This window comes from Luteibacter sp. HA06, from assembly GCF_054061215.1.
The window spans coordinates 345,147-456,591 of record NZ_JBSSDZ010000001.1; the positions used below are offsets into that span (position 1 = coordinate 345,147).

At 63.8% G+C, this 111,445-nt stretch carries 107 protein-coding genes, 2 tRNA genes, 1 pseudogene and 1 riboswitch (2 of these 111 only partly in view); of the genes and pseudogenes, 57 read left to right on the forward strand and 53 right to left on the reverse strand.

What is annotated here, in order from left to right:
* The 9 genes from ACVWWJ_RS01445 to ACVWWJ_RS01485 form a co-directional block, all read right to left on the reverse strand.
* Nucleotides 1-707 carry the 5' portion of a FecCD family ABC transporter permease gene (locus tag ACVWWJ_RS01445; protein WP_456966505.1) on the reverse strand. It extends 295 nt beyond the left edge of the window, so 707 of the gene's 1,002 nt are visible here — the first part of the coding sequence; the start codon lies at nt 705-707; its stop codon lies off the left edge, out of view.
* Nucleotides 704-1,834, reverse strand: coding sequence for a Fic family protein (locus ACVWWJ_RS01450; RefSeq protein WP_456966506.1), 1,131 nt, complete (start codon nt 1,832-1,834; stop codon nt 704-706). The genes ACVWWJ_RS01445 and ACVWWJ_RS01450 overlap by 4 nt, the downstream gene beginning before the upstream one ends.
* 109 nt (nt 1,835-1,943) lie before the next feature.
* Nucleotides 1,944-2,834 carry a 3-hydroxyisobutyrate dehydrogenase gene (gene mmsB, locus ACVWWJ_RS01455; protein ID WP_159889749.1) on the reverse strand — a complete coding sequence of 297 codons (891 nt, stop codon included), beginning with the start codon at nt 2,832-2,834 and terminating at the stop codon, nt 1,944-1,946.
* Nucleotides 2,831-4,006 carry an enoyl-CoA hydratase/isomerase family protein gene (locus tag ACVWWJ_RS01460; RefSeq protein WP_456966507.1) on the reverse strand — a complete coding sequence of 392 codons (1,176 nt, stop codon included), beginning with the start codon at nt 4,004-4,006 and terminating at the stop codon, nt 2,831-2,833. The genes mmsB and ACVWWJ_RS01460 overlap by 4 nt, the downstream gene beginning before the upstream one ends.
* Nucleotides 4,003-4,797, reverse strand: a complete 795-nt coding sequence (locus ACVWWJ_RS01465; protein ID WP_456966508.1) for an enoyl-CoA hydratase — start codon at nt 4,795-4,797, stop codon at nt 4,003-4,005. The genes ACVWWJ_RS01460 and ACVWWJ_RS01465 overlap by 4 nt, the downstream gene beginning before the upstream one ends.
* Nucleotides 4,794-5,972 carry an acyl-CoA dehydrogenase family protein gene (locus ACVWWJ_RS01470; protein ID WP_456966509.1) on the reverse strand — a complete coding sequence of 393 codons (1,179 nt, stop codon included), beginning with the start codon at nt 5,970-5,972 and terminating at the stop codon, nt 4,794-4,796. The genes ACVWWJ_RS01465 and ACVWWJ_RS01470 overlap by 4 nt, the downstream gene beginning before the upstream one ends.
* Nucleotides 5,973-5,983: 11 nt before the next feature.
* Complete coding sequence (locus ACVWWJ_RS01475; RefSeq protein ID WP_456966510.1) at nt 5,984-7,507, reverse strand: CoA-acylating methylmalonate-semialdehyde dehydrogenase; 1,524 nt, start codon at nt 7,505-7,507, stop codon at nt 5,984-5,986.
* Nucleotides 7,508-7,630: 123 nt separating this feature from the next.
* A riboswitch (cobalamin riboswitch) is annotated at nt 7,631-7,851 on the reverse strand.
* Between the two features lie 441 nt (nt 7,852-8,292).
* Nucleotides 8,293-9,606, reverse strand: a complete 1,314-nt coding sequence (locus tag ACVWWJ_RS01480; RefSeq protein WP_159889797.1) for a PQQ-dependent sugar dehydrogenase — start codon at nt 9,604-9,606, stop codon at nt 8,293-8,295.
* Nucleotides 9,599-10,042 (reverse strand): DUF2231 domain-containing protein, encoded by a 444-nt coding sequence (locus ACVWWJ_RS01485; protein ID WP_456966511.1) that lies wholly within the window; start codon nt 10,040-10,042, stop codon nt 9,599-9,601. Before ACVWWJ_RS01485 ends, ACVWWJ_RS01480 begins: the two co-directional genes overlap by 8 nt.
* A 104-nt stretch (nt 10,043-10,146) precedes the next feature.
* On the opposite strand from ACVWWJ_RS01485, the gene ACVWWJ_RS01490 reads away from it, so the two are divergent.
* The 5 genes from ACVWWJ_RS01490 (at nt 10,147) to ACVWWJ_RS01510 (ending at nt 14,635) form a co-directional block, all read left to right on the forward strand.
* Nucleotides 10,147-10,686 carry a DUF2127 domain-containing protein gene (locus tag ACVWWJ_RS01490; RefSeq protein ID WP_159889735.1) on the forward strand — a complete coding sequence of 180 codons (540 nt, stop codon included), beginning with the start codon at nt 10,147-10,149 and terminating at the stop codon, nt 10,684-10,686.
* 126 nt (nt 10,687-10,812) lie between these two features.
* On the forward strand, nt 10,813-11,514 hold the full coding sequence (locus ACVWWJ_RS01495; protein WP_456966512.1) for a DUF3348 domain-containing protein: 702 nt from the start codon (nt 10,813-10,815) through the stop codon (nt 11,512-11,514).
* Nucleotides 11,515-11,524: 10 nt separating this feature from the next.
* Nucleotides 11,525-13,621 (forward strand): DUF802 domain-containing protein, encoded by a 2,097-nt coding sequence (locus tag ACVWWJ_RS01500; protein WP_456966513.1) that lies wholly within the window; start codon nt 11,525-11,527, stop codon nt 13,619-13,621.
* Nucleotides 13,618-14,268, forward strand: a complete 651-nt coding sequence (locus ACVWWJ_RS01505) for an OmpA family protein (protein WP_159889729.1) — start codon at nt 13,618-13,620, stop codon at nt 14,266-14,268. The genes ACVWWJ_RS01500 and ACVWWJ_RS01505 overlap by 4 nt, the downstream gene beginning before the upstream one ends.
* Entirely contained in the window at nt 14,258-14,635 is a 378-nt protein-coding gene (locus ACVWWJ_RS01510; protein WP_159889727.1) for a DUF2894 domain-containing protein, read from the forward strand. Before ACVWWJ_RS01505 ends, ACVWWJ_RS01510 begins: the two co-directional genes overlap by 11 nt.
* A gap of 5 nt (nt 14,636-14,640) precedes the next feature.
* Here ACVWWJ_RS01510 and ACVWWJ_RS01515 read toward each other — a convergent pair whose 3' ends face one another.
* A complete protein-coding gene (locus ACVWWJ_RS01515; protein ID WP_456966514.1) occupies nt 14,641-16,269 on the reverse strand; it encodes an alpha/beta hydrolase in 1,629 nt (542 codons plus the stop codon).
* Nucleotides 16,270-16,284: 15 nt separating this feature from the next.
* Nucleotides 16,285-16,752 carry a cupin domain-containing protein gene (locus ACVWWJ_RS01520; protein WP_456966515.1) on the reverse strand — a complete coding sequence of 156 codons (468 nt, stop codon included), beginning with the start codon at nt 16,750-16,752 and terminating at the stop codon, nt 16,285-16,287.
* Nucleotides 16,753-16,798: 46 nt separating this feature from the next.
* On the opposite strand from ACVWWJ_RS01520, the gene ACVWWJ_RS01525 reads away from it, so the two are divergent.
* Nucleotides 16,799-17,770 carry a LysR family transcriptional regulator gene (locus ACVWWJ_RS01525; RefSeq protein ID WP_456966516.1) on the forward strand — a complete coding sequence of 324 codons (972 nt, stop codon included), beginning with the start codon at nt 16,799-16,801 and terminating at the stop codon, nt 17,768-17,770.
* 63 nt (nt 17,771-17,833) lie between these two features.
* On the opposite strand, the gene ACVWWJ_RS01530 is transcribed toward ACVWWJ_RS01525, so the two are convergent.
* The 3 genes from ACVWWJ_RS01530 to ACVWWJ_RS01540 form a co-directional block, all read right to left on the reverse strand.
* A complete protein-coding gene (locus tag ACVWWJ_RS01530) occupies nt 17,834-19,162 on the reverse strand; it encodes a hypothetical protein (protein ID WP_456966517.1) in 1,329 nt (442 codons plus the stop codon).
* Nucleotides 19,159-21,495, reverse strand: a complete 2,337-nt coding sequence (locus tag ACVWWJ_RS01535; RefSeq protein WP_456966518.1) for a hypothetical protein — start codon at nt 21,493-21,495, stop codon at nt 19,159-19,161. The genes ACVWWJ_RS01530 and ACVWWJ_RS01535 overlap by 4 nt, the downstream gene beginning before the upstream one ends.
* Before the next feature lie 251 nt (nt 21,496-21,746).
* Nucleotides 21,747-22,922 carry a GAF domain-containing sensor histidine kinase gene (locus tag ACVWWJ_RS01540; RefSeq protein WP_456966519.1) on the reverse strand — a complete coding sequence of 392 codons (1,176 nt, stop codon included), beginning with the start codon at nt 22,920-22,922 and terminating at the stop codon, nt 21,747-21,749.
* Between the two features lie 218 nt (nt 22,923-23,140).
* Here ACVWWJ_RS01540 and ACVWWJ_RS01545 point away from each other — a divergent pair, with 218 nt between their 5' ends.
* Nucleotides 23,141-24,721 carry a glycoside hydrolase family 30 protein gene (locus tag ACVWWJ_RS01545; protein ID WP_456966520.1) on the forward strand — a complete coding sequence of 527 codons (1,581 nt, stop codon included), beginning with the start codon at nt 23,141-23,143 and terminating at the stop codon, nt 24,719-24,721.
* A gap of 67 nt (nt 24,722-24,788) precedes the next feature.
* Here the strand turns inward: ACVWWJ_RS01545 and ACVWWJ_RS01550 are convergent, their stop codons facing one another.
* A complete protein-coding gene (locus ACVWWJ_RS01550) occupies nt 24,789-26,120 on the reverse strand; it encodes a type II toxin-antitoxin system HipA family toxin (RefSeq protein WP_456966521.1) in 1,332 nt (443 codons plus the stop codon).
* Complete coding sequence (locus ACVWWJ_RS01555; RefSeq protein ID WP_456966522.1) at nt 26,117-26,371, reverse strand: helix-turn-helix domain-containing protein; 255 nt, start codon at nt 26,369-26,371, stop codon at nt 26,117-26,119. The genes ACVWWJ_RS01550 and ACVWWJ_RS01555 overlap by 4 nt, the downstream gene beginning before the upstream one ends.
* Nucleotides 26,372-26,545: 174 nt before the next feature.
* On the opposite strand from ACVWWJ_RS01555, the gene ACVWWJ_RS01560 reads away from it, so the two are divergent.
* Nucleotides 26,546-27,667 carry a J domain-containing protein gene (locus ACVWWJ_RS01560; protein WP_456966523.1) on the forward strand — a complete coding sequence of 374 codons (1,122 nt, stop codon included), beginning with the start codon at nt 26,546-26,548 and terminating at the stop codon, nt 27,665-27,667.
* A gap of 58 nt (nt 27,668-27,725) precedes the next feature.
* Complete coding sequence (locus tag ACVWWJ_RS01565; protein ID WP_456966524.1) at nt 27,726-30,425, forward strand: family 78 glycoside hydrolase catalytic domain; 2,700 nt, start codon at nt 27,726-27,728, stop codon at nt 30,423-30,425.
* A gap of 17 nt (nt 30,426-30,442) precedes the next feature.
* Here ACVWWJ_RS01565 and ACVWWJ_RS01570 read toward each other — a convergent pair whose 3' ends face one another.
* Nucleotides 30,443-30,991, reverse strand: a complete 549-nt coding sequence (locus ACVWWJ_RS01570; RefSeq protein WP_456966525.1) for a cysteine hydrolase family protein — start codon at nt 30,989-30,991, stop codon at nt 30,443-30,445.
* 375 nt (nt 30,992-31,366) lie between these two features.
* Here ACVWWJ_RS01570 and ACVWWJ_RS01575 point away from each other — a divergent pair, with 375 nt between their 5' ends.
* Together ACVWWJ_RS01575 and ACVWWJ_RS01580 are read left to right on the forward strand one after the other, a co-directional pair.
* The gene (locus ACVWWJ_RS01575; protein ID WP_456966526.1) at nt 31,367-32,371 is read left to right on the forward strand and encodes a glycosyltransferase family 39 protein; all 1,005 of its coding nucleotides are present in this window, start codon (nt 31,367-31,369) and stop codon (nt 32,369-32,371) included.
* Nucleotides 32,343-32,792, forward strand: a complete 450-nt coding sequence (locus ACVWWJ_RS01580; RefSeq protein ID WP_456966527.1) for a hypothetical protein — start codon at nt 32,343-32,345, stop codon at nt 32,790-32,792. Before ACVWWJ_RS01575 ends, ACVWWJ_RS01580 begins: the two co-directional genes overlap by 29 nt.
* A 26-nt stretch (nt 32,793-32,818) precedes the next feature.
* On the opposite strand, the gene ACVWWJ_RS01585 is transcribed toward ACVWWJ_RS01580, so the two are convergent.
* The 3 genes from ACVWWJ_RS01585 to ACVWWJ_RS01595 all read right to left on the reverse strand — a co-directional run bounded on the left by ACVWWJ_RS01585 (nt 32,819) and on the right by ACVWWJ_RS01595 (nt 37,210).
* Entirely contained in the window at nt 32,819-33,253 is a 435-nt protein-coding gene (locus ACVWWJ_RS01585) for a DUF3617 domain-containing protein (RefSeq protein ID WP_456966528.1), read from the reverse strand.
* Nucleotides 33,254-33,325: 72 nt separating this feature from the next.
* A complete protein-coding gene (locus ACVWWJ_RS01590) occupies nt 33,326-35,362 on the reverse strand; it encodes an alkaline phosphatase family protein (protein WP_456966529.1) in 2,037 nt (678 codons plus the stop codon).
* Between the two features lie 204 nt (nt 35,363-35,566).
* The gene (locus ACVWWJ_RS01595) at nt 35,567-37,210 is read right to left on the reverse strand and encodes a multicopper oxidase family protein (protein ID WP_456966530.1); all 1,644 of its coding nucleotides are present in this window, start codon (nt 37,208-37,210) and stop codon (nt 35,567-35,569) included.
* Nucleotides 37,211-37,320: 110 nt separating this feature from the next.
* On the opposite strand from ACVWWJ_RS01595, the gene ACVWWJ_RS01600 reads away from it, so the two are divergent.
* Both ACVWWJ_RS01600 and ACVWWJ_RS01605 read left to right on the forward strand, forming a co-directional pair.
* Nucleotides 37,321-38,484, forward strand: a complete 1,164-nt coding sequence (locus tag ACVWWJ_RS01600; protein WP_456966531.1) for an SPFH domain-containing protein — start codon at nt 37,321-37,323, stop codon at nt 38,482-38,484.
* Between the two features lie 4 nt (nt 38,485-38,488).
* Nucleotides 38,489-39,427, forward strand: coding sequence for a sugar kinase (locus ACVWWJ_RS01605; protein WP_456966532.1), 939 nt, complete (start codon nt 38,489-38,491; stop codon nt 39,425-39,427).
* A gap of 425 nt (nt 39,428-39,852) precedes the next feature.
* Here ACVWWJ_RS01605 and ACVWWJ_RS01610 read toward each other — a convergent pair.
* A tRNA-Ile gene (locus tag ACVWWJ_RS01610) sits at nt 39,853-39,928 on the reverse strand.
* 156 nt (nt 39,929-40,084) lie between these two features.
* On the opposite strand from ACVWWJ_RS01610, the gene ACVWWJ_RS01615 reads away from it, so the two are divergent.
* The gene (locus ACVWWJ_RS01615; protein WP_456966533.1) at nt 40,085-40,291 is read left to right on the forward strand and encodes a hypothetical protein; all 207 of its coding nucleotides are present in this window, start codon (nt 40,085-40,087) and stop codon (nt 40,289-40,291) included.
* A gap of 57 nt (nt 40,292-40,348) precedes the next feature.
* Here ACVWWJ_RS01615 and ACVWWJ_RS01620 read toward each other — a convergent pair whose 3' ends face one another.
* Entirely contained in the window at nt 40,349-40,876 is a 528-nt protein-coding gene (locus ACVWWJ_RS01620) for a hypothetical protein (protein ID WP_456966534.1), read from the reverse strand.
* A 244-nt stretch (nt 40,877-41,120) separates the two neighbouring features.
* Here ACVWWJ_RS01620 and ACVWWJ_RS01625 point away from each other — a divergent pair, with 244 nt between their 5' ends.
* A complete protein-coding gene (locus tag ACVWWJ_RS01625; protein ID WP_456966535.1) occupies nt 41,121-41,444 on the forward strand; it encodes a helix-turn-helix domain-containing protein in 324 nt (107 codons plus the stop codon).
* Nucleotides 41,445-41,514: 70 nt separating this feature from the next.
* On the opposite strand, the gene ACVWWJ_RS01630 is transcribed toward ACVWWJ_RS01625, so the two are convergent.
* The 3 genes from ACVWWJ_RS01630 to dtd form a co-directional block, all read right to left on the reverse strand.
* A complete protein-coding gene (locus tag ACVWWJ_RS01630) occupies nt 41,515-42,030 on the reverse strand; it encodes a hypothetical protein (protein ID WP_456966536.1) in 516 nt (171 codons plus the stop codon).
* Nucleotides 42,031-42,532: 502 nt separating this feature from the next.
* Nucleotides 42,533-44,404 (reverse strand): RNA polymerase sigma factor RpoD, encoded by a 1,872-nt coding sequence (gene rpoD, locus ACVWWJ_RS01635; RefSeq protein WP_159889673.1) that lies wholly within the window; start codon nt 44,402-44,404, stop codon nt 42,533-42,535.
* A gap of 178 nt (nt 44,405-44,582) precedes the next feature.
* Nucleotides 44,583-45,026 (reverse strand): D-aminoacyl-tRNA deacylase, encoded by a 444-nt coding sequence (dtd, locus tag ACVWWJ_RS01640; RefSeq protein WP_456966537.1) that lies wholly within the window; start codon nt 45,024-45,026, stop codon nt 44,583-44,585.
* Nucleotides 45,027-45,093: 67 nt separating this feature from the next.
* On the opposite strand from dtd, the gene ACVWWJ_RS01645 reads away from it, so the two are divergent.
* Complete coding sequence (locus tag ACVWWJ_RS01645) at nt 45,094-45,996, forward strand: LpxL/LpxP family acyltransferase (RefSeq protein WP_456966538.1); 903 nt, start codon at nt 45,094-45,096, stop codon at nt 45,994-45,996.
* Here ACVWWJ_RS01645 and ACVWWJ_RS01650 read toward each other — a convergent pair.
* The 4 genes from ACVWWJ_RS01650 to ACVWWJ_RS01665 form a co-directional block, all read right to left on the reverse strand.
* Nucleotides 45,971-46,294: a hypothetical protein gene (locus ACVWWJ_RS01650; protein WP_456966539.1), complete on the reverse strand. Its 324-nt coding sequence runs from the start codon at nt 46,292-46,294 to the stop codon at nt 45,971-45,973. The genes ACVWWJ_RS01645 and ACVWWJ_RS01650 overlap by 26 nt on opposite strands.
* Entirely contained in the window at nt 46,291-48,264 is a 1,974-nt protein-coding gene (locus ACVWWJ_RS01655; RefSeq protein WP_456969643.1) for an ArnT family glycosyltransferase, read from the reverse strand. Before ACVWWJ_RS01655 ends, ACVWWJ_RS01650 begins: the two co-directional genes overlap by 4 nt.
* A 109-nt stretch (nt 48,265-48,373) precedes the next feature.
* Entirely contained in the window at nt 48,374-49,405 is a 1,032-nt protein-coding gene (locus tag ACVWWJ_RS01660; RefSeq protein ID WP_456966540.1) for a CDP-glycerol glycerophosphotransferase family protein, read from the reverse strand.
* Nucleotides 49,402-50,235 (reverse strand): glycosyltransferase family 2 protein, encoded by an 834-nt coding sequence (locus ACVWWJ_RS01665; RefSeq protein ID WP_456966541.1) that lies wholly within the window; start codon nt 50,233-50,235, stop codon nt 49,402-49,404. The genes ACVWWJ_RS01660 and ACVWWJ_RS01665 overlap by 4 nt, the downstream gene beginning before the upstream one ends.
* A gap of 44 nt (nt 50,236-50,279) precedes the next feature.
* Here ACVWWJ_RS01665 and ACVWWJ_RS01670 point away from each other — a divergent pair, with 44 nt between their 5' ends.
* Entirely contained in the window at nt 50,280-51,110 is an 831-nt protein-coding gene (locus tag ACVWWJ_RS01670) for a glycosyltransferase family 2 protein (RefSeq protein ID WP_456966542.1), read from the forward strand.
* Here the strand turns inward: ACVWWJ_RS01670 and ACVWWJ_RS01675 are convergent.
* From ACVWWJ_RS01675 to def, 5 genes are read right to left on the reverse strand one after another with little or no spacing between them, the layout of a single operon-like run.
* Entirely contained in the window at nt 51,102-52,073 is a 972-nt protein-coding gene (locus ACVWWJ_RS01675; protein WP_456966543.1) for a glycosyltransferase, read from the reverse strand. The two genes, ACVWWJ_RS01670 and ACVWWJ_RS01675, sit on opposite strands and share 9 nt — an antisense overlap.
* A 10-nt stretch (nt 52,074-52,083) precedes the next feature.
* On the reverse strand, nt 52,084-53,349 hold the full coding sequence (locus ACVWWJ_RS01680; RefSeq protein ID WP_456966544.1) for an O-antigen ligase family protein: 1,266 nt from the start codon (nt 53,347-53,349) through the stop codon (nt 52,084-52,086).
* Nucleotides 53,350-53,406: 57 nt separating this feature from the next.
* Entirely contained in the window at nt 53,407-54,711 is a 1,305-nt protein-coding gene (gene rsmB / locus ACVWWJ_RS01685; RefSeq protein ID WP_456966545.1) for a 16S rRNA (cytosine(967)-C(5))-methyltransferase RsmB, read from the reverse strand.
* Nucleotides 54,708-55,649: a methionyl-tRNA formyltransferase gene (gene fmt, locus ACVWWJ_RS01690; RefSeq protein ID WP_456969644.1), complete on the reverse strand. Its 942-nt coding sequence runs from the start codon at nt 55,647-55,649 to the stop codon at nt 54,708-54,710. The genes rsmB and fmt overlap by 4 nt, the downstream gene beginning before the upstream one ends.
* A gap of 5 nt (nt 55,650-55,654) precedes the next feature.
* Complete coding sequence (def, locus tag ACVWWJ_RS01695) at nt 55,655-56,158, reverse strand: peptide deformylase (RefSeq protein WP_456966546.1); 504 nt, start codon at nt 56,156-56,158, stop codon at nt 55,655-55,657.
* A gap of 207 nt (nt 56,159-56,365) precedes the next feature.
* Between def and ACVWWJ_RS01700 the strand changes: the two genes are divergently transcribed.
* The 6 genes from ACVWWJ_RS01700 (at nt 56,366) to purD (ending at nt 64,748) form a co-directional block, all read left to right on the forward strand.
* On the forward strand, nt 56,366-57,520 hold the full coding sequence (locus tag ACVWWJ_RS01700) for a LysM peptidoglycan-binding domain-containing protein (RefSeq protein ID WP_159889653.1): 1,155 nt from the start codon (nt 56,366-56,368) through the stop codon (nt 57,518-57,520).
* A 123-nt stretch (nt 57,521-57,643) separates the two neighbouring features.
* Nucleotides 57,644-58,783, forward strand: coding sequence for a DNA-processing protein DprA (dprA, locus tag ACVWWJ_RS01705; protein ID WP_456966547.1), 1,140 nt, complete (start codon nt 57,644-57,646; stop codon nt 58,781-58,783).
* A 100-nt stretch (nt 58,784-58,883) separates the two neighbouring features.
* Nucleotides 58,884-61,445: a DNA topoisomerase I gene (locus tag ACVWWJ_RS01710; protein ID WP_456966548.1), complete on the forward strand. Its 2,562-nt coding sequence runs from the start codon at nt 58,884-58,886 to the stop codon at nt 61,443-61,445.
* 1 nt (nt 61,446) lies between these two features.
* Nucleotides 61,447-62,016, forward strand: a complete 570-nt coding sequence (locus tag ACVWWJ_RS01715) for an L-threonylcarbamoyladenylate synthase (protein WP_456966549.1) — start codon at nt 61,447-61,449, stop codon at nt 62,014-62,016.
* A 16-nt stretch (nt 62,017-62,032) separates the two neighbouring features.
* Complete coding sequence (locus tag ACVWWJ_RS01720; protein ID WP_456966550.1) at nt 62,033-63,394, forward strand: AMP-binding protein; 1,362 nt, start codon at nt 62,033-62,035, stop codon at nt 63,392-63,394.
* A gap of 70 nt (nt 63,395-63,464) precedes the next feature.
* Nucleotides 63,465-64,748, forward strand: coding sequence for a phosphoribosylamine--glycine ligase (gene purD / locus ACVWWJ_RS01725; protein WP_456966551.1), 1,284 nt, complete (start codon nt 63,465-63,467; stop codon nt 64,746-64,748).
* A 48-nt stretch (nt 64,749-64,796) separates the two neighbouring features.
* Here the strand turns inward: purD and ACVWWJ_RS01730 are convergent, their stop codons facing one another.
* A complete protein-coding gene (locus ACVWWJ_RS01730; protein ID WP_456966552.1) occupies nt 64,797-66,614 on the reverse strand; it encodes an RICIN domain-containing protein in 1,818 nt (605 codons plus the stop codon).
* 400 nt (nt 66,615-67,014) lie between these two features.
* On the opposite strand from ACVWWJ_RS01730, the gene ACVWWJ_RS01735 reads away from it, so the two are divergent.
* A complete protein-coding gene (locus ACVWWJ_RS01735; RefSeq protein ID WP_456966553.1) occupies nt 67,015-68,889 on the forward strand; it encodes an MFS transporter in 1,875 nt (624 codons plus the stop codon).
* A 21-nt stretch (nt 68,890-68,910) separates the two neighbouring features.
* Here ACVWWJ_RS01735 and ACVWWJ_RS01740 read toward each other — a convergent pair whose 3' ends face one another.
* From ACVWWJ_RS01740 to ACVWWJ_RS01775, 8 genes are all read right to left on the reverse strand, one after another.
* Nucleotides 68,911-69,777: a CobD/CbiB family protein gene (locus ACVWWJ_RS01740; RefSeq protein WP_159889639.1), complete on the reverse strand. Its 867-nt coding sequence runs from the start codon at nt 69,775-69,777 to the stop codon at nt 68,911-68,913.
* Nucleotides 69,778-69,818: 41 nt separating this feature from the next.
* The gene (gene nudC, locus ACVWWJ_RS01745; protein ID WP_456966554.1) at nt 69,819-70,808 is read right to left on the reverse strand and encodes an NAD(+) diphosphatase; all 990 of its coding nucleotides are present in this window, start codon (nt 70,806-70,808) and stop codon (nt 69,819-69,821) included.
* 13 nt (nt 70,809-70,821) lie between these two features.
* Complete coding sequence (gene erpA / locus ACVWWJ_RS01750; RefSeq protein WP_456966555.1) at nt 70,822-71,199, reverse strand: iron-sulfur cluster insertion protein ErpA; 378 nt, start codon at nt 71,197-71,199, stop codon at nt 70,822-70,824.
* A 31-nt stretch (nt 71,200-71,230) separates the two neighbouring features.
* The gene (locus tag ACVWWJ_RS01755) at nt 71,231-71,665 is read right to left on the reverse strand and encodes a bactofilin family protein (RefSeq protein ID WP_456966556.1); all 435 of its coding nucleotides are present in this window, start codon (nt 71,663-71,665) and stop codon (nt 71,231-71,233) included.
* Complete coding sequence (locus ACVWWJ_RS01760) at nt 71,652-72,395, reverse strand: DUF6776 family protein (RefSeq protein ID WP_159889631.1); 744 nt, start codon at nt 72,393-72,395, stop codon at nt 71,652-71,654. The genes ACVWWJ_RS01755 and ACVWWJ_RS01760 overlap by 14 nt, the downstream gene beginning before the upstream one ends.
* A gap of 611 nt (nt 72,396-73,006) precedes the next feature.
* Nucleotides 73,007-73,486 (reverse strand): bacterioferritin, encoded by a 480-nt coding sequence (gene bfr / locus ACVWWJ_RS01765; protein WP_159889629.1) that lies wholly within the window; start codon nt 73,484-73,486, stop codon nt 73,007-73,009.
* Nucleotides 73,487-73,592: 106 nt separating this feature from the next.
* Complete coding sequence (locus ACVWWJ_RS01770) at nt 73,593-73,796, reverse strand: (2Fe-2S)-binding protein (protein ID WP_159889627.1); 204 nt, start codon at nt 73,794-73,796, stop codon at nt 73,593-73,595.
* Nucleotides 73,797-73,869: 73 nt separating this feature from the next.
* Nucleotides 73,870-74,412: an RNA pyrophosphohydrolase gene (locus ACVWWJ_RS01775; protein WP_456966557.1), complete on the reverse strand. Its 543-nt coding sequence runs from the start codon at nt 74,410-74,412 to the stop codon at nt 73,870-73,872.
* Nucleotides 74,413-74,583: 171 nt separating this feature from the next.
* Here ACVWWJ_RS01775 and ACVWWJ_RS01780 point away from each other — a divergent pair.
* Nucleotides 74,584-74,660, forward strand: a tRNA-Met gene (locus ACVWWJ_RS01780).
* Between the two features lie 56 nt (nt 74,661-74,716).
* On the opposite strand, the gene ACVWWJ_RS01785 is transcribed toward ACVWWJ_RS01780, so the two are convergent.
* Complete coding sequence (locus ACVWWJ_RS01785) at nt 74,717-75,337, reverse strand: response regulator transcription factor (protein ID WP_456966558.1); 621 nt, start codon at nt 75,335-75,337, stop codon at nt 74,717-74,719.
* A gap of 200 nt (nt 75,338-75,537) precedes the next feature.
* Here ACVWWJ_RS01785 and queD point away from each other — a divergent pair, with 200 nt between their 5' ends.
* The 13 genes from queD (at nt 75,538) to glmU (ending at nt 86,462) form a co-directional block, all read left to right on the forward strand.
* Nucleotides 75,538-75,900 carry a 6-carboxytetrahydropterin synthase QueD gene (queD, locus tag ACVWWJ_RS01790; protein ID WP_159889785.1) on the forward strand — a complete coding sequence of 121 codons (363 nt, stop codon included), beginning with the start codon at nt 75,538-75,540 and terminating at the stop codon, nt 75,898-75,900.
* 111 nt (nt 75,901-76,011) lie between these two features.
* Nucleotides 76,012-76,338 carry a phasin family protein gene (locus ACVWWJ_RS01795; RefSeq protein ID WP_456966559.1) on the forward strand — a complete coding sequence of 109 codons (327 nt, stop codon included), beginning with the start codon at nt 76,012-76,014 and terminating at the stop codon, nt 76,336-76,338.
* Nucleotides 76,339-76,507: 169 nt separating this feature from the next.
* Entirely contained in the window at nt 76,508-76,873 is a 366-nt protein-coding gene (locus ACVWWJ_RS01800; protein WP_200851493.1) for an ATP synthase subunit I, read from the forward strand.
* Between the two features lie 3 nt (nt 76,874-76,876).
* Entirely contained in the window at nt 76,877-77,716 is an 840-nt protein-coding gene (gene atpB / locus ACVWWJ_RS01805) for a F0F1 ATP synthase subunit A (protein WP_159889619.1), read from the forward strand.
* 86 nt (nt 77,717-77,802) lie between these two features.
* Nucleotides 77,803-78,090 (forward strand): F0F1 ATP synthase subunit C, encoded by a 288-nt coding sequence (gene atpE / locus ACVWWJ_RS01810; protein ID WP_063571178.1) that lies wholly within the window; start codon nt 77,803-77,805, stop codon nt 78,088-78,090.
* Nucleotides 78,091-78,172: 82 nt separating this feature from the next.
* On the forward strand, nt 78,173-78,643 hold the full coding sequence (locus ACVWWJ_RS01815; RefSeq protein WP_046966952.1) for a F0F1 ATP synthase subunit B: 471 nt from the start codon (nt 78,173-78,175) through the stop codon (nt 78,641-78,643).
* Nucleotides 78,644-78,645: 2 nt separating this feature from the next.
* Nucleotides 78,646-79,179, forward strand: coding sequence for a F0F1 ATP synthase subunit delta (locus tag ACVWWJ_RS01820; protein ID WP_159889617.1), 534 nt, complete (start codon nt 78,646-78,648; stop codon nt 79,177-79,179).
* Nucleotides 79,180-79,202: 23 nt separating this feature from the next.
* Complete coding sequence (gene atpA / locus ACVWWJ_RS01825) at nt 79,203-80,753, forward strand: F0F1 ATP synthase subunit alpha (protein ID WP_159889615.1); 1,551 nt, start codon at nt 79,203-79,205, stop codon at nt 80,751-80,753.
* A 76-nt stretch (nt 80,754-80,829) separates the two neighbouring features.
* Nucleotides 80,830-81,738: a F0F1 ATP synthase subunit gamma gene (gene atpG, locus ACVWWJ_RS01830; RefSeq protein ID WP_159889613.1), complete on the forward strand. Its 909-nt coding sequence runs from the start codon at nt 80,830-80,832 to the stop codon at nt 81,736-81,738.
* Between the two features lie 76 nt (nt 81,739-81,814).
* On the forward strand, nt 81,815-83,227 hold the full coding sequence (atpD, locus tag ACVWWJ_RS01835; protein WP_063571185.1) for a F0F1 ATP synthase subunit beta: 1,413 nt from the start codon (nt 81,815-81,817) through the stop codon (nt 83,225-83,227).
* A gap of 40 nt (nt 83,228-83,267) precedes the next feature.
* A complete protein-coding gene (locus ACVWWJ_RS01840) occupies nt 83,268-83,693 on the forward strand; it encodes a F0F1 ATP synthase subunit epsilon (RefSeq protein WP_159889611.1) in 426 nt (141 codons plus the stop codon).
* 245 nt (nt 83,694-83,938) lie between these two features.
* The gene (locus ACVWWJ_RS01845) at nt 83,939-85,015 is read left to right on the forward strand and encodes a DUF748 domain-containing protein (protein WP_159889609.1); all 1,077 of its coding nucleotides are present in this window, start codon (nt 83,939-83,941) and stop codon (nt 85,013-85,015) included.
* A 67-nt stretch (nt 85,016-85,082) separates the two neighbouring features.
* Entirely contained in the window at nt 85,083-86,462 is a 1,380-nt protein-coding gene (glmU, locus tag ACVWWJ_RS01850; protein ID WP_456966560.1) for a bifunctional UDP-N-acetylglucosamine diphosphorylase/glucosamine-1-phosphate N-acetyltransferase GlmU, read from the forward strand.
* Here glmU and ACVWWJ_RS01855 read toward each other — a convergent pair.
* The gene (locus ACVWWJ_RS01855) at nt 86,459-87,445 is read right to left on the reverse strand and encodes a chorismate transformation enzyme, FkbO/Hyg5 family (protein ID WP_456966561.1); all 987 of its coding nucleotides are present in this window, start codon (nt 87,443-87,445) and stop codon (nt 86,459-86,461) included. The genes glmU and ACVWWJ_RS01855 overlap by 4 nt on opposite strands.
* Before the next feature lie 148 nt (nt 87,446-87,593).
* On the opposite strand from ACVWWJ_RS01855, the gene ACVWWJ_RS01860 reads away from it, so the two are divergent.
* The 4 genes from ACVWWJ_RS01860 to ACVWWJ_RS01875 all read left to right on the forward strand — a co-directional run bounded on the left by ACVWWJ_RS01860 (nt 87,594) and on the right by ACVWWJ_RS01875 (nt 89,726).
* Nucleotides 87,594-87,908 (forward strand): phosphopantetheine-binding protein, encoded by a 315-nt coding sequence (locus tag ACVWWJ_RS01860; protein ID WP_456969645.1) that lies wholly within the window; start codon nt 87,594-87,596, stop codon nt 87,906-87,908.
* A gap of 104 nt (nt 87,909-88,012) precedes the next feature.
* Nucleotides 88,013-88,327, forward strand: a complete 315-nt coding sequence (locus tag ACVWWJ_RS01865; protein ID WP_200851491.1) for a hotdog family protein — start codon at nt 88,013-88,015, stop codon at nt 88,325-88,327.
* The gene (locus ACVWWJ_RS01870; protein ID WP_456966562.1) at nt 88,324-89,277 is read left to right on the forward strand and encodes an LpxL/LpxP family acyltransferase; all 954 of its coding nucleotides are present in this window, start codon (nt 88,324-88,326) and stop codon (nt 89,275-89,277) included. The genes ACVWWJ_RS01865 and ACVWWJ_RS01870 overlap by 4 nt, the downstream gene beginning before the upstream one ends.
* 14 nt (nt 89,278-89,291) lie before the next feature.
* Nucleotides 89,292-89,726, forward strand: coding sequence for an ApeP family dehydratase (locus tag ACVWWJ_RS01875; RefSeq protein ID WP_456966563.1), 435 nt, complete (start codon nt 89,292-89,294; stop codon nt 89,724-89,726).
* A gap of 115 nt (nt 89,727-89,841) precedes the next feature.
* On the opposite strand, the gene ACVWWJ_RS01880 is transcribed toward ACVWWJ_RS01875, so the two are convergent.
* Genes ACVWWJ_RS01880 through ACVWWJ_RS01895 form a run of 4 tightly spaced genes read right to left on the reverse strand, consistent with a single transcriptional unit; the run spans nt 89,842 to nt 94,230 of the window.
* Nucleotides 89,842-91,440, reverse strand: coding sequence for an NAD(P)/FAD-dependent oxidoreductase (locus ACVWWJ_RS01880; RefSeq protein ID WP_456966564.1), 1,599 nt, complete (start codon nt 91,438-91,440; stop codon nt 89,842-89,844).
* 17 nt (nt 91,441-91,457) lie between these two features.
* Nucleotides 91,458-92,234 (reverse strand): glycosyltransferase family 2 protein, encoded by a 777-nt coding sequence (locus ACVWWJ_RS01885; RefSeq protein WP_456966565.1) that lies wholly within the window; start codon nt 92,232-92,234, stop codon nt 91,458-91,460.
* Nucleotides 92,231-93,031 carry a beta-ketoacyl synthase chain length factor gene (locus ACVWWJ_RS01890; protein ID WP_456966566.1) on the reverse strand — a complete coding sequence of 267 codons (801 nt, stop codon included), beginning with the start codon at nt 93,029-93,031 and terminating at the stop codon, nt 92,231-92,233. Before ACVWWJ_RS01890 ends, ACVWWJ_RS01885 begins: the two co-directional genes overlap by 4 nt.
* On the reverse strand, nt 93,028-94,230 hold the full coding sequence (locus ACVWWJ_RS01895) for a beta-ketoacyl-[acyl-carrier-protein] synthase family protein (RefSeq protein WP_200851488.1): 1,203 nt from the start codon (nt 94,228-94,230) through the stop codon (nt 93,028-93,030). The genes ACVWWJ_RS01890 and ACVWWJ_RS01895 overlap by 4 nt, the downstream gene beginning before the upstream one ends.
* 119 nt (nt 94,231-94,349) lie before the next feature.
* Between ACVWWJ_RS01895 and ACVWWJ_RS01900 the strand changes: the two genes are divergently transcribed.
* Nucleotides 94,350-95,054 (forward strand): ElyC/SanA/YdcF family protein, encoded by a 705-nt coding sequence (locus tag ACVWWJ_RS01900; RefSeq protein WP_456966567.1) that lies wholly within the window; start codon nt 94,350-94,352, stop codon nt 95,052-95,054.
* Between the two features lie 106 nt (nt 95,055-95,160).
* On the forward strand, nt 95,161-96,063 hold the full coding sequence (gene hemF / locus ACVWWJ_RS01905) for an oxygen-dependent coproporphyrinogen oxidase (protein WP_456966568.1): 903 nt from the start codon (nt 95,161-95,163) through the stop codon (nt 96,061-96,063).
* A gap of 13 nt (nt 96,064-96,076) precedes the next feature.
* Here the strand turns inward: hemF and ACVWWJ_RS01910 are convergent, their stop codons facing one another.
* Nucleotides 96,077-96,727 carry a hypothetical protein gene (locus ACVWWJ_RS01910; protein WP_456966569.1) on the reverse strand — a complete coding sequence of 217 codons (651 nt, stop codon included), beginning with the start codon at nt 96,725-96,727 and terminating at the stop codon, nt 96,077-96,079.
* Nucleotides 96,728-96,881: 154 nt separating this feature from the next.
* On the opposite strand from ACVWWJ_RS01910, the gene gpmA reads away from it, so the two are divergent.
* Together gpmA and ACVWWJ_RS01920 are read left to right on the forward strand one after the other, a co-directional pair.
* Nucleotides 96,882-97,616 (forward strand): 2,3-diphosphoglycerate-dependent phosphoglycerate mutase, encoded by a 735-nt coding sequence (gpmA, locus tag ACVWWJ_RS01915; RefSeq protein ID WP_456966570.1) that lies wholly within the window; start codon nt 96,882-96,884, stop codon nt 97,614-97,616.
* A gap of 230 nt (nt 97,617-97,846) precedes the next feature.
* Entirely contained in the window at nt 97,847-98,377 is a 531-nt protein-coding gene (locus tag ACVWWJ_RS01920) for a DUF1453 domain-containing protein (protein WP_456966571.1), read from the forward strand.
* A 30-nt stretch (nt 98,378-98,407) separates the two neighbouring features.
* Here the strand turns inward: ACVWWJ_RS01920 and glnK are convergent, their stop codons facing one another.
* Nucleotides 98,408-98,746, reverse strand: coding sequence for a P-II family nitrogen regulator (gene glnK / locus ACVWWJ_RS01925; protein ID WP_046981907.1), 339 nt, complete (start codon nt 98,744-98,746; stop codon nt 98,408-98,410).
* A gap of 176 nt (nt 98,747-98,922) precedes the next feature.
* On the opposite strand from glnK, the gene ACVWWJ_RS01930 reads away from it, so the two are divergent.
* The 4 genes and pseudogenes from ACVWWJ_RS01930 (at nt 98,923) to ACVWWJ_RS01945 (ending at nt 102,973) form a co-directional block, all read left to right on the forward strand.
* On the forward strand, nt 98,923-99,177 hold the full coding sequence (locus ACVWWJ_RS01930; protein WP_159889771.1) for an accessory factor UbiK family protein: 255 nt from the start codon (nt 98,923-98,925) through the stop codon (nt 99,175-99,177).
* 173 nt (nt 99,178-99,350) lie between these two features.
* A pseudogene (locus ACVWWJ_RS01935) lies at nt 99,351-100,196 on the forward strand (YifB family Mg chelatase-like AAA ATPase); the annotation flags it as partial.
* Nucleotides 100,197-100,670: 474 nt separating this feature from the next.
* A complete protein-coding gene (locus ACVWWJ_RS01940; protein WP_456966572.1) occupies nt 100,671-102,119 on the forward strand; it encodes a hypothetical protein in 1,449 nt (482 codons plus the stop codon).
* A gap of 2 nt (nt 102,120-102,121) precedes the next feature.
* Nucleotides 102,122-102,973, forward strand: coding sequence for a hypothetical protein (locus tag ACVWWJ_RS01945; RefSeq protein ID WP_456966573.1), 852 nt, complete (start codon nt 102,122-102,124; stop codon nt 102,971-102,973).
* Nucleotides 102,974-103,051: 78 nt separating this feature from the next.
* Here the strand turns inward: ACVWWJ_RS01945 and ACVWWJ_RS01950 are convergent, their stop codons facing one another.
* Complete coding sequence (locus ACVWWJ_RS01950; RefSeq protein WP_456966574.1) at nt 103,052-104,296, reverse strand: DGQHR domain-containing protein; 1,245 nt, start codon at nt 104,294-104,296, stop codon at nt 103,052-103,054.
* On the reverse strand, nt 104,293-105,153 hold the full coding sequence (locus ACVWWJ_RS01955) for an HNH endonuclease (RefSeq protein ID WP_456966575.1): 861 nt from the start codon (nt 105,151-105,153) through the stop codon (nt 104,293-104,295). Before ACVWWJ_RS01955 ends, ACVWWJ_RS01950 begins: the two co-directional genes overlap by 4 nt.
* A 532-nt stretch (nt 105,154-105,685) precedes the next feature.
* Here ACVWWJ_RS01955 and ACVWWJ_RS01960 point away from each other — a divergent pair.
* The 7 genes in view from ACVWWJ_RS01960 to queC are tightly spaced (each overlapping or abutting the next) and all read left to right on the forward strand, a layout consistent with a single transcriptional unit that may run on beyond the window.
* Nucleotides 105,686-106,441 (forward strand): hypothetical protein, encoded by a 756-nt coding sequence (locus tag ACVWWJ_RS01960; RefSeq protein ID WP_456966576.1) that lies wholly within the window; start codon nt 105,686-105,688, stop codon nt 106,439-106,441.
* A complete protein-coding gene (gene dbpB / locus ACVWWJ_RS01965; RefSeq protein WP_456966577.1) occupies nt 106,438-107,559 on the forward strand; it encodes a DGQHR domain-containing protein DpdB in 1,122 nt (373 codons plus the stop codon). The genes ACVWWJ_RS01960 and dbpB (ACVWWJ_RS01965) overlap by 4 nt, the downstream gene beginning before the upstream one ends.
* Nucleotides 107,556-108,839, forward strand: coding sequence for a tRNA-guanine transglycosylase DpdA (gene dpdA / locus ACVWWJ_RS01970; RefSeq protein WP_456966578.1), 1,284 nt, complete (start codon nt 107,556-107,558; stop codon nt 108,837-108,839). Before dbpB (ACVWWJ_RS01965) ends, dpdA begins: the two co-directional genes overlap by 4 nt.
* A complete protein-coding gene (gene dbpB / locus ACVWWJ_RS01975) occupies nt 108,836-109,921 on the forward strand; it encodes a DGQHR domain-containing protein DpdB (protein WP_456966579.1) in 1,086 nt (361 codons plus the stop codon). The genes dpdA and dbpB (ACVWWJ_RS01975) overlap by 4 nt, the downstream gene beginning before the upstream one ends.
* The gene (gene queE, locus ACVWWJ_RS01980; protein ID WP_456966580.1) at nt 109,908-110,540 is read left to right on the forward strand and encodes a 7-carboxy-7-deazaguanine synthase; all 633 of its coding nucleotides are present in this window, start codon (nt 109,908-109,910) and stop codon (nt 110,538-110,540) included. Before dbpB (ACVWWJ_RS01975) ends, queE begins: the two co-directional genes overlap by 14 nt.
* Entirely contained in the window at nt 110,537-110,926 is a 390-nt protein-coding gene (locus ACVWWJ_RS01985) for a 6-pyruvoyl trahydropterin synthase family protein (protein WP_456966581.1), read from the forward strand. Before queE ends, ACVWWJ_RS01985 begins: the two co-directional genes overlap by 4 nt.
* Nucleotides 110,923-111,445 carry the 5' portion of a 7-cyano-7-deazaguanine synthase QueC gene (queC, locus tag ACVWWJ_RS01990; protein WP_456966582.1) on the forward strand. The gene runs 191 nt beyond the window's last position, so only the first 523 of its 714 coding nucleotides appear in the window; it begins with the start codon at nt 110,923-110,925; its stop codon lies beyond the right edge, outside the window. Before ACVWWJ_RS01985 ends, queC begins: the two co-directional genes overlap by 4 nt.

Genomic DNA, 111,445 nt, shown 5'->3' on the forward strand with positions numbered 1-111,445 from the left:
GGTCGTACACCAAGTGCGCTAGCCGATTCCTCACCGCGTCCGAGCAGGTTCAGTTGCCGGCCAAGGGGCACGACAAGCAACACGCCGAGCAAAAGCCCGATGACCGGAATCCAAGGATTAGCCACGCCACTGAGATCGCCCATCATCCAGAACAGCATGCCGCGCAGGTTCTTGTCCGGCGCCAGCACCAGCATCATGCTGACAATGGCGCCGAAACCGGATGCCAGCATCACGCCAATCAGGATGAGGTCGGTGGAGTCTTCGCGTTGCGCGGCGCGCTGGCGTGAGAGCAGGTCGCGGTGACCCAGCACGAACACGGCCAGGCAGGCGAGCAACGCGCCGGAGGCAGCGCCGGCTGCCGTCAGCACAGCTCCCAATCCGCCCAGCATCGCGCCGAGTGCGCCGACAGAGGCGCCGCCGGATAAACCCAGTGTGTAAGGATCGGCTAGCGGATTGCGCACCAGAATCTGCATCAGGCAACCCGACATCGCCAACAGCCCACCGACACCGTATGCCGCGATGGATCGCGGCAGGCGCAGCTCCCAGATGATCGAATGCATTGGCGTGTCGGCGGACGACACAAGACCCTGCCAGGAAGCAGCGAGCGTCGAATCGCCGCCGCCAAGCAGCACCGATGCCAGCACGGCGAAGGCGGCGACGAACAGCATGCCAAGCCAGAGGCGGACGGCGGAAGCGAAGTTCGTCATGACAGGTCTATCTCGTAGCGGGTGCTGCGGCCGCCGCCGGGAAGCCTGCGCAGGAAGCCTTTCTCCGTCAGGTCGCTCAGGTGGCGTGTCGCCGTGGCCTTGGAAACTTTGGCCACCGCCTGGTATTGCGATGCGTTGATGCCTTCGGCAAAACCACGTTCGCCACCCTCGAGAAGGCGATTGACCACCTTCCGCTGTTCTGCCGAAAGCATGTCTTCCGCGTGCCTGCGCCAGAACCGCGCCTTGCCGAGAACCCGGTCGATGCGCAAGAGCGCTTGCTCGAGACTGTGGAGCAGGGTCTGCAGGAACCACGTCAGCCATTCGGTGATGTCGAGGTCACCTTTCTGGCTGTCTTCCAGCACGCGGTAGTAGCCCGATCGGTCGGCAAGGATGCTGGCCGACATGGTGTAGAAGCGGATCGCCTGATGTTCCGCCTGGGCCAGCGCGAGGTCGGTGATGGCGCGCGTCAGGCGTCCGTTGCCGTCATCGAAGGGATGCAGGGTGACGAACCAGAAGTGGGCGATACCCGCGCGCAGCAAAGGGTCGATCGTCGGAGCGCCCTCGCTCTGCGCGAACCAGGTCAGGAACGCGTCGACCTGTACATCGAGGCCCTGGCGCGGTGGCACTTCGAAGTGCGCCGTCGGTTTGTCGATGCGGCCGGACACGACCTGCATCGGCTCGTCACCGCGAAGCGCGCCGATGGGGAGACGGACAGGCAGCGAGGTTTCCTGAGCGGGAAACAGCAGCTCGTGCCAATAGAACAACCGGGTCAGATCGAGCGGACGGTCAAAATGCTGCGTGGCATCCAGCACCAGTTCGGCCAGGCCCTCGCTACGCGGTGTGCGGCGTCCAACCGCGTCGCCTTCGACCCCAAGGTGCCTGGTCAGCGAAGACCGTACCGAACCCACGTTGAGCTCCTCGCCCTCGATGGCGGACGAGGTGACGATGTTCTGCAGTAGCGCGTCTAACTCGGTTTCCAGGCCGGCATCGGCCCCTGCCGATCCCACGGCGCCCAACAGGCGTCCCTGGGCTAGCTGGCAGGACCGTAAAAGCGCCTGCACGCGCTCCCCGTGCCAGCGAAAGGCTGGCCAGTCAGCGTGTTGCCATATCCATGTCGGGTCACCCATGTGGCTTCTCGGTAACGTGGTGAGCCGAATCGAACAGTTATTCGGCTCACACAATGAGCCGAATATATCCCGTAATCGGCTCACGCACCATGCTCGCTGCCCGACAAGCTCAAGCCTTCTTCGCCACCAGCTTTACGACGCTGGAGAAATCGAGCCCGCCGTTCCCCGCCTGGCTGTTCATCGCATAGAGGTTGCGTGCCAGTTCGCCCAGCGGAATCGAAGCGCCCACACCCATCGCGGCTTCGGCGGCCAGGCCAAGGTCCTTGAGCATCAGGTCGTTGCCGAAGCCGCCGGTATACCCGCGCGACGCGGGCGCATTCTCGAGCACGCCGGGCCAGGGATTGCAGACCTCGGTGGCCCAGCTTCGGCTGGTGCTCACGGCCATCATCTGCGACAGCACGGAGGGGTCCAGCCCGTGTGCGACGCCCAGCGCGATCGCCTCGCCGGTGACGGCCATGATGACGCCGAGCGCCATGTTGTTGCACAGCTTGGCCACCTGGCCCGCACCGCTGCCGCCGACGTGGAAGATATTCTTGCCCATATTGGCCAGTACCGGGCGTGCACGTTCCAGCGCATCGCCGTCGCCACCCACGATGAAGGTGAGCGTGCCCGCCGCTGCGCCGGCGGTGCCGCCGGAAACGGGTGCGTCGATCATCGTCAGGCCACGCTCGCCGGCAGCTTTCGCCACTTTCTGCGCGGAGGCCGGGGCGATCGTGCTGCAGTCGATCACCAGCGCGCCGTCGGCGATGTGGCGCAGCAGGCCGGTCTCGCCCAGGTACAGACCTTCGACGTGGCGACTGGCCGGCAGCATGGAGATCACGATTTCCGCGTCCTCGACGGCGCCGACCGCTGTCTCGGCGGCCGTGGCGCCGTGGGAGACCGCCTGCGCCACCGCGTCGGCGGAGAGATCGAAAACGTGCAGCGTGTGTCCAGCTTTGAGCAGGTTGGCAGCCATAGGGCCACCCATGTTGCCCAGGCCGATGAAGGCAATGCGGCTCATCGTTCGATCCTCGGTGCGGTGCCGTTACCCAGTTCGCGCAGCGGATGCTCGCCCGCGCTCCAGGGTTCGACGAAGAAAGGTGCGACCCAGGCCGGTGTCGCTTCGGACAGCGTGGCGGGACGCCAGCGCGGCGTGCGGTCTTTGTCGATCAGCAGGGCACGAATGCCTTCGGCGAAGTCGCCATGGGCGGCGCAGTGCAGGGAGACCACGTACTCCAGGCGAAAGGTGTCCGCCAGCGACAGATGCGCGGCGCGCTGCTGAAGCGCGAACGCGAGTCGTGCTGAACCCGGCGCGCCGGCATCGAGGGTCTGTCGTGCCGTAACCAGCCAGGGATCATCACCCGGCATGGCGTGGATAGCGGCAACCACGGTGTCCAGGTCGTCGCTGTCGCAGGCGCGCTTTATCGCATCCTGATGGGTTTGTAGCGGACCCGCCACGGGCGCAACGGCGAAGCGCTGCAGAAGGCCGGACAGCGTGACGGCATTGCCCTGGCCGTCGTCCGACCACGGTGCCTGCAGCATGGCGGCGTCGAGCGCCTCACGACTTTCCGCAGGCAGCTGCACGTCTGCGAGGCCGGCGTGGATGGCATCGCCGCTGTTGAGTGGCGCGCCGGTCAGGGCGAGGAAAACACCGGCCTTCGCCGGCACGCGATGCAGCAGGAAGCTCCCGCCCACATCCGGGTAAAGTCCGATCGTGATCTCCGGAAACGCCAGGCGCGAACGCTCGGTGACCACGCGATGGCTCGCGCCGGCCATCAAGCCAATGCCGCCGCCCATGACGATGCCGTGGCCCCAGCAGAGGATCGGTTTCGGGTAGGTGTGGATCAGGTAGTCGAGCCGATACTCCACCGAGAAGAAGTCGCTCGCGTACGTGTTGTCCCGTACGTCCTTGCTGCCGACGGCCTGGTAGTCGCGCATGGACCGGTAAAGGCTGTGCAGGTCGCCGCCGGCGCAGAACGCCTTCTCGCCGGCGCCCTGCAGAACGACTACCGCGATCTCGTCGTTCGCGGCCCAGGCGCGCAGCCGATCGCCAAGTAGCCGGGCCATGTCCAGCGACAGGCCATTGAGCGTCTTCGGTGCGTTGAGCGTCGCGATGCCGATGCGCTTGCCATGCTCTGCAACGCGCTCTTCGAACAAGACGGGTGCCTCCACCGGCAGGGATGCGTCGCTCATGCGTTCGTCCAGTTCGGTGCACGCTTCTCGAGAAACGCGAGCACGCCTTCTTTCTGATCCTCGGTGTCGAACAGATCGACGAACGCCTCTCGCTCGCTCACCAGCGCCGTCGCATGGCTCTGCGTGCGCGTGGCCTGCACCAGGCGTTTGCAGGTGGCGACGCTGGTAGGGCTCTGCTTGCCCGCCTGCAAGGCCCAGGCGATGGCGCGGGCACGCGACTCACCCTTGGGCACGACCTCTTCGACCAGGCCGATCCGCTGTGCCGTCGCGGCATCCACGCGTTCACCCAGCAGGATCATCCGCTTGGCCCAGCCTTCGCCGACCAGGCGGGCGAGGTTCTGCGTGCCACCAGCGCACGGCAGGAGACCCACACCAGCCTCGGGTAACGCCATCTGCGCCTGTTCCTCGGCAATGCGCAGGTCGCAGGCGAGGGCGCATTCAAGGCCACCACCCATGGCGTAACCGTTGATTGCCGCGATGCTCACGCCACGAAACGCAGACAACGCTTCGAAGGCCTCACCGAAGCGACGTGCCGCCTCGCGCGCCACGGCCTTGTCGCCATCGGCGAACTGTTTGAGGTCGGCGCCGGCCGAGAAGAACTTCTCACCCTGGCCCGTGATCACCAGTGCGTAGACGTCGCGGTTGGCGTCGAGATCGTGGACGAGGTTGCGCAGGGCGACCAGGCTGTCGCGGGTCCAGGCATTGGCGGGCGCGTTGGCCAGCGTGACGACGGCGACGTGGCCGTCGATGTCCAGCGTAAGCCCGGTGTAGCGCGCGGCGGTGTCGCTCATCGCAGTTCCTCTTCGGTATTGAGCAGGTGACGCGCGATGATAACGCGCATGATTTCGTTCGTGCCTTCGAGGATCTGGTGCACGCGCGAGTCACGCAGCAGTCGTTCGATCGGGTATTCGCGGATATAGCCGTAGCCACCGTGAATCTGCAGGGCGTCGTTGCAGATGGCGAAGCCGGCGTCCGTGGCGAAACGCTTGGCCATGGCACACCAGACAGTGGCATCGCTGCTGCCGGCGTCCAGCTTGCGAGCTGCCGTGTGCACCATCTGCCGCGCGGCCACCAGCTGGGTAGCCATGTCGGCCAGCTTGAACTGCAGGGCCTGGAACTCACCGAGCTTCTTGCCGAACTGCCTGCGCTCGCCCATGTAACGGCGGGCGGCATCCAGCGCGCCCTGTGCCGCGCCCAGCGAACACGCGGCGATGTTCAGGCGGCCGCCGTCGAGTCCCTTCATCGCGATCTTGAACCCTTCGCCCTCGGCACCCAGGCGATGGTCCGCTGGAATGCGCACGCCGTCGAAACTCACGCTGCGCGTGGGCTGGCTGTGCCAGCCCAGCTTCTCCTCGTTGCGTCCGTAGCCGATGCCTTGCGAGTACGCCGGAACAGCGAAGGCACTGATGCCACGCGCGCCTCCCTCACTCGTGCGTGCCATCACCACCAGCATGTCGGTAGCGCCTGCGCCCGAGATGAAAGCCTTGCTTCCGCTGATCACGTACGAGTCGCCGTCGCGCTCGGCGCGCGTCTTCAGCGATCCGGCGTCCGAGCCAGCACCCGGCTCGGTGAGGCAGTAGGAGGCCAGCTTTTCCCCGCTGGCGAGCAGGGGACCCCAGGTGTCGCGTACGGCCGGTGTCGCGTGCGCGGTGAGCATCCAGGTGGCCATGTTGTGGATGCTGATGAAGGCCGCCGTCGACGGATCGAGAGCCGCCAGCTCCTCGAAGACGACGGTGGCATCGAGGCGGGTGAGGCCGGTGCCGCCAGCCTGCTCGTCGACGTAGAGCCCGCAAAAGCCGAGCTCTCCGGCCTTGCCGATCGCCTCGCGCGGAAACTCGCTCTCGGCGTCCCAGCGTGCGGCATGCGGAGCCAGCTCGGCCATGGCGAACGCGTGCGCGGCATCGCGATAGGCGAGCTGCTCGTCATTCAGGTCAGTCTGGGGTGGTGGAACCCGCGGCATGTCCATGAGCGCGGCCATCACTTCAGGCTGATGGTGGTGTTGACGCCGACATGCAGTGTGTCGTCATCGAACCAGCGCTGGGTCACCGTCTTGGTCTGGGTATAGAACATGACGACCTGCTTGCCATAGGGGCCAAGGTCGCCCAGCTTCGAGGCGCGCGAGCCGGTGAACGAGAACAGCGGCACGGGCACCGGAATCGGCACGTTGATACCTACCTGGCCGACATCGATGTCTTCCTGAAAACGACGCGCTGCCGCACCCGACTGGGTAAACACGGCCGTGCCGTTGCCATTCGGATTGGCGTTGACCAGGTCGATCGCGTCGTCGAGCGAGGCTGCCGCAAGGATGACGAGCACCGGGCCGAAGATTTCCTCGTCATAGATACGCATGCCCGGACGCACGCCCGAGAAGATCGTCGGGCCGACGAAGTTGCCTTCCTCGAAACCCGGCACGGATGGCTTTCGTCCGTCGAGCTCGAGCGTGGCACCCTGCTCCACGCCGGAAGCGATGAAGGCCTCGACGCGCTCGCGCGCCGCGCAGGAAATCAGCGGGCCGACGTCGGTGCCCGCCGCGTTGCCTGCGCCGACCTTGAGCGTCTTTGCCTTGGCCACGAGTTCCGGGATCCAGGACTGCGCCTCACCTACCAGCACGGCGGTGGAGGCGGCCATGCAGCGCTGGCCTGCCGCACCGAAGGCGGCACCGGCAAGTGCGTTGAGTGTCTGCTCCTTGTTCGCATCGGGCAGCACGACGGCGTGGTTCTTCGCGCCCATCATGCACTGCACGCGCTTACCCGCCTGCGAAGCGCGGTGATAGACGTGCGTGCCGACCCGCGTAGAACCGACAAAGGACACCGCCTTGATATCGGCGTGGTCGCAGATCGCATTGACCACGGCTTCGCCACCGTGCACCACGTTGAGCACGCCCTTGGGAACGCCGGCCTCGAGAGCCAGCTCCACCAGGCGCATCGTCACCATCGGGTCCTGCTCCGAAGGCTTGAGTACGAAGGTGTTACCCGTGGCGATGGCCATCGGGAACATCCACAGCGGGATCATCGCCGGGAAGTTGAACGGCGTGATCCCCGCGCAGACGCCGATCGGCTGCAGCAGGGTAAAGGTGTCCACGCCGCCGGCCACGTTATTGGCCAACTCACCCAGCTGCAGGTTGCCGATCGCCGCCGCGTGCTCGACCACTTCCAGGCCGCGGAACACGTCGCCTTCGGCATCGGGGAGGGTCTTGCCCTGTTCCGCGCTGAGCAGGGCGGCGAGTTCGCCCATGTTCTCGCGGATCAGCTGCTGGTATTTCAGGAAGATGCGCGCGCGTACGCCGATGGGTGTCTTGCGCCAGCTCTTGAAGGCTTGTGCCGCGGCGGCCACCGCAGCGTTCACTTCGTCAGGCGTCGCGAACGGCACGCGCGCAAGCACGGCCTGCGTCGCGGGGTTGACGACGTCGCGCCATTCGGTGGTTTTGGATTCGACGAAGACACCGTCGATCAGTAATTTAACGGTCGCGACATCGGCCGCAACTGAGTCCAGCTTGTTCATGGTCCTGCTCCGTACGCTCACCCGCGAAATGGGTGCTGCGGAGCAGACAAGAGGACGCGGAGCAGCGGGTGGCCGCGCCGTATCAGCCCGTCCGGTTGCCCGCCGCAACACCCGAGGAGGCACCCGAAGGCACCTGCACAGGCCGGTCTCCGGGCTTGCGAGCGATGCGTACCGCACCACCCCGACACCTTCCCGCGCTTCGCGCAGTGGTCTTATCGTCGGGTGTTCTCGCTTACCGTTGCGGGGGCAGCGCCGGAATAGGATCTCGTGATCCGCACCGGCTTCCCGTTTCACCCTGCGCACCGCTTACGTGGCGGCAGGACACCTGTGATCTCCCGAGTGTAGCGTGGCGGCCGAACCGCTCAAGCTGCAGTGCGGTAGAACCTGGCGATGGGTAGCTCTCAACGGTGGCCGTTTGGCGTAGTCTTGCATCGGGCGCAGGACACGCGCGTTTACCCTGACTGAGGAGGCTGTATGAGCAAGGGTCTGGATTCAAAGAAGAGCGACAAGAAAAAACCGGCCAAGACCATGAAAGAAAAGAAGGCCGCGAAGGACGAAAAGAAAAAGAACATCCGCTAAGGCGGACGTTTGTAGCGCACCCGCCGGAAGGCTGGCGTGCGCAAGAGGGGGCCCGGGCCGAGTGATCGCCCGGGCCATTTTCTTTGTGTGGGAGCCGGCTATGCCGGCGATGGGGGGGGTGAGGAAGCCTGGCTATCGCCGCTGAAGCGGCTCCCACACAGAGCCTCCCACACTTAGCCTCCTCCCACACCAGCGGCGGCTGCTTCTTACTTGGTGGCCGCCGTCACGCGCCATACCGTGTCGCCGACGTCATCGGCGACCAGGATCGCGCCTTCCTTGTCCTGCACCAGCCCGACCGGGGCACCGAACAGCTGCTTCTCGTCCTTCGAGAAGAAGCCGCTGACAACGGAGACCGGCTTGCCCACGGGCGTGCCATCCTTGAACGCCACGAAGACCACTTCGTAGCCGCTCAGCGGCGAGCGATCCCAGCTGCCGTGTTCGCCGATGAAGGCGCCCCCCTGGAACTGCGCCGGCAGGCCGTTGGTGGCGGACATCAAGAGCCCGAGCGGAGCGACGTGCGAGCCGATGGCGTAGTCCGGCTTGATCGCCTTGGCGACCATGTCGGGGCGCTGTGGCTTGACCCGGCTGTCCACGTTCTGGCCGTAGTAGCTATAGGGCCAGCCGTAGAACGCACCCTCGTGTACCGAGGTCATGTAATCAGGCACGAGGTCGGCACCGATCTCATCACGCTCGTTCACGATCGCCCAGAGCTTGCCGGTGGTGGGCTCCCATTGCAGGCCGGTCGGATTGCGCAGCCCGGACGCATAGATGCGGCTGGCGCCCGTCGCGACGTCCACCTCGAGGATGTCCGCGCGGCGATATTCCACGGCCAGGCCGTTCTCGGTGATGTTGCTGTTGGAGCCGACGCCCACGTAGAGCTTGGTGCCATCCGGACTGGCCAGCAGCGACTTGGTCCAGTGGTGGTTGATGGTGTTGGGCAGATCGGTGAAACCGACCCCAGGTGCCTTGATCTCGGTCTCGCCCGCCGCATAGGGGAATTTCACGATACCGTCGGTGTTGGCCACGTACAGCGAATCGCCGATCAGCTGCACGCCGAACGGGGAATTCAGGTTCTCGATGAAGATGTGCTTGTCCCAGCCGCCGCTGGCGTTCTTGCGCAGCAGGGTGATCCGATTGCCGCCCTTGCCACCCTTGCCCGACTGGTTCTTCACCATGCCGGCGAGGAGCTGCTTGGGCGTTGTGACCGGCTCGGTGCCCGGACCATTGGATTCCACGACCAGCACGTCGTCGTTGGGAAGGACGTAGAGCTGGCGGGGGTGCATCAGGCCGGTGGCCATCGCGTCGATCTTCAAACCCGGCGCCACGGTCGGCGTCTGGCCCGCTTTCCAGCCGGCCTTGTCGGGCACCTGCATCGGCGGCACGAGGAAGCGCTGCGGATTGGGCAGGGTCGGATTGCTGCCCGACTGCTGGTCCGGCTGGTACGAAGCTTTCTCGTCGCACCCGCCCAGGACAGCCACGCAGGCCATGGCGAGCACACTGCGGTAGAGGGTCTTATTCATGGATGAGGTTCCCCGAAGCAGTCGGTCGCACGGCAATGACGATATGGGCGACGGCCAGCAACAGGACCGTAAGGGCCGACAGCCATGCACCGGCGGGGATCACCGAATACGCGTCGCGGCTGTGCACGAAGGCATTGACGACGGCGACGATGATGGCGAGCAGGTTCAGCCAGAAATCGAGGCGCTCGGCGGCGACCGTGCTTCGCCGGGAGGTGATCCACACCTGCACCAGGTTGACCAGGCGCGGGATGATGGCGAAAACCAGGCCTATGGCGATGAGCCATGCGGCGCCTTTCATCCAGAGCATTTCGCCGGTCTTCGCGTAGATGACGTCGAAGATCAGCGCGGCGACGAAAAAGCCGAAGGGAATCGGATTGAGAACTCCGTAGATGGCATTGGCCACGACGGAGCGACGCGGAGCGGGGCGGTAGCTCATGGGCAGTTGCTCGCTGGGTGGGGAAGGGTTCGCTTGCGGGCGGACCGCTGCAAGCTAGTCCCGGCTGTGTCGAGACTATGTCTGGGACCGGCTAAGATCGGGGGATGGCCCCTGAAACCACCTCGACCGATCCGGAAGCGACGCCCCACTACCCCGCCGGCCTGCGCATCATCGCGGTGTACAAGGCGGTGAAGACCATCGGGCTCATCTTTATTGCCATCGCGGCGTTCCGGCTGGACGAGCAGGAGAGCTTCCAGCATCTCGTCCAATGGCTGGAGCACCTGCAGCTGACCGAAAGCAACGGTATGCGCTGGAGCCTCGTGCACCTCCTGGAGGGCATGGGGCCGGCGAAGTTCGTCGCCGTCGGTATCGTGGCGCTGGTCTATGCGGCTATTTTCGCCACCGAAGGCATCGGCCTGTGGATGCGCAAGTACTGGGCCGAATGGTTCACCGTCATCGCGACCGGCTCGCTGGTACCGGTGGAGATCTACGAGTGCATCGAGCGCTTCAGCTGGCTCAAGCTGGCGATCCTGGTCGCCAATGTGCTGATCGTGATCTACCTGGTCCGGGTGGCGATGCGGCCGCGGGAGGGTCACGGCGCGAAGCCCGCCGGCCCAGCCAAGCCCCAGGCGACCGGCGTCTGAGCGGCGTCCACCCTCATTCTCAGCATGTCTGATATTCCCGCCACTCCCGGGTTCACCTCGCCATCGGCGTGAAACGGCCCGGTCCGCGTTCGCGTGTAAAATGGTCGTCTTTTAGCCAGTAGAACCGTGCACGCAGCAGCTCAACGGTCGACGGTCAGGGGTCCGGCGTTCATTCGCCTGCTTACCCGCCTCACCGACGTCGACGCCCCACAATCCGCGGCTACCCTCCCTGACCGGCTGAGCCTCTGGCTCGACTGGAAGCAGGCGATCGCCTTGTCGACAGCGCTCGACGGGGTGCCTGCCGAGCCGGCCGAGAACGTGCCGGCGTTCGGGCAGTCCGTGGAAGAGGAGTGCGCGCGGTCGCGCGCCGCGCTGGTCCAGGCGGTCGAGACGGATCGCACCTTCCTGACGGCGGCGCAGCGGGAAGCGCAGGGCATGCCCAGCCTGGATGCCGCGAACGACTACGCGCCGCTTCGCCAGCGCTACATCGCACTGCAAAGGAAGATCCAGGCGACCACGGGCAGCCTGCGCGGCAACCTGCGCGACATGCTCGCGCAGGCTTCGCCCGCGCTGGCCCGGCTCGCCGAGGTGGACGCGGTGATGGAGATGGCGCTGAGCCCGCGGGAGCAGTCCCTCCTCGGCAAGGTGCCCACTCTGTTGGGCGACTACTTCGACGGCCTGCGCCAGCGCACCCAGGGTACGACTGACGATGCAGCTGCCCTATGGCTGGACGTGTTCCGCAAAGACATGCAGAGCGTATTGCTCGCCGAACTGGACGTTCGTTTTCAACCGGTCGAAGGCCTGCTCGCAGCCCTTCGTGCCAGCTAACTGGAAAGTCATGTTCAGAAATTTTCTCAACCTCGCAGTGTTCGTCGTCGGCCTTGTCGCCGTGTGCTGGATCGGCGCGGGCTACGTAGGTTCCAATCCGCTCGGCGCCGCGGTCGCGTCGCTGATCGGCGTCTGCTACATCGCGGGCGCGTTCGAGCTGCATCGTTACCGCCAGGCGACCGGTACGCTTCAGCATGCCGTGGCGGATATGTCGGTCGCGCCTTCGGGTCTGGGCAGCTTTCTCGAGCGCCTGCATCCGAGCCTGCGCAATGCCGTGCGTCTGCGCGTCGAAGGCGAACGCGTTGCGTTGCCCGCACCGACGCTGACGCCGTATCTGGTCGGGTTGCTGGTGCTGCTGGGCATGCTCGGCACGCTACTGGGCATGATGGCGACCCTTCGCGGCACCGGCCTCGCGCTGGAAAGCGCAACGGACCTCCAGGCGATCCGCGGGTCGCTCGCCGCGCCGGTGAAGGGGCTTGGCTTTGCCTTCGGCACCTCCATCGCCGGTGTCGCTACCTCGGCCATGCTCGGCTTGCTCTCCGCGCTCTGCCGTCGCGAGCGGCTGGAAGCGGTGCAGTCGCTGGACGTAAAAATTGCCAGCACGCTGCGCATCTACTCGCAGACCCATCAGCGCGAGGAGTCGTTCAAGCTTCTGCAGCAGCAGACGGAAGTGATGCCGGCGCTGATCGATCGCCTGCAAACCATGATGGCGAGCATCGAGCAGCACAGTCAAAACGCGAACGAGCGTCAGCGTGCCAGCCAGGAGGCATTCCACGCTGCTACCGGCGAGATCTACGCGAAGCTCGCCTCGTCGGTCGAGCAGTCCTTGAAGGACAGCGTGACCGAAAGCGCACGCGCGGCAAGCGCGGCCTTCCAGCCGGTCATGGAATCCACCATGGCAGGCCTCGCACGCGAGACGGCGTCGCTGCACGACACCGTCACCCAGGCGGTACAACAGCAGCTGGAAGGCCTCTCCACTGCGTTCGCTTCGAGCACGACAGCGGTTGCGGACATCTGGAAAAGTGCCCTGGTCGAGCAGAAGCGTACGAACGAGAAGCTGGCGGAGGATCTGCAGGCCGCGCAGCAGCGTTTCGCCGAGACCTTCGAAGAGCGCTCGGTCACCTTGCTGGAAGGCGTTGCGTTGCGTCTCGACACGACGGCTGACAATGTTGCCGGGGCGTGGAACGACGCGCTGGCAAGGCAGGGCGCCGCGCATGAAACCCTCGCTTCGCGCAACCAGCACGCGCTGGCTGGCGCGTCGGCTGCGTTCGAAGCGCATGCAGCGTCGCTGGTCGGTGTGGTGCACGCCTCGCATGAAGACCTGCAGGCAAAGCTGCAGGCACGCGATGCCGAGCGATTGACTTCCTGGACGGATTCACTCACGGCCATGGTCGCTGCCTTGGACGACCATTGGCAGCAGGCGGGCGAAAACGTCGCCGCTCGCCAGCAGGAGATCTGCGACACACTGGCGCGCACGGCCGGCGATATCGCTACGCAGACCCAGGCACACGCAAGCGACACGATTGCCGAGATCTCCCGCCTCGTCGACGCAGCTTCCGAAGCGCCAAAAGCCGCCGCCGAGATCGTCGCCGAACTGCGCCAGAAACTGTCCGAAAGCATGGTCCGCGACACGGCCATGCTCGAGGAGCGCAGCCGACTTCTCGCCACGCTGGAGACCCTGCTCGATGCCGTCAACCACGCGTCGACCGAACAGCGTGTTGCCGTGGATGCGCTGGTTACCACCTCGGCTGACTTGCTCGAGCGTGTCAGCACCCGCTTCACCGACCACATCGAAGCCGAGACCGGCAAGCTCGAAATCGTCGGCGCGCAGGTCGCTGCCAGCGCGACCGACGTGGCTAGCCTGGGCGAAACCTTCGGCGCGGGCGTGCAGCTCTTCGGCCAGTCGAACGAGGCGCTGATGGAACGCTTGCAGATCGTCGCCACGGCGCTCGACAGCTCGCTCGCGCGTAGCGACGAGCAGCTCGCTTACTACGTCGCGCAGGCACGCGAGGTCGTGGATCTCAGCATGCTCTCGCAGAAGCAGATCATGGAAGAGATGCAGCAGCTGGCACGTCAGCGCGCCTCCGCCGGGACGGAAACGGCATGAGCGACGATATCGAGTTCGAAGGCGAATCGGTCGCGCCGATCTGGGCCGCCTTCGGGGACCTGATGTCGGTGTTGCTGGGCGCGTTCGTGCTCATCCTCGTCGGTGTGATCGGCGTGCAGCTGCAGCTGTCGCACCGTCTCGACGAAGAGGTAAAGCAGCGTCAGGCCGAGGCACAGCGCCGCATGACGCTGGAGCAGGCGTTGGCCGCACCACTCGCAGCAGGCCGCGTGACGCTGGTCAACGGGCGTATCGGTATTCGTGGCAGCGTGCTCTTTGCCCTCAATTCGGATCAGCTGCAGCCGGAAGGGCGCGAGGTGCTGAAGAGCCTGGCCGGTCCGCTTTCGAACTACCTCACGACACGCGATGAAGTGCTCATGGTCAGCGGTTTCACCGACGACCAGCAGGTGCACGACGGCAACCGCCACTTCACCGACAACTGGGAACTCTCGGCACAGCGCTCGCTCACCGTGACGCGAGCGTTGATCGCGGATGGTGTACCCGCGCCGTCGGTCTTTGCGGCGGCCTTCGGATCCGAACAGCCGGTCAGCGGTAACGACACCGACGAAGGACGCGCAAAGAATCGCCGCGTGGAGATTGCGCCGATCCCCAAGCCATCCTCGACAAACGTGACGCCGCATGCGCCCTGAGCGCGGACCCCTCGGGCGCATCGCCGACGAGCTCACCGCTCGTTCGTCGTCGTATCCCGAGCTGGCGACACTGGATTACTTCCAGAAGCTGTGGTCGCGCATGCGCACCGAGAGCCAGCTGCGCCAGTCCTTGCAGGACGCGCCGGAGAATGCCGGTCCGCTCAACTCGAGTGCGCTGGTGCATCGTTCCATCGCCCTGATGCGCGACCTCGCGCCGGGTTACCTCCAGCACTTCGTGTCCTACGTGGACGATCTGTCGTCACTCGAGCAACTGGGTCGCGGTGCCAGTGCCGCACCGCGCGATGTGCCTCAGGCCGCCACCATCGGCAAGCGGCCGCGAGCGAAGGCGCGCACGCGTCGCGAGTGATCGCGCTAGTGCGCGTCGACGGCCTTGGCTTCCAGCGCCGACGCATCACCCCGCGCGACGACATACATCTGCTTGCTCATCTCCTTCAGCAAGGCGTGCGGATCGTCGCCCTTGGTGTACAGGTCCATGTGCGCCTTGTTCGGCAGGAAGCGGATATCCGACTTCGCATGAAGCCCATCGAGAACGGCCTTGAGCTTGTGCACGGCGCCGTCGAGATACCAGCTGTCCTCGGTGCCGACGACGATATGGATCTTGCCGTCCAGATCGGGCTGTAGCGTCGGCCAGTTCAGGCGGATGTACCGGGCAATGTCGTAATGCTCGATCCAGTAAGCCTGCACCTGGGGATCGACCTGACCCGAGTAGCGGTCGAACAACAGCATCGGCGTGCCGTCGACATTCCTCGGTGAGAATACCCATTCATACGATGACACTTGTCCGCCGTAAGGGCCGAGCACCCGCTCCAGGCGGGCGGCATCGGCGAAGGAGCCTTCGCCGTGGAAGTGCACCCGGCTGATCGGCCACAGCTCGCCATCGGGACGGTGATAGAAATTCGCGTTGTGCGTGTAGATGTCCACACCGGAGAAATCGTGGAAGTCGACCGGATCCGGCGATGTCGACCAGGTGCCTCCGAACACCTTGGGGTACTGGGTCTGCAGCCACAGCGTGGCCCAGCCACCGGACGAATGGCCGGTGAGGAGGCGCCCGGACGGTTTGCCGTCCATGCGGAACTTCGATTCGAGTTCGGGAATGAGCTCCTTCGTCAGCGCGTCGCCCCAGGGACCGTTGTTCACGGAGTTGGCGAATTCGGTCGTGCCGGTCGCCCCCGACTGGTCGAGGAACACCCAGATCATCGGCGGCATCTCACCCTTGCTCATCGCCAGATGCACCGTCACGACGTCGTCGACAAGGCTCTCCCTGTCGCCGCCGTACGCGTGCGTGAAATAGACCGTGGGAAAGCGCGCGGCCTCGCTGCTGTTGTAGTTCGGCGGCAACAGCACCCATCCGCGCATGTGTATGGGCCGCCCGGTGAAGTTGGTCAGGAGCCTGCTGGTGAAGTCGAGCGGCCGCGTGTCGTGGCGTGCCTCGGGCGCATCGGCGCGTATCTCCGGCGTCTCCCAGTCGAGTTTCCACGGATCGGGGTTTGACCTGACCGCCACCAAGGGCAAGGTCGCCGGAAGCACCAGCGGCAGGCGCACGCTGACGATCGGGCTGACCAGGTCGCCCGTGTCGCGGCCGCTGTAGTTGTAGTTGTGATCCTGGTCCAGCACGGCCTGCAACAGATACTGGCCGGGCGGCAGACGCGAGAAGCCCTCGGGGAAGGCGATCGCGTCCGTGTCGATCTCGACGGCCTGCTCGGGCGCGAGGCGGAAGATTTCACGTGCCGCTACTGCCGTGCGTTTCGGATGCCAGGGGTCGGCATCGACCTCGGTCACCTTGCCGTCCTTCGCCTGGGCCTTTGCTGCGCTGGCCAACGTCGCGAAGAGCAGCAGGCGCCCGGACACGGCATGCGTAGCAGCGCCGTCGAGCTTCACCAGGACGATGGGTGCTGTCTGTGATGCGCGCCAACGTAGCGCAACGCCGCCGCCGAAGAGCCCGAAGGCAATCAGGGCCGCAATCCAGATGGCGTTACGCATGGTGAAGCTATCTCCTCATTCGGGTGTTCCCTTGCCCGGAGGGAAGATCGTAATACCGAACCTGCCCGCATGGCTGAGCAGTGTGTCGATATCTTTCCGTGACGGCGGCGCCGGTGGCCAGTTACCGTCGTCACTCTTCACGCAGGAAGCTGCGAAATCCTCGAACCCCGCGGGCGCGCAGACAACGATGTAGCGAGCATCTTCGTTATCGCCGGTGACGAGGCGGTGAGCCTGGTGGGGCTTGAGGACGATCGAATCGCCTGGAACAAGCTGGAAGGTCTCCTCGCCCACGGTCACGATCAATTCGCCGGAGAGGAGATGCACCGATTCGGTTTCCCGTTCGTGCATGTGCAGTGGCGTGCCACGACCTGCCGGGCTGGTGAACTCGAGCATGCAGAACTGGCCGCCGGTTTCGCGGCCGGCGATCAGTTCGCGCACGCGCGAGCCAGTGAAGAGGGCGGTTTCGCCGTGTTGCTGGGACATGGCTGTGGTTCCTGGGGAGGGAAGGGGAACACACAGGATGGGGCGCTTGAGGGGCCAGGATAAGCGCCACGGCAGCCACGTCACTCATGGCACAATGCCGTTAATGGTCTCCCATCTCAGCCAGTTCGTTGCGTTTGCGGCGGTAGCGAGGCATCTGAGCTTCGCGGGTGCGGCGCGTGAGTTAGGTGTTGCGCCGTCGAGCGTGGCCAAGAGCGTGGCTCGCCTCGAAACGCGCATGAACGTCCGGTTGTTCGTGCGGACCACGCGCTCGGTGCAGCTTACCGCGGATGGCGAGGAACTCTTCCGCCGCTGCAGCGACGTGCTGGCCCAGGTCGCCGCGCTCGAAGAGATCACCGATGTCAGCTCCACCCATCCTGCTGGCGTTCTTCGCATCAGCGCGCCGGTCGGCTATGGCGGCAAGGTGATCGTGCCCGTCATCGGGCGCTTGCTCGAGCGCTATCCGAAGCTGCGTGCCGACCTTCGCCTGTCTGACGATCGCGTCGACCTGGCGAAGGACGGCCTGGATGCGGCCATTCGCTTCGGCAAGCTGCCGGACTCGGGCCTGATCGCGCGCGAGGTGGATCGCCAACCGCTGGTGCTGTGCGCGAGCCCTCGCTATCTCGCAAGGCACCGCGCACCGAAAAGCCCGGCGGACCTTAGCGACCATAACGTCATCGCGTTTCGCATGCCAGGGAGCGGCAGGGATCGGCCGCTCGAGTTTCGCGTCGGTGGCGCGGTCACCACCGTGAAGTTCACGCCACGTTTGTGGTTGAGCCACGGCGAGTCGTTGGTCAACGCGATGCTTGCCGATTGCGGGCTGGCGCAGGTGCCGCTGTTCATGGCCGAAGAGGCACTCGCCGAGGGACTGCTCGTAGAAGTCCTGCCAGCATGCCGTCCCGATCCGCTCAAAGTGAATCTCGTGACCTCGGGCGGCCGGCAGATGCTGCCGAGGGTAAAGGTGTTCCTCGACGAGCTCAGGCGACGAACGGGGCAGGTCACGCCGGAATCGTCTAGGTAACCCGCTCCTGTGGGAGCCGATTCATCGGCGAAACCCAGCCTACGTCACCGCCGCCCGACTTCCTCAAAGACCCATCGCCGGCCCCGATTGCTGCATCGCGACCTGTTGCAGCTGCATTTGCATCTGCATGTCCTGCTGCTGTTGCATGGCAGTCGCCTGTTGGTCCAGTTGCGTGGCTTGCGTGAGACTTTCGTCCTTGGGCCGTGCAGGGGTGTCGATCGATAGATCGATCGAGGGACCTTCGTACACGCCCGCGCTGACGATGCGACGTTCCCGGATGTCGATATCTCCAAGCTGGCCAGGCTGACGGATGCCCAGGTGTCGCGCCTGCAACGCCGCTTCAGCCACCTTGTCGTCGGAGACCTCCATCGGCAGCTGGCTGCGAATAGCGACGTAGATCGGATCGTCCCCCGCCTTGGGCATCGTCGCTCGCGGGCTCGTTGCTGCCAGGGGATGCGGTGAGACCACGTGCCGGCCCGGGTCGTCCGGATGCATAGCCTCGCGTGCTGCGGCGCGTTCCTGGCGGAGTTGATAGGTGTCTTCCAGGCGTCGCCGGATCGCCGGATCGTTCACGTCGTCCATCAGGTCCAGCCGCATGCCGGCTGGCGCCTGCGCATGGTGTATCTCGGCCCATTCACCCGTGCGGTCCCGGGCGTGGTAGTGATCCGTGCGGCCGATGATGTTCGGGGTGATGTGTGAGCGTTCGCCGTGGGCCTCGACATAGGCGGCTGCCATGTCGCGCACGTAGGTGGCGCGTTCGGCCACGGGCATGGCTTCGGCCGCGGCGAGGTTGAGCAGGGTGTCCTTGCCGCGTTCCAGGCCGAGGGTGTCGTTGTTGAGCATGCTGGACCAGACCTTTTCGACGTGACGGTCGACGATGTCGTCCTTCACGGCCGTCTCGTTCACTGCCTTACCGCGCGCCCTGGCCAGGCCTATCTGGAGATTCGCCTCTGCCTCACCGGCGTGGCGCGCAGCTTCGATCAGTTTGCGTGGTGTCCAGGCGTCGGGGTCGACTTTAATATTGTTGAAGGATTTGTCATGCGCGTCCTCGACATCTAGGGCGGGCAGGTTCAGGGCCAGGTCCGGCTGCCCTTTCTTCATCCACGTCTTGCGGTGGACGAGATCTCGAGTGATTAGATCGACCCCGAAGTTGTCCCATTCGCGCTCGCTGAGTACTGTCCCGTTGTGCTCGCGCGCGTAGTTCTGCGCATACAGGTTCGCCGTTGCGCCCGGCATGTTGTCGTGGCGGACGACGCCAAGCGCGAGGAGCCCGTAGCCATCGTTGCCGGGCAGCTCGGCCAGATAGTTCCAGTACAGCTCGCGATTTCGTTTATCCGCATAGTGGCTGAGGATCTCAAGGTCCTTCTGCGTCAAGCCCGAGCGCACGTTCATCGGCCAAGCTCTCCCTCACGAAACAGGCTGCGTATACGCATCTCGATCCGGCGCCAATCCGACATCACCATGCGTTGATACGAAAGTTCAACGACGACCTTGTATTCGGGCATGGAGAACTGGTGGTCGCACGTGGCGCGCCAGAATCCATCGGGAAGGTCGATCATACGATCACCTTCCATGCGGACGCCGTCAGGCACGCCTTGCGGTGAGCACTTGAGGACCGTGCGCGGAATGCCCCCAGCCCCCATGTCGACGAACCAATCGTGGTTCATGAGGCTCTCCGGCTCGGCCGCGCGTGTGTCGGGGCCGTACCGCTTTATGTAATAACGTTGAAGGGCGTCGAAATCGGTGTAGTACGGCGTCAGGCCATAGACCAGATCGCCCTTGATCCGCAGGTCCAGGTTTTCCGCCGGATTGGCGCGCTGGACCGGGTTCGATGGGTCGAATGGCTCGATCCATCCGCGTGGGAAAACGCGAATCTGCTCGTCGCTCAGCCGGTCGGGATACGACATACGGATGCGCAGGGCGGCCAGGAAACGATTGGTGTTCTTGTACATGTCGAAACCCTCCGGTAGAGGCTCTAACGAAGGCCAATCGAGGACGAATCCGACCTCGGTGCCGTTACCCCGCGGCATATAGCTGCCATTGAACAATCTCGCCGGAAGGCAGAATCGATGTGACCCCAGCTCTACCTCCCTGAGCCGCTCGGGATTGTTGCTGTCCTGGCCCGGCCCACAGGGTGACGGTGGCGCTCCGACGACGGCCTTCTGTGCCGGCGCCGAGCATCCGGCGATCAACGCGGTCAGCAACGCCGCCAGCGGTTTGGGTATCGACATGGGTTCTCCTTGGCTGTCGATGGGTAGTGCAGGCGCACGTCGATGCGTGCCGACCACCCTGCAACGTAGGGGATGGGTTAGCAGGGGCCCGAACACGAACTGCTCGCCGGCCCGCAAGGCCAGCAGCTGCTCGGCTCGCATGGCCTTCGCATACGACGTCCGGGAGTGCGCGCTGCGATACGCCACATGACGGTCCAGCGCAGCCGCTTCGCGCTCCGCGTGTGCCCGCTCACGTGGGGCATGGAGGGCGAGGACACTGAAGCGGTGCATCACGACGCGTTCCGCGTGGCCATAGTTCTCAAATAGTGCGGCGAGGCTTCGTACGGAAGCGAAGCACCGGAGGCCCTCGTCGCTGGTTTGAAGGAAAGGCAGCGGCAGCAACAGGTCGAGTCCATGGATGACGACAAGCGCATTGTCGTGCCGCACCTTATCTCGCCATTGCGCGACAAAGGCTTCGATCACGGGTATCGCGTCCTGCCGGCAGGCGTAAGGTAGATGCAGGTAGACCGTGGCGCTAGCCGGCGCGTTGAGCGATAGGCCGGTGCCGCGGGTGCCCGCCTCGATGTCCGCATAGGCAAAAGCTTGCAGTGGCCCGCGAAGTCGCTCGGACGTCCGTGCCAGCGTGTCGTCGTCCAGTGCCGCGCAGGCGGTCAGGGCGGCACGGGTCGCCGTGCCTGGTGCTGGATGCGCCGCCAACGACGCGAGGACAGCACGGTCGAGCCGGCCCTTGCCCAGCTCAAGCAGTCGCCACACATCGCCTGGAGCCGGGGGTGCCCGCTCACCAGCGGCACGCAGCACCTCGTCCACGGCCATGACCAGAGCTCGGAATATCCCGCGCACATGGCTGACGAGGATGCGATCCGTGCGATCGCGTTCGGGGTACCAACATGCCGCCAGTGCCTCGAGCGAATCGAGGTGAAGTCCGTCGCGGCGCCATGCATCAGCAAAAGGGTTCCAGGGCATGCCGCCGCCGAACGGAGCGACATGAACCACCTCACCGCAGGATCTCCGCCAACCGGCTGTCGCACCGTACATCGCGCCGTCGAGGTCGATGATCAGCACGGGCCCGCGCGCAACGCGCAAGGCATTCTTCAGTACGCCGAAGGTCGTCGGGTAATCCGGCGCGGCAAGCAGCAAGGATTCTCCGCCCGGTAGGCGTACGCAACGGAATCCGTGGGTGGTGAGGACGGGCTGGCGTGCGCCTGTCCAGGTGCTATCACGCGACACATCCGCAGGCCGGAGGAAGTCCGGCGCCAGTCGTAGTTGGTCCAGCGCGGCAGCGCGCCGCAGGACGAGCAGCAGGCCACCTACCCAGGCGAGCGGTGCCAGCGTGAGGCCGACACCACCGGCCCAGCGAATACGTGTGGCAAACGGTGCGAAGGCCGGCAGGTCGAGAGCCTGCCAATACGCGTACGCCAGACCGAACGTCAGCTGCGCGAAGGGCAGCCCGAGCACCACGAGGATGCACATGCCGGCAAGATACGGAGCGATCAAGCATGCGCCGAGGCCTCCGAGGCCGATTCCAAGACGCCACCACCGAGGCATCATGCCCATTCCAGCTACATCCAAAACGAGGATGCTGCCACGGCCGCTTCACGGACTCAGCGCGGGGGCGACGACGGGCCGGAAAATAAGGTGTTTGGCTACAACGAACGTTGAAGAAAAGCGGACACGGTGCTGAGGACTTTCGGAATTGACTGACGAGCCCAGCCCGGTACGAATACCGGGCATCAGCGAAGGCGGTACTACTTGGCCCTGAGCCTCACCGCAAAGCGCGTTCCTTTCTCCGGTGCGGACTGCACGGACAGCGTGGCGCCTAGTGCATCGGCAGTCTGTTGAACAATCCACAAACCCAGTCCGAGACCTTCCGCACGCGGATCCGCCTGCCGAAACGCGCCGAAGAGTTCTTCCGTGGCCTCAGGCGTCATACCAATACCGGTATCGGTCACGGTAATCTCGACGTCGTCGCCTTCCTGCTGCGCATCAAGACGTATCTCTCCACCACGCGGCGTGTACTTGACCGCGTTGGAAAGCAGATTGCCGATAAGCGTCTCTAAAAGCGCAGCGTGTCCCATCACCGAAGCCGCACTCGACGATGTCGAAAGGACGATGCTCTTTCGCTCCGCCGCCGAGCGCCACGCCTGCTCCATCGAAGCAAACAGGGGTCCGATCGGCACGGATGTCAGCTCCGGTACGAGGCCTACGCCGGAGCTCGCGGCGACCGACAGGCTGGTGAGACGACGGTCAACATCGAGAAGCTGCGCCGTGGCGCTTGCAAGCCTCGTCTGTACCTCAGGCGCGGAAGCCGCGCTGGAACGGTCGATCGCGTACAGCGCACTCCGGAGCGGCGCCTTCAGATCGTGGCCAGCAGCAGTGATGAGGCTACCGAGGTGCTTGTTGGTCTGCTCGCTGACGGCCAGCATGCGGCGGAGTTCCAGCTGGGTCATGACCTGCCGGGCGAGACCGCGGAGCACGTCGATCTGCTCCTGCGTAAGACCGCGAGGCTCGGTATCCAGGACGCAGACCGTACCGATTGCCAGGCCGTCCGCTGTCTTCAGCAAGGCGCCCGCATAGAACCGCAGCCCGGGATCGCCGGTCACCAGCGGGTTCTCCGCAAAGCGCCCGTCAAGCGTGGTATCCGGCACCACAAGCATGTCGTGCTCGAGGATCGCGTGCGCGCAGATGGAGGTGGCCAGGGGTGTCTCGCGAACCCCGAGGCCCACCTCGGCCTTGAACCATTGCCGCTCGGCGTCGATCAGGTTCACCACCGCGATCGGCGTCCCGCAGACGAGGGAGGCGATCCGCGTGATGTCTTCGAACGCGGACTCCCTGGCCGTATCCAGGATGCCGTAGGAATGCAGGGCTGCCAGCCGGCGTTGTTCGGCGGCATTGGGCAACTTGGGAGCCGCGAGGTGTGCCATGGGGTCCTGGAGTCAGCGCTGGATGCGCCGCTGCGCGCAGTTTATCTGGATATGTCGTGAAACCCCTGAGTAGGGCGGCTCCACAGTCGCTAGCGCGTGGAACAACCTATCGGCTCCCCGACGGGTTCGCTATGCTGGATTCACAGTAATGATCCAGCGAGAACCCGGAAGCGTGATCGACGTGAGCCACAACGTGAGCGAAAGGATTTGCGATAGCCATGGATGAGCAGCGATCGGACTCCAGCCGTGTGGCCGGCGGCTTCATCGCCCTGATTACCCTGCTCACGCTGGCGGCTCTGTATACGCCCCACTTCGTGCAACCGCTGGTGGCTGCCGCCAGGAACGCCCCGCCGGTGCGCCAGATCAGGCCTTCCGTCAGTGTCTGGCTGAGCACGGCCGATCACACGCTCAAGCTGACGCCGCAGCCCGACATCGAGGTGAGCGCCCAGGGTTCGGCGGTGGCTGATGTGGTCATCGATCTGACCACCAAATACCAGACGATGACCGGCTTCGGTGCGGCGATGACCGATTCCTCGGCATGGCTCATTCATACGAAGTTGAATGCGGAGCAGCGCCGTGACGTGTTGAACGAGTTGTACGGTCCACCGCCCAATCTCAACTTCAACATGATGCGCCTGACCATTGGATCATCGGACTTCTCGTTGAACGTTTTCACGCTCGACGATATTCCCTTCGGAAAGACCGATCCGCAATTGAAGCATTTCAATGTCGCGTCCAACCTTCAGGACGTCATTCCGGTGATGCAGCAAGTCATCGCCATCAATCCCGGGATGCTCACCATCGCATCGCCCTGGGGTGCACCGGCCTGGATGCGAACCACGCAGAACCTGCTGGGCGGCGAATTGCAGGAGCAGGACGAGGGCACGTACGCGGACTACCTCGTCAAGTATCTCGACGCGTATCGCAGCCACGGCATTCCCATCTTTGCGCTGACGCTGCAGAACGAACCCGCGTATGCGCCGATCAGTTATCCCGGCATGACGATGGGAGCAGAGACTCGGGCTCGTATCGTTTCGAAGTACCTCGGTCCCAAACTTGCAGGCCGTAAGCCCAAGACTGCCATCCTGGAATGGGATCACAACTGGACGCCGGTGGAAGAGCCCCTGGCGGTACTCGCCAATCCCGATGCCGCGCGCTACATCGACGGTGTCGCATGGCATTGCTACGGCGGAAGTCAGCACGAGCAAGGGCGCGTACACCGCGCGCATCCCGACAAAGATGCCTACATCACGGAATGCACTGGCGGCGACTGGCCACTATCCGTCAATGGCGAGCTGCTCTGGTTCAGTAGAAACCTCTTGGTCACGGGAATCCGGCAATGGGCTCGCGGCGTTGTTTACTGGAACCTGGCACTGGACGAAAACCACGGGCCGCACTTTGGCGGCTGTGCCAAGTGCAAAGGCGTGATCACGATCGACTCGGAAACAGGCGAGGTCACTCGTAACGACGAGTACTACGCCCTCGCGCACTTCAGTCGCTTCGTCGAGCCCGGAGCAGCTCGCGTGAACTCCACCGATACCGACATCGACGACAAGGGCGTTGCCAACGTCGCGTTCCAGAATGCATCTGACGGATCGGTCGTCATGGTGATGGTGAACCTCAACAAAGCAGAACGCCGTGTTTCGGTAACGGACGGGCGCAACCGCTTCGAATACGCCATGCCTGCCGAAAGCGTGGCGACGTTCGTGTGGGATTCGGATCTTGCTACCGGGTGGATACGCCGGGCTCAGCGGTGGCTGCGTGGGTATCGGCCGCAGGTTGATGTTGAGCAGCGGTAGCGTCAGGCGTTAATGGAAGCCGCCGACGTAGGTGTCGCGCGGGCTGCATGCCTGGGCGTGGCGAGACTCACTTTCGCCGACCCAATAGCTCGGATCGGCCGATGTCCGGCTTCCCTGCAACGATCTTCGGTGGGTCGGAGAATCCAGTGAATGCCTCGCCAAGAGGCGTAACTCCGAGCGCATACGTCGACTTATGCCGAAGGCCGTTTATGCCTTCCTCCCAGGCCAGCAGCATGCGCTTGCCGATATCACTGAAGCCGGGATGCTCGTCCATGGCGGTGCGCACCGACGGCGCGACGTCACTGATGGCCTGTCCGATGGCTTCGACTATTTCCAGCTGATCCTTGACTTCGATCCCGAAGATAGTCGACAGGAATTTCTGCAGACTGCGTCCTGGTGTCCACGTCTTCTTGCCCATGAACGAAATGGCGGGCGGGTTGTCCTGATAGCCGGCATAGACGCTGGTGGTGAGCATGTCGTACACCGGCGAAAGATGGGTGTTCGATCGCGATGTATAGAGCAATGCGATGTTCTTGGAATGGCAGTCCGCATTGCGCAAGGCATACGTAAGCAGGAGCGTTGTCGCTAATTGATGAAAGGCCTGCTTTCTCTGCGCGCCCGGGACATGGTCTCGCACGGCCTTCGCGACACGCTCCCACGTGGTCTCGTACTTCGCCGCTGGACGCAGGCCAAGGAGGGAACAGAAGTCTTCCATGCCCCAATACGGTTGGCCATGCTCGTCAACATCGAAACGATGTACGACCAACGCCTGCCCATCCCGGGAGACTTCGGTTCTTGCCGTCGGTGCGACTCTGGCTGCAACCTGCATGCATAGATGTTCATTCAATGCTGCGAATGGCAGCAGGTGCGACGATCCCTTGATGATGTGCCGGCGAGTCAGCAGCGTCGCCTTCGCGTGGGGGCCAAGTTCGACGCGCTCATCCTGGGTGTCGAGAAACTTTGGCACGACACCCGAGACACCGCTGGTTGCATGCTTACGAACGAGTTCGGCGAACGCCTCTTCGGAGTTGTCGCCCTGTAAAAGTGCGGAAACCTCAATAGGCTCGGTCGGTTGATCGAGCCTGGCGCCTGTTGCGGCGACTTGCAGACGCCCGACCATGTTGCGACCTACGACGGAGAGCAGCGTCAGGGGACTCGCACCGACGTGCGGTCCGAACTGCTCCTGCAGGACCTGCAGCAGGTAGCCCTCTGGCAGATTCATTTGCAGCACTGGCGGCAGCGTGTCGTCCCAATGCCACGACGCGGTGCGTACTGGCATTGTCAGCGAAACCAGATCATCGGGCGCCGTTCCGGCGTGGTAGGTGAGCACGCTGCGAAAATCGCCGACGGACTCCAGCATTCCGACATCCCGACCGAGTACATACACCGAGAGCTTCATGTTCCACCGCGCTCCTTGCGGAGTTCATCCAGTGAACCGGAATGGCCTTCCTCGATGAACTGCAACTCCATGCCGAGCACAGCCAGTACGGCAAGCAGCTTGCGGGAGCCGAACTCCGGCGATCTGCCACGCTCGAAACGCGACAGGGACTCAGGAGTCACGCCAGCGCTGTCGGCGACCATGGCCTGCTTCAGGCCCAGTGCCTTGCGTCTGGCGGCAACGGCTTCGCCGAGTTCGGGGAGGGTCTGCATTTGATATATACGTCAATAAAAGCCCATTTGAGGTCAATTATTGATATAAATATCAAGAAAAGCAACTTTGCCGGTACCCGTAAAACAATTCGCACCGTATCTCGGGCGGCACTAAGCGGGTAATACCGCAAAATAGCACCCCCCCGTCCCCCTAGCTCCGAGTGGAACCGCCCCGTGTCGAAGAAAACCCTCAGTGCCATTGGCACGGTAGACAATGGCCTTGTCCGGACCCCAACGAAGGGCCAGAAGTCGTTCAACTCGCTGATCGACAAGATTGCGAAGCGGCGTGCTGTGCTCGCTGAGTGGGAGGCATTCGACGCCGACTTCCGTCGCAAGTACAACGATGAGTTCGTGCCGCTTCAGCGCAGCCTCGACGAGGTACACGGTCGATTGGTGCACGGGCTCGACAGGGCACATGACATCAAAGGCCTCACGAAGGGTGAGCGACAGACCATTGCGGAGCTCATCAGTTTGCTCGCAAGCGGCCTGCTGATGCACGGCGAGGATCCAGCCATAGCGGAGATCTACGAGCGCTACAACGGTCAAAGCCCTGAAGAAGTGTCGGCCGCGCAGGAAGAAATCCGCGACGCCATGCAGTCCATGTTCGGCGTCGAGGTGCCGGACGATGTCGACCTAGCCTCTCCCGAAGACGTGCTCCGGCACGTGCAGGAGCAGTTGGATCAGCAGGACGAGCGCGAACGCGCACACCAGAAAGCGCGGGAGGAATACCACGCCGAGCGCAAGAAGACGCCCAAGCGTGCGGCTGCGGAAGAGCGCGCGCGTGCCGAAGAAGCGGAAGTCCATCTCTCCATCCGCGAGGTTTATCGAAAGCTGGCCAGCGCGCTGCACCCGGATCGCGAGGCTGATCCCATCGAGCGGGAACGCAAAGCCGCCCTGATGCAGCGGGTGAACAAGGCGTACGCCAGCAAGAGCCTGCTCGATCTTCTCGAGATCCAGCTGGAACTCGAGCATATCGATCAGGCCACGCTGGACAGCGTCAGCGAGGATCGCCTCAAGCGTTGGAACAAGATACTCAAGGAACAACTCCAGGGGCTGGATCAGGAGCTGTTCGAGGTTGAAGTCGGTTACAAGGCAAGTTGCGGCATGGATCCCTTCAGGGCGGCCTCTCCGAAGTCCGTCAAGCGCGCGCTCATCTCGAACATCAATCAACTGCGTGAGCTGGTGCGCGCCTCCGAACGGGATCTGCGCGAGTTCGATGATGTGAAGCGGTTGAAGGTCTATCTGAAGAGCGTGAAGCGCGAGCTGGCCGCGCAGCACGACGACGATTTCTATTGATTGACAAAGCGTGGCGCGTTGACCAAGTTAGGGCGATAGCTCCTGCCTGGGGAAGGCCTTGAAGCGTTCGACGATCGGTACGGGTATTCTGTTATTCGCGGTGCTCACGGCGTGTACGTCGCCGACGAAACCTTCTTCGAGCGCAGATCACGAATCCGTCCAGGCTGCTGACCTGAGAACGAATGAGCTCGAGCATCCACTCGCGCTTGTTCCATCGTCACCGACCTTCTCGTGGAAGCTCATCGACACGGCTCGCGATACGAAGCAGGCCGCCTACGAGATCCGCCTCGCGAAGGGCGACGGATCATCCCCGCTCTGGGACTCGGGCTGGGTCACCCGTAGCGAGCAGATTGGCGTTCCCTACGCTGGCCCGGCGCTGGCGCATGGAGGCGCCTATGCGTGGCAAGTTCGCGTACGCGACAACCACGGGGGGACCTCCGACTGGAGTATGTCGGCTCGCTTTGAAACCGATCTCGACATCCCTGTCGACTGGCGCGCGTCGTGGATTGGCGCCGCTGATCCTGCGGCCACCAGCGCGATCTTCCGCAAGGCATTCGACCTGCCGCGGGCGCCGGTACGCGCGCGCCTTTATGTCTCGGCGCTCGGCGTCTACCGTACTTTCCTGAACGGCCAGCGGACGGATAGCGACGTCCTCGCACCAGGCTGGACCGACTACGCCACGCGCATTCCGTATCAGGCCTACGACGTAACCGCCCAGCTGCATGCTGGCCAGAACGTGATGGCGGCGATGCTCGCGCCAGGTTGGTACGCCGGCCACATCGCCAGCTTCGGCCCGGAGAAGTACGGCAAGTCGCCCATGCTCTCCGCCCTACTGCGGCTCGAGTTCGCCGATGGTACGCAGACCTGGATCGGTACGGACGGCAGCTGGCAGACAGCGCCGGGTCCGTTCAAGCAGGCCGACATCATCATGGGCGAGACGTACGATGCGCGCGAGTTGCCCGAGCATTGGAATGATGTCGGTGCCGCTTCTGCGGATTGGGCGGCCGCCCGCGTACCGGCTGGCGGCAACACGCACACACAGCTTCTGCATCCACAAGACGACGCACCGGTGCGTGTGACGGGCAAGCGCAAGGCGGTATTGCTGGCGCGTCAACCTACGCCGGGCGCGCGTCTCTACGAGCTTGGCCAGAACATGGTCGGCGTTGTCGAACTGACGTTGAAAGCGCGCGCGGGTAAAGCGGTCCAGCTGCGCTATGGCGAGATGCTCAATCCGGACGGCTCGCTTTATACCGCGAACCTGCGCACGGCCAAGGCGACCGACCGCTTCACCGCCGCGCATGACGGCGAACAGTCCTACACGCCGACGTTCACGTATCACGGCTTCCGCTATGTCGAGGTCACCGGTGTGGACGACCCGGCCGATGTGGTCTCCGTCACCGGCCTCGTGCAGGGCAGTAACCTTGCCTGGACCGGCAAACTGGCGGCAGGCAACCCCATGCTCGACCAGCTGCAGTCGAACATCACGTGGGGCCAGCGCGGAAATTTCTTCTCGATCCCGACCGACACGCCCGCACGCGACGAACGGCTCGGCTGGGCGGGTGACATCAACGTCTTCGCGCCCACGGCCAGCTTCAACCAGAACACCTACACGTTCCTGTCGAAGTGGCTGCGCGACCTGCACGATGCGCAGACACCGGAAGGCGATTACCCCGGCGTCGCGCCGAACCCCGTGGGCATTGAAAGCGGTGCAGGCTGGTCGGATGCCGGTATCACCGTGGCGTATACGCTGTGGCACACCTACGGCGATCGTCGGGTGATCGACGACGGCTATGCATCGATGAGCCGCTTCATGGCGTTGATTGAAAGGCGTGCTGGCCCGGACCTGAAGCGCGTGCATGGTCCCTGGGCAGACTGGCTGCACCTGGACGATCCGACGCCACCCGATCTGCTCGGCACGGCTTACCTTGCCTACGACGCCCGACTGATGAGCGAGATGGCCGCCGCGACCGGCCACGCGGCCGATGCTGTTCATTTCGCCGATCTGGCAGCACGCACGAAGCGCGCCTTTGCTGCGCGCTACCTCCATGCGGACGGCACCCTTGGCACGAACAGCCAGACGGGCTATGCGATGGCGATCGGCATGGAACTCGTGCCGCCGAGCACGGTTGCCCAGGCATTCGTGCGGACGATCCATGCGCGACACGACCACCTGGCGACGGGCTTCCTCGGTACCCCCTGGCTCCTGCCAGCCCTGTCGGCCGTCGGGCAGAACGATCTCGCCTGGAAGCTGCTCCTCAATCGTGACTATCCATCATGGGGTTACGAGATACAGGCGGGCGCGACCACGATGTGGGAGCGCTGGAACTCGTTGAAACCCGACGGCAGCTTCGGCGACGTCGGGATGAACTCGTTCAACCACTATGCGTATGGCGCCGTCGGTGACTGGATGTATCGGCATATCGCGGGCATTGCGCCACTCGCGCCCGGGTATGCGCGGTTCGCTGTCGCTCCCACACCTGGGGGCGGCGTGACGCATGGCGGCGGTAGCCTTGAGTCGGCTTACGGGCGTATTGCCACGGCGTGGACGATCGACGGGGATCGCTTCAGTCTCGACGTCACGGTACCTGCGGGCACGACAGCTGAGGTGACGATGCCGAGGGTTGATGCTGCGACCGTGCAGGAAGGTGGCAAGCCCGCCATGACGGCGGTTGGTGTCATTGGCCTGCATGCGGTCGCTACGGGTGCATCGTTCTCGCTAGGTTCGGGTCATTACGTATTGAGCGGTCAACTTTTGTAGCCTCCTTCGAACGAAAGTTACGCAGTCAGGAACGTCTGAGTCGATACGACCCTGGCGTAGCCGAACTGCAGGGCTGCCATGAAGGCCGCGTGGACCTGGCTGGCGGGAACCTTAGTGCCGTCGAATTCAAGATCGTGAGTGGCGCACGCATCGTGGATCACAGTGACCTTGAAGCCAAAGTCATCCGAGGCGCGCGTCACGGCGTCGATACACATGTGGCTCATATTGCCCACTACCGTGACGGTCTCGATCCCGTGGCTGTCCAGGATGGTCTTGAGTGGCGTCTCGCGATACGGATTCATGAAGTGCTTCACGAGCACGGTTTCGTCGGCACGGTTCATGGTCTTCACGTGTAGTTCTGCGCCGGTCGTCCCGGGGGCAAAGAACGGAGCATCCTTCGCCGGCGTTTCATGGCGGATGTGAATCACGAGATCTCCGTTGTGGCGAGCGGCTTCGATGATCCGTGCCGCATTGTCCGCCGCGGCGTCCGCGCCTTCGAGGATCCACTTGCCGCCGGGGAAATAGTCGTTCTGGATGTCGACGACAATAAGTGCTTGCTTGGTCATTTTCTTGCCTGGGGAGAGGTGACGAGTAAACGATATGGTTACCGTCGTCCCCTGGCGAAATAGCGGGAATCCACAATGCACTGTTTCGCAGAATGGTTGTATGGAGCGTCTGGCCACGTCGGAAGGGCGGGAACGCCACCGGCAGGCGCTAGGCCGCTCGTCCCTATGTGACCACGCTTCGTCCCTGATTCCGGTCAATCCGACCCTTCGCATCTGGTCCGGCAGCCGCTGACCAGAGAGTATCGGTGCTCCACCATCCTGGGGGCCTCCAACGTGCACAGCCGCGACTCGTCCAAGCTCCCTTGGGAGGCTTTGCCTCCGAGGGTAAGTATCACCCCGATCCTTATCACTGCCGTGCTCTTTGGCGCAGCCCACATGTTGACCAACGGGCAATACGGCTTCCATCGGGATGAGCTTCAGTTTCTGAGCGATGCCCAGCACCTGGACTGGGGCTTCGTGCCTTACCCGCCGCTCACGTCGGCGTTGGAGCTCCTGGCGTTCAAGACGTTCGGTCTGTCGCTGGTCGGGTTGCGGTCGTTCTCGGTACTGGCGCAAGCCCTGGTGATACTGATCAGCGGCCTCATGGCGCGCGACCTTGGCGGCGGCCGCCTGGCTCAGCTCTTCGCGGCGATCGCCGTTGGGCTCTCCCCTGCGCCCATGGCCAACGCCACCATGTTCCAGTACTCGTCATTCGACATGTTGTGGTGGGTGCTTGTCGCCTGGAGCGTGATCCGCCTGCTGTGCGACGATGACCCGCGCTGGTGGGTGGCGATCGGTTTGTTTGCCGGGCTTGGTTTGCAGACCAAGTATTCGATAGCGTTCGAGCTACTGGGCGTTCTGGCGGGCGTGCTTCTTACCGATGCACGGCGCTACCTGACGAGCCGCTGGTTATGGATTGGCGGGGCTGTCGCTCTACTCGTCTTTGCCCCGAACCTCATCTGGCTCGTCTCGCACGACTTCATCTCCTATCGTTTCCTGCAAAGCATCCACGCCCGCGACGTCAATGAGGGACGCGCGGACGGCTTCTTGCGCGACCAGTTCCTGATCAATGCCAACCTTTTTGCGGCACCGGTCTGGATTGCGGGTCTGGTGGGTTACTTCCGCGTGCGGCGTCTCCGCATGCTCGCCTGGATGTACGTCGTGCCCTTGCTGTTGTTCATGCTTATGCGGGGCCGCTTCTACTATGTCAGCGCGGCCTATCCGATGCTGCTTGCCATGGGATCCGTCATCGGCGAGCGGTGGCTGCGCACCCTCCGTCCTGCATGGCGAATCGGGACAGCAACACTGCTATTCAGCGGTGTCGCAGCTATCGGTATCTACGCGGCGCTGATCGTTATGCCGATGGCATCAAGTGGTCCCGCTGCGGGACTTCGCGCTTAGCAGGAACAACGACCTGCGTGAGCAAGTCGGTTGGAACGAACTAGTCGCGCGAGTTGCCGCCATTCGTGATGCGCTTCCTTCCGAACAACAGGCGGATCTGAGCATCGTGGTGGGTAACTACGGCGAGCAAGGGGCCATCGCCCTGCTCGGGAGAGCCTATGGTTTGCCATCGCCGATCACAGCGGTCAATTCCGGATGGCTACGTGGTTATCCGCAAACACTGCCACGCACGGTGATCGTGCTGGGGAGTTCGCGTGAGCGCGCGGACGAACTCTTCGTCGACTGCCGGCTTGCGGGCCACACGGGTAACGCGTGGGGCGTCGTCAATGAAGAAAGCCGGGATCATCCCGATATTTTCGTCTGCGGCCCTGCGCGCAAACCTTGGAGCGAGCTTTGGAGTCACGGGCCCGAGTTTGGGTAGTCCCAGTCTTGAGAGCCGCCGCCGCGTTAATCCTGCGGACTGGTACACGCGGCTAAACGCTCGCCCTCCACCTGCGTAACCTCGCCGCGGCCTTCTACCGTGACGCTGCCTGTGTAGTGCTTGGCGCTGTCGAAATCCACGTGCGCCGAAGCCGGCGGGGCCGCCTTGCAGGCGAACTTCCACGCCAGCGAGGTGCTGCGGCGTTGCTGATCCGTGGCTGTGCAATCACCTTCCGCCGGCGTCCACGCGGCAAACGTGGTCCAGGGATCCGCACCTTCATCCACGCAATGCCAATGCACTTGCGGTGCGCCTGCCTTGCCCTTGACCACGTGCCGCGCCTGGATCTTCCACAGCCCGGGCATGGCGCCGAAGTCACCGGGATCGGCGTGGACAGGTGTGGCCGCAGTCGTGGCGAATGCACAGGTGGCGGCGGCGGACAGCAGGGAAAGCTTCATCATCATCTGACTCCTTGCGAACACGAAAACCCTGCCCGCTTTCGCGGACAGGGTCGGTATCGAGCGAACCGTGAGCGATCAGTCAGCAATCGCGGTGGTGTCGCTGACGTCCTTCCTGGTGAAGTTGAACATGTCCATCAGGTTGCCGATGGCCGGCGCGTTCACCGGTACATACGGACGCTCCTTGAACGACACCGGGTTAGGCAGGTTGTCGCGGCTGCGCGCGGAAATCCGGTCCTTCAGGTTCCAGTTGGCCTCGACGAATTTGTCGAACGAGACATGGTCGTAATACGTGTGCACGATCTTGCCGCCGAGCGAGTACTTCGACACCACCAGTAGCGGGATGCGCGTGCCGTCGCCGAAGAAATCGATCGGCTGGATGTAGCCAGAATCGTAGTAGCCACCACCTTCATCGAAGGTCACCATGATCACGGTGTCTTCCCAAACCTTCGGGTTGGCCTGGGCCATTTCGACGATCTTGCGCACGTAGCCTTCGAAGAGGTCCAGCTTCGACGAGGCCGGATGGCCATCCAGGATGCCGTCCGGCTTGGCGATGGAAACGGCCGGCAGCGTGTTGTTCTGGATGTCGTCGTACAGGTCGTTGATGTCCTGGTTCTTGGCGCGCAGTTCCGGATTGGTCATGACCTGGGTGGAGTACAGGAACGGATCGCAGATGTTGCAGAAGGTGCCGGCTTCGCCGTCTTCCTTGCCGCCACCGAAGCCTTCACCGTAGTACTTCCAGGACACCTTGTGCTTCTCCAGCAGCAGCGCCAGGTTCTCCTGCGTGCTCGGCGGGATGGTGAACTGGTCGGCGCCCAGCGGTGCCGGTGTGCCGTCGCCCATGTAGCCCGGGTTGTAGTTGTTCACCAGGTAGTAGGCCTTGGCCTTGCAGTCCGTGCCCTTGAACGACAGGTACGGCAGTGAGCGCAGGTAGTTCTTGATCTGCTTCACGCCCGGCTGGCTTTCGTCAGCACAATTAACGTACGAACCACCACCGTAGCCGTCCTGCACCCACCAGTTGTTGGTACCGAACTGCGCGTCCGGGTTCTCGATCTGGTTTTCCGGCGGGGTGGCCGGGTTGCCATTCGCGTCCGCGTAGTAGATCAAGGTGCCGAAGCCAAGCATGATGTGGTTAGCACCGGTGCCGCCCATCACCGACTGGTGGAAGTTGTCGCTCAGCGCATACTTCTGGGCCAGCTCCTTGAAGTAAGGCGCATCGCCCTGCGCCATGTTCATGAACTGCATGGCAGTGGAGCCTTCACCGGTGCTCTGGTCGTTGAAGTTCGCCGGCAGCGCAGCGCCGTTGTTGCCCGCGCCCATGGTGGTTTCCACCCATGGGAACAGGTCGTTGCGGCAACCGCTGGGGTTGGCGGCCGTGGCTACCTTGGTGTCGCAATCCAGCTGCTGCCACATCTGGAAGAAGCGGTGCACCGGGCTGTTGGCGTAGGCGTCGTAGCTGATCGACGCATGCATGTCGACCGGTGCGTTGACGAGCTTTGCCGGGAAACGGGTATCGACCACGCCGTTGGGCAGGCCCGTGCCGCCGGCAGCGAGCATGTCGTAGGTACCATCGGGCAGGGCCGGCTCAATGGCCTGCGCCTGTGCTGCGGAAGCGAAGGGCGCCGCGGTGGGCGCGCCACCGGTGTTCATCTGCGGAAGCGTCTTGTACTTGCCGGCCTTCTTCGGCGACATGTCGTACTTGCCGGTGCTCGAGGCCATGAACTGCGTGGCGAGGTCCACGTTCGGACCCGGCGTGCCGTCGGCATTGACGATGCCCTTGGACAGCAGGTTGTCCACCGACTGCCCCTTCGGCGCAGTGTAGGTGCCATAAACGTGGTCGAACGTACGGTTCTCGCCGATAAGCAGGATCACGTGCTTGATCGGAGTGGCGGTATTGTCGCTGTTGTCCTGGCCGTGAGGCGGCTTGTGCAGTACGACGACACCGCCGGGAAGGCCGCCCGGGTTCTTGAAGGGAGCCACGGGCACATTCTGGCGGAATTGTGCATCGTGGTCGGGCGGAGTGGTGTCCTGTGCGCTGACGACGCCGGCAAGGCCGACGGAAAGCGCGCCAATCAACAGCGGCGAAAGCCGCGTACGGCGCAACCATGTAACCATTGTGGATCTCTCCCTACTGGAAGCCTTCCCCCTGATTCTTGTCGACTAAGGTTATGGATGGCCCGTCGACCGTCGTGAGCATCTACCTCGCATATGACGGATCGTTGGCACGCAGGCGACAATGCGCGAGGGCGTGATGACGATCACGTGTCAACGCAAGATATTGCGAACAATCGTTTCCGCTGCAACAAAGCCAAACGCGGTTCAGACCAGTTCGTAGGGGCGCATCATTTCGTTGTCTTCGTGCTCGAGGTAATGGCAGTGCCAGACGTATTTGCCTGGCTCGCCGTCGAAGCGCGTGATGATGCGGGTGACCATCCCGGGGTCGCAGCGCACGGTGTCTTTCCAGCCGGCTTCGTGCGCGGCCGGTGGTATCGATGGCCCGGTGAACTTCAGTTCCTTGCGCGCGTTCCACGCAAAGAGGTCGAACGGACGGCGCTCGAGTACCTGGAAGCGCACGAGGTGCAGGTGGATGGGATGCGCGTCGCCGGTCACATTGACGAACGTCCAGGTTTCGACCGTGCCCTTCTTCGGTTTTTCGCTGATGGGATCGCTCCACATCTTTCCATCGAGCAGCATCGTCATCGGATTGCCGCCCGAATCGTCCTGCTCGCCCAGTGCAAGCACGCGGTCCTGCACCGCCGTGGAGGGATCGATGCGCTGGACCGGTCGTAACGCCGCCGGTACCACCGAGGTATCACGGCGACCCTTGGTGCGAACGCGGAACTCGACGATGCCGTCGGCCTGGTGACGTAGCTGTACCGACTGGCCGGCATAAGCGCTGAAGTCGACGATCACCTCGGCACGTTCGGCCGGGTGGAGTTCGATGTTCAGGCGATCGGTGGGCGCTGCCAGCAGCCCCTGGTCGCTGCCAATCTGCTGGAACGGCTTGCCATGTGACAGCGACAGGTTGAAGAAGCTGGTATTGGCCGCGTTGATCAGCCGAAAGCGGTAGCGGCGCGGCTCCACGTCAAGATACGGATACAGCTTGCCGTTGCACAGGACTGCATCCCCACGGCATTCGGACACCCAGGGCGCTTCGGGATCGTCCGACACCGGGTAGTAAAGCTTGCCGCTCTTCGCGAGCAGGCGGTCGTAGAGCATCAACGGAATATCGAATTCGCCCGAGGGCAGCCCCAGGGCCTGCTCGTCGTCGTCGTGCACATGGAAGCTGCCGAACAGCCCCGCGTAGATGTTCAGCCGCGTGATGCCCATGGCGTGATCGTGGTACCACAAGGTGGTGGCGTCCTGGTCCCCGGGGTAAAGGGCGGTCAACGATTTACCCGGTACGTACCAGTCTTCGGGCCAGCCGTCGTTCGGCGCGGAAACGCGCGCACCGTGCACATGGGTGATGGTGCGAACGTCGGGTTTGGATTTCTCCGCGCCATGAATACCGTGATCGATCGGAAGGAAATGCCGGGTCGGAAGCTCGTTGGCCCATTCCACCAGCACCGGCTCGCCACGGCGCGTCACGATCGTCGGGCCAGGCGTGGACCCTGCATAACCCCATTGCGGTGTCGGCGGCAGGTCCCGGTGCACCCTGGCACTGAATGCCTGCATTGGCATGCGGTAGAGCGGCAGCTGCCGGCCGCCGAACGCGGCGTGGGCACGCGTGCCCGTGGGCAAGGCGATCGGTGGCACGGGCAGGGCATCGACGAACCTTGCCATGGTCACCGGGTTCACCAGCGGCACGTTCGGCGCGGCCAGGCCGGGCATGGCCATCCGTTGCTTCATCGGCATGGACATCGGCATGTCCATCGCCCGGGCCGCGCGAAATGTATCGACGAAAACGCATGCACCGGCGAATCCGCCGGCGACGCCCAGGAAACGGCGTCGGGAAGTATCCATGGGAAGTTATCGTTGGTTGCCTGTCGTGCAGGCCAACGTAGGTCGGGCGGATGACAAGGATGTTTCAATTCGGGTGATCAATGACGCGTCATGGTGGACGCTCGCCAGGAATGGCCGCCGCCACGCGAGACAGCTGGCTATCGAAACCGATAAAGTTACCGCCGGACTCCAGGGCCCTGTTCCCCTCAAGCAGGGTGACGTTGGGAGATCGGAGCACGCATCCAGCCAGGAAGGACACGATCATGTTCGGTTATCGCTACGTCAAAGGCAGTCCCAGTACCTACGTCATCCAGTACAAGAACGGCGTTGCCGTGCGCGAAGGCACCGGTCTCACGTTCTGGTACTTTGCGCCCAGCGCCACGCTGGTCTCGATCCCGCTGGAGAGCGTGGATGTTCCCTTCATGTTCCAGGAAGTCAGCAGCGACTTCCAGGTCGTGACCGTGCAGGGGCAGGTCACGTACCGCGTGGCTGCTCCGACCACGCTTGCTAGCCTGATGAATTTCACGCTCAAGGCCGACGGCAGCTATGCATCGGAAGACCGAACCAAGCTGCCGCAGCGGGTGGTCAATGCCGTGCAGGTGAAGCTGCGTTCTGTGCTGCAGGGGCAAACCCTTCAGGAACTGCTGCGCGGTTCCGATCACCTGGTCCAGGTTGTGCGCCAGGGCCTGCAAAGCGCCGATGGTCTCTCCAGCCTCGGCCTTGAACTGATCAACCTTTCGGTCCTGGCGGTGAAACCCAATCCGGAAACGGCGCGTGCGCTTGAGGCCCAGGTCCGCGAGCAGATCCTGAAGCAAGCCGATGATGCGACCTACATACGTCGCAATGCCGCGATCGAGCAGGAACGCGCCGTCAAGGAAAATGAGCTCAACACCGAGATCGCGGTGGAAACCAAGAAACGCCAGATTCGAGAGACACAGCTCGAAGCCGAGCAGGCCGTGCTCGCCAAACGGCAGGCGATCCAGGACCAGGAACTAGCAGGCCGCATTGCCCTGGAAGACAAGAACAAGAGTCTGACCTCCCTGCGCGCCGAAAACGCGCGGACCGAAGCCGATGCCAAAGCGTACGCAGTAGCTGCCACCATGAAGGCGGTACAGGGCATCGATCCGAAGGTGCTGCAGGTCCTCATGGTCGGGCAGGCCGATTCGAGCGTGCTGATTGCACAGGCCTTCCAGGGATTGGCTGAAGGCGCTGGGCGGATCGGCGAACTCAACATCTCGCCGGATCTGTTGCAGCAACTGACGCAACCACGAGCCAAGTTGCCTGCAAAGGCCTGACGCCATGGATGCACTGAACCACCGGATCGTGCTGGTGACTCGCAAGACGCGACTGGAGGAGTTGATCGTGCGCTTCAACACGATCGAACAGGCACGCTTCTACGTCGAGCATCTGGGGGCGGACTTTTCGGACTATGAGGTCGAGCATCGCATCTATCTGGATGGGGTGAAGACGGCCGAAGCGACCTTGCGTCGCTTTGGTCGTGTCCAGCGGCTCGATCGTGGATTTCTCTCCAACTACCTCTTTGCACCGGATGCTCTGGTCGTGGTGCTGGGGCAGGATGGCCTGGTCGCGAATACGCTCAAATACCTAAAGGGTGCGCAGCCTGTCATCGGGGTCAACCCGGATCCCGCACGATGGGACGGTGTGCTCTTGCCCTTCGAGGTACGAGACCTTGCAGTCCTCGCGCCGGAGGCGCTTGCCAGAAAGCGGCCGTTGAACCGCGTCACAATGGCGCTCGCGAGGTTGAGCGACGGGCAGGAGCTCCATGCGGTCAATGACCTCTTCATCGGTCCGCGAACGCACGTGTCAGCGCGTTATCAGATCCAGCAGGGCGATCGATCGGAAACGCATTCGTCCAGCGGACTGATTGTATCGACAGGATTGGGGTCGACCGGATGGTTTCAGAGCCTTCTGGCGGGCGCCGTCGGCATCGTTGGGCGCGATTTGGAAGGTTCCGTACGGGCATTGCGCGAGCACGGTTTTGCCTGGGATGCCGACCATCTGCAATTTACAGTGCGAGAGCCATTCCCTAGCCGGGTTACGCAGATTGAGATGGTTTTCGGGCAAGTGACGCGCACGGAACCGCTACGGCTCGTCTCGCAGATGGCGGGCTACGGGGTGATCTTCAGCGACGGCATCGAGGCCGACTTCCTGGAGTTTAATGCCGGCATGACCGCGACGATTAGTCTTGCGGAGAGATACGGGCAGTTGGTGAATTGAGAAGCACTGACTGGTGCGAGCCTCGAGGGAACCCCGTCGCTAGGGCCTGATCGCCTCAGGCGCTTGGCTGCATGAGAGGCGGGGCGAAGCATCGGCGGGACGCTAGCCCATGTCGTTGAACGTAGGGTTCCTGGGAGTTTCCAAGTGAAGCAGCACGGGTGGGACAGCAGAGCCTGTGGCTTGAATCATGGCTTGCGCATAGATCTCGTCGATTCTTGAATCGAACATTGAGGCCCGTTGCCAGTGCCGAGTGCTGCGAGAAGCAAAGCAGATATGGCAATGCGCTTAACTGTCGGTTCCCATTTCGTGGGGGCTGCACCATAGCGCCTCCCGTCTGTTGGTGCTTCTTCGCACGATCACGGCTCCGCTGTCGAAACCGGGACGCTACTCCAATCCGGGGGGGGCGTCGGGACATCGCAGCGTAATGGTGGGCCCACCAGGACTCGAACCTGGAACCAAAGGATTATGAGTCCTCTGCTCTAACCATTGAGCTATAGGCCCGCGCGGCGGCCAAGTGTAACCAATGGATGCCCGTACGACGATGGGTGAGCGCTCACACGCTAAGCCAAAGCGGCGTGAAACGACGCAGGACGCAATGGTCGACAGTTCAGCCTGCCCCCTTCATGCTTGGCCGCGTTCAACAATCCAGGGGGTTCCATGAAGAAGCTGATTATCTCGGTAGCACTGGCCGTGGCGGCGCTTGCCGTGCCGGCACTGTCGATGGCGCAGTCGCGTCGTGTGGTTGTCGTGCATCACCCGGTGCACCATCGTCCGGTCCACCACCACTACTACCATCACCACCGCCCGTATCACCGTCCGCCGCCGCGTCACCACCCGGTGCATCGTCCGATGCATCACCGCTGAGCGGTAGCTGGTAGTCGCATAGAAAACGCCCGCTTTTGCGGGCGTTTTCTTGTTCGCCTAGCGAACGTCCGCAATGCCCCACACATAGGGAAACGCTTCGGGAAAGTTCATCCTGTCCAAGACCTTCTCTTTCTTCGCCAGGATGGCCCGGCAGCCGTCGACCATGCTTTCGCCTTGCGTGAGACTGGCGGCACGCAGCAGTCCCTTCTTCAGGGCATCGGTGGTAGTACTGCTGGCCGAGAGCGCGGCAACAAGCGCCTGCTCGCTGCCGCCGACGCTTCGGTAGGCAGCTTGGACGCGGTCATGCTCACCGGCGTAGCGGTCCGTATAAGCCTTCGCATAGTCGGTCAGGTCGATGCCTTCCTTCCTGCACACGGAGGGCAGTAGGCTCGCACCCGACCAGTAGAAGTTGAGATAGAGCTCGAGCGCGGCGGCTCGCCGTTTAGCGACCGGCAGGGCGTTTAGCTGCGCTTGTACCTCCTTGCGAATCTCGTAACGCTCGTGGGCGAGCCGAATCTGCTGGAAGGCGCTCTGGCCGCCATATAGAAGAGCGGCGACGACGACGAGTCTGACGATCCATTTCATTTCCCATTCCCTGTGAATTCCCCGGTGCGCACTAGATTGCAGGAAGCTGGCGGAAGCCACCTTCGAATAGATACACATCAAAGTATCACCTATACCTGCCGCTACCGGCATTGTTGTGATACAAAAGTGTGAATATGAGTAACAACGCCCATCCTTGCGACAGCTCGGCATGCCGGAGACCGCGGCAGCTTCCGCAGCGCGCTTTCATCGATGACATCGTCGCCCAGCTAGAGATGCTCTGATCGTGGACAAGCGCTTTAAGCCGATAAGCACGTCCGAAGAGCTCGACATTCGTCGGGCCTTGCTGGACGACATCGAGGCGCACCCGGGCCGTCCCGTGCCGGAGGTGATTCGCCTTGTACGCACCACGCTCCGCTTCACCATGGCGGAGTACGCGAGATTGTGCGGTGTTTCAGCTCGCGGACTGCAGGACATCGAGCGCGGCATAAAAAGCCCGACGCTCGATACCGTCGCGAAGCTGCTTAGGCCGCTTGGATTACGCGTGGGAGTGGTAACTCGTGATGCAGTGAACCGAGCGGAAGCCGCTATGAAGGAGCGCGTCCGATAGAGAGCGACGCGCCTGTTCATGAATTCGGGTTGTTCACGTAACTCGAACATCGAAAGAAACTGAACACTACTCAGTCCATGCGCGTCAGGTTTGATCTGATAAAAGCAGAAAGGTTCTGCCGGACGTTACGGGTCAACCATTGGGAGAGGCGGACTGCTGCGAAGCCAGACACGCTCAGGCCAATTGTCGTGAGCAGCAGCACGGTGCGCGCCTGCATGCTGGGACTGGGTTGAGAGACGACAACGGCCGAGCCAAGAGCGCCAACCAGGGCGAACGTGCTCGCCCTGGCGCGTACCACGGGCAACACGCCGAATTTGCCAATCAAGACCGACTTGTAACCCATGACTTCGAAACGCCCTACGAAGCGGGGGCGAAAGATGTTGCTCACAAGGGGCGTCACCCAAGTCAGTCGTACACGCCACGGCGAGACACTTCCGAAGACCCGCTTGCCCTCGTGGGCGCGCAGGCCCGAAAGGAATCGATCCCGTTCCACGACGGACGACAAACGGCGAACCGCCGCATCCAGCGATAGTTCGGTCGGGAAGGCGGCCGGTGAGTCGCCGAAGAGAATTTGCGCAAATCGCATGGTTTCTGGATTACCCCTATGAGCACGACCGCGCTAGAACGCCGATGACGACCATGACGCCAAGGATCAAGAGAGTCTCCATCGGACTCGACCTCCTGCGCGGTCCATGCTCCCTCGCCGGCCGTACCTCAGCAGCCGGTGCCGGATGCGACTGTAACCACTTCGTGTGGCAGGCACCGCAGAAAAAGCGAGTCTTATCGTTGCGCCATGCTTCGATCGTACGGCGGTTATGTGTTGTGAGCTTTTTGCAGCGCCAGCAGTTGAAGAACTTGTCCTTCGGCAGCCGACGAGACGAGCCGCTACGCAGGAACACGATCGCCATGAGAAAGACGATACCGAAGATCACGCCAACAAGGTCTTTCGTCGACAAACCATCCATTATGCCGTCCCCCGTCCGTTCGCCGGATTAAAGCGCAAACCCGGATCGCCCGCCACCGTAGTTCTCCCAAAAGAAAACGCCCGCTTGCGCGGGCGTTTTCGTCTAACCAGATGTCGCTACCAATCAATCGATATCAAGGAACGACCGCAGCGTTTCCGAGCGGCTCGGGTGACGCAGCTTGCGCAGGGCCTTGGCTTCGATCTGGCGGATGCGCTCGCGGGTGACGTCGAACTGCTTGCCGACTTCTTCCAGCGTGTGATCCGTGTTCATGTCGATGCCGAAGCGCATGCGCAGTACCTTTGCTTCACGCGGGGTGAGGCCAGCGAGCACGTCGCGCACGGTTTCCATGAGCCCCGTTTCCGTAGCCGACTCGACGGGCGAGCTGGCGTTGGTGTCTTCGATGAAGTCGCCAAGATGCGAATCTTCGTCGTCACCGATCGGGGTTTCCATGGAGATCGGTTCCTTCGCGATCTTCAATACCTTGCGGATCTTGTCTTCCGGCATCTCCATTTCCTTGGCCAGTTCTTCCGGCGTCGGCTCGCGGCCGAACTGCTGGAGCATCTGGCGGGAGATGCGGTTGAGCTTGTTGATCGTTTCGATCATGTGCACCGGAATACGGATGGTGCGGGCCTGATCGGCGATCGAGCGGGTGATGGCCTGACGGATCCACCACGTCGCGTACGTCGAGAACTTGTAACCGCGGCGGTATTCAAACTTGTCCACGGCCTTCATCAGGCCGATGTTGCCTTCCTGGATGAGGTCGAGGAACTGCAGGCCGCGGTTGGTGTACTTCTTCGCGATGGAGATGACCAGGCGCAGGTTGGCCTCGACCATTTCCTTCTTGGCGCGACGGGCTTTCGCCTCGCCGACGGACATGGCGCGATTGATTTCCTTGATGTCGGTCAGCGGCAGGTACAGGGTGCGCTCGATAGCAGCGAGCTTCTCCTGTTCACCGTCGATCACTTCACGGTAGTTCTTGATGTTCGGCGACCACTTCTGGCGCTTGCGGCCCAGTTCGGCGGCCCACTCGAGGTTGCCTTCGTTCGACGGGAAGCTCTTGAGGAACTCCGCACGCGGCATCTTCACCTGCTTGACGAAGATGTCCATGAGCACGCGCTCGTGGTGACGGATGTCGTTCACCACTTCGCGCAGCTTGCGCACGAAGCTGTCGATCAGCGCCGACGGGAGCTTCAGGTTGAGGAACGCTTCCGACATCTGCTCGCGGATTTTGGCGAGCTTCTTGTCGTTGATCTCGGCCTTGGGCGCGGTCTTCTGGAACTTGCCATGGAGCGAGCGGAGCTCTTCCATGCGGCGCTTCACTTCTTCCGGATCGGGACCGGTCGGACCGGCTTCCTCTTCCTCGGCAACCGGAGCGCCTTCGACTTCTTCCTCTTCCTCGTCGCTGGCTTCGGCGGCGGCAGCTTCGGCGGCCTCGGCGGCTTCAGCCTTGGCGGCGTCCGCGGCTTCTTCGAGGTCGGTGAAGCCAGCCAGGATCTCGCTCAGGCGGCGCTTGCCTTCCACATGCTGGTCGTATTCCTCGAGCAGCAGCTGGATGGTGAGGGGAAAGCTGGCCAGCGCGGTCTGGACCTGGTTGAGGCCTTCCTCGATGCGCTTGGCGATGGCGATTTCGCCTTCGCGGGTCAGCAGTTCGACCGTACCCATTTCGCGCATGTACATGCGCACGGGGTCGGTCGTACGGCCGACTTCGGCGTCGACGGCCGACAGCAGCGCTACGGCTTCTTCAGCGGCGGACTCGTCGTCCGTGCTGGAACCCGGGGCAGCGCCATCGGAGATGGTGTCGGTGTCGGGCGCGGAATCATGCACCTCGATGCCGACGCCCTTGAGCACCGCCATGATGTCTTCGATCTGCTCCGGATCGACGATGTCGTCAGGCAGGTGATCGTTGATTTCCGCGTAGGTCAGGTAGCCCTGCTCCAAACCCTTGGAGATGAGCTGTTTGATTTCAGACTGCTGCTCGTGAGCTTTATTAGTCATGCCGACCGCCGCGGGTTACAGGAACCGATCAGTATAGTCATTTGATGATTTTTTGACCAGTTTTCAAGTGGATCGGGCTCATCGAGGGGACGCAAGAATCGCGCCAGATGGCCGTTTCCGGCCGGGCGTGAGCGTCGCGATGAGAAGGAGCGGGACCATGGAGCCCCATTAAGGACGCTCAGCGCACCTCCATGCGGAAGGTGACCGGGCCGTCGTTGATCAGATGTACCTTCATATGGGCACCGAAGCGTCCGATTTCCACCCCTGGGCCATGTGCGGCGCGGGCCAGCTCGACCAGACGGTCGAACCAGTGGCTGGCTTCGGCCGGCGCGGCAGCCGTGGTGAAGCTCGGGCGCATGCCCTTTCGGGTGTCGGCGGCGAGCGTGAACTGGCTGACCAGGAGCAGGCCGCCTTGCGTATCGGCGAGGCTGAGGTTCATCTTTCCCTCGCTGTCGGAGAACACGCGGTAGCCGCGCAGTCGCTGGAGCATGCGCACGCACTGGGCCTCCCCGTCGCCGGGTTCCACCGCGACCAGCGCGAGCAGGCCGGCGCCGATGGCACCCACGGTTTCTCCCTCGACATCGACACGCGCGGACTCCACACGTTGGATCACTGCAATCATGGAAAGGCTAACGGCGGATGGCGGCCAAGCTTAAAGGAGGCCGGCACCCGGCGGTACACTTCCCCGGATGCGTCCCGATATCTACCTCCTTTACCTCCTGCTCCGGCTGGTCAGTCTCTTTCCGCTGCGCACCGTGCACGCGGTGGGCGCCTGGATGGGCCGGCGCGCGTTGCGTGCCCGCTCGCACAGCACGCACGTCACTGCCGTCAACCTGCGCCTCACCCGGCCGGAGCTGAGCGAGGCGGGGCAGGCAGCCTTGCTGCAAGAAACCATGGAGGAAGCGGGCAAGTCGGTAACCGAGGTGGCCGCCATCTGGGGTGCCGGCGCCGACCGCTCGCTGGGACTGATCCATGACGTGGTCGGCGGCGACCTCTTCGATGCCGCGCTTGCCTCCGGCAAGGGCGTGATCATTGCCGCGCCCCATCTCGGCTGTTGGGAGCTGCTGAACTACTGGCTGTGCAGCAAGACGCCGATGGCCATCCTGTACCGGCCGCCGCGCATCCAGGCGATCGAGGGCCTGCTGCGCAAGGTGCGCGGCAAGCTGGCGCCGGAACAGGTCCGTGCCGAGGGAGCCGGGGTACGTACCCTGTTCAAGCGGCTCGCCGCGGGCGGTACCGTCGGCATTCTCCCGGATCAGCGCCCGCGCGAAGGGGAAGGCGTTTTCGCGCCTTTCTTCGGTGTGGAAGCACTGACCATGGTGCTTCTTCCGCGTCTCGCGGCGCGCACGGGTGCCACGGTGCTTTTCAGCTTCGCTGAACGATTGCCCGAGGGCGCTGGCTTTCGAATCCATGTCCTGCCGGCCCCCGAGGGCATCGACAGCACCGATCTGGATGTCGCCTGCGCGGCGCTCAATCGCGGCGTGCAGCAGTGTGCCGAACGCGCGTTCACGCAGTACCAGTGGCACTACAAGCGCTTTAACGCATCCGGTCGCAACCCGTACTGGATCAACCGTTCCGCGAAAGGCGATTGAGGAACACGGTCATCTCTTTGGCCGCCTGCATGTCGCCCCGGCCGGTCGCCGTGGTGATGCCCTGCCGCCACGCCTCGGCGGCGCCGGCTTCGTCATCCATCGCCAGCAGGGCCTTGCCCAGCAGTTTCCAGGCGGCAGAGTAGGCCGGGTCGAAGCCCAGAGCCTCACGGAACGAGCTGGCCGCCACGGCATAGCTGCCATCGCCCAGGTGGGCGTTGCCGATCGAGAAACGCAACAGGGCCCCGTCGCGAACGCCGCCGATCTGTGCGCGCAGTCGTTCGACGAGGGGGTCGGTCATCGCACCGCGGTCCGCGTACGCCAGTAATCCTGCGGATAGAGCAGGGTCGGCTGCTTCGGCTCGGGCGGCACGCGATCCATGTGCAGCGCATTGAGCGTGGCGGCGTCCCAGATCATCAGCCAGCCGGTGCGCGAGGGTTGGATCAGCCGGGCGAAACGGAAGGCGTTCGCCGGAGGGTGCTTGGCATACGACACCACGAGGCCGTCCGGATGGTGGCGGGCGAAGTCGTCGAGGCTGTCGCCATCGTGGACGGCATCGTCATCGTCGTCATCGTCGGCTTGCGGGGCGGCGCCCGGCAGTTCGTTGAGACGCGCGATCGGGTGCATCAACCGGCCGGCGAAATGGTATTGACCGTTGTATTCGGTCCCCAGGTTGCCGATAGGTCGACCCGCGGCGTCCGCCTGGGCCAGGAAGGCCGACGCGGGCGCGAGGTCGTAGCGATACCAGAGGCCCAGGGTGAACAAGGCGTTGAGCGACACTGTGCCGATCAGTCCGGCGAAGGCCAGCCGCCGCATTTCGCCGCGGCCACGGAGCAGCAACAGCGCACCCAGGACAACGAAGATCACGCCGAAGAAGCGCGAGAACGGGGCCATTCCCGTGAGCCAGAGGCTGTCGGGGAAGCGCGTCGGCACCACCGAGGGCATGGCGAACAACACGATGGCCAGGACAAAAGCGCCGAGCGAAAGCGGCCAGGTGCCCAGGGCGTAGTTCGAGGCGAGGGCCTTGTGCCGCTCGCGGAGGTCGGCCACGGCGGCAGCGACCAGCATGGTCACGCCCGCGAGTTCCGGCAGCAGGTAATACAGCTGCTTGCCACCGATCAGCGAGAACGTAAGCAGTGCCGGCAACAGCCAGGCCACGAGGAATTGCAGCCCCGACTCCAGCGGCTGGCGCATCAGCGCCAGGAAGAGGGGCACAAGCACCAGCACCAGCAGGATGCGATCTGCCACCCGCATCAGCGGAAGCTGATCCAGGCCGGGCTTGAATTGAGCGAGCGCTGCGGAGGCGAGCAACAGGGCCAGCGCCACGCCGGCGACGATAAGCGCCGCACCGGTGCCCGCCCGCCAGGGACGCCGGAACAGCGTCAACGGCAGGGCGACGATGCCGCGTAGCCAACCGCTGAGCGGAAACACGATGACGGGCAGGAAGATCAGGTAGTACCAGGCCGGTCGCGCATGGTTCTGCAGGCCCTGGGTGCGTTCGGACACCACCCGCCCTGCGGTCTGGGTGAAGAACAGGCGCTGCCTATAGGCCTCCCCGCCGGCTTCCCCGGCCGGAATGGCCCATGCCAGCAGGATCGCGAAGCCAAGCAGCAGGCCAAGCACGCCGAAGCCATACCAGCGTGCCCGGTTGTCCCGGGCCCATGGGTTCCACAGCGGGCCGAGCAGGAACGGAAACAGCACGTGGACCACCATCACCGGTCCCTTGGTGAGCAGGCCAAGGCCGATCATCAGGCCGAACAGCCACCAGCGTGGTTCGGCCCGCCTGGGCGTGGGGGTGAGGCAGAGCAGGGCGGCCAGCACCCAGACCACGAGGAGTACCTCGTACATGATCTGCAGGCCGAACAGGAAGGCGTAGGCAAAAGCCATCAACAGCCACGGAGTTGCCTTGGCCACCCAGGGGCGCGACGGGAACAGGCGGCTGGCGAGCACGGAGGCCAGCACCAGCTGCACGCCGCCGAAGATGACCTCGAGGACCCGCGGCCAGACGTCGTTGACGCCGAAAATGGCCCAGCCCGCATGGATCATCCAGAACAGCAGTGGCACCTTCTCGCTGTATGGGTCGCCGTTGATGTGCGGCACCAGCCAGTGGCCGTGCGCCCACATTTCCCAGGCGACAGCGAGCGTCCGCGTGGAGAACATCGGCATCGGGCCATGCGAGAAAATCGCGAGCAGGGCCATCACCGACCACAGCGGCAGCCAGGGCCAGAGGGCACGAAGATGTTCCGAGCGGATATAGGCGCTGTTGGACAAGGGCGTCGTCACCGTTAAAGGATCATGGATTCTAAACGTACGACCGGTTCAATGGCTGACTCCACTCCTACCGCCCCCTTCGTCGCTGAAACGTGGACGCCGCGGCCGGTCAGGCCGGACCCCAATAGCCGATGCGCCGGCGAATCTTCAGTTTGCGCCACAGATTGAGGGGCTTACGCCGACGGTTACGCCCGCCTTCGGCAATGAACTGGTCGATCGCATCGAGCACCCGCTCGCTCGATTTGCCGTCCCGATAGGGATGGATGCTGGCGCCGAAATCGTCGATGGCTTTCATCAGCTCGGGTGACCGGGCCAGTGCGCGCTCGATCGCCGGCTCGAACTGTTCCGGGTCGTCGATATCGATCAGCTGCGGCCCCGGAGCGCGGTTCTTGAAGGTCACCACCGGTTTTCCGGTGAGAAGGAACTCACTCAGCGCCGAGGAGGTGTCCGAGCACATCATGTCCGCCTGGCCGAACAGGTCGAGGATGTTGTCGTCGTCGGCAAAGCGCAGGTAGTCGTTGGCCAGGGCGCGGTATTTGGCCGTGGTTTCCGGGTTCATCTTCGGGTGGAAGGTGACGATGAAGCGGTAGCGACCGTCGCGGGACAGCTCGCGAACCTTGTCGTACAGGATTTCGGCAGCGCTCCACGAAGGCGAAAACGTGGAGTGGTACAGGATCACCGGGGGCTGGCGCAGCGGCGGCACCGGCCTTGCGCCCATCTCGCCCATGAAAGGGTCGAGCTTGGGCCAGCCGGTTTCCTTCACCGCGAAATGGCCCATCCGGGCAGCGATGTCGCCGAACGCCCTGGTGTCTTTCGGGCCGGTGGTGCAGTAGAGGTCGAAGAAGCCGCGAATGTAGATGTGCCGCGGCTTGCCGGCATTGAAACCGTGGAAGGTTTCGACCTTCACGCCTGGGAAGAAATGCGGCACCGCGTTGCTCGAGGTAACCACGGCGATCGGGTTGAAGCGACGCACTTCCTCGGTCGTGCGCAGCCAGGTCTCGCCGGCGACGAGGTCTTCGCCGCCGGGACCGTCGAAGAACCACGCCGCCTCGTCGCCACGCGCGCGGATCGCTTCCTGCAGCGGACGCAGGATGGCCAGCGCATAGCGCTCCGAGCCGTAGAGGAGGTAGTGCTTCGTCATGTGGGGGTTTCCGAGCCACGGTCCAGGCCGTGACGGTGCAGGGCGGTGGCGGCGGACTCGCGTGAGGCCGGGTTATGCCGCATTTCGTAGTAGCGCATGCGCTTGTACACCGCGTAGCTGGCGGCGGTCTGGGCAATGATGAAACCTCGCCAGCCGTCGAACATGGCGAGGCGGAAGACGTAGTCCTTGATGAAGGCGAGCAGGAAAACGAAGGGCGTCTGCCACATGCGCGGCGACTTGCCCTTGTCGTACCAGTCGCGGCACTTCAGCTCGGAGTAGCGCAGCACTTTCAGCTGCTTTTCGACCAGGCTCGGGTTGTTCACGTGATCGAATGCCCCGCGCAGCGTGCGTGAGTTGCCATCGAATCGCAGCGATTCATGCACGCGGGCATCGGTCCAGCGTGCGCGGTCGCGGTGCCACAGACGGGCCATTCTCTCGCCGACCGCAGGCCGGTACCAGCGCATCGGTGCGCCCATGTAGATGGTGCGCCGGCGCAGGAATATGGCCGAATCCGTACTCTCCTGGATCGATGGCAGGGCGGCAGCCAGCTCGGCGGCGAGCTCGGGTGACAGGAACTCGTCGGCATCCAGGGCGAGCAGCCAGTCGTGGCTGGCCTGGGTGGTGGCGAAGTTACGCTGCGGACCGAAACCCAGCCAGTCCTGATGGACCACGCGGGCGCCATGCGCCTGGGCGATGGCCACGGTATCGTCGGTACTCCCGCTGTCGACCACGATCTTCTCGGCGGCGAACGGCACGCTGTCGAGGCAGCGGGCGATCGTATGCGCCTCGTTATAGGTGATCACTACAAGGGTCAGGGGAAGGCTCGCCATCGGGAAAGTCTAACCGAATCGCCTCTGAGCTATCCTTCGTCCCCATGCGTATCACCGTCGCCATCATTACCTACAACTGGCCCGGCGCCCTCGAGCGCGTGCTCGAATCGCTGGCGCGGCAGACCCGCCTGCCCGACGAAGTCATCGTTACCGACGATGGCTCGACCGGGGAAACGCGGCAGGTGATCGAGCGCATGGCCGCCACATTCCCCGTGCGCCTGGTCCACCTCTGGCAGCCGGACGATGGCGCCCGCATGAGCCGCGCGCGCAACCGTGCCATCGCCGCCGCGACTGGCGACTACGTGATCATCCTGGATGGCGACATGGTGGCCGAGCCACATTTCGTCGCCGACCACGAGGCCTTCGCCATGCGTGGTTGCTACGTGCAGGGCTCACGCGTGCTGAGCGACGAAGCGCTGACCCGCCGCATGCTCGCCGACGGTTCGGTCCGGGCGAACTTCTTCACCCCGGGTATCGAACGCCGCCGCCACACCTTGCGCATGCCCCTGCTGGCACGCTGGTATGCGAAGCCCAGCCAGAAGACGCGCGGCATCAAGAGCTGCAACATGGGCTTCTGGCGCGACGACCTGATTCGCCTCAACGGATTCAATGAGGGCATGACAGGTTGGGGGCGCGAGGACACCGAGCTGGTCACGCGGGCCTTCCATGCCGGCCTGCAGCGGCGCGACCTGCGCTTCAGCGCACTTGCCACGCACCTTTACCACCGCACACGGAAGAACCTCGTCGACAACCCGAACGACCGCATTCTCGACGAGACGCGCAAGCTTGGCTTGATTCGCTGCGAGCTCGGCGTCGACCGGCATCTGGCGGAATTCACCACGCCGCCGCCGGACGTTCGCACGGCGTCAGCGTAGGGCGTCGAGCGCCGCGCCAAGCCGCGAGGCGAAGCTCGCTTCGTTGTCGAGGTACCAGCGTCGGGCGCTCGCGCCGAGCGTTTCCCGCTCGGTCGCCGGCATGGCGATGGCACGCTCGACAGCTTCCTCGAGCGCCTTCTCGTCGAACTCCCACGTACGTGCAAGGTGAAAAGCATCGCCCTCGTTTGCCCGCACCGGTAAGCCACGACTGGCGTCGATCATCTGGTTCATCGGCGCGCCATCGGTGGCCAGCACGACGGCCGCGCAGCTCATCGCCTCGACCAGGTAGTGGCCCCAACCTTCGGTCCGCGACAGGCACAGGTGAAACGCACTGGCGTTCTGCAGACGGCGCACTTCGGCATCCGGCAGGTATTCGCGCACGATACGCACGTTGCTGGTGTCGCCTTCGTCGTCGGCCCCGGGCCTGCTACCGCGAAGCACGGTGAGTGTCGGCCACTCCGGATGGCGCTTCCACACGTCGATCAGGCGCGTCGTGCCTTTCATCTTGCTGGCGCCGGCGGCATGAAGGAATCCGCGGGGATCGCGCGGTACGTCGGCATCGTAGCGGTCGGGGCTTCGAAAACCGATTTCCATGGTGCGCAAGCCGAGGCTTTCGAAGATTCGCGTCGCCTCATGGGTCTTGGTCAGGAAACCGTCGTAGCGCGCGAGGTCGCGCTGGCCCCGTGTCGAGAGCCATTCCGGATTGGGTATGAGCAGGTGGCGGCCCGCCAGGCCGAAACCCGCCGGGCGAATGTGCTCGAGTGAAAGGTGGATGTCGAACCGTGGTGCGCCCAGCAACATGCGCAAACGCATGAGGTATAGCTTCCACCCGCCGTCGTTGCGGTGCTTGCCCAGCCGCGAGATCGTGACCTCGTGGCCCAACTCGCGCAGGGCATCTTCGACGACGCGGATATCGTGAGACAGGCCGCGTTGGTTGTCCCAGGCGAGCAGGTGGATGCGCATGGTCAGCGTCTCAGGTGGTCGCGCGTCGTCCCGCCACCGGCAAGGCCGTTGCCATGACGAACCCGAGCACCAGGTAAAGGAAGAACGAGTGCGGCATGGCCCGGTAGAACACGTTGTCCGTCATCGCCGAGAGGACGTACATCGTGACCACGGCCAGTCCGGCGGTGGCGAGGACGGCGACCCATTCGTCGCGGTCGCCGAGGCGGCGGATGAAATGCACCGCTGGCAGGGCGAACAGCAGCAGCACGATCAACAGGGATGGAATGCCACCTGTCGCGGCCGCCTCCAGATACTCATTGTGCGGATGATCGTATTTGGAGATGACCACGTTGGCCTCGCCTTCGGCGATCCGGGCGCGTGTGTAGGTGCCGAACTGGTCCACGCCGACGCCCACGATGGGGTGTTCGCGAAAAGCGTCCCATGCGGACTCCCACATCGCCATGCGCTCGCGAACCGGGCCGCCCGAGTTGTTCTTGCTGAACGTGGACATCTCACCGCTGACCTGGCTGAAACGGCGCACCACCTCGCGGTCCAGCGCGGTCGTGGCGGTGACGACACCGAGGATCAACACGCCCAGGAAGATCAGTGCACCACGCCACTGGCGCGTGCGGCGCACATGTACCGCGATCACGATGAGCAGGGCCGGTATGAAGGCCAGCATGGGGCCGCGGCTGTGCGTCAGGATGGCGCCATACGCGCCGACCGCGACGGCAACGCCGTGCAGCCAGCGCTCACCCAATGCAATGCGCGGCTGGATGACCCGGATGATCGAGAACAGGGTCATGCAGAGCGTGACCATGGTGAACTCGATGGCGCTCCAGTCACCGCCGTTGATGCCGTAGGCCCGGTCCACGCCCATGACGTAGCGCTGGACAATGCACGAGCCGCCGAGCACGAGGGTGGTCACGGCGAAGAAGGTCCAGATACCGCGCCAATGAAGCCGTCCGGTAAACGCTGCGGCGGTAATGAGGAAGACGAGCGTCTGCGACGGTAGGTCGAGTTCGTTCCAGCCGAGCCGGTGGAAAGCGATATTGAACACGGCGTAGGCGAAGCGCAGCACGCAGATGGCCACGATCGCCCAGGCCACGCGGTAGCGCAGGCGGGTCTCGGGACGGCGGGCGAGCATGACGATGCCGGTGATCACCAGGACAAGGATCGGCAGCGCCTTCACCTTCCAGGGAACGGACACGGCGATCGGGATGATCGCCACGAGCGCACTCAGGAGAATCGCTCGCCAGGAACGGGTCGGATCAGCGGCCGGGATGGCTGCGGTCATGCATAACTTCCATAAGCGCGGGTTCGCGTGGGCACGCGAATTGACCGCGATGTTACATCACCGCTTGCGCAGCAAGGCGTAGTACATCCCGTCGAGGTCGTCGTCTCCGGGGAGAATTTGCCAGCCGATGGCGGCCGCCCGGCCTACAGGTAATGTCAGTGCTACGGCATCGACATCGGACCGACCGGCGACAAACGCCCCGACGACGCCTTCGTTCTCGCTTCGCAGGATCGAGCAGGTGACGTAGAGCAGCGCACCGCCGGGGGCGAGGAGATCCCAGCAGGCCGCCAGGATGCGGCCCTGCTGTGCAACGAGCACGGGAATGTCGGCGTCGCGACGGTGCAGGCGGACGTCGGGCCGGCGCCGGATCACGCCGGTCGCCGAGCACGGCGCGTCGATCATGATCCGGTCGAACGGCTTGCCGTCCCACCAGGCGGACGGGTCGCCGGCGTCGCCCGTGATGACGGTGGCGCGCAGGCCGAGGCGATCGAGGTTTTGGCGGATCCGCGGGATGCGTTTCGCTTCGGACTCGACCGCGACCATATGGACGTTGGCCCGCTCCAGCGCATGGCAGGCCTTGCCACCCGGCGCGGCGCAAGCGTCGAGCACGCGCTGGCCGCTGGCCAGATCGAGAAGATCGGCGGGCACCTGGGCGGCGCCGTCCTGGACCGCGAAGTCGCCCAGATCGAAGCCGGGAAGCCGGGTCACGTCGGTGCTGTGAGGCAGTACGAGCCCGTCGGCCAGCCAGGGATGGAGTTCGGCCGTTTGCCCGGCGCCGGCGAGGCGCCCGAGGACGTCCTCGCGGGTGGCGCGGTTGCGATTGACGCGAAGCATGAGCGGTGGCTCCTGGTTCGCGGCCGCCAGGATCGCCTCTGCCTGTTCGGGCCAGTCGCGGGCAATCGTCGCTGCCAGCCACGCGGGATGCCCGTGGCGGGTTGCCGGGACGGCGTCCAGGGCAGCGTTGTGTGTTTCGCGCTCACGCTGCCAGCGGCGCAGCACGGCATTGGTCAGTCCGGCCAGGCGCGGGCGGCGCAGTTCGCGCACGGCCTCCACGGTGGCGGCCACGGCGGCGTAGGCGGGTAGCTCGAGCACTTCGAGCTGGACCAGGCCGAGCACCAGCAGTGCGTGGATCGCCGGGTCGCTGCGCCGGATCGACTTGTCCAGCAGTCGGTCGATAGCGGCGTCGAACCGCGGCCACCAGCGGGCGCCTTCGCTGAGCAGGGCGGTGAGCAGGGCACGGTCGCGTGAGTCGGGAAGCCGGGGAAACGCCTTGTCGGCCACTTCGCGCAGCGAATGTCCCTTCAGGGCGATGTCGGCCAGCCCTTCGGCAGCCAGGGCGCGGACGGATATCGGCTTGTTCACGAGGCGACCTGCTTCAGTTCCGGCCGAGCATTCAGGTAGTCGGCGGCGCCGATCGGGCGCCCGCCCGGACGCTGCACCGAAGTCAGACGGAGCACGCCGCTGGCGCAGGCGATGTCGATGCCGTCGCGTGTCGCCGCGATGACCTGGCCTGGTTCGGCACCGGTGGTCACGTCAAGCGCGCGGGCCGCCCAGATACGCAGGCGCTCGCCGGCAACATCGGCCTCGGCAACGGGCCAGGGATTGAAGGCCCTGACCTTGCGCCCGAGAGCGATAGCAGGGAGCTGGAAATCCAGCCGGGCTTCGGCCTTGTCCAGCTTGTGGGCATATTCGACACCGGCTTCGGCCTGCGTACGGGGTGCCAGCGTTTCACCGGCCAGGGTGCGGCGCAGACCTTCGGCGAGCGCATCGGCGCCCAGCGCGGAAAGGCGATCGTGCAGGCTACCGCCGGTTTCATCCGCAGCGATGGGGGTGCGTCGTTCGACGAGCACCGGACCCGTATCCAGACCTGCCTCCATCTGCATGAGGTCCACGCCGGATTCGTCGTCGCCAGCAAGGATGGCCCGCTGGATCGGCGCGGCTCCGCGCCAGCGCGGTAACAGCGAGGCGTGCACGTTCCAGCAGCCGAGGCGTGGAATGGCCAGCACCTTGCGCGGCAGGATCAGTCCGTAGGCCACCACGACCATGAGGTCCGGCGCGTAGGCAGCGAGGCGATCGCGGTCGGCTTCGGCCTTGAACGACTCCGGCTGCTCCACCGGAATCCCGGCGGCAAGTGCGGCCGTCTTGACCGGACTGGCAGCCAGCTTGCGGCCGCGTCCGGCGGGGCGATCCGGTTGCGTGTAGACCGCCACGACCTCGACGCCGGCGGCGCGGCAGGCTTCGAGGCAGGGCACGGCGAAGTCGGGCGTTCCGGCGAACACCACGCGAAGGGGACGCGCCAGCGTGCTCAGGCGCTTGCCTTACGCTGCTTGTCCATCCGCTTCAGGAGCATGCCGCGCTTGAGCGGCGAGAGGTAATCGACGAAGACCTTTCCGGCCAGGTGATCCATCTCGTGCTGGATGCAGACGGCCAGCGGACCCTCCACGTCGGCCATGATCTCAGCGCCCGAAGCGTCCTGGGCGCGGACCTTCACATGCAGGGCGCGCGTGACGTCGGCATAGATTCCCGGGAAGGACAGGCAGCCTTCCTGGTAAACCTGCTGGCCGTCCTTTTCGAGGATCTCAGGGTTGATGAGCACCATGGGCTCATTGCGGTCGTCGCTCATGTCAGCGACCAGGACGCGCTTGTGCACGTTCACCTGGGTGGCAGCCAGACCGACGCCGTTGGCGGCGTACATGGTTTCGTACATGTCGGCGACGAACTGCTTCAGCTCGTCGTCGAACTCGGTAACCGGCGCGGCGACAGTGCGCAGGCGCGGGTCGGGGAATTCCAGGATGGGTAGGGTTGACACGATGTCACCTTGAACGTTTACGGGCCACTGTGGCGCGTCCTGCCTGGAAAAATGCGGGCAAGTCGGCGAAATCCAAGCAGCGCGACCCTGTAGGATGGCCCCGTATTCTACGCGCGCAGCAGAAGCCGGGCGAGTGACCGGACGTATTGTGCCCGTTAACGATTCAGTTACACTCGCGACAGTACCGGGGGAAGGGGGAAATCCCGCATGATCAAGAAGTTCGCCATGCTGCTGGGCGGCATGTTCTTTACCGTGGCCGTCTATGCCGCCGCGGCCCAGCTCCGTCCCGATCACCCGGACACCTATACGGTGCGCAAGGGCGACACGCTGTGGGACATCTCGGCGCGCTTTCTGAGCAAGCCGTGGCTGTGGCCGGAAATCTGGCAGGCCAACCCGCAGGTACGCAACCCGCACCTGATCTACCCGGGTGACGTACTGAATCTCTCCATGAACGGTGGTGGTCCGCACCTCGGCATGCAGCCCCGCGTCCGTACCGAGGGAGACGCCGTCACGGCCATCCCGCTGGCGGACCTGCGTATGTTCCTCAAGGAACTCCGGGTGATGGACGCCGACGCTGTCGAGCAGTCGCCATACCTGGTCGGCTTTGAGGAAAACCACCTGCGCGCCACGCCGGGCAACAAAATCTACGCCAAGGGCCTGGACTCGGCAGCGCCGGGCCAGCGCTGGGCTGTTGTACGGCCGACCAATCGTTTCCGTGACCACGACGGCGACACCGGCAACATCGACAACCTGGGCAACCGCGAGCACGGCTCGTTCGTAGCGGACGAACTCGACAGCGACGCTTCGATGGCGCCGGGTCCGTGGCGTGAGGACTCAGCCCATGACACCCACAACGGCCGGGGAACCGACCAGGGTGTCGAGGTTTCCGTCATCGGCACGGCCGAGGTCATTGCCACCAATGGCGAGGTCGCCAGCCTGGTGCTGGTCGAGTCCACGCTCGAAGTGCGCAAGGGCGATCGCCTGATGCAGGTCGACGACAAGCCTTACGACCCGTACTTCTACCCCCATGCGCCCAAGGCCATGCCGGCGGACCCGCGTGTCATCGGCTACACGGACGCCCTCAACGGCGCCGGCAGCCGCCAGGTCGTCTCGATCTCGGCAGGTACGGCGGACGGCATCGACAACGGCACGACGTTCACCGTCATGCACCAGGGTGACAAGATCCCCGACGAAGTGTCCGGCAACTACAACCGCCGCGATACCTCGCCCAAGGTCCAGCTGCCCGACGAGTACGGTGGCCACGTCATGGTCTTCCGTACCTTCGACCACGTCAGCTATGCCCTGGTGATGGATGCCCTGAAGCCCATCCAGAAGGGCGACAAGCTCACGCTGCCGGAATGACGCGATCAGCCCGTTCCTACCCATTGTGGGGGCCGGCTTGCGGATAGTGATGACGAAACGGCTGCCCCCTGGGCGGCCGTTTCCGCTTTCACGGGTGGCGGGGCAGCCCTCTACACTGGCCGGATGATCGATTCCGACGACCTCCGTGACTGGCTGATCCTCCTGCGTACCCCCGGCATGAATGCCCGCCGCCTGCGCGAGGGCCTTGTGAGCCGCGGCGGCGCGGGGCCCTTGCTGAACTGGCTGTCCCGGCATGAGAAGGCGCCCACGGCTGAAGGGCGTGCCTGGATCGCCGCGCCTGACGAGGCCACCCTCGCTGGCGACCTCGCTTGGCTGGCGGGGGACGATCACCGACTGCTTCGCTGCACCGACGAAGACTTCCCACCGCAACTGGAAGCCATCCCCGACCCGCCGGCAGCCCTGTTCGTCAAAGGCGACGCGTCGCTGCTGCTGCGCCCGCAGATCGCGATCGTCGGTGCCCGTCGCGCCCAGGCACCGGGCCTGGCCAACGCCAGACGCTTCGCCGGGGCTCTGGCGGAGGGCGGTCTCCTGGTGACCAGTGGCATGGCCGATGGCGTCGACGGCGCGGCCCATGAGGCGGCCCTGGATGCCGGGGAGCCCACGATCGCCGTGGTCGGCACCGGGCCTGATCGCGTGTATCCGCCCAAACATCACGCGCTGGCGCGCCGTATCGCCGCCCAGGGCGCCATCGTCAGTGAATACCCGCCCGGCACGGGGTCGCAGCCGGGACATTTCCCCCAACGCAACCGGATCATCGCCGGGCTCAGCCTGGGCGTTCTGGTGATTGAAGCCGGCCTGCGTTCGGGGTCGCTGATCACCGCCCGGGTGGCGGGAGAGCAGGGCCGCGAGGTCTTCGCCGTGCCGGGATCCATTCACAATGCCCTGGCCGAAGGCTGTCACGCTCTGATCGCCGAGGGCGCCCGTCTGGTCCAGCGGGCCGATGAGATCCTTGCTGTGCTGGGCCCTGCGGCGGTCGAGCTGGGTGTCGAGTTACGGGCCCGGCTGGAGCGGTCCGGCGCGGGTCAGGCGGTCGGACGGCGCAAGACGGGCCCGTTCGACTGGCGCCAGGATGACGAATATCGCCGCCTTCTCGACGCCATGGGTTACGATCCCGCCTCTCTGGACGCCCTGATCGGCACGACGGGCCTCAGTGCCGCCGCGCTGTCTTCGATGCTTCTGATGCTGGAGCTTGAGGGCGAGGTCGCCTCCCTGCCCGGGAACCGCTATCAGCGTGTGGTCTGATCGCCGACGCTTGACAGCCGTCACGGCGATATGTTTCCAACTAAATATATACATACGCTGGGGTCCACTCGCCCCGACGGACTTCGGAACCGACTAACGCATGGCTAAGAACCTCCTCATCGTCGAATCGCCGGCCAAGGCCAAGACGATCAACAAGTACCTGGGACCCGACTTCCAGGTGCTGGCGTCGTATGGCCACGTTCGCGACCTTCGACCGAAGGAGGGCGCGGTCGATCCCGACCACGGCTTCGCCATGGCCTACGAGGTCATCGATCGCAACGAGAAACATGTCGACGCGATCGCCAAAGCCGCCAAGGTGGCGACCAGCATCTATCTCGCGACCGACTTGGATCGCGAAGGTGAAGCCATCTCCTGGCACATCAGCGAGATTCTCCGCGAGCGGGGCCTCCTCGAGGGCAAGGACGTCCAGCGCGTCGTCTTCAGCGAGATCACGCCGCGCGCCATCAAGGAAGCCGTCGCCAACCCGCGCAAGCTGTCGCACGACCTCGTCGACGCCCAGCAGGCGCGCCGCGCACTCGACTACCTGGTCGGCTTCAACCTCTCGCCGGTGCTCTGGCGCAAGGTACAGCGCGGCCTCTCGGCAGGTCGCGTGCAGTCGCCGGCCCTGCGCATGATCGTCGAGCGCGAGCTGGAGATCGAAGCCTTCACGGCCCGTGAGTACTGGACCATCCAGGCCAACATGGCTCACCCGGACGGTGCCTTCGATGCCCGCCTGGTCAAGCTGAACGGCAAGAAGTTCGAGCAGTTCGACCTGACCAACGAAGCCGATGCCACAGTGGCCCGTGCGGCTCTCGAGAAGGCGGCAGCAGGCAAGTTCACGGTTGGCGAAGTCACCAGCCGCGAGCGCAAGCGCCGCCCCGCACCGCCGTTCACCACGTCCACGCTGCAGCAGGAAGCCGCCCGCAAGCTCGGCTTCTCGACCAGCCGCACCATGCGCGTGGCCCAAGGCCTTTACGAAGGCGTGTCCCTCGGCAGCGAAGGCAACGTCGGCCTGATCAGCTACATGCGTACCGACTCGGTGGCCCTCTCCGACGATGCCGTCGCCGAGCTGCGCGAGCTGATCGGGCGCGAATACGGCAAGGGCGCCTTGCCGGACGCCGTCCAGGTCTACAAGTCCAAGTCCAAGAATGCCCAGGAAGCGCATGAGGCGATCCGCCCCACCTCGGCCATGCACATGCCGCGCACCGTGTCGTCTTTCCTCAACGACGACCAGCGCAAGCTCTACGAACTGATCTGGAAGCGCACTGTCGCCTGCCAGATGGTCCACGCCACGATGAACACCGTCTCGGTGGAGTTCCCGGTGGGTGAGTCGGCGTTCCGCGCCACGGGTACGACCGTGATCGACCCCGGCTTCCTCGCGGTCTATGAGGAAGGCAAGGACCAGAAAAACGAGGACGACGAAGAGCAGCGCCGCCTGCCGCGTCTGGCCCAGGGCGACGTGGTCCCGGTGGCTGCCATCGCGGCCGACCAGCACTTCACCGAGCCGCCGCCGCGCTTCTCGGAAGCCAGCCTGGTCAAGACGCTCGAGGAATACGGCATCGGCCGCCCGTCCACGTATGCAAGCATCATCCAGGTGCTGCTCAGCCGTGAGTACGTGCTGCTGGAAACCCGCCGGTTCCGTCCCACCGACGTCGGCCGCGCCGTAAGCCAGTTCCTCTCCGGCCACTTCGCCCAGTACGTGGACTACGACTTCACCGCCCGTCTCGAAGACGAGCTCGACGCGGTCAGTCGCGGCGAAGAAGCGTGGGTGCCTCTGCTCGAGCGTTTCTGGCAGCCGTTCAAGACCCTGGTGGATGACAAGACCGAATCGGTCGACCGCAACGAAGCCACGGGTGCACGCGAGCTCGGCGAAGACCCGAAGAGCGGCAAGCCGGTCTCCGTGCGCCTGGGCCGCTACGGTGCTTACGCCCAGATCGGCAGCAAGGACGACGAAGCCAAGCCGACGTACGCCAGCCTGCGTCCCGGCCAAAGCATGCACACCATTACGCTCGAGGACGCGATGGAGCTGTTCAAGCTTCCGCGCAACCTCGGTCAGTCCGAAGCCGGCGAAGACATCACGGTAGGTGTCGGCCGCTTCGGTCCGTTCGTGAAGCAGGGCAGTACGTACGCCTCGCTCAAGCCGGAAGACGACCCGTACACCATCGAGCTGCCGCGTGCCCTCCAGCTGGTGCAGGAGAAGCTCGAGGCCATCGCCAACCGCATCATCACCGACTTCGGCAACGACATTCAGGTGCTCAACGGCCGTTACGGGCCGTACATCACCGACGGCGAGAAGAACGCGCGTATCCCCAAGGATCGCGAGCCGAAAACGCTGACCCTGGCCGAATGCGTCGAGCTTCTTGCGGCGGCGCCGATCAAGAAGCCGCGCGGTGGCAAGGCAGCAAAGAAAACCGCGACCAAGAAGGCCGCCGCCAAGAAGGCGGCAACGAAGAAGGCGGCTGAAACGGCAGACGGCACAGCCGTCAAGAAAACGGCCGTGAAGAAGACCGCAGCGAAGAAAGCCTCGACGAAGAAGACAGCGACCAAGAAGGCAGCGACGAAAAAGACAGCCGTCAAGAAGACCGCCGTGAAGAAGGCTGCGGTCAAGAAGGCGCCTTCCAAAACGTCTGCCGCTAAAACGGTCTCCACGTCCGCCGACTGATATGCGCCGCTTCACTACGGCTACGGTCGATGCCGCCGCCGCGCTCGTGCGCGACGGCGGCGTCCTCGCTTATCCCACCGAGGCCGTCTATGGCCTTGGCTGCGACCCGCACGATCGCGACGCATTCGATCGACTGTTCGCGCTGAAGGGGCGACCGGCGACGCAGGGCGTGCTGCTTATTGCCGCGGACTTCGACCAGGTAGCCCCTTACATCGACCTCGCGGCGGTCCCGTCGGCGGTGCTCGATGACGTTCGCGCGTCCTGGCCCGGGCCGCACACGTGGATCTTTCCGCGCAGCGACCACGTGCCTGACTGGGTGGCCGGCGCGCATGCGGGCATCGCGCTGCGCGTGACGGCGCATGCACCGGCCGCCGCGCTCTGCCGCGCCTTCGGTGCGCCGCTGGTCTCGACCAGCGCGAACCCGCATGGCGAACCGCCGGCGCGTGACGTGCCCACGCTGGAACGCTACTTCGGCGATCGCCTGGACGGCGTCCTCGAGGCGGCGCTAGGCGGCCAGGAGCGACCCACCACCATCCGTGACGCCCTTAGCGGCGCTATCATCCGCGCCTGAGAGGGGGAGTAAGCCGTTGTCGATCGTCCATTCCGAGATTTCCGGGCGCCCGGGCGCTCCGTCGTTACCGTTGCTCGTCGGCTCGCCGACCCGCGTGGTCGCCTGGCGCGACGGACACGCCGTGCCCGCCGCCACGTTCCTCGCTCATGTGCGCCAGGTGGCGGCGACGCTTCCCGAGGCGGACAGCGCGGTGAACCTGTGCGAGGACCGCTACGCTTTCCTGGTTGCCTTCGCGGCCCTTGTCCTGCGTGGTCAGACCAACCTGCTGCCGCCGTCGCGCGCGCCCCACGCCGTCGATGAAGTCATGGCGAATCATCCCGGCGCCTACGCCATTGGCGAGCTGGATCTCTCACCGGCACCGCCGGGCTATCTCCGCATGCCGGTACTGGACGACGCGCTGACAGCCTTTGGGGGAATCCCCTCGATTTCCGCCGACGCGGTGGTCGCGATCGGCTATACCTCTGGCTCGACAGGCAAGCCCAAGCCAAACGTGAAGACGTGGGGCAGCTTCGTCGCCAGCAATGCCGGCAACGCCAGCATGCTCGGCCTGGCCATCAGCGATGCCTTCCATGTCGTTGCCACCGTGCCGCCGCAGCATATGTACGGCATGGAGATGTCCGTGCTGATGCCGCTGCTTTCCGAAGTGAGCGTGCACGCGGCCAGGCCCTTCTTTCCCGCGGATGTTGCGACGGCGCTCGCCTCGCTGCCCGAGCCGCGCGTGCTCGTGACGACGCCGGTGCACCTTCGTGCGCTGATCGAATCCGGAGTCGCCCTGCCGCCGCTGGCCGCTTTCGTGTCGGCGACGGCACCCATGCCGGTCGAGCTGGCGATGTCCGCAGAAGCACGCTTCGGCGCACCGCTGCACGAGGTCTTCGGTTCCACGGAAACCTGCGTCTTCGCGAGCCGTCGCACGGCGATCGACGACGACTGGAAACTCTACGAGGGCGTCGTGCTGCATCCACAGCCCGATGGGACCCTGGTCGATGCGCCGCAGCTGGCCGAGCCCATCGCCCTGGCCGACATCGTTTCGATGCACGACGAGGGCCGTCGATTCCGCCTATGCGGGCGCAACACCGACCTGCTTGAGATCGCCGGCAAGCGCGCCTCGCTGGGCGATCTCAATCGTCGCCTGCTGGCGATCGACGGCGTGCGCGACGGCGTGTTGTTCCAGCTGGATGCGGATCCCGCAGGCATTCGTCGCATCGCCGGTCTCGTCGTGGCGCCGGGGCTCACCGTCGACGCCGTACTTAGCGCGCTGCGCCACGCAATGGACCCGGTGTTCCTGCCGCGCCCGCTGCGCCTGGTCGATGCGCTGCCGCGTAACGAGACCGGCAAATTGCCGCGCACACAGCTGATCGATCTGCTCGGTAGCCGCTGAGACGCGTTCCTTGGGGCACGCCGTCCGCGACGCCGGGTAGAATGCCCGGTTCAACGTCCGGAGACACCTCATGAAAGTCCTCGTTATCGGCGGCGGTGGCCGCGAACACGCGCTGGCCTGGAAGCTCGCTCAATCCGCCCGCGTGGACGAGGTCATCGTGGCGCCCGGCAACGCCGGCACGGCGCATGAGCCCGGCCTGCGTAATGCGCCGGTGGCCGTGACCGATATCGATGGGCTGGTCGCCCTGGCGAAGAGTGAAGGCGTTGGCCTCACCGTGGTCGGGCCGGAAGTACCGCTGGTTGCCGGTGTCGTAGACCGCTTCACCACCGAAGGCCTGCGCTGCTTCGGACCCACGGCGAAGGCGGCCCAGCTCGAAGGCAGCAAGGCCTTTGCCAAGGACTTCCTGGCCCGGCACCACATTCCTACCGCGCACTACGCTGTCTTTACCGAACTGGCGCCGGCGCTGGCCCACGTACGGCAGACAGGCGCCCCCATCGTCATCAAGGCGGACGGCCTCGCGGCCGGCAAGGGCGTGGTCGTGGCCATGAGCCTCGATGAAGCCGAGGCGGCGCTGGAAGACATGCTCGGCCAGCAGGCCTTCGGCGACGCCTCCTCCCGCGTAGTGATCGAGGAATTCCTCGACGGCGAGGAAGCCAGCTTCATCGTCATCGCCGACGGCAAGCACGCCCTGCCGATGGCGACCAGCCAGGATCACAAACGTCGCGACGATGGCGACCTCGGTCCGAACACCGGTGGCATGGGCGCTTATTCGCCTGCCCCTGTCGTCACCGATGAGGTTTCTGCTCGCGTCATGCGCGAGATCATCCAGCCGACGCTCGACGGCATGGCCGCAGATGGCGCGCCGTTCACTGGCTTCCTCTACGCGGGCCTGATGATCGACAAGGCCGGCCTTGCCAAGGTCATCGAATTCAACGTGCGCTTCGGCGATCCGGAAACCCAGCCGATCATGCTGCGTCTGGAGTCCGATCTCGTCGACCTTGTCGAAGCGGCCCTCGACGGTGATGTTCTCCGGGTCGACGCAGTGTGGGATCGACGGCCGTCGATCGGCGTCGTGCTCGCGGCGGGCGGATACCCCGGGACGATTCGTACGGGGGATGTCATCCACGGTGCGGACGCAGCCTTCGGTCGCGATACGAAGGTCTTCCATGCAGGAACGGCAACCGGCGGGCAGGGCACGCCTGTGAGTTCGGGTGGCCGCGTGCTCACGGTTTGTGCGCTGGGTAGTGACCTGGCAGACGCGCGCGCCCGGGCCTACAGCGCGATAGAGCACATCGAACTGGCGGGTTCCTTCTACCGGAAGGACATCGCCTACCGCGCTCTCGGTCGCCTTTGAACGAAGGGCCCCGTAACGATCCCGGGGCCCTTCATCGCGATCGCGTCGTTACAGGCCGTGGCGCAAGGCGATGGTCTGCCAACGCTCGCTGGTTTCCACCTCGCGGTACTCATAACCAGGCAGTTTCTGGAAGTCGGGCTGGCGGCCCGAGAGCGTAGGCACCCAGTCCTTCTCGCTCGGCGCTGAAGGATACGAGGACCACGGACGAAGCAGGAAGTGGTTGGGATTGGCCGCCATCCGCTGGTGACGCGAGGGATCGAATTTCGCATTGAGCATCCGCTCGCGCACATGGAGGCGCCACGTTTCCCCGCCGTCGTACATGGAATGGATGCGATCCGCCGACCATTTCCATTGCTGGTTCAGTGCGTGGGCTTCGCAAGCCTTCGTTGTCACGTCCCCATCGCCCGGAGCCGCCGTCAGGCAAGCGCCATTGGCGCGATTGCGATAGGTGCTGTCAGCCTCGAGATTCCATTGCTGAGATCGCTTGCCTTTGTCGCATGGGGCTAGTTCCACCTTACCGTTATCGGCCTGAAGACACTCGCCGAGTCCTGCAAGGGACTGGATGAGGATCGTGGGGCTGCGCGTGAGATAGGGCGACGAGAGGTCAATCTTCGAGACCACCCAGGGCTGGGCGTCGCCGACGCTGGCATCGTTGGTGTCCATCTCCCAGGGCAGGCCTTTCTCGCTCGGGTCGAAGGCATCGATCGAAGCGCGATCGTGGAACACGGAAGCGCCCGCTTTGGGATCGTCGCGGACTCCGGACCACGTGAAACGCCGGTTCTCTACCGTGCCACGCGACGCGACGAGTATCGTTTTCTCATAGTTTCCGTCGACCCTCCACTCGGACGCCGTCGCGAGGGAAGCCTCACGCATCATGGGCGTCATTTTTTTCGTCGAGAGTTTTTCTTTACCGAAGTAATCGGGATTTCCGCCGATGTCGCTCGCGAGAGGGAATGTCCAGGTACTTGCGAGGCCCCACGGATACGTCTTCGCGGTGGCGCTCACCGAATAGTCCTCGACAGTCATCTCGACGACGGAGCGCTCGCTGGTCTCCGATGCCCAGGCCAATGAAAACGGGACCTTGCCCTGGTAGAAGATGCCGTCCTTGTTGAGCCCGCGTGCGTAGTCGGGCGCAATCGACGCGGTCAACGTGCTCTTGCTCGCGATCTCCTCAGAGATCTTCCTGTTGGTCGTGCCACTGGTTTTCGGTGCTACCGCCATCAGCTGTGCGGACGGAGAATCACCCTGCCATTGCAGGACCGTCGTCGAGCGGTAGGCGTTCGCGGCGAAGAGGAAGAAGCCCTCGCCGTCCCGCTCGTAACGCTGCCTGGTCTCTCCATCGTCATCGACAAAGGGCTTGGATACACCGTTCGCATACGGAATGACGTTGACGGTGGCTTCCACCGCAATCACCTTGAAATCGTGGCTTGCCGTCGTATCGCGCATGACGCGGATGACCTGCGAGGCGGATCGGCCATGACTGGCTATAACCTGGTTGCTGACACGCAGGAAGGCGCGGTCACCCTGGGTTTCGTCATGCAAAGCGTCGTCGGATGACAGGGCCTCGAGATGCGGTACGTTCGAAGAAATCATCGCCGCGGCAGTCGCGTCGGAGGCTTCCTGCCACATCGACGGCGCGCCCGGATCGGCGATCCCCGCGATCACCGATGTGACGCTCAGGCCGTCGTCTGTCTGCCGGTAAATGGCAGTGCGGCCCGTGGCTTCGAAACCGAAGGTCGCGAGTTCGCGGCGCGCCTCACCCGGACCACTGGTGACGAGGATCGCAGCGCCTTCTTCGAGCAGCGACCGCACGCGTGCCTGCACCGCTTCATCGCCGAGCGATACGCTGGTGACCCAGGCGGCCACAGGCATCCCCCTGGCCGCTGCGTCGCGAGGGGACAGTTGGTTGAGTGACGCCGGGCTTCTCCAGCCTGTCGGATGGCCTTGGGTCGACGCGAGCGTGGCAGGTATGTCGGCGACGGACAGGAGGATCACGGACGAGGTTGCCGGATCAGCTGAGCCCAGGCCGGGGGCGCCTGTGCCGGAGGCATCGACGAGGGCGGGCGCGAGGGCGGCAACGCACGCCGGAAGCAGGAGAGATAGATATCGCCGTTTCACTGAGCCATGTCCTTGGCAGATGGGGAAGGTATCTTGTCGGGTGGTGCCCGCACGGTGATGTAGTCCGCGACCAGCGTGTCGCGTAGGCCTTCGTGCTCAAGCGAAGCCTCGGATACACTCGACGCAACCTTCGGCGATGGCGCATGGAATGTCCCAGTTCTCCTTGTTGGCGAAGCGACGCTTCGCGCCCTTCTTCTGGACGCAGGCGCTCGGCGCGTTCAACGACAACGCCTTCCGCAACGCGATGGTCATGCTCGTCGCGTTCCAGATGGCCTTGCCCGATGCGGAGGTATCGCTTTACACCAACCTTGCGCCGGCGCTGTTCATCCTGCCGTACTTCCTCTTCTCCGCCACGGCGGGGCAGCTGGCCGAGAAGTTCGAGAAGACTCGTCTGATCCGTTTCGTAAAGCTGTTCGAGATCGCGGCCATGGTCGTGGCTGCCGTGGGCTTCTTTACCCACCACATTTCGTTGTTGCTCATCGTGCTGTTCCTGATGGGCATGCATTCGACGATGTTCGGCCCGATCAAGTACTCGATCCTGCCGCAGGCCCTCGAACGCGGTGAACTGGTCGGCGGTAATGCGCTGGTTGAGACAGGGACGCAGCTGGCCATGCTGGTCGGCATGATCGTCGGCAACTCGCTGATGCTGATCGCCGGCTACGGCACGCTGGCGGCATCGCTCACCACGATCGGCATCGCCGTCATCGGCTACTTCGTGAGCCGGTCCATTCCCGTAGCTCCCGCCACCGCGCCCGACCTGAAATTCAACTGGAATCCGCTGAGCGAAACCTGGCGTGTCCTTAAGCTCACCCACGAAGATCGTGCCATCTGGAACGCGGTACTGGGTATTTCCTGGTTCTGGTTCTTCGGCACCGTGATGATCGCGCAGCTGCCGAACTATACGCGCCACGTGCTGGGCGGCGACGGTTCGGTGAATACGCTGGCGCTCACGCTGTTCTCCATCGGTACCGGTGTCGGTTCGCTGCTGTGCGAACGACTTTCCGGCAAGCGCGTGGAAATCGGCCTTGTACCGATGGGCGCCTTCGGCCTCACCGTGTTCTCGGTGGACCTGTTCTTCGCGCATCCGGTCGTGGCTGCCGGCGCATCGCTAGGCTGGATGGCCTTCCTCGCGGCACCCGGCGCGTGGCGCGTGGCACTGGACCTCACCATGATCGGTGCGTTCGCCGGTTTCTACGTGGTCCCGCTGTTTGCTTTCGTGCAAAGCCGTGCACCGCGCGAGCGCATCTCGCGCATCATTGCCGGCAATAACATCGTCAACGCGTTGCTCATCTGCGCTGCGTCCGCCTTTGGCATCGGGCTGACCCTGCTCGGCCTCAGCGTGCCGACGATCTTCCTGATCACCGGCCTGATCAACATCGCTGTCGCGGTGTACATCTTCACGCTGGTACCTGAGTTCATGATGCGGTTCATCACCTGGGTCCTCGTGCACTCGCTTTACCGCGTGCGCGTGGATGGCCTGAAGAACGTCCCCGACGAAGGTGCCGCGCTGGTCGTGTGCAACCACGTTAGCTTCATGGATCCGCTGATCCTCATGGCCAACGTACGGCGGCCGATGCGCTTCGTCATGTATTACAAGATCTTCAATATTCCGGTGTTGAACTTCGTCTTTCGCACCGCAAAGGCGATTCCGATTGCAGGGCGCAACGAAGACGAGGCAAAGCTCAAGCGCGCTTTCGAGCTGATCGATGAGGCGCTGGCCGCGGGCGAAGTGGTCTGTATCTTCCCCGAAGGTGGCCTCACCAGGGACGGCGGTATTGCGACCTTCCGTCCGGGTGTCGATCAGATCCTTGCGCGCCGTCCCGTGCCCGTCGTGCCGCTGGCGCTGCGAGGTATGTGGGGCAGTATCTTCAGCCGGCGCGACAGCGCCATGCATCGCTCACGCCTGCCGCGCCGCTTCTGGTCGAAAATCGAGCTGGTCGGTGGCTCGCCGCTCCCGGCGAGCGAAGCGAATGCATCGGTGCTGGAAGCCCGGGTCGGCGAGCTTCGTGGCGACAAGGCCTGACCCGAGGCGAGGCCTGGGGAATCAGGCCACCCAGGCCGCGAGTACGATCACCGCAACGACCGCCAGCCAGACAATGAGTACGCGGCGGATGACACGGCGCGCATCCTCGAGCTCGGCCACCGGATCGCTGACGTCCTGGACGTAGCCATCACCGGCTTCGACATCGGCATCCACGCCGGCGCGTGCCACCGCGCCGAGGAAGTCGGGATCCAGGCGTGAACGCGGGCTGCCCGACGTGTGGTGCCACTGCTTCCATGCGCCAATGACGGCGTCGAAGTCCGACACCAGGGCCATGGCGAAGACCATCAGGTGGGCGGGAATCCAGTCCAGCGCATCGGCGACGCGTTGTGCGGCGGTACGCGTGGCGCTGTCCAGGGCGAGCGACGCGTCGCGACCGAGTATCTGCGCCAGTCGATACCCAAGGCCACCGGCAGGACCGAGCAACAGGAACCACAGCAGCACGCCGAACCGGCGACGTAGCGCTCCGTAGAACGCGGCAGTGACCAGCGCCGGCGCAAACCAGGTCAGGGCCTGCTCGTCGTGACGCAAGGCTGCCATGGCTTCGTCACGGCGCAACGTGTCGGGCGCGCGCAAGATGGCGTCGATGTCGGTTTCAATTTCGCGTGGGCCCAGCGCATACACCAGCACGGCGATCGAGAAGACCAGCCAGGCAAGGTCGAAGAAGGGCAGCGAGGCGAAAAGCCCGGCAACGATCGCGGTGGCGACGACCGGCACGAGCAGTATCACGGCCACGCGTCCGGGCCCTGACGTATCGCCCAGGCGATTCACCCAGCCGCGAAACCAGCGTTCGTCACGCCACCGCGCAAGCTGAGGCACGCTCCAGACGATAGCGAGGGCGATGAGAACGGCGAGGAGACGTAGAGCCATGGCGAGCGCGATCCGCTGGTCGATGGCCTGATTGTAGGCGATCAGCCGCGGGGCGGCGCACTCGCGATGAGCTCATCGAGGCTGACCCCGCGCAGGCCGAGCCAGTGCTCGATCAAACGGTACGACACGGAGAGCGGCGGCGGCACGCCGAGTGCGCCGCTGGCCATGCCATCGACGATGTCCGCAACGGTAAACCAGCGGGCGTCTTCGAGTTCGTCGTCGCGCAGGCGTATCTCGCGCGTCTTCGCCGTGGCGGTGAAACCGACCATGAGCGAGGCGGGGAGCGGCCAGGGCTGTGACGAGTGGTAGGTCGCGTGCAGCACTTCGATGCCGGACTCCTCACGCACCTCACGCTTCACAGCATCTTCCAGCGACTCGCCCGGTTCGATGAACCCCGCCAGCGTGGAGTAGCGGCCCGCCGGCCATCCGCGCTGGCGGCCGAGCAGGCAGCGGTCGCCGTCTTCGACGATCACGATGATCGCGGCATCGGTGCGCGGGAAGTGCATGTGTGCACCGTCCGGGTTCGTGCATTGCACGCGGTGTCCGGCAGCGACCACGAGGGTGGGCGCGCCGCACTGGCTGCAGAAGCGCGTCTGCCGCTGCCAGTGCGTGATGCCCTTGGCGAAGGCGAAGAGGCCGGCGTCGAAGGCCGCGAACACCAGGCCTGCGTCACGCAGCGATACGCGACGCGCACCGGTCAGCGCGGTGAAAACCTCCGCCTGCGCTTCATCGACGACGAGGGTGAACCAGGCGACATCGTCGGCAAGGCCGAGAAAGGTGGCGGGGATATCGCCGAAGCGTTCGCCGCGCACCGTCGGCAGCATCCATTCGGGTGTGTCGTCGTTGCCGTGCGCGAAGGCCTGGCCGTTGCTGTCGAGGACAAGGAAGCGGGTGCTGGGGTTGCGCTCCAGCTCCTCGAGCCAGAGCCGATCTTCACGGCGCTCGGCCATGCGATCGATGTCGACGCCTGCGAAGACGTTTTCGCGTGCGCGTACGGCGACGGCCCTGTCGCGCTCCTGGTCGACCGTCACGCCGCGCGACCGCTCATGCGCTGAACGACGAACCACAGCCGCAGGTCGTCTTCGCATTGGGGTTGCGGATGACGAACTGGGAGCCGCTCAACGATTCCGCGTAGTCGATCTCGGCACCGGTGAGGTACTGCAGGGAGAGCGGATCCACAACGAGGGTGACGCCTTCGCGCGAGACAGCCAGATCGTCCTCGGCCTGGTCTTCGTCGAAGGTGAAACCGTACTGGAAACCCGAGCAACCGCCGCCACTGATATAGACGCGCAGCTTCAGGCCTGGATTGCCTTCTTCCTCGATCAGCTGGTGCACCTTGCGGGCGGCAGCCTCGGTGAAGACGAGCGGCGCACCAGCGGACCGGTAGTCCGGGGACGGCGCCATGGGGAAGGGGTTGTTCATGCCACCCATAATGGCGCCGTTCGGCGGCAGGTCAAGCCTCGGCAGGCACCGGGGCCGACTCGATGGCCGCCTGGGCCAGCTGGCGGACCGTGGCAGGCGCGCGGTGAATCATCTTGCCGTTCACCTGGGCGCCGGCCGCCATTTCCAGGACCTGGTACTGGACATCGCCGTCGATGCGGGCCAGCGGGGCCAGTTCGAGGCGCTCGGTGACCTCGATATCGCCGGTTACGCCGCCATTGATCACCGCGTGAGGCACTTCGATGCGACCGATGACGCGGCCGGTCTCACTGATCGTGAGTACGCCGTCGCCGCCGGGGTCCGCGTGAACCGAGCCTTCCACCGCGCCGTCCAGGTGCAGCGTACCGCTGAACTGCACGTCGCCACGGATGGTCACGCCCCGGGCAACCAGGCTGGTGGCGGCCGCGCCGACCGAGGGCGGCTGGTTCTTGCGGTTATTGCTGAACATGGTTGACCTCGTCGTTTCGGATGGCGTCCGCCCAGGGAATCGCACTGGTGACCGGTTCGTCGCCGTCCGTGCTGGCGACCACGCGCAGTCGTGTCGGTTTGAAGCCAGCGGGGAGGGTGAAGCTTCCCTGGACCTGCTGGAAGTATTTGAAGGAGAACGCGATCCCCTGCACCGAGGTGGCCTGGCCAAGGGCGGTACCCTCGAGCGTCGCCACCTTTGTCCCCTGAATGCCCTCGACGGCCAGCGTCAATTTTCCCTTCAGCATGTCGCCCCGTCTGGCGTTCTGGGTGAGGGTGACGACGACGTTCCAGGCATTGGGCGAGCCTTTGACCGGTTCGGTGCGCGCACCCTGGATTTTAAGGCCATCACGCTGGCCGTTTCCGCCAACCAGTCGCGAGTAAAACGCGAGGTCGGTCCTCAGTCCGCTGATTTCCTCGTCGCGCTCGCCCAGGTTGCGCTTCAATTCCTTCGCGGCGATGGCAGCGACCTGGCTCGCGCGCTCGAGATTGGCCACCTGTTGGCGCAGGTCTTCGGTTTCCGCAGCGGAGGTGCCCCCATCATGGCGAGTAGCAATGGCCAGCCGACCGTGTCTGCCGAACGCTGCCCCAAGCGCGCCCGCAACGACCAGGCTGACCACCCAGACGCCGATCAACAGGATCTGCCTGCGGCGCTCCCGTGCGGTGTCGGCAAGGGTGCGCACGACAAAACGTGGCGGATGCCGTACAGCCATGGCGGATTCCGTGGAGAAGGCGTGAAGGCCGGATGGTATAGCCCGCCCTTCCCCCGAGGGTCAACCCTCGCACCACCGAACACTTGGCTCGCCTTCGGCCTCGCTGGCTCGGCTTCGCCATCGCTTTCTACACTGGGGCGTCTCGCGGGGAGACCTTGGTGTCCACCCTCGCTGCTCAGACAGTCCTCCGCGTTTCGTACCGGAAGGCCGCTAATGCGGCTCATGTACTTATTTGGCCTACGGCCGCTCCACTTGTCCGGAACTCGCATCGAGGGTGGACACCAAGCTCTCTCACGACGATACGGTCAGCGGGAAGGAGAGCCAACAGCCGAAGCGGCGTTGCTTCGTCGGCTCGACCCCACGAACCTCAGGGGCCGGGAGAGTCTTCGGTGCCCACCCTCGAGGCGAGTTCCCGCCAAGTGGAGCGGCCGTAGGCCAGATGGATACATGGGCCGCGCAGCGGCCTTTCCGGTACGAAACGCGAAGGGGTGTCTGAGCAGCGAGGGTGGGCATCGAAGGCTCTGCGCCGCCACGTCCGGGCCCGCAGCGACGTGAACCAAAAGAAGCCGCCTTTGCGGCGGCTTCTTTTCGAATCGGGCAGACAGGCCTGGTCAGTGCGACAGACTTCCGACCTTGCTCAGCATGTAACGCTCCGGCCCGATATCGGCGATCAGGCTGAACTGCGTCTCCAGCCAGTCGATGTGCTCTTCTTCCTGGCCGAGGATGAACTTGAACAGGTCGCGGCTGACGAAATCGTGGATGCCTTCGCTGTAGGCGATAGCCTCGCGCAGGTCCTTGGTGGCGATCATCTCGAGGTCGAGGTCGCCCTGGAGGGCTTCGACCACGTTCTCGCCGATGCGCAGCTTGCCCAGATGCTGGAGATTCGGGAGACCGTCGAGGAAGAGAATCCGCTCGATGAGCTTGTCCGCGTGCTTCATCTCCTCGATGGACTCTTCGTACTCGTGCTTGGCGAGTTCGCTGTAGCCCCAATCCTTGAACATCCTGTAATGCAGGAAGTATTGGTTGATCGCGGCGAGCTCGTTGTAGAGCACTTTATTGAGGAACTCGATGACCTTTGCGTCGCCCTTCATGAGGGGTCTCCCTGACTGTTCAGGGTTCGACTATACGTCGCCCGGAAAGGGCGTGACGAAACGAGAATGAAGACGGTTCGCGTCCGCGAATGCGGCGCGGGAACGATCAGGCGGGGGAGGGCAGGAAGGTCAGCACCGACCGGGTGTGCTCGACGGCCTCGCGGAGGCACTGGCGGGCTTCCGGCTCACAGGCGCCACAGCAATCCGAGCAGCCCGTACGGGCCTGCAGCTGGGCAAACGATTCCACGCCCTCGGCCGCGGCGCGACGGATGGCGTGATCGGTGACGGCATTGCACATGCAGATGTACATGGGTGCGCATTCGAATACGAATGCGAACGATTGTCAACTGCACGGATGTGAAGGCCGCTCGGGCCGGACCGGACTACTCGCCGCCCCGAGCCAGTCGCAGCGCCTCGGCCTGCTGGGGACAGGTGCCGACCGTGACCGAGCAGGTGACTTCGACCGTCGGGGCGAACTGGCGCAGGGCCCGCTCGTACACCTGGCGCTTGAAGTTCACCACGTGGTTGGCCGGATACCAGAAATCCACCCACCGCCACGAGTCGAACTCGGGCTTTTCGCAGGCGTCGAGCTTCAGGGCGTCCTCGCTGCCGGTCAGCCGGAGCAGGAACCACACCTGCTTCTGGCCGATGCAGGTGGGCCTCTGGTGGTGGCGGACGAAGCGGCTCGGCAGCCGGTATTTGAGCCAGCCACGCGTCTCGGCGAGCACTTCCACGTGGTGGGCGTGCAGGCCGGTTTCTTCTTCCAGCTCGCGGTACATCGCCTCCAGCGGCGTTTCGTCGCTGCGCATGCCTCCCTGGGGGAATTGCCAGCCGTCACGATTGACCCGGCGCGCCCAGAACAGGCGGCCGTCCCCGTTGAGGAGAACGATCCCCACATTCGGTCGATAGCCATCAGCGTCGATCATCCGCCCTCCGCGAACTTGCCGCGCGCCGGCCGGCGGTGGCCGGATACACGCGATACGCCCGATTCAACCACACCGCGAGAAGCGTGTACAAGGCGCTACTTGAACGGGAGGCCCGTGCCGATTAAACTGGCCGGCCTTCGTGAGCCCGTCTCGCGAATGACCAGGTTCCACGGCTAGGTAGCTCAGCTGGTCAGAGCGCGGCACTCATAATGCTGAGGTCGGCGGTTCGAGCCCGCCTCTAGCCACCAGAAAAAAGAAAGGCCGCGCCCCAGGGTGCGGCCTTTTTCTTGCCGACGTCCGGGCGTCATCCCGCCGCGAGCGGGGCCTCCAGCGAAGCGTCGTCGATCCGCAGCGGTGCTCCGTCCAGAACGGCACGGGCCAGCTCCACCACGTTGTGCACCCGAAGCTTGGCCATGAGGTTCGCCCGATGCAGTTCGACGGTCTTCGGGCTGATGTTGAGCTCGCTGGCGATCACCTTGTTGAGCTTCCCGCTCATGATGCCGTCGAGGACCTGGGATTCCCTGCGTGTCAGGCCGACGTCCGGTCGCAGCGAGGCCAGCGGGTTCGCCGCCGCTTCGTCGACGGTGGGCTCATCGTCAGGGAGCGGCATCAGGAAGACGGCTTCGAATTCGCCGGACCGGGTATCGATGGGCTGTCGCGTCATGCGGAAACGACGAGCAGGGGCCTCGCGATCGCGAAAGACCACCTCGCCGGGATCGCCGAGGGGTTCCAGGTGACTGTCGATCCAGGCTGGTCCGGCGCGCCCCCGACCGATGCCAAACTCGCTGAGAAAAGCGCCGTTGACCATGACCACGCGCCCGCTCTCCCGCTGCCAGACCGCGCAGGGCCAGGGCAGGGCGGCGAGCACGTCCTCGGCGAGTCCGCTCATGGGCGAACTCTCGGGTGAACCACGTCCAAGGCTCATGAAGCCTCCCGGTTAGTGTGGTTTGCGGAGCCCCCCGGCTCCGCGTCTGTAGTTGCAGTAGTAACGGTTATCCCATGAAAGCGGCGAAGATCACGGGCGTCATCAGTAAAAGTGCGAACCCGGTCGTGAAGGCGTATCGACGGAAATCGTTTACGTAACTGTCCGTTACAATGGACGATCACTTCTTCGACCCGGTTCCCATGCGCATCTTCAAGACATTCAACATCGAGGCGGCCCATCGCTTGCCGAATGTGCCCGAGGGGCACAAGTGCGCGCGGCTGCATGGGCATTCGTTCCGCGTCGAGCTCCATGTAGAGGGTCCGACCGACCCCGTGTTTGGCTGGGTCATGGACTTCGGCGACCTCAAGGCGAAGTTCCTGCCGCTTTACGAGCGCCTCGATCACCACTACCTCAACGACATCGAGGGCCTGGACAATCCCACCAGCGAGAACCTCGCGCGCTGGATTTTCGAACGGCTTCGCGTCGATGTCCCCGGCCTGTCGCGGGTGGTGGTGCATGAAACCTGTACCTCGGGCGCAGAGTTTTCGGCCGACATGGCCTGATGGCGGAGCACTGCGAAGGGCAAAAGCTGCCTGCGCAGTAATTCGCGGTTGCCGCGTTGCAGCAGACGGGTCTACACTCCGGCACCTCCCCGTTCCCCAACGGTTGCCCCGATGTCTCACGCAAGCGGTTATGCCGATTTCGCCCGTTTCGTCGAACAGGCTGCCGCCGCACAGGCGCTTGCCTGGCGCGGCATGGAGCGGGTTGCCGATCTGCACCTCCAGGCCCTCGAAGGTCATGCTCGCGCGGCGACTGGCCTGATGGCAGATGCCATGACCGCGACCGACGCGAACGCCATGCGCGTCCTCATGACCCGCGGCGGCGATCTGCAACGCGAAGGCGTGGAGCGCGCGGCCTCGGCCGCCGGCGACATGTTCGATGTGGCCGTGGAGACGGCTACGTCCCTCGGCGCACTGGCAGGTCAGCCCGCCCGGGCCTGACCTACCGCGGCTCCCTCGCCAACGACGCGACGGATGTCGCGCCGGCGGGTGGTTATGGCCTTTCTTCGCTTGTCCCGTTGTTTACGGCACTGGTATACTTTTCCAGATTAAACCGTGGCCCGTTGAACCATCTGGTGCCGCCTTCGAGCGAAACCACGGGAGCCTCGCGTTGCTCAACAGTCTTGCAGCCGGTCGTCATCTCGCCATGCGCGTCGTTTTCGCGCAGCTGGTGGTGGCCGTCATTGCCGGGCTCGCATTTCTCCTGCAAGGGCGTCCGGCCGGTCTGGCTGCCTTCGCAGGTGCCCTGATCGTCGCTATCGCCACCGCGCTGCTCGCTGCGCGGGCGTTCAGTGCGCTGGGAGGTGCGGGGGCAACGTTCGTCCGCTTTCTCGTGGGCATGATCCTTCGCTGGATCGTACTCATCGGTGGACTGGCGCTCATTCTGGTTCAGTGGAAGCTGCCACCCTTGCCCGCTCTTGCGGGACTGGTAGCAGCCTTCGCGGTCAATGTATTTGCATTCAGATTCAAGGGTTGAGGCATGGCGAGCGAACCGCAAGGCGGTCTGACCGAATACATCCAGCACCACCTGGGCCACATGACGGTGAATTTCAGCACCGATCATGGCGCGTTCTGGAACCTGCGCGTCGACTCCCTCGTGGTGTCGTTCGTGCTTGGCGCTATCTTCTGCCTGTGGTTCTGGCTGTACGCCCGTAAGGCAACTTCCGGCGTGCCGTCGAAGGGCCAGGCGCTGGTCGAACTGGCAATCGAATTCGTCGACACCCAGGTGAAGGACACTTTCCACGGCGACCGTCGCACGGTCACGCCGCTGGCGCTGTCCATCTTCATGTGGGTGTTCTTCATGAACGCGATGGACTTGCTTCCGGTGGATCTCGCCGGTTGGCTGGTGCACACGTTCGCCGGTGCCGAAGTGGCGGAAACCACGCATTTCCGTGCGGTGCCCACCGCCGACATCAACACCACCGTTGGCCTGTCGCTCGCCGTGATCCTCATCGTGATCGGCCATGGCATCAAGGCCAAGGGCGGCTTCGGCTATGGCAAGGAGATGCTGACCGCACCGTTCCACGCCGAAAGCCTCTGGGCCAAAGCCATTCTGTTGATTCCCAATCTGCTTCTTAACGTCGTCGAGACCTTGTCGAAACCGGTGTCGCTCGCGATGCGACTGTTCGGCAACATGTACGGTGGCGAATTGGTGTTCATGCTGATCGCCGGCCTGATGGTGAGCTGGATCGGCTTCGTGCCTGGCGTCGTGTTCAACACGGCGTGGGCGATCTTCCACATCCTGATCATCGCCCTCCAGGCGTTCATCTTCATGATGCTGACGATCGTCTACATCGCCACGGCGCGGGAACACCACTAACTCACCGCACCGACGTTAGAACCCAGTCCTTTCAAGTTTTCGTTTCACACCACCCTTTCGACTTCAAGAAATCCCAGGAGAACACCATGGAACTCGCATCGCTCTTCGCCCACGTCCAGGGCATGACCGCCATCGCCATCGGCGTGATCATCGGCCTCGGTGCGCTCGGCGCCTGCCTCGGTATCGCCATCATGGGCTCGAAGTTCCTCGAGTCGGCCGCCCGTCAGCCTGAGCTGGTTCCGCTGCTCCAGGGTCGTATGTTCCTGCTCGCCGGCCTCATCGACGCGGCGTTCATCATCGGCCTGGCGATCGCCCTGCTGCTCGCTTTCTCGAATCCGCTGATCAACGTGCTGCGCACCGCCTCGGGCGGCTAAGCAAGCGTTTGTCTTTGTCGCCGTGGCGTAACCCGCCACGGCGACCGTCAGTACCCCAGCGTTCGGAGTCTTTGGAGAGATCATGGAAATTAACATGACCTTCCTGGGCCAGATGATCTCTTTTGCGATCCTGGTCTGGTTCACCACCAAGTTCATCTGGCCCCAGCTCAACGGTGCCATCGAAGAACGCCAGAAGAAGGTGGCCGAAGGGCTCGCCGCGGCCGAGCGTGCTCGTGCCGAGCTGAAGGATGCCGACGCCAAGGTCGCTGTCGAGATCAAGCAGGCTCGCCTGCAGGCGACCGAGATCATCGACAAGGCCCAGCAGCAGGCAAATCAGCTTCTCGAGAAGGCTCGCGCCGAAGCCACCGGTGAGATCAACCGTCTGAAGGCCCAGGCCCAGGACGAGATCGCCTCGATGGCACAGCGTGCCCGTGAGCAGCTTCGCGAACAGGTCGGCGCCCTCGCCGTGCGTGGCGCGGAGAAGATCGTGCAGCGTGAAATCGATCCGGCGGCCCACAAGGCGCTGCTCGATCAACTCGCCGCCGAGATCTGATCATGGCCCAGGCGCTCACCCTCGCTCGTCCCTACGCACGCGCCGCTTTCGAAGTAGCGCATGCGTCGGGTTCGCTCGCCGGCTGGTCCCATGCGCTGAACTTCGCGGCCGTGGTCGCGGCGCACCCGCGTGTTGCCGAGCTATACAACGATCCGCGCGTGCTGCCGGCCCAGCTGGTTGCCCTGCACCTGCCTGAAGGCATGGCCGCCGATGCGCCGTTCGCCAACTTCCTCGCGGAACTGGCAGAGAACGGCCGCATGGTGCTCCTGCCGGAAATCGCGAGCCTCTACGACGATTACAAGCGTGAGTCGGAGCAGACCCTGAAGGTCAAGGTGACGAGCGCGCTGGATCTCGATACGGCGCAGGCAGACCTGCTGCGGACCTCGCTGAAGCGCCGCTTCAAGCGCGAGATCGAACTGGATACGCACGTCGATGCGTCATTGCTCGGGGGTGTCGTCATCGACACCGGTGAGCAGGTCATCGACGGTTCCGCGCGCGGCCGCCTGCAGCGGCTCGCCAGCGCGCTGACGCACTGATACGAGATTAAAAGGAACCGACCATGTCCAGCACCACACTGAATCCGTCCGAGATCAGCGAGCTGATCAAGACCCGCATCGAGCAGTTCAAGCTCGGCGCCGAGGCACGCAACGAAGGCACGATCATCAGCGTGTCCGACGGCATCGTGCGCATCCACGGCCTGGCCGATGTGATGCAGGGCGAAATGATCGAACTGCCGAACAACACGTTCGCCCTCGCGCTGAACCTCGAGCGCGATTCGGTCGGCGCCGTGGTGCTCGGTGAATACCAGCACCTGCGCGAAGGCGATGCCGCCAAGACCACCGGCCGCATCCTCGAAGTGCCGGTCGGTCCGGGCCTGCTCGGCCGCGTCGTCGACGCGCTGGGTAACCCGATCGACGGCAAGGGTCCGATCGACGCCGTGGGCACCAGCCCGGTCGAGAAGGTCGCGCCGGGCGTCATCTGGCGCCAGTCGGTCGACCAGCCGATGCAGACGGGCTACAAGTCCATCGACTCGATGATCCCGATCGGCCGCGGCCAGCGCGAGCTGATCATCGGCGACCGCCAGACGGGCAAGACCGCCGTCGCGATCGACGCCATCATCAACCAGAAGCACTCGGGCATTAAGTGCATCTACGTGGCCATCGGCCAGAAGCGCAGCTCGATCGCCAACGTCGTGCGCAAGCTCGAAGAGAACGGCGCGCTGGCCAACACCATCGTGGTCGTCGCTTCCGCTTCCGAAGCCGCCGCCCTGCAGTACGTCGCGCCGTATTCCGGCTGCGCCATGGGCGAGTACTTCCGTGACATCGGCGAAGACGCGCTCATCGTATACGACGACCTCTCCAAGCAGGCCGTCGCTTACCGCCAGATCTCGCTGCTGCTCAAGCGTCCGCCGGGCCGCGAAGCCTATCCCGGCGACGTCTTCTATCTCCACTCGCGTCTGCTCGAGCGCGCTTCGCGCGTCAGCGCCGAATACGTCGAGAAGATGACCGACGGCAAGGTGACGGGCAAGACCGGCTCGCTGACCGCGCTGCCGATCATCGAGACCCAGGCGGGCGACGTTTCGGCGTTCGTCCCGACCAACGTCATTTCGATCACCGACGGCCAGATCTTCCTCGAGACCGATCTGTTCAACGCCGGTATCCGTCCGCCCGTGAACGCCGGTATCTCGGTGTCGCGCGTCGGTGGTGCCGCCCAGACCAAGATCATCAAGAAGCTCTCCGGTGGCGTGAAGCTCGCCCTCGCGCAGTACCGCGAACTGGCTGCCTTCGCGCAGTTCGCCTCGGACCTCGATGCCGCCACGCGCGCGCAGCTGGACCGCGGCCAGCGCGTGACCGAGCTGATGAAGCAGCCGCAGTACTCGCCGCTGTCGATCGCCGAACTCGGTGTTTCCGTGTTCGCCGCCGAGAAGGGCTACCTCGACGACCTGCCGATCAACAAGGTGCTGCCGTTCGAGAAGGGCCTGCATGCCTTCTTCCGCCAGAACCACGCCGAGCTGATGACCAAGATCGACGAGACCGGTGACTGGGACAAGGACATCGAGGCGACCTTCAAGTCGGCCACGGACGAGTTCAAGAAGACCGGTAGCTGGTAAGAGCGAGACACGCGGGGCGGGCGACATCGCCCGCTCCGTGGAACACCTGGCGTCACCCTTTACAGACGAGTAAGCCATGGCAAGCGGCCGCGAAATCAAAACCAAGATCAAGAGCACGCAGAACATGCGCAAGGTGACGCGTGCGCTCGAAATGGTCTCGGCGTCGAAGATCCGCAAGGCGCAGGACCTGATGAAGGCCTCGCGTCCCTATGCGCGCCTGATGCGCAAGGTGATCGCGCACGTCGCCCAGGCCAGCACGGACTTCGTGCACCCGTTCCTCACCGAGCGCGAGAACGTCGCGCGCGTCGGCTTCATCGTGGTGTCGACGGACCGCGGCCTCGCCGGCGGCCTCAACTCCAACCTGTTCCGTCGCACGCTTACCTCCATTCGCGAATGGCAGGGCAAGGGCGCCGAGATCGACGTGGTCGCCGTCGGCCAGAAGGCCGTCAGCTTCTTCCGTCGCATCAAGGGCGTGAACCTGATCGGCACGGCGACGCACCTGGGTGAGAAGCCGAAGCTCGAAGACCTCATCGGTGTGATCAAGGTCGTCCTCGACGCCTATTCCGATAACAAGCTCGACCGCGTGTTCCTGGTCTACAACGACTTCGTGAACACCATCGTGCAGAAGCCGACGATCGAAGCCCTCCTGCCGGTGTCGCTGGTAGCGAAGGAACTCGAAAACGCCGAAGGAAAGGCATCCGAAGGCGTGAAGGTCGAGCAGACCCACGACTGGGATTACATCTACGAACCCGATGCGCGCACGGTGCTCGAGCACCTGATGACGCGCTATATCGAGTCGGTGGTGTACCAGGCGGCGCTCGAGAACCTCGCCAGCGAACACGCTGCGCGCATGGTCGCCATGAAGGCCGCCTCGGACAACGCGAACAAGGTCATCGGCGAACTGACACTGGTCTACAACAAGGCACGTCAGGCCGCGATTACCCAGGAAATCTCGGAAATCGTCGGCGGCGCCGCCGCGGTCTGACCGAACCCCCAAAGCGATGGCGACGCAGCATGCGGCGCCGAAACAGAACCTTACGAAGATTCATCCGGAGCATTCCATGAGCCAGGGCAAAGTTGTTCAGATCATCGGCGCGGTCGTCGACGTCGAATTCGCGCGCGACCAGGTGCCGGAGATTTACGACGCACTGAAGGTCGACGGCACCGAGATCACCCTCGAAGTGCAGCAGCAGCTCGGTGACGGTATCGTGCGCACCATCGCGCTCGGTTCCACCGACGGCCTGCGCCGCAACCTGATCGCCCGCAACACCGGCGAAGGCATCAAGGTGCCGGTCGGCAAGGCCACGCTTGGTCGCATCATGGACGTGCTCGGTCGCCCGATCGACGAAGCCGGCCCGATCGGTGAGACCGAACAGTGGGTCATCCACCGCGAAGCCCCGGCCTACGACGAGCAGGCAGCCGGCAACGAACTGCTGGAAACCGGCATCAAGGTCATCGACCTCATGTGCCCGTTTGCCAAGGGCGGCAAGGTCGGCCTGTTCGGCGGCGCCGGCGTCGGCAAGACGGTCAACATGATGGAGCTCATCAACAACATCGCCAAGGCGCACGCGGGTCTGTCCGTGTTTGCCGGCGTGGGTGAGCGTACTCGTGAAGGTAACGACTTCTATCACGAGATGAAGGACTCCAATGTCCTCGACAAGGTCGCGATGGTCTACGGCCAGATGAACGAGCCGCCGGGCAACCGCCTGCGCGTCGCGCTGACCGGCCTGACCATGGCCGAGTACTTCCGCGACGAGAAGGACGAGACCGGCAAGGGTAAGGACGTCCTGCTGTTCGTCGACAACATCTACCGCTACACGCTGGCCGGTACCGAAGTGTCCGCGCTGCTCGGCCGTATGCCGTCGGCCGTGGGTTACCAGCCGACGCTGGCCGAGGAAATGGGCGTCCTGCAGGAGCGCATCACCTCGACCAAGACCGGCTCGATCACCTCGATCCAGGCCGTCTACGTGCCCGCGGATGACCTTACCGATCCGTCGCCTGCCACCACCTTCGCGCATCTCGATGCCACGGTGACGCTGAGCCGCGATATCGCTTCGCTGGGTATCTACCCGGCCGTCGATCCGCTGGCCTCCAGCAGCCGCCAGCTCGACGCAGCGGTCATTGGCCAGGAGCACTACGACATCGCCCGTCGCGTGCAGGGCACCCTGCAGCGCTACAAGGAGCTGAAGGACATCATCGCCATCCTCGGCATGGACGAGCTGTCGCCGGAAGACAAGGCTTCGGTGTCGCGCGCCCGCAAGATCGAGCGCTTCTTCTCGCAGCCGTTCCACGTGGCCGAAGTCTTTACCGGTTCGCCGGGTAAGTACGTCGCGCTGAAGGACACGATCCGCGGTTTCAAGATGATCCTCGACGGCGAGCTCGACTACCTGCCGGAGCAGGCCTTCTACATGGTCGGCGGCATCGACGAAGCCATCAAGAAGGGCGAGGAAATGGGCGCGAAGAAGGCGGCGTAAGCGCCTTCTTTCCCCACTCCTTACCTAGGAAGACAAGCCCATGACCCACACCATTCGCGTCGACATCGTCAGCGCCGAAGCCGAGATCTACTCCGGCGAAGCCACGCTCGTGGTCGCCACCGGTGAGCTCGGCGAGCTGGGTATCGCGCCGCGTCACGCGCCGCTGATCACCCGCCTGAAGCCGGGCCACGTGGACGTGGTTGCTGCCGGCGGTGAGCGCCAGCAGTTCTACGTCTCCGGCGGCATCCTCGAGGTGCAGCCGCAGGTCGTGACGATCCTCGCCGATACAGCCGTCCGCGCGGCCGACCTCGACGAGGCCGCCGCGCTGAAAGCCAAGGACGAAGCGGAAGCCGCCCTGGCCAACCGCGGCGAGACGCTGGACGTCGCCGAGGCCCAGGCCAAGCTGGCCGAGGCCCTGGCCCAGCTGCAAGCCCTCGAGCGCATGCGCAAGACCCTCAAGCACTGACCCCAGTTCCCGCGGGGACACCCCTGTGGGAGCCGCTTCAGCGGCGATGCTCTTCAAAGAAACGCCGGCGCCTCAAGACGCCGGCGTTTTTTTTGTGGGAGCCGCTTCAGCGGCGATATCCAGGTCGCCGCACCCCATCGCCGGCATAGCCGGCTCCCACAAAGGCGGGACCCCGCCCGGCGCCTTCATGCGCTTGTGACCCGTGAGGCCTCACACTGGCCCGGTCGTCCCCCGGTACCCTCCCCATGCACACCCGTTATCGCCGCAGCCTGTGGATCATCGGCGTCATCGCCGTCGTTCTTATCGTCGCGCGCATCGCCCTGCCGTACATGGTGCTCAACTACCTAAACGGCCGCCTCGCGAAGATGGGTAACTACTCGGGCCACATCGTCGATATCGACATCCATCTCTGGCGCGGCGCTTATTCCATCGACCGGCTGACCATCACCAAGGTGGATGGAAAGTTACCTGTGCCGTTGTTCGACACGGCGCGCGCGGAGATCTCGCTGAGCTGGCTAGCCCTCACCCGCGGGCATCTCCGCGGCAAGATCGATTTCTATGAGCCCGTGGTGAACTTCGTCGATGGCAAGGGCGAGGGTGACACGCAGACAGGTAAGGGTGTGGACTGGCGCACGCCGCTGAAAGCGCTTGTGCCGACACGCCTGGAAGAAGTGAACGTCTTCAACGGCACCGTTACCTTCCATAACTTCGTGTCGAGCCCCAAGGTCGACCTGAAGATGACCGACGTCAACGGCACCGCTACCAACCTGACGAACGTGCAGCGCGAAGGCGGCGAGCGCGTGGCGCACATGCACGCCACGGCGAAAGTCCTGGGCGACGCGCCCCTGGAAACCAGCGCGGAATTCGATCCACTCGAGCGCCTGGGCGATTTCCATTACGAGCTGAGCATTCGCAACATCAAGCTGGTAAAGGCGAACGATCTCGCGCGCGCGTATTCGGGGCTCGACTTCGCGGGCGGCGAAGGCGAGTTCGTGATGGAACTGCAGGCCAAGGACCAGAAGCTCAATGGGTATGCCAAGCCGCTGTTCCATGGCTTGCAGATATTCAGCTGGAAGCAGGACGTGGAGCAGGATCACAAGGGACCGATCAAGCTCGCTTACGAGGCGTTGGCCGAAGGCGTCACCAAGGTCTTCAAGAACCAGTCGAAAGACCAGTTCGCCACGCGCGTGACGATATCCGGCAACATCGGGGACAAGAGTGTGTCGACCGCGGATGCGATCACCGGCATCCTGCGCAATGCCTTTGTCGAGGCGTACAAGCCCAACCTCGAACACCTGACCCATCGGCCCGACGACAAGTAGCCGACTTGGCAGGGGCGTCGAAACGCGCGAAAGTGCGGCCCTCTCCTTTTACGCCAGGCACGAGCCTATGACCGCGACGCCTCTCCACGTCCTGATTCTCGCCGCGGGTGAAGGCAAGCGGATGAAGTCCGCGTCCGCCAAGGTGCTGATGCCGCTCGCCGGCCGGCCGCTGCTGTCCCATGTCATCGAGGCCGCGCGTTCACTCGACCCCGTGGGCGTGCACGTCGTCTACGGTCACAACGGTGAACAGGTTCGCGCGGCCTACGCCGCGGACACGTCACTGGGTTGGATCGAGCAGCGCGAGCGACTCGGCACGGGCCACGCGGTGCGCACCGCGCTCGAGGCGCTGCAGGCCGACGGCAAGCTCGAGGGGCGCGTACTGATCCTGTACGGCGACGTGCCCCTGATTCGCGGTGACACGCTGGCTGCGCTCGCACGCGCCAGCGACGGCCTGGCCATGCTCGCCACGCGTCTGGTCGATCCCAAAGGCTACGGCCGCGTGGTGCTCGACGCCTCGGGCAAGGTGCGACACATCGTGGAAGAAAAGGATGCCAGCGCTGCGCAGCGCGCCGTCGACCTGGTCAATACGGGGATCGTCGCCGGTGACACCACGCGCCTGCTCGCGTGGACACAGCAACTGGGCAACAGCAATGCACAGGGCGAGTACTACCTCACCGACGTCTTCGAAATGGCGGCGGCCGAGGGAGCACCGGCCGCATGCGTGGATTGCGACCCGGTGGAAGCATCGGGCGCGAACGATCCGTGGCAGCTGGCCGGGCTCGAAGCCCTGTACCGCGAACGTATGGCGCGCGAACTCGCGCTTGCCGGCGTGCGTCTCGCTGATCCGGCGCGCCTCGATGTACGTGGCAAGGTCACCACGGGGCGGGATGTCGAGATCGACGTCAACGTGATCCTCGAAGGCGACGTCTCGCTCGGTGATGGCGTACGCATCGGTCCCTTCACGCGCGTTCGCAACGCAACGCTTGCCGCCGGTACCATCGTGCTCGCGCACTGCGATCTCGATGGCGTGGTAACGCATGGTCCGTGCACCATCGGGCCGTTCGCGCGACTGCGTCCAGGCACCGACCTCGCTGCCGGCGTGCATATCGGTAACTTCGTCGAGACGAAGAACGCGGTGATCGCCGAAGGCTCGAAGGCGAACCACCTGAGCTACCTGGGCGACACGGTGATCGGCAGCAGGGTCAACATCGGCGCGGGTACGATCACCTGCAACTACGACGGGGTGAACAAGAGCCGCACCACCATCGGTGATGGCGTGTTCGTCGGCTCGAACAGTGCACTCGTCGCCCCGGTGACCCTGCACAGTGGCGCGACCATCGGCGCCGGCTCGGTCATCACCAAGGACGCACCGCCCGACGCACTCACGATTTCCCGCGCGCGGCAGACCGTGATCGAAGGCTGGCTGCGCCCGACGAAGAAAGCCTAGGCGCGATAACGCCAGCCGTCGATCTCGACGAGCAACTCGGCACGGCAGATATCGCCGTGCACAAGCAGCAGCGGTGCCTCCGGAAGATGCCGGTTGGCGAACGCGCGGACCACGGCTTCGTCCTGCGGGTGCCGCACGTAGGCTTTCAAGGGCGCGCGCCGGTCGAATCCGGCGGGGAGACCCCCTGTTTCGAGAAGTACATCGAGGTTCCGCAACGTTTCACCGAGTTGCGCGGCGATGTCGCCAGCGTGCGCGGACGCATGGCCGACGACCGCCGCCGTGCCCGAGATCGCCAGCACGTCGTCTGCTGGCAGAAGGGTCGCTCTCGCGAAGCTGGGCGGCGTGCGGCCGTACTGGCGGGGGTAACGCCAGGCGCTGACCTGGCGCGGGTTCTCCACCCGTGTTCCCGGCCTGTCCGTGGCGAGCAGGTACACCTGCAGAAGGCCCGGGTCGGCGTGATGCCCGATGGCGGTCGCTGCCGGAAAGCCCTGCGCGAAGACATCGCCCATGCCGCTGATGCGGCCGGTGCAGAAGTGCTTGTAGCGCTCGTCGTCGCCGGTTCCGTCGTTGATCGCGCCCAGGTAGTTCCAGATGCGCTGCACGTGGCGCTCGTCGCTGGCGGTTACGAAGCGCGTCAGCAGGTCGTAGGCGTGCCTGGCTGCGCCCTCGGTACCGCCACGGTCGTCTTCGTGGCACTCGACGGCGGCGAAGAGCCAACCGCCGCCGCGTGACCAGCGCAGGTCGCCGTCGCAACCTGACGTCACGTCGCCATCGACTTCCCAGATCTCGTCCAGACCCGCGCCGAGCGGCTCCAGCGCGACACGGAGCCATCGCGGATCGTCGCGCTCGATGGCGGCGCGGCCGAAACCGAAGGCGGCGAGGGTATGGGGCGAAAGCGCGCCGCCAGCCGCCTGGTAACCCACGGAGGGCGCGGAAGGGGCGGTAAGCGTCGAACGCTCGCGCAGTTCACTGCCTGGGGGCATCGCAGATCCGAAAGAATGTGACAAAGCCATCATATCGTTCCGTTGTCAGCGCGGCGTGTGGGTCGGCCGGTTTCACGACGCTGAACAAGGTGGCCTCCGGTTCCACGGGCGCTGAGGAGGCCCTGTGGTAAACTCCGCGGCCGCTGCCATCCGGGGGGAGGCAGGTAAATCCAGGACCTGGAACGACCACATGGCAACGCAAACCGAAGCACAGAAAGAACTGGCAGAACTGATCGTCACGAGCCTCAACCTCGAGGCGGTGAAGCCGGCCGACATCGATCCCGAGGCACCGCTGTTCGGCAGCGACCTGGGCCTGGACTCGATCGACGCCCTCGAAATCGCTCTGGCCGTGTCCAAGCGCTACGGCTTCCAGCTGAAGTCCGACAACCCGGACAATCGCACCATCTTCACGAACCTTCGTTCGCTCTCCGAGCACATCGAGCAGCATCGCGCCGCCGCCTGACCGTCGTTCAGGTCGCACTCGCCCACGGCATGTTCTGCTGCGCGCAGATCACGGGGGCGACGACCGCCGCGCCGCCGTTCCCGTATAAGGCCCGGAGCCAGCCGTTGACCGAGACCGACGACATCGCGCCCTACGTACGCCCACTGCGCTTCGATGCCGCACACCCGAGCTTTGCCGGTCATTTTCCAGGACGGCCGATCGTTGCGGGCGTGCTGCTGATCGAGCAGGCCGCCGAGGCGCTGCTTGAATGGCGCGGTGCCGGCGTGCGACAGGTCATCGACGCGAAATTTCTTGCGCCCCTGTTCCCGGGAGAGCAGGCCGAACTGGAAATGCTCGCCCTGGCCGACGCCCGCTATCGTTTTACGGTTCGTCGCGGGGCCGACACCCTCCTGCGTGGCACCCTGGAAGCGACGTCATGAGCCACTGGAAGCAGCGCGAAGGCGGTGGCATGTTCGCGATCTGGGTGATCCGGACGATCGCCCTGCGGCTCGGACGCGACGTGGCACGCGTGCTGCTGTATCCGATCGCCTTCTATTTCTTCCTGCGCCGCGCCGACGAGCGCGACGCATCGCGCCGCTACCTGGCGAGGGTGCTGAACCGCCCCGTCACGTCCCGCGACGTCTTCCACCTCATCCACATGTTCGCCGCGACGTTGCTCGATCGGCTGTTCTTCCTTGCTCGCGGCGAGCGCGACTTCGTTGTCGATGTCGAAGGCCTGGCCATCCTCGACCGCTATCTCGATGCGCGTCAGGGCGTCCTCCTGATCGGCTCGCACCAGGGCAGCTTCGAAGCGCTTCGCGCCCTCAGCGGGCGGCGCCCGGACGTGCCGCTGCGCGTGGTGCTCGACAAGCAGAAGACGCCCGCCCTCACCGCTGTGCTCGAAGCACTGGCTCCGGACGTCGGCGCCGCCGTCATCGACGCTGCGCTCGGTGGCACGTCGGTTGCCCTGGCCATGGCCGAAGGCGCGCAGCAAGGTGCCATGGTCGCCTTGCTGGCGGACCGCGGTCACCAGAACGAGGCGACGCGCATGGTGCCCTTCCTGGGCACGCCCGCCCCGTTTCCTGCCGGGCCGTGGTTGCTGGCCTCGGCGCTGAAGATCCCCGTCGTGCTTTGCATGGGCATCTACCTGGGCGGCAACCGCTACAGGCTGATCTTCGAGGCGTTCTCTGACGGCATCGACATTCCTCGTGGAAACCGCCTTCCCGCACTCGACGCCGTGATCGGCCGTTACGCCGCGCGGATCGAACACTATGCCCGCGTCTATCCCTTCAACTGGTTCAATTTCTATGACTTCTGGCAGGAAACCGGCCCAGCTGACGAGCCCGCAGGTGCAACTGCCGCTCACGTGTCCGGCCACTCCGACGTTTGACCCGACGACCGCGCATGCTCGCCAGGACTGACTTCATCGATCTCATTCCGCACGCCGGCGACATGTGCCTGCTGGATGGTGTTCTCACCTGGGACGACACGTCGATTCACGCGACGAGTGTCAGCCATGTGCTCGATACCCACCCACTCCGCGGTGAGCATGGGCTGCACGCCGTGCATCTGGCTGAGTACGGCGCACAGGCCATGGCGGTGCACGGTGCATTGCGCGCACGCGGGCAGGGCGCCCTGGAGCCCCGTCCGGGCATGTTGGTGAGTCTGCGTGGCGTGCACCTGGCGGTGAACCGCGTGGACACCCTGAGCAACACGCTTCACGTGCACGCGCAGTGCCTGATCGCCGACGAGAGCGGCGCGCAGTATACGTTTCGTATCGAACATGCCGGTGTCGAGATTGCCTCGGGGCGCGCTGCCGTCATACATCCGAAGGTCTGACGGCCGAGGTCATCGCCGGCCCGGGGGCTACCTGAGAGGGGACTGATGAGGAGCCTGACTGCTCCCCCGGGCCGACCAGAGAAGTCTGGACCGGGGGCGTCTCAAAAGCCGCGACTCAGGCGACCTTCGAAAATAGTGGTGTGCGCTCGCCTTCCACGGAGACCAGGTCACCAGCATCCGCGAGCAGCGACGGATGATCGTCCGCGGCACGCTCGACAATGGAAGCTGCCAGCAGGCCCATCATGTGCACGTTGTCTCGCAGGCGAGCCGCCAGGGCTTCGTCGTCCATGAGGTCGTGCAGCGTGCCATTCATGTCGGCGAACCAACGGAGTTCGCGCTGGTCGAGCATCACCTTGGGATTGCGTCCTTCCGACACGGCATGCCATGACTGGAAGAAGGCCTGCATTTTCGTGTTCAGATCGGTGGCTGCGAGCAGCTCATCGCTCATTTGTGCGATGAACGCACTATCGCCCAGCCGCTTCTGGAAGACGATCTGGCAGAGCACACCCCAGTAGTACGCGTAATCCCAGATCACCTTGATCGGCAACACTTCGGCGTCGCCGAAAAGGTTGTACTGGCCGCGATACATCTTCAGCGTTCCCTCGTAGAACGAGAAGAAGAGTCGTTCGTACAGCCGGGCATGCGGGGCCACGTTCTCGCCACGCCGGTCGTGGCCGATCAGCATCGTGATGTAGGTGTTGGCGATAGCGATGAAGTCGCTGCCGGGTGAGTAAAAGGGGTCCAGGAATGCACCGGCTTCACCGGTGAGTGCCCAGCGATCCGACGAGAACATCCGCGAGCAGCTGTACGAGAAGTTCCGGAAGAAGGCGAAATCCAGAAGCTTGTCGCGATGCTTCACCACCTGACGTGCGACCAGTGGCTGGTATTTCTCCAGCCACTCCACGGCGAGGTCGAAGGTCTTCATGCCTTCGATCGGATGCATGGCGGCATCGCAGACGATACCCACCGAGTGCGCGCCTGACGAAAGCGGAATCAACCACACCCAGTAACCCGGGCCACACAGGTGATTGGTCGAGCGCCAGCGTTCCGGCGGCCGGCAGCGTTCCTTCCATTCGGCGTCGTCGCACCAGCCGTCGATCTCCAGTCGTTCGTCGATACGGAACCACACGGCGTTGGCGTGATGTCCGTTGTCCCGCGTGAAATCGAACTTGCGCCGGATCATGCCCGCGCGGCCGGAGGCATCGAGCAGCCACCGTGCGTGCAACACGGTGTCGCCTGCGTCGGGACTACTGGCGCGGACGGTATGCGGCGCGTCGCCCGCACCGATATCGAAGCCGCGCACGGTCACGCCATCGCGAAAGTCGATGCCGCGGCGCCGGGCCTCGTCACCGAGAAAGTTTTCCAGGATGCCGCGATCGATCTGGTAACTCGGCGTCGGCAGGACAGCACTGACCCCGAGTTCGGTCACGTCGGCCAGATCTTCCTTGCCTTCGGAGAAGAAGAAGCGGAAGCCGAACTTGCGGATATGCGAACTCTCGAGGTGGTCGCGCAGGCCGAGTGTCTCGGCGAAATAGTGCGCCGCGATCTCCACGGTCGACTCGCCCACCTTGTGTGCGGCTTCGGGCAGCGGGCGAGCCTGCCGTTCGAGGACCACGATGTCCATGTCCGGGTACTCGCCCTTGAGTTGCATGGCGAGCGAGAGGCCGGCAAGGCCTCCTCCCAGAATGACGGCGTCGTGCGGTTTACGATCCATGTTCCACCTCGGGGGTTCTAGTGTGCGGTCTTGGGCTCGATCGATTCGGTCGCACCGATGATCGTCGGCTCGCTACGCGAGCGCCGGTAGCTGGCCAGGAAGTTACCGTAGTGGATTACCCGGCCCACCGTATAGACCGTGATCCGGGTGACATCGCGTACGGGATTGAAATGGCTTACGCGGAAGTCGCCCTGGTAGCGTGAGGCAATCGGCACCGAAACAACACGGGTGCCGCGCTCACGGCACGCCGTGATCAGCAGCGCGGCTTCGAATACGAAGTGCTCGGCGGGAATGTCGACAAGGTCCAGGACAGCACGGGGATAAAGACGCTGCCCGCTCTGGGTATCGGCAATCGGCTGCGCGCAGGCACAGGAAATGCCCCAGTCGGCGACCGCATTGGCACGGCGACGGCCGGGCGGTTGCTGGTCGCGGTCAAGGATCCGGGCGCCGATGACGATGCTGCCGGGGTACTCGCGACTCGCGGCGAGGATCGCCGGGACATCCGAGGCGAGGTGCTGACCGTCGCCATCCATCGTCACCACGGCGTCGAAGCCCTGGCGCAGCACCTCGCGAAAGCCCGTTCGCAGCGCCTCGCCTTTGCCGCGTCGTGTCGGATGACGAAGCAGAGTGACGGGGAGGGCACGCACGATGTCGGGCGTGCGGTCGTCGGAGCCATCGTCGACGACGATCACCGGCAGGCCCAGCGCGAGTGCCTCGCCGACAACGCGCCCGATGGCGCCTTCCTCGTTGAGGCAGGGAATCAGGATGCATACCCGCTCGGCGTTCGTATTCATGCTCCCGCCTCGACGTCGACATGGAGGTCGAGCTGTCGCGCCGCCGCGATACGCAGCGCCGTTGAGCGACCCAGTGCCAGCGCGAGCATCAGCGGGATGGCCTGGGCGGAAGGATTGCTGGCTGCGACTGCGTCGAGCCATGCGTCGCCGGTGGGCTGCGTTCCACCGTTGCCCGGCGACGGTGTCAGATCGAGGCGGACGGAAGCGCCATCCGCCCGCGGCGACAGGACCAGTGCGACGGCGAAGGGGCCGGTAGTCGAGGTCATCTCACCGAGCGGTCCCGTACCGGCGATGTCGTAGCTGGCGAGCAGCACGTCGCGGTCGTCGGCGACGGCGAGTGTCGCCGCCTCGAGCAAGCCGGCACCGAAGGTGGTTTCGCCACCGGAGACGGCGCTCGAGCTCGCATGGCAGTGCGTTGCGATGGTCCAGTAACCCGCTGGCGCGTTGTGCACCGAGTTGTGGAATTTCGTCGGGGACAGTTCGGTCGGCGTCTCGGCCAGCGTCTCGCACATGTAGTTGGTGATGGTCTGGTCGCCGTGGGCGGAGGCGAAGACGCAGGGCAGGCTGGATGCTTCGAGCCCACTCATCGATACCGCCTGGCCAGCAACGGCGGCAGCCAACAGAACGCTCTCCGGTGCCCGTCGGCGCTCATTCGCCGGGAGAACGTCGGCTGCGGGACGGGCGTCCGTGCCAGGCTGTGCACGGCCGCCGACGATGTCGCGGAAGGCGTCCCAGTTCGCGGCGCCCGGCGCCCACAGGCCGACGCCCTTGACCCAGACACTCAGCGCGGCGCTCATGCGCTTTCCCCCACCCGGGCAAATGCAAGGCAAGCGTTATTGCCGCCGAAGCCGAAGGAGTTGCTCAGGGCAATGCGGATGTCGCCTTGTTCGGCGGTCCAGGCCATCTGGGGACCACATAAGGGATCCGGCGTCGTCGCGCCAAGATTGCCCGGGATGCGTCCATCACGCATGGCAAGCAAGGTGATCGCTGCTTCGAGGATGCCGGCCGCGCCGAGCGTATGGCCGGTGAAGCCCTTGGTTGAGCTGGCGCGCGTGCTGGCCGGGAAGCTGCGCGCGACAAGTGCGGCTTCGACCTCGTCGTTCTTCTGGCTCGCCGTGCCGTGCAGGTTGATGTAGTCGACGTCGCCGGCCTCGATGCCTGCGCGTTCGAGAGCATCGCGCAGGGCAAGCTCCGCGCCCAGGCCCTCCGGGTGCGGCGTGGACATATGGTGGGCGTCACTGGCTTCGCCGTAGCCGATCACCATGGCGCCGGTACTGTTTTCCGTCGCGCGCTCGAGCAGGGCGAAGCCGGCGGCCTCGCCGACCGAGATGCCATTGCGGTTCGCATCGAACGGACGGCAGGGCTCGGGTGAAACCAGCTCCAGCGAATTGAAACCGAACAGCACGCTGTCGCAGAGCGTGTCGGTGCCACCGACCACGGCGGCGTCGATCAGGCCGAGGCGGATCATCCGCTCGGCGTTGCCGAAGACCTTCGCGCTCGACGAACAGGCCGTGGCGACGGTAAGGCACGGGCCTTCAAGATCGAACGCGGTGGCGACGAAGCCCGCAAGCGAGTGCGGCGTATGCAGCACGGGTCGATGCAGGTCTTCGGGCATGCGCCCATGGTCGAGGCGACGGTAGCCTTCCTCGGTCGCGCCGATGCTCGACGTGGACGTGCCAAGCAGGACCGCGACGCGCGACGCGCCGTAGCGCTCACGTGCGTCGCGCACCGCCTCCATGAATCCATCCTGGCGCAGGGCCAGCCAGGCAAGTCGGTTATTGCGGCATTCCCACTCGGCCAGTTCCGGCGGCAGGGGCTCGTCTTCCAGTCCGGCCACGCGACCGATCCAGCAGTCGAGCGGCGCCGAACTGAAGTCGTTCGGGGTGAGGCCGCCACGTGAGGCAAGCAAGGCATCGGCGTGGGCTTCGAGGCCGCGACCGAGGGCAGAGGTCGCGGTGTACGCGCGAATGGAGAGAGGCGACATGGGATGAGGCATACGCGCGAGCCTATCCTTTTTGCCTGATAGCGTCTCGTGAATGCCCGACGCCGGTTCATCCGATTGCGCGCCCGCGAGGGAATGGCACAGACTGCGGGTCTTCCCGCGGGCCACCTTCCATGTCCGGCTTACTCAAACCGCTCCGCCGTGGCGTCTGGCGATACCTCGGCGATCGCGACATCCTGCTTGCCGCCCTGGTGACGGTGATCGTGCTCGTCGGCAGCCTGGGACTGGTGTACGTCGTACATGCGGTGCGCGTGTGGCGACTGGCGCGGCATAGCCCGGCCCTGGCCGCCCGGCGCACGACCCTGCTGGTCTTCGGTCGCCGCCTGGTTGACGGCCGCCCCGAGCATGACTTCGTCAGCCGGCTGACCTGCGCCCGTGAGAACGCACAGGCCGGCCGCGCCGACCGGGCGCTGCTCCTTGGCGGTCTCAGTGGCGGCTCGGTCAGCGAGGCGGCAGCGGGAAAGCGATGGCTCCTCGCCGAGGGCTGGCCGGATGACGTGCCCTTGCTCCTCGAGCAGATGTCGATCGACTCGCTGGAAAACCTTCGTCACGCACGCGAGTTACTGCGCGGCGGTGTGGGGGCCGCACTGCCACCGGTTAGCCTGGTGACCAGCCGCTACCATCTGGCCCGTTGCATGTACCTTGCCCGTCGCCTCGGTTTCGACGCTTCTCCGCTCGGGGCCGAGCCGCACTTGCCGTTCAACCGTCGCTACGTGTCGCGGATGCTGATGGAAGCCGGCTACCTCATGTGGATCGACACGGGCATGCGCTGGGCCGCGCTGATCGGTAACCGGCGCATGGCGGAACGAATTTCCTGAGGCGGTGGCTGAACCGTCAGGGCCGCGCGGCGGCGTGTCGCAGAGGGCTGCGCCAAGCGTCTTGCTAAGCTCTGCCTCATCCCACCCCGAAAGGATGCCCCCGCGCATGTCCGAACAAGCCAATCTTGCCGAGTCGTTCCTGCGTGGCCTGCAGGAACGCATCTGCACTGCCGTCGAGGCGATCGACGGCAAGGCGACCTTCGAGGAAGACGCATGGACGCGGCCCGCTGGCGGCGGTGGACGAACGCGGGTGCTGCGAGAGGGCGGCATCTTCGAGCAGGCCGGCGTCAATTTCTCCCGCGTGTCGGGTTCGCCCCTGCCTCCCAGTGCAACGGCGCATCGCCCCGATCTGGTGGGTGGCAGTTTCGTCGCCACTGGCGTATCGCTGGTGCTTCATCCGCGCAATCCGTACATCCCGACCACCCACGCCAACGTGCGCTACTTCGAAGCATCGAAGGAAGGCGTCGAGCCCGTCTGGTGGTTCGGTGGCGGTTTCGACCTCACGCCGTATTACCCCTTCGACGAGGATGTTCGTCACTGGCACACGGTGGCCCGGGACCTGTGCGAACCCTATGGCGACGATGTCTACGACCGCTACAAACGCTGGTGTGACGAGTACTTCTACCTGAAGCATCGCGGAGAAACGCGCGGTGTCGGCGGCCTCTTCTACGACGACCAGAACGAAGGCGGGTTCGATCGCTGCCTGAACTTCATGCGCGATGTCGGCGAGGGCTTCCTCGATGCCTATCTGCCGATCGTGGAGCGCCGGAAGGACACCCCGTACGGCGAGCGCGAGCGCGAGTTCCAGCTGTACCGGCGCGGCCGCTACGTGGAGTTCAATCTCGTCTACGACCGCGGCACCCTGTTCGGCCTGCAGTCGGGCGGTCGCACCGAGTCGATCCTGATGAGCCTGCCGCCGCGGGTGCGTTTCGAGTACGGCTTCACACCCGAAGCGGACAGCCCCGAAGCAAGGCTCGCCGAATACCTGAAGCCCCGCGACTGGGTGTAGCCCCACATGCCTGTTATGGGGCGCTGCCCGAGAACTTCTTCGGGGTTGCACCTTCGATCTTGCCGACCGTGGCCGAGTCGCTGACGTAGAGTTCCACGTCGCGCTGGAAGGTGAGGCTGCCCTGGACCACGGCGTGCGGGCCGATCACGATCTTGGGTACGCGGTCCTTGCTGCTGAAAAATGTCATCGAAGGCTTCTTCACCAGGAGGCCGCCCTCGACCTTTGAGCCGTCGCCGATGGTGACATCGGCGTTCGTCGTTTCGATACCGCCGCCGACATGGGCGCCCTCGAGCGAGATCTCGCCGTTGACGTTGGAGAGATGACCCTTCACATCGGCGCCGCGTTCCATCAGGACACGGCCATTCACCGTTCCCACTTCGTCGGATACACGTGCGTTTTCGTGCATGGTCAGTCCGCCGTTGACCGACTTGAGGATGGTCGCGGTGGCGCTCTTGCCGAGCTCCACGGCGCCATTGACCGTGCTGGCCTTCTGCACGACGGCGTTGTCGCCGATGCGTACGGAGCCATTGACGGTGTGGACATCCCCGGCGTGCTGGCCGGCTTCGACCTGAGCCGTGCCATTGACCTTGCTGATGTCGTCGTCGGCCAGTGCGGCGCCAGAGACGGAAAGGGCGATGAGAAGCGAGATCAGGGTACGACGCATGGTGTGCTGCTCCACGGGTGGACTAGGACTCCTAGGATGCACCTGCGGGCCGCAAGGTTTAGCGTGACTGATGACACGGGTCCCTGAACCGCCAAGTTGACTGCCTCCGGATCAGGTTTCACCATGGGATTTTTCCTCCCCATCGTTGGACGCCATGTATAAGCTCGTCATGATCCGCCACGGCCAGTCGGCCTGGAACCTCGAAAACCGCTTCAGCGGCTGGGCCGATGTCGACCTCAGCGAGCAGGGCGTCGCCGAGGCCCGCGAGGCCGGCCGCTTGCTCAAGGAAGCCAGTTTCACCTTCAACCTGGCTCACACCTCGTACCTCAAGCGCGCCGTGCGCACCCTGTGGCACGTCCAGGACGAGATGGACCTGATGTGGATTCCGGTCGTCACCGACTGGCGTCTCAACGAGCGCCACTACGGCGCCCTGACCGGCCTCAACAAAGCGGAGACGGCGGCCAAGTACGGCAACGAGCAGGTTCATGTCTGGCGCCGCAGCTACGACACCCCGCCGCCGGCACTCGATGCAGGCACCACGTCCTTTGCAGACGACGACCGTTACAAGGGCATCGACGTTCCGCTGACCGAGTGCCTCAAGGACACCGTGGCCCGCGTCCTGCCCTACTGGCACGACGTGCTCGCCCCGGCCATCCGCGCTGGCAACAACGTGCTCATGGCTGCCCACGGCAACTCCATGCGCGCCCTGGTGAAGTACTTCGACGGCATTTCCGACGACGATATCGCCGAGCTCAACATCCCCAACGGCATCCCGCTGGTGTACGAATTCGACGCCGAGATGAAGCCCGTCAAGCACTACTACCTGGGCGACCAGGCCGAGATCGAAGCCAAGATGGCCGCCGTAGCCAACCAGGGCAAAGCCAAGTAGGAGCCGATTCATCGGCGATCCGGCCCATGTGGGAGCCGATTCATCGGCGAATAGGGAAATGTGGGAGCCGCTTCAGCGGCGAAAAGCCAACAAAGCGATGATGCAGAAAGCCCTATCGCCCACAGCGGGGGGTGACACCCGTCACCCCCAACACCTGTCAGCCATCCCTCGAACCGACGGACGCCAAACGCTAACGTAGCCTCACACCGCAACCCACCGAGACCTACGCCATGCTGGCTCCGACCGCTGTCCCGTTCATCGTCGCTCCGCTGATGGCCTTCGCCATCTACCGCCGTGTCCGCGGCAGCTTTGGCCGTCAGCCGATCCGTACGAAGCGCATGAGCTTTCGCGTCGGCATCTTCGCGCTGATCGCCTGCCTGACGCTCACTTCCGGCCTACAGGACATCCGTCTGGCCGAAGGCGCCCTTGGCGGCCTGATCGTCGGTGCTGGCCTGGCCATGATCGGCCTGCGGCTGACCCGCTTCGGGTCGAACACCGAGGGTGCCGACTTCTACATTCCCAACCCCTGGATCGGCGCCGCACTGACGGCCCTGCTGCTGGGTCGCATGGCCTGGCGCTTCCTGGTGCTGGCCCCGATGTTCAGCGACGGGGCCGCCGGTGTTCCGGCCCATACGCCACCGCCGGGCAATAGCCCGCTGACCATGCTCGTCGTCGGCCTCACCATCGGTTACTACATGGCGTACTACGCCGGCGTGCTGTTCCACCACCGTCGCCACAAGCGACTGGCCCAGGCCGCCTGACCAGGGGCCACCCGCTCTGCGCGCCCTCGCTCAGAGGGCGTCGTTGTCCAGTTCGCCAGTCCGGATGCGGACGACCTGCTCCAGCGAGCTGACAAAGATCTTGCCGTCGCCGATCTTGCCCGTGCGGGCCGCCGCCTGGATGGCCTCGACCACACGCTCGATCTGATCGTCGGCGACGGCCACTTCCAGCTTGATCTTGGGCAGGAAGTCGACCACGTACTCCGCGCCGCGATAGAGCTCCGTATGGCCCTTCTGTCGGCCAAAGCCCTTCACCTCGGTCACGGTAACGCCCTGCACGCCGACCTCGGCGAGGGCCTCGCGGACGTCGTCCAGCTTGAAAGGCTTGATGATGGCGACCACCAGCTTCATGTATCACTCCTAGAGCGCAGCCGGTTGCCGGCGCGCGGACGGCCATTGTGCCACCCGGGTTCGGGGGCGTCTTCTGGGTCGTTTGTAGGAAAAACCCTACACTACGTGTAGGCGTAGGCCTATAGCGCCTACAAACCAATCACCTAAACTTCATACACGACATCGGGGTGCGCAAGATGGATGTGCAGGGTATCGATCAACTCGCACAGCGGTTGGCATCGTTGGTTCCGCCAGGGTTGGCGCAAGCGCGTGAGGATATGCACGCCAACTTCAAAGATATTCTGGCGCAGGGACTACGCCGCCTCGATCTCGTTACTCGAGAAGAATTCGATGTCCAGAGTCAGGTTCTAGCGCGGACGCGCGAACGGCTCGAAGTTTTGGAAAAGCGCCTCGCCGACCTGGAAGTCAGCGTTGCGGCTCCTGGCCAATAAGGACGGCCAAGCGTCCCGGGACCGCCCCCGATCCGTCACCCTCACCCCGAGAGCGGTCGGGGGCGGTTATTTTCCCAGTCGACGCAAGGAGTGCGTATGCGAGCCCGATCCCTACAGGATCACGGTAGTTCGCCACCGATTGGGATGCGTAACCGGTTACGATATCCATCCTCATGAGCCTCGCCGTCACCCTTTCGCGGGCGCAGGAAGGTGTCACCGCGCCGCAGGTCGTCGTCGAGGTGCATCTGTCCGGCGGACTGCCTTCCACCTCTATCGTTGGCCTGCCTGATTCGGCAGTGCGCGAAGCGCGTGACCGTGTCCGCGTCGCCATCCAGAACACCGCCTTCGAATATCCCAACCGCCGCGTCACCGTGAATCTCGCGCCCGCCGAGCTCCCCAAGGACGGCGGCCGCTTCGACCTCGCCATCGCCTTGGGTATTCTGGCGGCCGGCTCGCAGGTCCCCCGCGAGCGCCTCGATGACTGCGAATTCCTCGGCGAGCTGGCGCTGTCCGGTGAACTGCGCGCCGTGCCCGGCATCCTTCCCGCCCTGATCCGCGCCCGCCGTGCCGGACGGCGCATCGTCGTCCCCCGTGCCAACGCGGCAGAAGCGGGCCTCGTCGGCGAGGCGGACGTACTGTTGGCCGACAGCCTGGCCGAGGTCTGCGCGTGGCTCGGCGGGCACGCCACACTTGGCTCACCCGCGGCCGCCACCGACTTCTACGACCTGCCCACCTGCGGCCCGGACATGCGCGACGTACGCGGCCAGTACCAGGCGCGTCGTGCCCTGGAAATCGCCGCCGCGGGCGGACACCACCTGCTGATGATCGGTCCGCCCGGCACGGGCAAGACCATGCTTGCCGAGCGCCTCCCTGGCATCCTGCCGCCGATGACCGAATCCGAGGCACTGGAGAGCTGCGCAATCCGCTCGCTATCCAGCGAAGCCATCGACCCGGAATGCTGGCGCCGCCGACCCTTTCGCGCGCCGCACCACACCGCGTCGGGTGTGGCGCTGGTCGGTTGTGAATTCCCGAAGAGGATGCGACTCCACCAAAGAGCCTGCGACTGATGGGGAAATACGAAGCCAATGTTGAATTTCTTAGTTTTCTGGCTGACGTAACAGATCCGGGTACGGGCGAAATTCTTATTGCCCGGTTGGCGTGCTGGCTCGGATTGGAGTCGTGCCAATTAGAGGATCGCTGGGTCGCTTCTGGCCGTGAAGAGTGGCGGGAGTTTGCCGACACTGTATTGAGGGTCCTGGATGCTATGCAGGATCAAACGGAGTCTCTGGCAGTGACGCTAGCCTGGTACAGGCACGCTCCGATCGCGGGCCCCGAAGCACGATCTGCAGATGAATTAGTCGTAACAGGCTGCGTTGATCGAGCTGTCGCGCTTGTTAAGCAAGCTGGTCAAGACGCGATAAAGAGACTTTCCTCGAATCTCCCGCGGCGTCGCCCCGACGTCGCGACAGCCAATCACTCGCATACATTGAACTATGACCGATAAAATCTTTAGCTATATCGCACAGCTTTATGTGCCCCGCGAGGGCGCCGAGCCCATCCTTCTCTTCGTGGCGCCCGCTGGTCACATACGAGAGTGGGCCGGTGTGCCGCGTAAGGCCTTCGATTATCAGCACGGCTTTCAGCGAACGCTCGAGGAAAGGAGGATCAAGCAGGTCGCGGACTACTTCGCCGAAGACGCGAGGAACGTCACTCCGACATCTGTCGTAGTCGGCTTCACAGGCTCAATGACGATCGAGCAGGTATCTTCTGAGTTGGAAGGTATCGTGAAGATCACGTTTTCGATGCCCGACTTCGAGCAGATGGAGTTGGCCGAGATCGCCCAACTCGCTCGCGCAGTCTTGGTGAAACGGCTTACAAACGAGGTCGTTGAACAGATTGACCGAAACCTTGAATCGGCCGTCGTGGCCGTCGTCCAGAAAGAGGCCGATGATGTAGTGGATGATGCCGTGTTTTCAACTGAAGACGAGGCCATGAACACTGCACACGTATCCTACTTGGGCGACTTCTACACCCGCCTGACTGGCTACATCAAGGGGGTTACCCCGTGGCCGTCAGACGGGGCTCAGTTGCGGGCGGTCCTCTACTCATTCTTGAAGCCTGGCATCATCGTAGACGGACAACACCGGATTTTTGGCGCAGCACTTGCCGACGAAAGCATGCGACTTTCTGTCTGCGCACTCCCCGACGCCGATTGGGCGGAAAGCGTCTACCAGTTCGTGATCATTAATCAGAAGGCGAAGCCCATCAAGCCCGCCTTCCTCAGCACGATTATTGCCACCTCGCTAAACCAAGACGAGATCGACTCGGTGTACAGCCGGCTGAGTAACTCCAACATCGACGTGGAGCGCTCTGAGATGATGGAGCAGGTCAATCGTGACCCGCATTCCCCTTTCGCAGGACTGATCGACTTCGAAGTTCAGGGTGCATCGGGCTTCCTGCAGTTTCCCGGCATGTCTGCCTTAGCCAACAAGTTCCGTAATATCGATCGTGACTATCCAAACCTTCTTGACGGCGGGACATGGGATAGCGCGGAGGGCGAATGGATTGACCATTTCTTCGCATTTTGGCGAGGGGTCCGAGCCTACTTCGAAGCATCTGATCCCCGTTTGTGGCTGCGCCCGACGGCGGCCAATCCACATCATCTTCTGATGATCGTAACGCTTCAAGAAATGCAGGGAATGGTTCTAGAAACGTGGGCGGACGGCAGGGTATTTCGCTTCACCACGATCGCCGAGACGGAAGCAACATCACAGCGATACTGGCTCGATTTCCCATCGAGCTTTTTTACCGACGAGTGGCGGAAGAAGGGCCTTCAGACGACGGTGGGACGAGAGTTGTTGCGGCGTGCCATCACGGACACTCGGCGCAACATCGGTCGGAAGAACTGGGGCCACAGAAAGCTTGGGTTGTTCCAGGACTGATCATGGCGGATTGGATAGATCTGGCGACTATCAACGATGAGAGACGTCTTTCTGCAGCGATTGATGCCCTGACCGCGCAGGAAGGACTTTCGCTCCGAGATACATTGTGCGCGTTGCTCTTCATCACGCCGCTCGAGGTCGAGAAGTCCGTCTTGCGGATTCTCGTCGAGCGCAGTCGAGCGATGGCGTTGCCTAAGGCTCTTTGGTCAAGAAGCTTTTCTGACAGCAGTAGCGTGGATGAATTGTGCGAGGAGTACCTTGCTTCTCTCGGTGTTCCGAGCACGAAAGCAAGGGTCGCCGCTATGCGTGGCCTTTACCGAGCCTTCGGCGACACTCGATCTTCGCAGCCGCCATTGACGATAGCCATGCTCAATGCTATCGATTGGCGATGCACTCACTGCGGCTTGCTGTTCTGCGATGACGATGTAGTTCATAAAGGTTGGTCATCGCCCCATGGTCCGCGCGGACCTTTGAAGGTGGAGCCGCTCAAACAGCACTGGAATCCGGCGCTGGCCCATTGCAATTACAGACAGCCCTCGATCGACCACGACTGGCCAGTTTCGACGTTCGGCGATAACGCGGCGTCGAACCTGCGAATCATGTGCAGAGGGTGCAACGAAGGTAAGAGCAATATCGTTGCCGGCGAGCAAGCCCAATCTTGGGTAGGGATGCATAGGCGTTCGCAGTTTCTGCCGCTCCCGCTTCCGCTGGATGTTTTCTATGCGCAGCTTCGCCGCCGACCGCGTTGTGAAATCACAGGACAGACTGCGAGTCAGATCGAGTTGACTGTAAAGCTGCGCGACCCTGGCGGCATTGCACGATTCGACAATCTGATCACTGTCGAAAGCCCCTAACAAAGGTGATGTCGAATCAGTGATAGGGGCCCTTCGCGGCAAAGTGGCCTGGCGAGTTGCCAGGCCACTTCACCGTGGTCATCGCTTCGGCTTCGCTTTCTTAGCCACTGCCTTCTTGGTGGCGGCCTTCTTTGCACTATTTTTTTTTGTCGCCAGTCGGGGCGACGCATTCGGGGTACGCGAAGCGGCAGGCAACTTTGCCGGGTCTATGAGGTCGACGTCCTTATGCCAGGGCCGGCCATGGCGAACGTTTGCGTCGATGAGCTTTAGCGCGCTCATGAGAATCTGTCGCCCGGCGCTTGTGTCGAGGCCTTTGGCTTTCCAATTTGCCGTCCAGAATTCTTTTGGGAAAACCTCGACAAGCTGGGTTACTTCGCGTGCCAGGACGGTCCCGTCGGTAAAGTCCAGCGTTCTGCTGCTTGTGCGCTGCGCGCCCTCGAGCGCATCGAGTAAATAAGCCGTCAGCGAGAAAATGGTGACCTTCTGAAGAAGTCTGGAATCTGCGTTCCATTCATTTTTCCGCAAACGATGAATGGCGGACCAGATCGCAAGGAAAACCTCCAGTTCTAGATCTTCGATGCCGAGCAATGCTCCTCGATCTTTCGTTAGGGCTAGTGCGCTCTCCACCGCGTTGGGCGGGATAAATCCCCGCGAGTTCGTGGGAAGGTCCAACAGCCCTTCGAATGGCGCTTCAGCGTCGATAACTTGGAGGGCGTCGTATGTCTGGTCTCGCATCCCGAGTGTCAGGCCGGCGCTGTCTATGAGTCGGCCGTTAAGTTTGTCCGTGTCGTACTGCAGATTCAGCGCCGTGACGTGATTCTTGCTGATGCGAGCGGACGAATTGTTGATCACTACGAACTGGAACGCGCGCTCTGCATCGTCCCCACCGATCATGGCCACGACATTCAATCGTGCGGTGTCGTTAAATGCGCTCACACCATGTACGCGGTGCTGCCCGTCAATAATGAGCCCCGGACGGCCAGTTTTCGGCTTGACCTCGATCTCGATGACACCAGGCCCCTCGGCCGTCCGCGCCTTCGATGGCTTGAACGTCACTGAGGCCTCATCTAGGGCGATGATCACTGCCGTCGGTATCGTGTTGCGCTGATCGGCTTTCAGATATCTAACGACCTTGCTCACCTTGAGTGGATGGAGCGGGCGCTGTGCGCCGGTGAGATTGTTTTCAGAGAGTCTGTCCACCTCAGCCCACTGCAAGATGTCGCGCGCCGGCGCGCTAAATATGATGAAGTGCGGAGCGTTGCGTGAGGGTACCTGGGCGTACTTCAATGCGTCGTACGTGAAGCGGGGCGCGGCCTTCCTCATGCCATATTCTCCTCGGTGTGCATCAGTTCGAAAAAGGTGTACCGGCGTCCTTCCGATCGGGGAGGGAATGCCACGGTTCGTTTGAGAGGTCCAAGCAAAAGCGCGGCGGATTTCAGGGAAATCGCGACGCCGCCGTTGAGTTCGGACTGGCCGTTGGCCACGGTAATCAGTCGCGCGAGAGCGAGCGATAGAACCAAGTCTTCAGCGGGAATTTCGTTTCGGTTCTTCCGGGACGGCTTTACGTTTGGGTTCGCAATTGCACTTTTCAGCCACGTTGAGTGCACGGGTCCGGTCGCCCAAGTCACTTGATGCATCCGCTTGTTGTTACAGTCGGAGCAGGCGTTGAGGAGGTTCTCTTCCGTAGTCTCGCCACCGAGCGATTGAGGCCACAGATGTTCGATGGCGTACGGCTTCCCGTCGTGCCCGTTCAATCGCACAACTTCGCCGCACATGTAGCACGTTTGGCGACCTCTTCCATAGATCGAGGCTTCGATCGCTTTATTTCGGGGCTTGTCTCGAGCAACCTCCGCAGTCTTCAGCGTCCGCTCGAGGAACAGTCGGTCGCTGACAAGGCGTGGCGGAAGATCCCCGGCGGAACGCAGATAACGCCCCACGCGGTCGGCGCTCGGGTGGTCCAGTTCTTCGAAGAGTTCCTTGACCTGTCGAACGCATCGGAGGGCGACGTCCATGGTGGCAGTAAGCTTGACAGCCTCGACAAACGAGTCGGCCCCCACTAGGTAATCGAGGTCCGTCAGGTCGCTATGGCGAACGTTCAGTGGGTGGCCGACATGGCGATAAATGTCTTGAAACCATTCTTCGCCGGTTGTCGAAGGTTGCCAGAGTTTCGGGCGGGTCATGGGCTGACCTCGACCGCACGCAGTTGCAGCACGATGTGACTGGCCGGGCCGGTGGTGCTCATTAATGACTTCCTTGCCATGGGACAACTGAATTTTGCATGGCCGGCGACGTCCTGCCAAGCCGCATGACATCTGCGCGCCATCGCTCCGCAAGGTCAGGCGCTGCGGATCCGAACATTCGAGACTGCAAGCCACTAACCTACGCACGATAGAAAAGCAGGGGGTAGCAGTTATTCGGAAGGCGCACTTATCGAAACTGTTACTATTAATTTGACAGCACCCCGGAGGGCGTGAGCTAATGGCGTGCGCCGAACCACGCTTCTCGGGCGTCGTCGCGCGTGATCAATGCAAGTGATTGATGTTGGAGATAATTATGGGCGGATCGGTATCGGCCATTTGCGTTGGGTGCTCGAACAAGAAAAATGCGCTTCCTAGCAGTTTCCTGTCGCAGACCACGCTTCAGGCGGACACTCAGGCTGCCGTGGCTGACGAGTGGGTATCCCGCCTCCGCGATAACCCGGAGAGGCGCCTGATGGCCGCTGCCACCTTGTATGCCGGCCAAGGCGTTGTTCGTGCCCAAGGCATGGCGGAAAGCTTCAATGCCAGTCTTTTTGTCATCTCCGCAGGTCTCGGCCTGGTGCGGGGCGATTCGCTAGTGCCCGCTTACGACCTGACCGTGGCGAAGGTTCCAGACGCAGTTGGGAGCCGTGTCATCGGAGCGTTCTCTTCGGCGTCCTGGTGGAATGCGATGCGTGACGGCCCATATTCGGCGCCGATCTCAGCGCTGACCCGCGGTCATGGCCGAATCGTCATGGCGCTGAGTAAATCCTATGCCTCAATGGTCGGCCCCTGGTTGGCGACATTACCAGCGATGGTGAGAGGACGCCTAAGAATCTTCGGTGCAAGCTTGGATCGCGACCTTCCACCGTCGTTAGTACCTCAATGGATCCAGTACGACGAACGCCTCGATTCCCTGGTGCCCGGCATCAAACTCCACTACGCCACACGTGCAATGGAGCACTTCCTGGAGGTCTGTGGTCGTCTCCCGATGGCCGACATCACAGCCGACCGCACACGCATCGCCGAGGCACTTAAGCAAGTATCAATGGTTGCGCGGGAGCACCAAGCCCGGCCTCGCCTCGACGATAAGGCGTTGATGCCTATGGTGGCCCGGGCGATGGCGCGATGCGGATCGATGGCGCGTGCCTTGGATCATCTTCGGAATGTCGACGGTGTCGCCTGCAGCGATCAGCGCTTCCGCTCCTTGATGCAGGAGGCATACGCATGAACAAAGGCTTGGCGATCCGCGCCCTCCGCACCCATCAGGCTGGTGTGCCCGTGTACGCCTTCTTCGTGCCTGGCAGTCGAATCCTGGAGTTAGCTTCAATCAGCCGACTGGAGAAGGGCGCAGAGGGTCTAGATGGGTTCCAACGCCCGCCGGTTCAAAAGCACATCGCTTCGATGGTCGAGTATCTGGAAAAAAAGGACGTCCTGTTTCCTAATGCCATTCTCCTGGCGATGTCGCCGCGTGTGCGCTTCAAAAAGTCACGAGGTCCTGTGCCGCCAGATCTTGCGGGCGATGGCGAAGCAGGGTGGCTGGAGTTTCCGGCTACGAGTGGCGAGCGTCGCCTGGCGTGGGTCGTGGATGGACAGCAACGTTCCATGGCGCTGGAGCGTGCCGCAGCGAGTGAGTTGTCGGTGCCGGTGATTGCCTTTGCATCGGACGATCTGCAGTTGCACCGTGAGCAGTTCGTTCTGGTAAATAAAGCCAAGCCGCTTTCGCGCCGTTTCGTCGACGAGCTACTCCCTGAGATTGACGCATCACGGCTTCCGCCCGACATGGCGCCCCGACGCATCCCCAGTGCGCTCGTCACGCGTCTGGACGAGGATGTGTCTTCGCCGTTCTTGGGCATGATCAAACGCTCGACCAGCCCTCGAGAACCAGACCGTGTCGTGAATGACGGTCCGTTAACGCGCGCGATCATGCGTCAAATAAATCAACCTCTCGGCGCACTGGCGTCATTCCGTTCGCTCGACGGTGATTCGACCGATCCGAATGGCATGTTCGAGTGCTTAGTAGGCTACTGGGCACAGGTAAAACGCGTCTTCCCGGAGGCTTGGGGGCTTCCTCCGGAGCGAAGTCGACTGATGCACAGTGCGGGCATCGAAGCGATGTCGGCACTGATGGACTATCTCTACCCCCGTCTTAGCGGTACCAATAACGTGGGCGATAGTGTCGCTGAGGCGTTGCGCTCAATCGCACCTCACTGCGCGTGGACAAACGGCCGTTGGCCCGATCTAGGCTGCGCTTGGAATGAGGTTGAGCACACCACGAAGTTCGTCCGCCGCCTTACCGAACAGTTGGTGCGACTTGCCAAGTCACACCTATCGAGCGATTTTTCATGAAGTTCATTTACGCGGACGCACTGGATTATGTCGATCCAGATTTTGATTTTGCCAGCGATCGAACGCACGAGGATCGCAACATTCAGTGGGACGATCAGTACCCGCATGAGTTCCTCGAGCGTGCACCCTACGACGGGATTCTCGTCTCGCGCGGCGTCGTGGGCGACATTCATGGCCAAGGTAAATATACGCACGCTCAGATGATGCGTTTCCGTCGCGAAGGTGCTCGCCGGTTCATGCGTTATGCCGAAAAGGACTATCCGGGCAGCCTCATCTTTGGTGACTGCGGCGCGTTTACCTACCGCAACGAAAAAATCCCTCCCTATACGCCAGCCGATACTGTCGATTTCTATGCGGACGGAGGGTTCAGTCACGGATGCTCGGTCGACCATCTGATCTTTGATTTCGACGAAGGGCAGGGGCGAGCCCGTGAGCAGGTCCCCGACGACATCCGCGACCGTTTTGACATTACATTGCAGTTGGCCGCGGAGTTCAAACGCGAAAGCAAGCGTCTCGGGAAAGGCTTCACTCCGATGGGCGTGGTGCAGGGGTGGTCGGCGCCCAGCATGGCCGAGTCAGCTCGCCAACTGGTAAAGATGGGGTTCGACTATCTTGCTATCGGCGGTATGGTGCCGCTCGACGTGACGCAGATCCATCGAGCGGTCAGCGCCGTCCGCGCCGCGATTCCCTCGAAGGTGCGCCTGCACCTTTTGGGCTTTGGGAAAATCGAGAATATCGGTGAGTTCACCGATTACGGCGTGGCGAGCTTTGATACGACCTCGCCGCTGCTGCGTGCGTTCAAGGACGCCCGCAAGAACTATTTCGCCCGTACGGATGAAGGCGAGTTGTCCTACTACACCGCCATCCGTGTGCCGCAGTCCAGAGACAATAACAAGCTGAAAGCCAAAGCCAAACGGGGAGTCCTTCGTCAGGAAGATGCACTCCGTCTTGAGTCGGCAGCTCTCGATGGCCTACGGGGCTATGCGGAGGGAAGACTGTCGGTTGAAGTGGCGTTAGACGCGACCCTCAACTATTGGGCGGCCCTGAACTGGCGCGAAAGTGATAGCGAGGTCACCAAGTTGCGCGCGCTAAAGAAGCAGCGCGAGATCTATCACCGCACCCTTTCAGACATGCCGTGGAAGAACTGCCGCTGTCGCGTTTGCCGGGAGGGGGGGGTTGAGACGCTCATCTTCCGAACGAGTAACCGTAACAAGCGCCGCGGAATTCACAACCTACACATTTTCTATCAACATCTCCTTTCACACAGGCTTGTGGCATGAAGCGTCTTAGTTTTCCCTCCGTCATCCCCACGCAATCGACTAGCGCCCAGGTGGCCTGCTTTGTGGCCACGGCATCGCAGATCGCAACATTTGCGCGGATCGACCGGGCAGGGCGAAATGAAGACGGTCTCCTGAGCGGCTTTCAGCGCCCGCAGATCGCGACCCATATTCGTGAGATCGGCGACTATTTGGAGCGCTCTGACGCGATGCTTGCGAATCCGATCATCGTCGGCTTTGTCTCGCACGCGAAAATCGCCAGGAACAAAGATGGGACCGGCACGCTCCAGGTGGATCTGTCCGCCGGCGCGCCTGGATGGATTGTGGATGGTCAGCAGCGTTACTCCGCGCTCATGGAGTCCTCTCGTGGCGACTTCGAAGTACCTGTATCCGCTTTCATCTGCGACAGCGAGGAGGAACTCCGTCGCCAATTCATCTTGGTCAATAGTACTAAGCCATTGTCGAAGGGCCTGATCTACGAATTGCTCCCCGACATAAATGGCCTGCCCAAGCGCTATGCGTCGCGGAGTGAAGCTTCCGCGATCGCTCAGAAGCTGAACTTCAAGCGAGGGTCTTCTCTCGCTGGCATGATCAAGATGGGCACCAATCCAGATGGCATCATTCAGGACACTGTGATCCAGAAAATGCTTATGACCTCGCTCACCGACGGCGCGTTGCGCCTCTATCGAGGTGATCAGAAGTTGCTTCTGACGAAGGGTGTAGACCTCATCAGTGAATTCTTCCACGCGGTAAAGTTCGTGTATGCCGATGCCTGGACCAACCACACCCCGAAGACTTCCCGACTCATTCACGGGACCGGTATCACGGCCCTCGGTTACGCCATGGAATATATCCATGCCGCCACCGGCGCGACGACGCGTGATGAATTTATTGAAACGTTGAAAGCTATTCGCCCGGCCTGCGCTTGGACGGATGGCGAGTGGACTTTTGGAACAGAAAAGCGACGCTGGAACAGCCTGCAGAACCTGTCGGCCGATACGAAGCTGCTCTCCTTCCATATTGTCCACGAGATAAAGAAAGCGCTTGCCGCGCGGGCAAAGGGGAAAGGTCGTGTACGCCGTTAAGGAGATTTTTTACACGCTCCAGGGCGAAGGGGCACAAGCCGGCAGCCCCGCCGTGTTCTGCCGTTTTGCCGGCTGCAACCTCTGGTCAGGTCGGGAGGCTGACCGGGCAACGTCTGCTTGTACATTTTGTGACACTGATTTCGTCGGAGTGGATGGGGAAGGTGGCGGTAAGTTCACCACCACCTCCGCATTGGCGTATGCAATCGCAGCTCTTTGGCCCTCGCTTCATACCGAGAATCGTTTGGTGGTCTTCACCGGTGGCGAACCTTTGCTCCAACTCGACGAGCCGTTGCTGCGCGCGATGCACGCATTGGGTTTTCGTTGTGCCGTGGAGACCAATGGGACCATGGAACCCCCTGCCGGCATCGACTGGTTGACGGTCAGCCCCAAGGGCCGGACAACGCTCAAGGTAAGTACAGCGGACGAGTTGAAGCTAGTCTATCCGCAGGCCGACAACGCCCCGCACGATTTCGACTCGTTCCGTGCAAAGCACTACTTTTTACAGCCGCTGGACAACGCAGACCGAATTGAGAACACGGCTGCGACAGTCGATTACTGCAAGCGGAATCCACGCTGGCGGCTGGGTCTCCAGACCCACAAATACCTGGGGATCCCATGAACGACGCCGTATTCGATCTTTGGAAAGAGTTCCATTTTGACGCTGCTCACCATCTGGATGGTGGGCCTGAGGGCGATCCCAAATATCGCCGCATGCACGGCCATTCTTACCAAGTGGAGGTATGGGTGCGTGGCCCACGCGATCATCGCGGCTGGGTTGTCGATATGGGTGTGCTGGAGAAAGGGCTCTCCGTTGCCTTCGAAGCGCTGGATCATCGCTTGCTCAATGATGTCGACGGGCTGGGTGAGCCGACCATGGAGAACATTGCGGCGTTCGTCTGGTCCTTGCTGGCGTCGATCCCTCAATTGCATCGCGTCATCGTCAAACGCCAGCAGTCCGGCGAGGGCACAGTGTATCGCGGTCCTCACTTTCGAGGTGACACATGAACAACAGTGCTCTAGTGCTTTTCTCCGGCGGCCAAGACTCGGCGACCTGCCTGGCGTGGGCTTTGGACCGTTTCGATCACGTAGAGACTATCGGCTTCAGCTATGGCCAGCGGCACAGTATCGAGATGGACGTACGCGAGGGCGTGCGACACGCCATAGCAGGACAGAATAGCCTTTGGGCGTCGCGTTTGGGACATGATCGCGTCGTTGATGCTTCTGTTATCGGGACAATTAGCGAGTCGGAACTTACCGGCGCTTCCGCAGAGTACTTTGCCTCGTCGGGGCTGCCTGCGACGTTTGTCCCTGGGCGGAATTTGATCTTTCTTACGCTGTCGGCCGCGCACGCATACCGGCGTGATCTCAAACACATCATTACGGGGGTCTGCGAGACGGACTACTCCGGTTACCCGGATTGCCGCGACGACACGATCAAGGCATTGCAGGCGGCGTTGAACCTCGGCATGGAGTCACGCTTCGTGCTGCACACCCCGCTCATGTGGATCGACAAAGCTGGGACGT

What these genes read in the sequence shown, in the direction of transcription:
- ACVWWJ_RS01815 (WP_046966952.1), top strand. Translation starts at nt 78,173, where the DNA reads ATGGAAATTAACATGACCTTCCTGGGCCAGATGATCTCTTTTGCGATC.
- ACVWWJ_RS01515 (WP_456966514.1), bottom strand. Translation starts at nt 16,269, where the DNA reads ATGCGTAACGCCATCTGGATTGCGGCCCTGATTGCCTTCGGGCTCTTC.
- ACVWWJ_RS01600 (WP_456966531.1), top strand. Translation starts at nt 37,321, where the DNA reads ATGGCCGCCGCCACGCGAGACAGCTGGCTATCGAAACCGATAAAGTTA.
- purD (WP_456966551.1), top strand. Translation starts at nt 63,465, where the DNA reads ATGAAAGTCCTCGTTATCGGCGGCGGTGGCCGCGAACACGCGCTGGCC.
- ACVWWJ_RS01545 (WP_456966520.1), top strand. Translation starts at nt 23,141, where the DNA reads ATGGATGAGCAGCGATCGGACTCCAGCCGTGTGGCCGGCGGCTTCATC.
- ACVWWJ_RS01675 (WP_456966543.1), bottom strand. Translation starts at nt 52,073, where the DNA reads ATGCGCATCCACCTGCTCGCCTGGGACAACCAACGCGGCCTGTCTCAC.
- ACVWWJ_RS01795 (WP_456966559.1), top strand. Translation starts at nt 76,012, where the DNA reads ATGTCTCACGCAAGCGGTTATGCCGATTTCGCCCGTTTCGTCGAACAG.
- dbpB (WP_456966577.1), top strand. Translation starts at nt 106,438, where the DNA reads ATGAACAAAGGCTTGGCGATCCGCGCCCTCCGCACCCATCAGGCTGGT.
- ACVWWJ_RS01985 (WP_456966581.1), top strand. Translation starts at nt 110,537, where the DNA reads ATGAACGACGCCGTATTCGATCTTTGGAAAGAGTTCCATTTTGACGCT.
- ACVWWJ_RS01500 (WP_456966513.1), top strand. Translation starts at nt 11,525, where the DNA reads ATGTTCAGAAATTTTCTCAACCTCGCAGTGTTCGTCGTCGGCCTTGTC.
- atpA (WP_159889615.1), top strand. Translation starts at nt 79,203, where the DNA reads ATGTCCAGCACCACACTGAATCCGTCCGAGATCAGCGAGCTGATCAAG.
- ACVWWJ_RS01485 (WP_456966511.1), bottom strand. Translation starts at nt 10,042, where the DNA reads ATGAGCTACCGCCCCGCTCCGCGTCGCTCCGTCGTGGCCAATGCCATC.
- ACVWWJ_RS01645 (WP_456966538.1), top strand. Translation starts at nt 45,094, where the DNA reads ATGCGTCCCGATATCTACCTCCTTTACCTCCTGCTCCGGCTGGTCAGT.
- dprA (WP_456966547.1), top strand. Translation starts at nt 57,644, where the DNA reads ATGATCGATTCCGACGACCTCCGTGACTGGCTGATCCTCCTGCGTACC.
- ACVWWJ_RS01450 (WP_456966506.1), bottom strand. Translation starts at nt 1,834, where the DNA reads ATGGGTGACCCGACATGGATATGGCAACACGCTGACTGGCCAGCCTTT.
- ACVWWJ_RS01590 (WP_456966529.1), bottom strand. Translation starts at nt 35,362, where the DNA reads ATGGTTACATGGTTGCGCCGTACGCGGCTTTCGCCGCTGTTGATTGGC.
- ACVWWJ_RS01555 (WP_456966522.1), bottom strand. Translation starts at nt 26,371, where the DNA reads ATGCAGACCCTCCCCGAACTCGGCGAAGCCGTTGCCGCCAGACGCAAG.
- ACVWWJ_RS01665 (WP_456966541.1), bottom strand. Translation starts at nt 50,235, where the DNA reads ATGGCGAGCCTTCCCCTGACCCTTGTAGTGATCACCTATAACGAGGCG.
- ACVWWJ_RS01470 (WP_456966509.1), bottom strand. Translation starts at nt 5,972, where the DNA reads ATGGACATGCCGCGGGTTCCACCACCCCAGACTGACCTGAATGACGAG.
- glnK (WP_046981907.1), bottom strand. Translation starts at nt 98,746, where the DNA reads ATGAAGCTGGTGGTCGCCATCATCAAGCCTTTCAAGCTGGACGACGTC.
- ACVWWJ_RS01960 (WP_456966576.1), top strand. Translation starts at nt 105,686, where the DNA reads ATGGCCGCTGCCACCTTGTATGCCGGCCAAGGCGTTGTTCGTGCCCAA.
- dpdA (WP_456966578.1), top strand. Translation starts at nt 107,556, where the DNA reads ATGAAGTTCATTTACGCGGACGCACTGGATTATGTCGATCCAGATTTT.
- ACVWWJ_RS01550 (WP_456966521.1), bottom strand. Translation starts at nt 26,120, where the DNA reads ATGAAGCTCTCGGTGTATGTACTCGGTCGGGATGTCGGAATGCTGGAG.
- ACVWWJ_RS01875 (WP_456966563.1), top strand. Translation starts at nt 89,292, where the DNA reads ATGCTCGCCAGGACTGACTTCATCGATCTCATTCCGCACGCCGGCGAC.
- mmsB (WP_159889749.1), bottom strand. Translation starts at nt 2,834, where the DNA reads ATGAGCCGCATTGCCTTCATCGGCCTGGGCAACATGGGTGGCCCTATG.
- ACVWWJ_RS01575 (WP_456966526.1), top strand. Translation starts at nt 31,367, where the DNA reads ATGTTGACCAACGGGCAATACGGCTTCCATCGGGATGAGCTTCAGTTT.
- ACVWWJ_RS01710 (WP_456966548.1), top strand. Translation starts at nt 58,884, where the DNA reads ATGGCTAAGAACCTCCTCATCGTCGAATCGCCGGCCAAGGCCAAGACG.
- atpE (WP_063571178.1), top strand. Translation starts at nt 77,803, where the DNA reads ATGGAACTCGCATCGCTCTTCGCCCACGTCCAGGGCATGACCGCCATC.
- glmU (WP_456966560.1), top strand. Translation starts at nt 85,083, where the DNA reads ATGACCGCGACGCCTCTCCACGTCCTGATTCTCGCCGCGGGTGAAGGC.
- ACVWWJ_RS01955 (WP_456966575.1), bottom strand. Translation starts at nt 105,153, where the DNA reads ATGACCCGCCCGAAACTCTGGCAACCTTCGACAACCGGCGAAGAATGG.
- atpB (WP_159889619.1), top strand. Translation starts at nt 76,877, where the DNA reads ATGGCGAGCGAACCGCAAGGCGGTCTGACCGAATACATCCAGCACCAC.
- ACVWWJ_RS01505 (WP_159889729.1), top strand. Translation starts at nt 13,618, where the DNA reads ATGAGCGACGATATCGAGTTCGAAGGCGAATCGGTCGCGCCGATCTGG.
- ACVWWJ_RS01530 (WP_456966517.1), bottom strand. Translation starts at nt 19,162, where the DNA reads ATGAACGTGCGCTCGGGCTTGACGCAGAAGGACCTTGAGATCCTCAGC.
- atpG (WP_159889613.1), top strand. Translation starts at nt 80,830, where the DNA reads ATGGCAAGCGGCCGCGAAATCAAAACCAAGATCAAGAGCACGCAGAAC.
- ACVWWJ_RS01910 (WP_456966569.1), bottom strand. Translation starts at nt 96,727, where the DNA reads ATGCGTCGTACCCTGATCTCGCTTCTCATCGCCCTTTCCGTCTCTGGC.
- ACVWWJ_RS01820 (WP_159889617.1), top strand. Translation starts at nt 78,646, where the DNA reads ATGGCCCAGGCGCTCACCCTCGCTCGTCCCTACGCACGCGCCGCTTTC.
- ACVWWJ_RS01880 (WP_456966564.1), bottom strand. Translation starts at nt 91,440, where the DNA reads ATGGATCGTAAACCGCACGACGCCGTCATTCTGGGAGGAGGCCTTGCC.
- ACVWWJ_RS01895 (WP_200851488.1), bottom strand. Translation starts at nt 94,230, where the DNA reads ATGCCTCATCCCATGTCGCCTCTCTCCATTCGCGCGTACACCGCGACC.
- ACVWWJ_RS01940 (WP_456966572.1), top strand. Translation starts at nt 100,671, where the DNA reads ATGACCGATAAAATCTTTAGCTATATCGCACAGCTTTATGTGCCCCGC.
- ACVWWJ_RS01475 (WP_456966510.1), bottom strand. Translation starts at nt 7,507, where the DNA reads ATGAACAAGCTGGACTCAGTTGCGGCCGATGTCGCGACCGTTAAATTA.
- ACVWWJ_RS01950 (WP_456966574.1), bottom strand. Translation starts at nt 104,296, where the DNA reads ATGAGGAAGGCCGCGCCCCGCTTCACGTACGACGCATTGAAGTACGCC.
- gpmA (WP_456966570.1), top strand. Translation starts at nt 96,882, where the DNA reads ATGTATAAGCTCGTCATGATCCGCCACGGCCAGTCGGCCTGGAACCTC.
- ACVWWJ_RS01755 (WP_456966556.1), bottom strand. Translation starts at nt 71,665, where the DNA reads ATGTTCAGCAATAACCGCAAGAACCAGCCGCCCTCGGTCGGCGCGGCC.
- ACVWWJ_RS01680 (WP_456966544.1), bottom strand. Translation starts at nt 53,349, where the DNA reads ATGACCGCAGCCATCCCGGCCGCTGATCCGACCCGTTCCTGGCGAGCG.
- bfr (WP_159889629.1), bottom strand. Translation starts at nt 73,486, where the DNA reads ATGAAGGGCGACGCAAAGGTCATCGAGTTCCTCAATAAAGTGCTCTAC.
- ACVWWJ_RS01775 (WP_456966557.1), bottom strand. Translation starts at nt 74,412, where the DNA reads ATGATCGACGCTGATGGCTATCGACCGAATGTGGGGATCGTTCTCCTC.
- atpD (WP_063571185.1), top strand. Translation starts at nt 81,815, where the DNA reads ATGAGCCAGGGCAAAGTTGTTCAGATCATCGGCGCGGTCGTCGACGTC.
- erpA (WP_456966555.1), bottom strand. Translation starts at nt 71,199, where the DNA reads ATGAACAACCCCTTCCCCATGGCGCCGTCCCCGGACTACCGGTCCGCT.
- ACVWWJ_RS01480 (WP_159889797.1), bottom strand. Translation starts at nt 9,606, where the DNA reads ATGAATAAGACCCTCTACCGCAGTGTGCTCGCCATGGCCTGCGTGGCT.
- ACVWWJ_RS01595 (WP_456966530.1), bottom strand. Translation starts at nt 37,210, where the DNA reads ATGGATACTTCCCGACGCCGTTTCCTGGGCGTCGCCGGCGGATTCGCC.
- dtd (WP_456966537.1), bottom strand. Translation starts at nt 45,026, where the DNA reads ATGATTGCAGTGATCCAACGTGTGGAGTCCGCGCGTGTCGATGTCGAG.
- ACVWWJ_RS01900 (WP_456966567.1), top strand. Translation starts at nt 94,350, where the DNA reads ATGTCCGGCTTACTCAAACCGCTCCGCCGTGGCGTCTGGCGATACCTC.
- ACVWWJ_RS01840 (WP_159889611.1), top strand. Translation starts at nt 83,268, where the DNA reads ATGACCCACACCATTCGCGTCGACATCGTCAGCGCCGAAGCCGAGATC.
- ACVWWJ_RS01715 (WP_456966549.1), top strand. Translation starts at nt 61,447, where the DNA reads ATGCGCCGCTTCACTACGGCTACGGTCGATGCCGCCGCCGCGCTCGTG.
- ACVWWJ_RS01785 (WP_456966558.1), bottom strand. Translation starts at nt 75,337, where the DNA reads ATGAGCCTTGGACGTGGTTCACCCGAGAGTTCGCCCATGAGCGGACTC.
- ACVWWJ_RS01945 (WP_456966573.1), top strand. Translation starts at nt 102,122, where the DNA reads ATGGCGGATTGGATAGATCTGGCGACTATCAACGATGAGAGACGTCTT.
- ACVWWJ_RS01465 (WP_456966508.1), bottom strand. Translation starts at nt 4,797, where the DNA reads ATGAGCGACACCGCCGCGCGCTACACCGGGCTTACGCTGGACATCGAC.
- ACVWWJ_RS01650 (WP_456966539.1), bottom strand. Translation starts at nt 46,294, where the DNA reads ATGACCGACCCCCTCGTCGAACGACTGCGCGCACAGATCGGCGGCGTT.
- ACVWWJ_RS01845 (WP_159889609.1), top strand. Translation starts at nt 83,939, where the DNA reads ATGCACACCCGTTATCGCCGCAGCCTGTGGATCATCGGCGTCATCGCC.
- ACVWWJ_RS01510 (WP_159889727.1), top strand. Translation starts at nt 14,258, where the DNA reads ATGCGCCCTGAGCGCGGACCCCTCGGGCGCATCGCCGACGAGCTCACC.
- ACVWWJ_RS01735 (WP_456966553.1), top strand. Translation starts at nt 67,015, where the DNA reads ATGTCCCAGTTCTCCTTGTTGGCGAAGCGACGCTTCGCGCCCTTCTTC.
- ACVWWJ_RS01930 (WP_159889771.1), top strand. Translation starts at nt 98,923, where the DNA reads ATGGATGTGCAGGGTATCGATCAACTCGCACAGCGGTTGGCATCGTTG.
- ACVWWJ_RS01490 (WP_159889735.1), top strand. Translation starts at nt 10,147, where the DNA reads ATGGCCCCTGAAACCACCTCGACCGATCCGGAAGCGACGCCCCACTAC.
- ACVWWJ_RS01870 (WP_456966562.1), top strand. Translation starts at nt 88,324, where the DNA reads ATGAGCCACTGGAAGCAGCGCGAAGGCGGTGGCATGTTCGCGATCTGG.
- ACVWWJ_RS01885 (WP_456966565.1), bottom strand. Translation starts at nt 92,234, where the DNA reads ATGAATACGAACGCCGAGCGGGTATGCATCCTGATTCCCTGCCTCAAC.
- ACVWWJ_RS01855 (WP_456966561.1), bottom strand. Translation starts at nt 87,445, where the DNA reads ATGCCCCCAGGCAGTGAACTGCGCGAGCGTTCGACGCTTACCGCCCCT.
- ACVWWJ_RS01770 (WP_159889627.1), bottom strand. Translation starts at nt 73,796, where the DNA reads ATGTACATCTGCATGTGCAATGCCGTCACCGATCACGCCATCCGTCGC.
- ACVWWJ_RS01605 (WP_456966532.1), top strand. Translation starts at nt 38,489, where the DNA reads ATGGATGCACTGAACCACCGGATCGTGCTGGTGACTCGCAAGACGCGA.
- ACVWWJ_RS01585 (WP_456966528.1), bottom strand. Translation starts at nt 33,253, where the DNA reads ATGATGATGAAGCTTTCCCTGCTGTCCGCCGCCGCCACCTGTGCATTC.
- ACVWWJ_RS01630 (WP_456966536.1), bottom strand. Translation starts at nt 42,030, where the DNA reads ATGCGATTTGCGCAAATTCTCTTCGGCGACTCACCGGCCGCCTTCCCG.
- rpoD (WP_159889673.1), bottom strand. Translation starts at nt 44,404, where the DNA reads ATGACTAATAAAGCTCACGAGCAGCAGTCTGAAATCAAACAGCTCATC.
- ACVWWJ_RS01620 (WP_456966534.1), bottom strand. Translation starts at nt 40,876, where the DNA reads ATGAAATGGATCGTCAGACTCGTCGTCGTCGCCGCTCTTCTATATGGC.
- ACVWWJ_RS01700 (WP_159889653.1), top strand. Translation starts at nt 56,366, where the DNA reads ATGATCAAGAAGTTCGCCATGCTGCTGGGCGGCATGTTCTTTACCGTG.
- ACVWWJ_RS01920 (WP_456966571.1), top strand. Translation starts at nt 97,847, where the DNA reads ATGCTGGCTCCGACCGCTGTCCCGTTCATCGTCGCTCCGCTGATGGCC.
- ACVWWJ_RS01660 (WP_456966540.1), bottom strand. Translation starts at nt 49,405, where the DNA reads ATGACGAAGCACTACCTCCTCTACGGCTCGGAGCGCTATGCGCTGGCC.
- ACVWWJ_RS01460 (WP_456966507.1), bottom strand. Translation starts at nt 4,006, where the DNA reads ATGAGCGACGCATCCCTGCCGGTGGAGGCACCCGTCTTGTTCGAAGAG.
- ACVWWJ_RS01740 (WP_159889639.1), bottom strand. Translation starts at nt 69,777, where the DNA reads ATGGCTCTACGTCTCCTCGCCGTTCTCATCGCCCTCGCTATCGTCTGG.
- ACVWWJ_RS01670 (WP_456966542.1), top strand. Translation starts at nt 50,280, where the DNA reads ATGCGTATCACCGTCGCCATCATTACCTACAACTGGCCCGGCGCCCTC.
- ACVWWJ_RS01760 (WP_159889631.1), bottom strand. Translation starts at nt 72,395, where the DNA reads ATGGCTGTACGGCATCCGCCACGTTTTGTCGTGCGCACCCTTGCCGAC.
- ACVWWJ_RS01540 (WP_456966519.1), bottom strand. Translation starts at nt 22,922, where the DNA reads ATGGCACACCTCGCGGCTCCCAAGTTGCCCAATGCCGCCGAACAACGC.
- hemF (WP_456966568.1), top strand. Translation starts at nt 95,161, where the DNA reads ATGTCCGAACAAGCCAATCTTGCCGAGTCGTTCCTGCGTGGCCTGCAG.
- ACVWWJ_RS01570 (WP_456966525.1), bottom strand. Translation starts at nt 30,991, where the DNA reads ATGACCAAGCAAGCACTTATTGTCGTCGACATCCAGAACGACTATTTC.
- dbpB (WP_456966579.1), top strand. Translation starts at nt 108,836, where the DNA reads ATGAAGCGTCTTAGTTTTCCCTCCGTCATCCCCACGCAATCGACTAGC.
- ACVWWJ_RS01615 (WP_456966533.1), top strand. Translation starts at nt 40,085, where the DNA reads ATGAAGAAGCTGATTATCTCGGTAGCACTGGCCGTGGCGGCGCTTGCC.
- ACVWWJ_RS01890 (WP_456966566.1), bottom strand. Translation starts at nt 93,031, where the DNA reads ATGAGCGCCGCGCTGAGTGTCTGGGTCAAGGGCGTCGGCCTGTGGGCG.
- queD (WP_159889785.1), top strand. Translation starts at nt 75,538, where the DNA reads ATGCGCATCTTCAAGACATTCAACATCGAGGCGGCCCATCGCTTGCCG.
- ACVWWJ_RS01520 (WP_456966515.1), bottom strand. Translation starts at nt 16,752, where the DNA reads ATGTCCCAGCAACACGGCGAAACCGCCCTCTTCACTGGCTCGCGCGTG.